The following is a 112,320-nucleotide window of genomic DNA, read 5'->3' as shown; positions in this document are numbered from 1 at the left end:
CATCCGTCCCGCGACATCGTCGAGATCGTGAGCTCGCCGAGACTGCCCGCGCTGGCCGACCTCGTGGGCCAGCCTGCGATGGGTGGCCACCGGGCCCGGGTGGTGGAGACGCTGCCGGCCGAGGTGGCCGCGGCCTCGTTGCTCTACCGGCTGCTGGACGACCTGCCGGGGGCGACGCTCGTCTCAGGGGCCGCCTTCCGGCCCTGGTACGGGATCGATCGCTACCTCGAGGGCAAGCAGGAGGTCCGGCGACGGGTGATGACCGACATCTGCACGGGCTACCAGTCGGGGTCCAGCGCCCTCAACCCCGACGGCACGCTGCGCTGGGAGCAGAACCGCGCCCCGGCGGACGAGATCGGAGACGGCGACGACCTTCTCGCCTGGCACCGGCTCACCGAGCCCACGGGGATCTCGATGCGCCGGGCGCGACGGCTCGACGTGGTGCGAGACGAGTCAGGGCTGCGTCTGGACGGCTTCTACCAGGACTCAGGGACGCTGCCGGACGGCGGTCGTACGGCGATCCACGAGTACGTGCTCACGGCGGAGTCCGACGCGGACGAGGTCGTGACATCCGTGTCGCCGGTGCCACGGGTGCTGCCGTACCACGAGTGTCCGCTCGCCACGCTCAACACGACCCGTCTGGTCGGGGGCACCTTGCAGGACCTGCGGACCACGGTGCTGCGCGACCTCGCCGGGCCGGCCGGCTGCACCCACCTCAACGACATGCTCCGCTCGCTGTCGGACGCGCCGGCGCTGGCCCGGACGCTCGCAGCGCTCAGCGCTCAGCGCTCGGTGAGCGGCGCCTCGTCGCGCAGCAGCTCCATCGTCTCGGCCGAGCACGGCGCGGTCAGCAGGGCCGCCCAGCCGTCGACGTAACCGCTGAGCCGCACCGGGCTGATCGCCCGTCCCCGCAGGGCGTGCTCGCTGAGCAGGTTGAGCACGCTGTTGTGGAGCTGGACCTCGCGCGCGCGCCGCAGGCGGTCCGGCACCTGGTCGATGGCTCGCGACACCAGGGTCGTGAGCACCTCCATGGAGCTGTCTGGCAGTTCGCGCGGCCAGAATCCCTCGCGCGCCGCGGCGTTGGTGCTGAGCCGGGCGAGGAACGGCACGAACATCTCGCCGGCCTCGATGCTCTCGAGCAGCGGGCGCACGACCACGAGGACGATCGTGCGCGGGTCGCGGTCCAGGCCCCGGTCCTCGGCCTCCTGGAACAGCGACAGGCGGCGGGCGTCGATGCGCCGGTAGCGGTGGTCGACCAACGCCCGGACCAGCCCTTCCTTCGAGCCGAAGTGGTAGGCGATCGCCGACGAGTTCGACTGCTCGGCCAGGAGCCGGATCTCGCGCAGGGTGACGCCGTCGAGGCCATGGATGGCGAAGAGCTGCTCGGCGGCCTTGAGCAGACGCTCTCGCGTGGCCTGTCCGGCGGCGTGGCGGCGCCGGGTTGCGGGCGGCGGGATCATGGACCACATAGTAAGAGCAGACTCTTAAAAAGTATCGACAGTTGAATCAGTTACTGGAATAGTCGGTTTCCTCGACCGACCCCGCTCCCATCGGAGGACTCGTGATTCCCAAGATCTGGACCAACTCAGGCGACTCGCATTTCCTGGAGCCTGACGACCTGTGGCAGACGCGGCTGCCCAAGGCCCTCGCCGACCTGACCCCGCGGTCGGAGAAGGACGCCGACGGCGAGTACGAGACCGTCCACGTGGACGGGCAGTCGTTCCGTCGCAAGCTGCCCACCTCCGCGGCGATGGAGTTCCTCGAGGAGACCCGCAAGGCGCAGGGCATCCGCGATGCGCGGGTCCGGCTCCGCGACCTCGACGACGAGGGGGTCTGGGGCGAGGTGATCTTCCCGTCCCTGGGCATGTGGGCCTCGACCTTCCGGACCCCCGAGCTCCTGAAGGCGTGCATGCGGGCCAGCAACGAGTGGGCGCTGGAGGAGATCTGCTCGGTCTCGGAGCGGTACGTCGTCACCGCCCAGATCTCGACCCTCCAGGTCGCCGACGCGATCGAGGAGCTCACGTGGGCGGCCGGACAGGGCTTCAAGGCGGTCTTCCTGCCCACCACGCCGCACCCGAGCGCACCCGACTGGCACCGTGACGACTGGGAGCCGTTCTGGCAGGCCGCGGAGGACGCCGGCATGGTGCTGGCCTTCCACATCGGGACCGATCCCGTCGACATGACCGCCGGCGGAGCCGGCGTCGTCTACCGTGGACCCGGCGGCGCGATCATGAACTACGCCGAGACCACGTTCTCGGGTCAGCGGGCCGCGATGAAGCTCGTGGCCTCCGGTGCGCTGGACCGGCACCCGGACCTGAAGGTCCTGATCTCCGAGGGCGGCGCGACGTGGATCCCGTTCCTGGGCGACCGCATGCTCGAGGGCTACCGCCAGCACAGCCGGATGGTACGGCCCAAGCTGAAGCGGGACCCCAAGGAGACGCTGATGACACAGGTCTACGCCTCCTTCCAGCACGACGAGACCGCGGTCGCCGCCTTCGAGGCGATGGGCTACCGCAACGTGATGTTCGGGTCGGACTACCCGCACATGGAGGGCACGTTCGGCCACACGCAGGACACCCTCAAGACGCTGTTCGACGGGGTCTCGGACGAGACCCGCCTGCGGATCACCCAGGGCGCGTTCTTCGAGCTGTTCCCGCACGTCCCGCCGGTCCCCACCGGCGGGGAGGCCTGAGCAGATGGCGACCGACTCCGGGCTGCGTGACGTCGCGATCGTCGGCGTCGGCTCGACGCCGTACTACAAGCGGGGCGAGTCCGCGGGCACGAGCATCACCCAGCTCGCGAGCGAGGCGATCCTCTCCGCGTGCGAGGACGCGGGCCTGTCGGTCAAGGACATCGACGGGTTCGCCTACTACTCGGGGGCCGGCGCGGGCTACGGCGACAAGATGGAGTCGGTCGACTTCATGGAGACGCTCGGCATCCCGGAGGTCGGCTTCTCGGCGACCATCACCGGCGGCGGCGGGGGATCGGCTGGCGCCATCGGCCTGGCCCGGGCCGCCATCGTGGCCGGCGACGCCTCCGTCGTCGTCACGGTGATGGCGTTGCAGCAGCAGAAGCAGCGGCTCGGCACCGTGGTCGCGGCGAAGCCGCCGAGCGTGCAGGGATCGTTCCTGCAGCCCTCCGGCTTGGCCGGCCCGGGCCACATGATGTCGATCCTGGCGCGACGGCACATGCACGACTACGGCACCACCCGCGACGCGTTCGCCGAGGTGGCCATCTCCACCCGGCTGAACGCCCTCAACCGGCCCAAGGCCATCCAGAAGACGCTCCTCACCCGTGAGAAGTACTTCGCGGGGCGGATGATCGCCGAGCCGTTGAGCATCTACGACTTCTGCCTGGAGACCGAGGGCGCGGTCGCGGTGATCACTACCTCGATCGACCGGGCCCGTGATCTGCGGCAGCGCCCGGTCCCGGTCGTCGCCGTCGCCCACGGCGGCAGCCGCGAGTGGGGTCGGGGGTTCTCGTGGTTCGGGATGCCGGACGGGGTCTTCGCCTCCGGGGGACACGCCCCGATCGCGGACCGGGTCTACAAGCAGGCGGGAGTGACGCCGCAGGACATCGACGTCGCGCTGATCTACGACCACTTCACGCCGATGGTGATCATGCAGCTCGAGGACTACGGCTTCTGCGCGAAGGGCGAGGGTGGGGCGTTCGTGGAGAGCGGCGCCATCCGCTACACCGCGGAGCGCCGGCCGGGGACGATTCCGGTCAACACCCACGGCGGGCAGCTCTCGGAGGGCTACGTGATCGGCATGACGCAGATCGTCGAAGGGGTGGAGCAGATGCGGGGCACGGCGATCAACCAGGTCCAGGGGGCCGAGCTCGCGCTCTGCACGGGAGGGCCGGCCAGCCTGCCGGTCAGCGGCTTGATCCTGGGGCGCGACAGATGAGCGCCCGCGTCGCCACGGCGCTGCCCTCGGACCGGATCACCATCACAGCGGACTCGACGACGGAGCCGTTCTGGCTCGCCGCCAAGGAGCGCCGCCTGGTCGCCGCCCAGTGCGGGGACTGCGGCCACTTCCGGCTGCCCCCCACGGCGTACTGCCCCCAGTGCCAGTCCACCGCGGTGGACTGGCCGGAGCTCTCCGGTCGCGCGGTGGTCTACAGCTTCGCGGTCGTGCACGGGTTCCCGGGGCTCCCGGACGCGACGCTGGTGCCGGCCGTGGTCGACCTGCCCGACGCTCCCGGGGCCCGGCTGGTGACCAACGTCGTGGGCGTGCTCCCCGAGGACGTGCGGATCGGCATGGAGCTGGTCGTCGACTTCCATCCCATCAACGACGGCTGGCTGCTCCCGGTGTTCCGGGTGGCCGGTGACGAGGAGAGCTGAGCATGGACGAGGGCTACGACAGCGCACTCGAGGAGAAGCCGCTGGAGTTCCTGACCAGCATCGCCAACAGCGGCGGCACCTGCGACGGTCAGGCGGTCATCCCCGACGGGGAGCGGTACCGGTGCTGGTGCTCGTGCGGCGAGTGGTCGGTCGAGGCGGACAGCCAGGCCGAAGGCCTCCACCTGGCCCGTGTGCACACCGGAAGCCTCCCGGCGTGACCGGCCGGCCGGTCCGGCGCGAACGCGCGTCCTCGCCGAGCGGGGTCGGGGCGCCATGACGTCCGTCGCGGGCGCGCGCGTCCATCCCCGCCTTTCCGTGAGCGCCCTCAGCTCCGTGCGCTGGTCCTTCGAGGAGGACCTCGCGCTGTGGCGGGAGCTGGGGATCGGATGGGCGGGGCTCATGAGCGCCAAGCTGGGCGAGGACGTGCCAGGCAGGCTCGCCCTGCTGGCCGACGCCGGGATGCAGGCCTCCACGGTGGTGGCGCCCCGCTTCGACCTGGCCGACCCCTCCAGCTGGGATGCCTCGAGGCGGCGGCTCGACCGGATCGTCGATGCGGTCGCCGATCACGGAGGGTGGTCGGTCTACCTCACCCCGGGCCGCACCACGGGGGCGACGTGGGACGAGGTGCTGGCGACGCTCAACCGTGCGATGCGGCCCAGCGTCGAGCACGCGCGGGAGCGCGGAGTTCGGCTGGCCTTCGAGCCGTCGCAGCGCATTGACGTCTCCTTCGTCAACACCCTTCGCGACGCCGTCGTCGTCGCCGAGCACACCGGTCTGCAGATCGTGGCCGATATCTGCAACTGCTGGATGGAGCGCGACCTCGCGCAGGTGCTCGCGGACGCCGCCCCGCACATCGGCCTGGTCCAGATCGGCGACGTCGCCTTGGGCGAGGTCGCCCGTGCCGACGACCCGCCGGCCGTCCACCGCGTCCCCTTCGGTGACGGGATCGTCGAGCTGGACCGGCTGCTCGGCTACGTGCGGGAGACCGGATACCAGGGTCCGATGGAGATCGAGCTGATCGGAGCCCGCGTCGAGCAGGAGGGGTACGCCTCGGTGATCTGCCGGGGGCTAAGCGCGGCGGACGCGCTGCTGCGACGCCTGGCCCTGTAGGGGGCCCTCAGCGCAGGTACGTCGCCGGCTGGCGAGCCTCCCAGATCTGGCGGTGCCGGCGGCGCGCGATGCGCCATCCGCCGGCCGTGCGGCGGTGCCCGTCGTCGTACTCGACCGCCCGGGTCAGCAGGGCGGTGCGCTCGCCGTCCTGGACCAGCAGGTGGGCCAGACACGACGTCAGGCTGGTGGCCTGGTCGCCGATCGCCGGGTCGGTCTGCAGGCGGTCCACGCGCATCGTGTGGTGGGAGTGCAGGATCCGGTCCACTCCGGGCAGCGGCACGTCGGCGAACTGGAACATGGTGGCGCGGACCTCCTCGATGCCGTCCGCGATCTTGCGCCCGTCCAGGTAGTCCAGGTGGACGTCGTCGGTGAAGCAGCCGATCACGCCGTCGGTGTCGCGCGCGTCGAAGCACACGGCGTACCGCTCGACGAGGTCGGCGATCGCTTGCCGGTCGCCGGCCGACAGCGCGGAGCTCATCGCTCGCCGGGGGCGGCCGTGGGGCCGAACGCGTCGAGGGCCGCGGCGGCGAGCTGCTCGTCCGACGACATGCGCCAGCGCTTGAGCGCCCCGACCGAGCCGGCGCTGGTGCCGTGACGCATCGGGCCTTCCTCGTTGCAGATCGAGTCCACGATCGACCGGGCGACCTCGGCCGCCGGGGTCGCGTCCGGGAGCTCCTTGTTGCGCTCGAACAGGCGCTTTGCCATCGGCGCGTAGGGCGGGTAGTTCACCGCGTCGGCGACCCGCTTGGTCATCGAGTCGGTGGCGATGGAGCTCTGGGTGGGGCCCGGGAGCACCTCCACCACCCGGATGCCGAAGGGAGCGACCTCGAGGCGCAGCGTCTCGTTGAACCCGGCCACCGCCGCCTTGCTGGCGCGGTACGGCCCGAGGAACGGGATGGGCCGCAGGATCGCCGCGGACGTCACGTTGCAGATCACGCCCGCCCCTCGAGCCCGGAGCACCGGGATCGCCCGCGCGGTGAGGTCGACGAGACCGAAGAAGTTGACGTCGAAGATCGCGCGCCACTCCTGCGCGGCGGTCTCCTCCACCGGCAGGTACGCCCGGCGGATGCCGGCGTTGTTGACGAGGACCTGGAGGCGGTCCGGGAAGCTGAAGTCCCCGGGGTCGGTGACGTCGAGGACGCGGAAGGTCAGGCTCCCGGGCAACGACGCGCAGGCCTCCTCGAGCGGTCCGGCCATCTCCTCGCGCAGGTCGAGCGCGAGGACGTCGGCCCCCCGGGCGGCGAGCTCGACAGCGACCGCGAAGCCGATGCCGCCTCCAGCCCCGGTCACGGCGGCGACGCCGTCCAATGCCATCACGCGCCTGCCGTCGGGTCGGGTCCGGGCACTGGGGATGTCGTGGTCGTCCGGTGTCACGATCGTCTCCTTCGGGTTCGCGGCGGTCATGAGTAGGTCACGGCCGTCGGGGCCAGATGGGCATGCTCGTTGTACGAGATCAGAGTCGTCCCCCGTCGTCCGACGACGACCTTGGAGATGCTGCTGTTCACGACCACCCGGTTGAGCGCGCGCCATTGGGGCTCGCCGCCCGAGGTCAGGGCGGCAGCGATCCAGGCGATGACCCCGGCGCTGGTGAAGACCACCGCGGTCTCGCCCGCGCCCAGGTCCGCGGCCAGGCGGCGCAGGCCGCGCTGGACGCGAGTGGTGAAGTCCGTGAACGGCTCGGCGTACGCGTAGTCGTGCAGCCCCGAGGACCAGCGCGGGATCGCGGTGTCCAGCGGTGAGACCGCTCGTTCCCGCAGGGCCGCGTCGAGCGGCGAGCCGGGGTGCCCCGCGACCTCGAGCACGTCGGAGTGGTCGAACTCGTTCCAGTCCGGCTCTGACTCGACGGCCGGCCCCCATCCGCACGCCAGCGACGCCCCCTCGGCGGTCTGGCGCTGGCGCCGCAGGGTGCCGCTCAGGATCCGCGTGGGCCGGGTGCCGCGCCGGTCCAGCTCCGAGCCGACCAGCCCGGCCTGCTGCTCGCCGAGGGGCGACAGCAGGTCGTAGTCGGCGGCTCCGGTCATCGCCTGGCCATGGCGGACGAGCAGGATCGTCCCCACGTGGGGGCCTCCTCGGGGGTACGCGGGTATTGGGCAGATAATAGAACTGTACACGGCCCGGCCCGATCGTGAGGTCAGTCGTCGAGGTGGTCGCGCAGCGCCCGCATCGCCTGGTCGATGCAGTCCGTGATCTCGGCAGCGGCCTCTGGTGGGGGGTGATCCGGCGGCGGAGCCTGGTCTGCCTCGCGGTCGCCGGCTCGGGGCGCCCGACGCGGCCGGTGCGCGCCCGGTGCAGCCGCCGGGGAGCGGGCCGGCTCACGATCACTAGGATGTGCGCGTCCCTCGGCTCCGTGTGCGCCGAGGAACGGTCCGTCTAGGAGGGGTCCGTGGTGCGGTGCTCGCTCAGCCGCCTGGTTGAGGCCGTCGACGGGCGACCGCCCTGGGCGGACGTCGCGGCACCGCGAGAGCCGTTGCTCCTGATCGATCTCGACGACAGCGTCGGCCTCGACTGGCACGCCGCGGCGCAACGCCGCTTCCTCGAGCGGCTGGGCGCCCCGGGCCCGATCCTCGTCGGCCTTGCCCCCCACGGCGTACCCCCTGGCGCCGCGCCCCTCCTCGAGCGGCTCACCGTCACCGTGGCCCCGTCCGGACCCGGCCGCACCTGGGTCGACGCGGACCCGGTCGCGGGCGTGGCCGCCCTGGAGGATGCCGTCGCCGCCGCCCCCCTGGCCGCCTCCGCGCTCGCGGGGCTGCTGCGCATCACCGACTCCGTGCCGGTCGCCGAGGGCCTGCTCGCCGAGTCCTTCGCCTACTCCACGCTCTTGGCGGGGCCGGAGTTCCAGGCCTGGCGCGCGGCCACGCCGCGCCGTGCGGTGCCCCGGGCCGCCGGTCCCGTCCTCGCCGAGCGGGTCGGAGACGTGCTCCGCATCGCCTTGAACCGGCCGACGCGGCACAACGCCTTCGACACGGGGCTGCGGGCCGCGCTGATCGGGGCCCTCGAGATCGCCCTGGCCGACGGCTCGGTGGCCCGGATCGAGCTCTCCGGTCACGGACCGTCCTTCTCCAGCGGCGGCGACCTGGACGAGTTCGGCAGCGCACCCGACGTCGCGACCGCGCACGTCGTCCGCTCCGTGCACAGCCCCGGCTACCTGCTCCACCGACTCGCCGACCGGACGGAGGTGCGGGTGCAGGGGGCCGTCGTCGGCGCCGGCATCGAGGTGGCCGCCTTCGCGCACCGGGTGGTGGCGCGGGAGGGGGCGTGGTTCCGGCTCCCCGAGGTGTCGATGGGCCTGGTGCCGGGCGCCGGCGGGACGGTCAGCGTCCCGCGCCGGATCGGGCGCTGGCGGGCGGCCTGGATGGCCCTCACCGGCGAGCGGGTGGGCCTCGACCGGGCACTGGCCTGGGGGCTGGTGGACGCGCGTGCCTGAGCCCGACCCGGTCCTGCGGGCCTGGGCGGAGTCCGGCGCGATGGCCTTAACCGGTCGGCCCGAGGGGCCGCCCCTGGTGGCGCCGGGCGACCCGGCCGGGATGGTCGTCCGCGCCCTCGAGGACCTCGGCCGCGCGGTCGCGGCCCGAACAGGTCGCACCCCGGCCCTGCCCGGTCCCGAGGTGCTGGGGGAGCGCGCCGCGATCGCACGCCTGGGTCGCAACGCGCCGTCGTCCTGCGGCGGCGGGTTCCGCTTTCTTCCCACCCGGGACGGCCACCTCGGCCTCACCCTGGCGCGCGCCGCCGACGTCGACCTGCTGCCCGCGCTCGTCGAGTCCGACCTGGTGCGCGGCGCCGGCGAGCAGCCGAGTCGGCGGCAGTGGCAGGCCCTCGAGCGCTGGTCGCGCACCCTGCCCACGCGGGAGGCGCTCAGTCGCGCCCGGCTGCTCGGCCTGGCGGGTGCCGCGATCCCCGAGCCGGGCGTCGTCGCCTCCTCCGCGCCGACACCGGCGGCACGCGTGATCCGGCTCGGCGGTGACCGACGCGTGGCCGAGCGCCCGCTGGTGGTGGACTTCAGCTCCCTGTGGGCAGGCCCGCTCTGCGCCCACCTGCTGTGGTTGGGCGGAGCCGAGGTCGTGAAGGTCGAGAGCTGGTCCCGGCCCGACGGGGCACGGCGCGGACCGGCCGCGTTCTTCGGCATGCTTCACCAGGGGCACTCCTCGGTGGCCGTGCGCCCCGACGATCCCGACGACCTGCGAGCGCTGCGGGGACTCCTCGCGCGCGCCGACCTGGTGATCGAGGCGTCTCGGCCACGCGCCCTGCAGCGGTGGGGGATTGATGCCGACGCCGTCGTCGACGGCGGCACGGGGTGGCTCTCGATCACTGCCAAGGGACGGGCGTCCGACACGGTCGGGTACGGCGACGATGTGGCCGCCGACGCCGGCCTGATCGTGTGGGAGGACGGCTCCCCCCGGCTGTGCGGCGACGCCATCGCCGATCCCCTCAGCGGCGTCGTGGCCGCGGCCGCCGCGGCGCAGGCGCTGCTTCGCGATCGCGCCGCGCTCGTGGAGGTGTCCATGCGCGACGCCGTGCTGGAGGCCCTGAGCCACCCGTCCGCAGGCCGCGCGATCGTCCGGCAGGACGCGACCGGCTGGACGGTGCAGGACCGCCACGGCCATCGCCACCCGGTCCGGTCGCCGCGGGCCCGGCGCGCGAAGGGGACCGCCCCGGCGCTGGGCGCGGACAACGACAGGTGGCTTCGGTAACGATCGCCGCGAGGATCCAGCTGCGCGACGGTCGAGGTGGACGGCCGGCGCGCCGACGTCGACGTCGCCGACGGACGCGTGGTCGCGATCGCCGCCCCGGGAGTGCTGCCCACGCAGGCGGTGGCGCTGCGGGTGCACGGCCGCGGCGGTGCCCTGCTTCCGGGCCTGCACGACCACCTCCACCTCCTGGCCACGGCCGCGCGGCTGGAGTCTGTCGACTGTGGACCGCCCGCGACCGGCAGGCTGGACGCCCTGCGCCGGCGATTGCAGGCGGCTCGGGACGCGCTGCCGGCCGACGGCTGGATCCGCGGCGTGAACTACCAGGAGTCGGTCGCGGGCGAAGTGGGTGACGACCTGCTCGACGAGCTGACCGGCGAGACCCCGGCCCGGGTCCAGCACCGCAGCGGCGCGCTGTGGATGCTCAACTCCGTCGCCTGGCGCATCGTCGAGCCGGGCCTGGTCGCCCGCCTGCGCGGCACCGGGGGGCGAGTGACCCGGGAGTCCCTCGTCCTGACCCTCGCGGTCCTGGGCGAGGTGGGGGCCGCGCCGGGCGACCGGATCGAGCACGGTGCCGTGGTGCCGACCGACCTGCACGAGAGCATGCGCGAGCTCGCCCTGCGGGTCGTGACGCAGCCGGACTTCCTGCGCACTCGGGGCACCACCTACCTGCGCGACGTCGCCCCGACGGCCTGGCCGTGCTCTACCCCCATCGCAGCCTGGCCGACTCGGGGATCCCGACGACGCCGTCCAGTGACGCGCCGTTCGGCGAACTGCACCCGTGGCAGGTCATCAGGTCCGCCGTGTAGCGGCGGACCGCGCACGGGGTGGCGATCGGCGCCGCCGAGGCGGTGAGCCCGCGGACGGCCCTCGCCGGCTACCTCCCACCGGCCGCCTGCCCTGCGCGGCGCCCCGCCGCCTGGCCGAGGGCGGGCCCGCCGACCTGCTCCTGCTGCACGCGCCGCTGCGCTCCGTGCTGGCTGCGCCTGCGCGTGCTCAGCGCCTCTTCGACCACGCCACGAAGCACCTTGGGTGCGACGCCGCTGGCGGCCTGCACGGCGAGACCGTTCGAGACGGTGAGGACGTAGCGGGCCAGGCGGGCAGGGTCCGAGTCGTCTGCCAGGTCGCCTTCCTCGCGAGCCCGTCGGAACCGGGCCTCGAGTCCGGCCCGCGCGCCCTCACGCCACTCGGCGAGAAGGTCGTGGACGACCAGCCGCTCGTCGCTGGCCGCCAAGGCTCCCTGCACTCCCAGGCAGCCGTGAGGCGAGCCGGGCCGCGATGGTGCCGAGGAGGAAGGCCTCGGCGACCCTCTTCGCCGTCGGCTCCAGCGCGGCCCGCAGCGCGTAGGAGCCGGGGCCCGCGGTGTAGCGGTCCAGCGCCTTGCGGAACAGCTCCTCCTTGCCACCGAAGGCGGCATAGAGGCTGGGCTTGCCGATCTTCATCGCGTCGTCAGGTCCGTGAGGCTGGTGGCTTCGTAGCCCTGCCGCCAGAAGACCTCGACGGCGCGGTCGAGGGCCTCGTCGAGGTCGAACTCTCGAGGTCTGCCGATAGGGGCGGTGGGCGAGCCGGCCATGACCGATCCTAGGTTTGTATTCCAACCGGTCCACAAAGAGGTGAGGCGCCGCTTGAGACGTCTGGCCGCTAAGCGTGATGCTCGGTGAGGACCAGCGCGAGGTCGTCGTCGACCTGGGTGCCGGCGTGCTGGAGCAGCTCGTCGACGAGGTGGTCGAGGGCCTGCTCGAGCGAGCCGCGGGACAGGTCGTCGGCGTGCTCGTCGAGGGAGAAGAAGCGCCCCCGGCTGTCGCGCGCCTCGACCAGGCCGTCGGTGTAGAGGAGCATCCGCGCGCCCTCGGGCCAGTCGTGGGTGGTGAGGACCGGGTCGGCGCCCAGCCCGAGCGGCAGGGTGTGCTCGCTGGGCTCGAGACTCGACGCGGTGCGCCCGGCCACCAGCACGGGTGAGGGGTGGCCGCAGTTGGCGAGCGTGACCCGGTCGGCGGTGAACTCCGCGACGATCGCGGTCACGAAGTCCTCGTCGGAGACCATCCCTGCGACGGTGGCGTCCAGCGTGCGGGCGACCGCGCCGATGTCGGTCTCGGTCACCGCGGCGTGCCGGAACGCGCTCAGCACCGATGCCGCGACCTGGACCGCCTCGAGGCCCTTGCCCTTCACGTCGCCGATGATCATCCGCACGCCGTTCGGCGTTAAGCTGGCCTCGTAGAGGTCCCCGCCGACCTGCGCAGCGGCGGTGGCCGAGACGTAGCGAGCCGCGAGGACGACCTCGCCCAGGCGCGCGGGCAGCGAGCTCAGGAGCGCCTGCTGGGCGGTGGCTGCGATGACGGTCATCCGCCGCAGTCGCTCCTCGCGACGGTCGCGCACGACGGCCGAGACGACGGCCAGGATCGCGAGCGCGACCCCGAGCCAGGCCCGCAGGAGCCACTCGGTGCCCGCGGTGCCCTCGTCGAGATAGCCGACCACGAACGCCAGCACCACGCCCGCGACCGCGACGGCGGCGGTGCGCCGGGCGGTGGTGAGCATCGAGGCGATGATCGCGCTGGCCGAGTACGTCGCGGTGAGCAACAGGTCGCGGCGCAGGTCGGCGAGGACCAACAGGGCGAGCACCCCGAAGCCGGCCTGAAGCCCTCGATCGCGCAGGAGGAGCCCCAGTCGTCCGAGAGCGCGGGGTGGCATGCGGGCAGCATCCCAGGTCGCCAGCGGCTGTGAGCCACGAATACACCGGGCGCGGTCCGGAATGTTCCGCAGGCCACACCGTCCGACCCTGGTGGGCGCCGACACCCCGGACCACCTGCCCGGCGGCGATACTGGCCGGCATGGAGGAGCCGCACGCACCCATGCCCGGGGCCGAGGGCCTGGCCGAGCCGATGCGCTCGCGTTGGAGCCCCAGCATCTTCGACGCCCACCACCGCCTGGGCGCCGGCGACGTCGAGACGCTGCTCCACGCCGCGCAGTGGGCGCCCAGCTGGGGCAACCGCCAGCCGTGGGCGCTCCTGGTCGCGGAGCGGGGCTCGGCCGGCCACGACGTGCTGGTGCGCCACCTCAGCCGCGGCAACTCCGGCTGGGTGCCTCGCGCGAGCGTCGTGTTCGTGACCGCCACCCAGGTCGCGCCCGACCCCGACGGGCAGGGCGGGGACAGCCCGGACCACGCCTGCCACGACCTCGGCCAGGCCGCCGCGCACCTCACGCTCCAGGCACAGGCGATGGGGCTGCACGCGCACCAGTTCGCGGGCTTCGACCGGGGGGCGGTGCACGACGAGTTGGGGGTCCCCGCCTGGTACCGCGTCCTGACCGGGATCGCGGTCGGCGTGCGCGGCGAGCCCGCGGAGGTCCCCGAGCGCGACCGCGACCGGGAGCAGAAGGTGCGTCGCCGCCGCGAGCTCGACACGTTCGTATGGGGCCCGCAGTGGGGCCGGCCGTGGAGCGGCTCGTGAGCAGGCGCACCAAGAGCCTCCTGCTGCTGGCGGTGGTGGCACTGCTGGTCAACCTGCCGATCGCCCACAGCACCTGGACGGGGTGGCGCGTGGACCGCGACGGCGAGGACGTGCGCGCGACGGTCACCGACACCCAGCTCGTCGCCGACGACGGTGGCTACCTCGTGGAGTTCCAGATGCCGGAGGACATCGACCCCGATGAGTCCGTGTGGGTCGCCCAGGTCGACCGGGCGACGTACGACGAGGCGATCGCGAGCGCGCAGATCGGCGTCCGCGTGCTGCGCGACGACCCGTCGGCCTACACGGTGGAGGGGCAGTTGACCTCGCGGGTAGGGCTGGTGGTCATGGGCCTGGTGGACCTGCTGCTGCTCCTGGGCGCCGTCCTGCTGTGGCGCGGGCGCGGCCGCGCGGGACACGCGCTGGTGCTGAGGGCGACCGGCGACGTGGAGCGCAGCCCGCCCGGCGCTGGGATCGAGAAGCAGCACGACGGGCAGTACGTCGTGAGCGGCGACGTCGTCTCGCTGGAGGCCGACCGGATCGTGCTCGACGTGGAGGGGCGGGAGGTGACCGTGCTGCTCGAGGGCACCGCAACCCGGTCGGCTACCAGCAGCCCGCGCGCGCCACCGGTCACCTCGTGGGTTGAGTGACCCGCGGTTGGGGAAACGGGGGGCATGAGCACTCTCCAGGACTTCTCCGCCACGGGCATCGACGGCCAGGACGTCGACCTCGCGGCGTACGCAGGCCAGGTCGTGCTGGTCGTCAACACCGCCTCGCAGTGCGGCTTCACCCCGCAGTACCAGGGGCTTCAGGAGCTGCACGGCCGGTACGGCGTCCAGGGCTTCGCGGTCCTCGGCTTCCCGTGCGACCAGTTCCGCCACCAGGAGCCCGGCGACGACGCGGAGATCGCCGGGTTCTGCGAGCGCAACTTCGGGGTCACCTTCCCCCTCTTCAGCAAGGTGGAGGTCAACGGCGACGACGCCCACCCCGTCTTCCAGTGGCTGCGCGCGGAGAAGAGCGGGCTGCTCGGCAGCAGGATCAAGTGGAACTTCACCAGGTTCCTGGTCGGTCGCGACGGCAGGGTCATCGGCCGGTACTCGCCGACCACCGCGCCGGAGAAGATCAGCGGCGACATCGAGAAGGCGCTGGCCGCCTGATGGCCGTCTTCTCCGCGACCACCACGGCCGAGGCCGTCGTGCCCCACCAGCGCTCGTCGATCTGGGACGCGCTCATCGACCCGGCGCTGGTCGGGCGGATGACGCCGTTCGTCAAGCGGATCGAGGACCGCGGCGAGCACTGGGTGTGGTCGATGGTCGGTCTCGAGGTGCTCGGCGCCGGCTTCTCGCCGACGTTCACCGAGCGGATGACGCTCAAGGAGCAGGAGCGCATCGAGTTCCACCACGACCCGGCTGCCGGTGCCAAGGAGCGCGCGGGTGTGACGGGGTGGTACGACCTGCGCGAGGTCGACGGCGGCACCCGCCTCGAGACCAGCATGGAGATCTGCGTCAGCCTGCCGCTGCCACGCGCCGCCGGCCCCGCCGTCCGTACCGCCATGAAGGGCGTCATGGCCACCATGGGCGACCGGTTCTCCAAGAACCTGCTCGAGCACCTCGCGAAGGGCTGAGGGGCTGCAGCAGGGTTATCAGCAGATGCTGAAAAACCTGACGTTCTGGGCCGGAAAAACGGCCCAGAAGGTCAGGGAAATCGCCAGAGGCACCCGGTACGCCGAGCGGGCGGGCCCCAGCGTCCGCTGAGATCCGCCCGCTCGGGGGTCGCTCCGCCTCAGACGCGTGCGGAGCTCTCGCTGTCGAGCTCGCCGAGCTCGTCCTCGGGGTTGCCGCCGTTGAGGTGGGGGCGGACCAGCTGCTCGCCCTCGACGTCGACGTTGGGCAGCAGGCGGTCGAGCCAGGCGGGCAGCCACCAGGCCTTCTCGTGGAGCAGGTACATCAGCGCCGGGATCAGGGCCATCCGCACGATGAAGGCGTCGAACAGGACCGCCACCGCGAGCGCGAAGCCCATCGACTTGATGATCGGCTCGTCGATCAGGATGAACGCCGCGAACACCGAGATCATGATGACCCCGGCCGCCGCGACGACGCGGGCGCTGTTGCGGAAGCCGTCGATGACCGCGTCGTGGGTCGACATGCCGTGTACGTGCGCCTCGCGCATCCGGGTGACCAGGAAGACCTGGTAGTCCATGGCGAGGCCGAACACCAGACCGATCAGGAAGATCGGCATGAAGCTGACGATCGGCTGGCCCTCCACGATCCCGAACATGCCCTCCTGGAACACCGCGACGGTGACGCCGAGCGTCGCCAGCACCGAGAGCAGGAAGCCGAGCGTGGCGGTCAGCGGCACGAGCAGCGAGCGGAAGACCAGGGTCAGCAGCAGGAACGCGAGCCCGACGACGACCGCGAGGTAGACCGGCAGCGCGTCGCTGAGCCGCTCGGAGACGTCGGTGGTGATGGCGGTCAGGCCGGTCACGCCGGTCGTCGTACCCGTCTGCTCCTCGATGTCGCCCTGGCCCTCGCGCAGGTCGGTGAGCAGGTCCTCCGTGGCGGTGTCCTCGGGGCCCGTCTCGGGGGTGATGAGCACCGAGGCGCCGGTGCCCTGCTTGTTCATCCCGACCACCTGGGCGTTCTGGACGTTGTCCAGGCCGGCTGCCCATCCGGCGACCTCGCCGAACGCCGCCGGACGATCCGCCTCAGGTACGTCGCGGGCGTCGACCACCATGATCATGGGCGCGTCGCGACCCGGGCCGAACGCGTCGGCGACCAGGTCGGAGGCCTGGCGCTGCGTGGTCTCGGTCGACGACGTGCTGTCGCTCGGGAAGGCGAGGTGCAGGTTGGTCAGGGGTACGGCGAGCACGCCGAGGCCCACGACGACCAGGACCACGACCGCGATCGGGGCCCGCGCGATGAGGCGCGCCCAGCGGACGCCGTTGTTGAGGATCAGGCCGTCCTCGTCGCGCTTCGGGCGGTAGTGGCGGACCCGAAGGCCGAACGCCTTCGCCTTGGTCATGCCCAGCAGAGCCGGCAGCAGGGTGAGCGCGACGAGCACCGAGATGAAGACGGTGGCCGCCGCGGCGAGACCCATGCTCGCCAGGAACGGGATGCGCACCACGAGCAGAGCGGCCAGCGCGATGATCACGGTGAGCCCGGCGAAGACCACCGCGGACCCGGCCGTGCCGACCGCGATGCCGACGGCCTCCTCGCGGTCATCGGTGTGGTGCAGCTCGCTGCGATAGCGCGCCAGGATGAACAGCGCGTAGTCGATCCCTACCGCGAGCCCGATCATGGTGGCGAGCATGGGCGTGGTCGAGCCGATGTCGGTGAACGCCGTCATGGCGGTGACGCCCATGATCCCGAGCCCGACGCCGATCAGGGCGGTGAGGATCGGCAGGCCGGCCGCGACGAGCGAGCCGAACGTGAGGATCAGTACGAGGAGCGCGACCGCGATGCCGATCAGCTCGGACGTGCCGCCGATCTCCAGCATGCCGGTGGTGCCGGAGCCGTTGGCCTCGACGGTCAGGCCATCGTCGTCGGCCTCGTCCATGACGTCCATGAGGGCCTCGATCGTGGCGGGCTTCACGTCGGCCACCGCGTCGACGTCGAAGTCCCAGGTGATGATGCCGACCCGGCCGTCCTCGCTCAGCGGCGAGAGGGCGGCGGCGTTGGTGCGGGCGTCCTCCACCGGCGAGCCGGCCTCCCTCGCGGCCTTCACCAGCGCGTCCTCCTGCCCCTGCGCGGCCTCGACCGGCCCGGCCAGTGGGGCGTCGGGCATCTGCGGCAGCTTGCCGAGGTCCGCGACGAGGGCCTGGACCTGCTCGGCGTACTCCGGGTCGGACAGCGTGCTGCCCTCAGGCGCCGCGACGACGACCTTCACGGTCGCCTGGTCGAAGGCGTCGACCGCGTCCGGGAACAGCTCGGCCTGGAGGTCCGCGGCCTTCTCCGAGGGGATGCCGGGGATCGAGAACGAGTCGGACATCGGCTTCGACATCGTCGTGGCGAACGCGCCGACGGCGATGACGGCGATGATCCAGCCGGTGAGGAAGAGCGGCCAGCGGCGGAATGCCGTCTTGCCGAGGCGGTAGAGCGCGGTGGCCATGGAGGACTCCTGGTTCGGGGCGGGGAAGGGGGAAGGCGGAAGTGGTTCGGGCTACGGCCGTCAGCCGAAGAGCTCGCGCGCCGCGTGCAGGTTGGCGGTGAAGTCGTCGGGCAGCGAGCGGGCGGGGTCGATCTCGGTGAACGGAAGGCAGCAGTCGAAGATCGCCACGAGCAGCCGGATGACCAGGCGGGAGCGGTCGACTCCGAAGTCCTGGCCTTCGCGGGCCAGGATCATGTCGACGAAGTCGGAGGTGATCTCCTCGAAGCGCTCGTGGACGGCGAGGATCAGCCGCGGGTTGGCGAGGATGACCTGGCGGCCGGCCTCCATGCGCTCGCGATCGATGTCCTTGCCGTCCAGGATCACCCGGACCAGCTCGCCCAGGTCCTCGACGAGGTGACCGTGCGGCCCTCCCTCGAGGAAGGTCGCCATGACCGACGGCGGGATCTCCGGCGGCTTGCCGAGCACGGCGTCGATCTTGCTGGGGAAGTAGTTGAAGAGCGTGCGGCGCGACACCTCGGCGGTCTCCGCGAGCTCGTCCATCGTGAAGCCGTCCAGGCCGCGCTCGTCGGTGAGCCGCTGCGCGCACGCCGTGATGCGGGACTCGGTCTCGAGGCGCCGCCTCTCCCGCAGCGTTGCACTTTCTTCCACGGAGTGCATTCTTGCACTCCGGTCCCAATAGTGCACAAATGTGTTGATCGTCACGTACCCGGGGCGCACGCTCGTGGTGACTTGCCCGTAACGGGCGCGGGGGAGCAGGGTGACGAGGTGTCCCGGAACTTCGCCACCACCTCGTCGTACTCGATCACGATGCGCCTCCACACGGCGCCCGACCACGGGGTGGTGGGCCAGGTTGCCACGGCCATCTCCCAGGCCGGGGGGATCGTCACGGCCATTGACGTGGCGGAGTCCAGCGGCACCCGCCTGGTCCTCGACGTCACCTGCTCGGCCGGCGACGCCGACCACGCTTCCGAGCTCGAGGCGGCCGTCGACGCCGTCCACGGGGTCGAGGTCCACAAGGTCAGCGACCGGACCTTTCTGCTGCACATCGGCGGCAAGATCGAGGTCTCCTCGAAGGTGCCGCTGCGCAACCGCGACGACCTGTCGATGGCCTACACCCCGGGGGTGGGCCGGGTCAGCATGGCGATCGCCGACCACCCCGAGGACGTCTGGCGGTTGACCTCCAAGGGCAACACCGTCGCGGTGGTCACCGACGGCTCCGCGGTGCTCGGCCTCGGCAACATCGGCCCCGGGGCGGCGCTGCCGGTGATGGAGGGCAAGGCCGCGCTGTTCAAGCGGTTCGCCGGGATCGACGCCTGGCCGATCTGCCTGGACACCCAGGACACCGACGAGATCGTCCGCGCCGTCGAGCTGATCGCGCCCGGCTTCGGCGGCATCAACCTCGAGGACATCGCCGCGCCCCGCTGCTTCGAGATCGAGCGCCGCCTGCGCGCGAGCCTGGGCATCCCGGTCTTCCACGACGACCAGCACGGGACGGCGATCGTCGTGCTCGCCGCGCTCACCAACGCGCTGCGGGTGGTGCGCAAGGAGCTGGCGAGCGCCCGCGTGGTGGTCTCGGGCGGCGGGGCGGCCGGCAGCGCGATCGTCACCCTGCTGATCGCCGCGGGCGTCACCGACGTGGTCGTGTGGGACCGCGAGGGCTGCCTCGCGGTCGGGATGGAGGGGCTCTCCCCGGCCAAGCAGCGGCTCGCCGAGAGCACCAACCCGCGCGGGGTGCGAGGCGACCTGCGCGCCGCCCTGGCCGGCGCGGACGTCTTCATCGGCGTGAGCGCGCCGGGCGTCCTGCGGGCCGAGTGGATCAGCGACATGGCGCCCGACGCCGTCGTGTTCGCCCTCGCCAACCCCGACCCGGAGGTCGACCCGGCCGAGGCCGACCGGTACGCCGCGGTCGTGGCCAGCGGCCGCTCCGACTATCCCAACCAGATCAACAACGTGCTCGCGTTCCCCGGCGTCTTCCGCGGCCTGCTCGATGCCCGGGCCTCGGAGATCACCGTCGACATGCTGCTGCGCGCGGCCGACGCCATCGCCCACGTGGTGCGCGACGAGGAGCTCAACTCCAACTTCATCATCCCGAGCGTCTTCGACCCCGAAGTCCCCAGCGCCGTGGCCGCGGCGATCCGCGGCGACCACCGCTAGCGCTCAGCGCGACGACATCCTCTCGGGTGCGCGGTACCGCACGGTGGATCGCAGGCCCTCCTCACGCAGCGCGCGCTCCTCGGCGCGCACCTGCACGGCGTAGGGGTGGGCGGCGTACACGACCATGACCTCGAACCCGCCCGCCGGCAGCTCGCGCCGCCACTCGTGGCGCAGCGGGGTGCCGTCCTTCGTCTTCACCGTCCGCCGCTCCTCGTCGGCGTACTCGAGCTCGAGGGCCGCTCGCCCGTCCCTGCCCGCGGCCAGCTCGCTGTAGGTGATGACGATCGGGGAGCCGGTGATCTCGAACTCGCACTCCCACATCGTCCGGCGGCCCAGCTCGCGGTGCTGGGCGCGGACGTCGCGGCAGTCGTCGTTCCCGGGCCGGAACGAGGGGAACACCCAGCGCAGCCCGCGCGGCCCCGTCGGCCTGCCGCAGTCGCCCGCGTCGGCGACCTCCTCCCCGTCCCAGCAGACGGCGGACGCCTCGGCGGCGTCCGTCTCGGGCAGGTCGGCCCAGAGCAGCCGGGCGCCCAGGACGGCGGTCACGATGAGGGCGACCGCCAGCGGCAGGACCACGAGCGAGGTGCGCCCGCGCGCGAGTCGGCGCAGAGTCCGGTCGCCTGGCTCCTCGGTCATCGCCCACCTCGTCTCGCTCGCTCGCGCCATTGTGAACCCGTTGCGGGGCGGTGGACAGGTTTCCGGGGGTTTCTCGCGGTGGGGTGTTGCCTGCGGGCGATCCGTGTGAGCCTGGGCTCCCCGCTCCGCCCCTTTGGAGGCTCTTGTGCGCACTGTGTGGCTGGTCCTGCTGATGGCACTCACTCCCCTCGCCTGGGGCCCGGTCGCCGACGCCGCGCCCGGGGGAGGCAGTGAGCGGCCCGGCAGTGAGCGACCAGGCGCCCGCTGGTGTGCGGGAGAGCGCGCCACGATCGTCGGCAAGAACAGCGGCAACGGTGTCCTGGAGGGCACCGCGGGCCGCGACGTCATCGTGACCGACGGGGCGCGGATCACGCGGGGTCGGGGCGGCAACGACCTCATCTGCGTGGCGGGCGGCCGGTGGTCGGAGCGCCAGGTCGCCGGCGGTGCCGGCAACGACCGGATCCTGGTGAACCAGAAGCGCGCGCATCTGCGCATCTGGCCCGGTCCCGGCAACGACGTCGTCAGAGGCGGGGCCGGCCCCGAGCGGATTCTCCAGTGGGGCCCGAAGCTGGGGCGCGACGTCCTCCGGCTGGGTGCCGGCAACGACGTCGTCGACTACCGCACGAGCGCGCGCTCGAGGGACGCGATCGACATGGGTCCCGGTGCTGACCAGGCCTTCTGCACGCTGAAGTGCCCTTTCCCGGCGACCGGCGCGCGCTTCGCGGGCGGCGCCGGTCGCGACTACGTCAGCCTGGAGGACAGCACCGCCGCCCTGTCCCGGGTCCGGTTCGACATGGCCGCCGGGACAGTGACCTCGAACCTCGGGAAGATCCAGGTCTCCGGCATCGAGGACACCAGCTTCCAGTCGCAGAGCGACGAGGTGGTGGGCACCTATCGAGGCACCGAGGGCGACGACCGGTTCGCCTACCTGTCGGGAGACTTCCCCTCCGTCGTGCTGGGCGAAGGAGACGACCAGGTGTTCCCGCCTGTGGGCAACAAGCCGGGCGACACCCTGGACGGCGGCCCGGGCTCGGACCTGCTCCGGCTCCAGGCATACGGTGCGATCACTGCCGACCTCCCGTCCGGGACGGCGAGCCGGGACGCGGGTCCCGACCGCTCCGAGTGGTTCTTCGGCGGGTTCGAGAACATCGAGGCCCTGGGGTCCACGAGCGCGACCATCACCGGGACCGCCGGCCCGAACGTGATCTACGTCGGCGGGTGCTCGGTCGAGGTGAATGCAGGTGGCGGCGACGACATCGTCTCCTTCAAGGAGTATCGCGACGCCGGCGGCTCCATGGGCGGTGTGTCGTGCGACAACCGGCCCTCCGGGTGGGAGCTGAACGGTGAGGACGGTGACGACCTGCTTGTCAGCTGGTACCTCGACGACGTCCTCGTGGGCGGTCCGGGCACGGACTCCGCCGACGGCAGGGGCGGCGCGGACACCTGCGACGCGGAGACCGAGGTCGCCTGCGAGTCCTGAGGGCGATGAGTCCGGGGCGCGCGCCCGGGCAGAGCCGCTCCGGGATAAACCTGAGGCGGCCCGAGGGGGGCCGCGGCTAGTCTCCCGGGTCGACCCCGAAGGAGCTCCCCGCATGATCGAAGCACGAGGTCTCGTGCAGACCTTCTCCACCGGACAGGGCAGGAAGAAGAAGCCGGTCCACGCCGTGGCGGGGGTGGACCTGGACGTCGCAGAGGGAGAGGTCGTGGGCTTCCTCGGCCCCAACGGCGCGGGCAAGACCACGACCCTGCGCATGCTGGTGACCCTGCTGAAGCCGACGGCCGGCGCGGCCCGCGTCGCCGGGTACGACGTCGTACGCGAGGCCAACCAGGTGCGGCGCAGCATCGGCTACGTCTCGCAGACCGGGGGCGTCTTCAGCAGCGCCCGCGCCGGCGAGGAGGTGATGGACCACGGCATGCTCTACGGCCTGAGCCGCCAGCAGGTCGAGGCCCGTGGCAGGGAGCTGTTCGAGCAGCTGCAGCTCGACGGGCTGTGGGAGCGGATGCCCAAGAACATGTCCGGCGGCCAGAAGCGCCGCCTCGACATCGTGGCCGGGCTGATCCACGACCCGACCCTGGTCTTCCTCGACGAGCCGACCACCGGCCTCGACCCCCAGGCGCGCGCCAACCTCTGGGAGCACATCGCCCGGCTGCGCACCGACCGCGGCGCCACCGTGTTCCTGACGACGCACTACCTCGACGAGGCAGACGCCCTGAGCGACCGGATCGTCATCATCGACCAGGGGCGCATCGTGGCCAGCGACACCGCCGACAACCTCAAGGCGCAGGTCTCCGGCGACCTGGTCGATCTCGAGGTCGCCGACGAGCACCACGTCGTCGTGGCCCGGGACAAGCTGGCCTCGATCGGCACCCAGGTCGAGGTCGACGGCCGTCATGTGCGCGGCCGCGTGCCGCGCGCCGGCCGCGCGATCCCCGCGCTCCTGCGCGACCTGGACAACGCCGCCGTCTCCCTCGACTCGATCGAGGTGGCGCGCCCGACGCTCGACGACGTCTTCCTCACCCTCACCGGCCGGTCCCTGCGCGACGCGGAGGCGGCGGCCGACGGCACCGCCGACCCCGAGCTCGAAGGAGCCTCCGCATGAACGCCGGCAACACCTTCGCCCGCGACTCCCTCATCGTCTTCCGCCGCCAGATCCGGATGAACCTGCGCAACCCCGCGTGGGTCCTGATCGGCGTCATGCAGCCGGTGCTCTACCTGCTCCTCTTCGGCCCGCTGCTCGAGCCGGTCGTGCGCACGTTCCCCGGCTTCGACGGCAACGAGTTCACGTTCCTGGTGCCGGGGCTGCTCGTGCAGCTGGGCCTGTTCGGCGCGTTCTTCGCCGGCTTCGGGCTCATCGCGGAGTGGCGCGAGGGCGTGGTCGAGGCCGAGCGGGTCACCCCCGCCAACCGAACGGCGCTGCTGTGCGGGCGGCTGCTGCGCGACCTGGCGCAGCTGCTCGTCCAGGCGGTGATCCTGGTCGCGCTCGGCTACTGGATGGGCATGCGCGGCTCGGCCGGCGGGATCCTGCTGGGCATCCTGCTGACGCTGCTCATCGGTGGCGCCTGCGCGGCCGCGTCCAACGCCCTGGCGCTCACGACCAAGTCCGAGGACGTCATGGCGCCGCTGATCAACATGGTGATGATGCCGGTGCTGCTGCTCAGCGGGATCCTGCTGCCGATGACGCTGGGCCCCGCCTGGCTGCAGAACACCAGCGACTTCATGCCGTTCCGGTGGATCGTCGACGGCGTCCGCGACGCCTTCACCGGCGACCTCGGCACCAGTGGCGTCCTGTGGGGCACCGCCTGGGCTGCCGGACTGTTCGTGGTGGGCCTGTGGTGGGGCACCTCGGTGTTCCGCCGCGACGACGCGTAGGGCGGCCTACGCGGGCCAGGAAACCCCCGGGAACCGCTCGACGGCCCCGCCCGTCCCAGGACGCATGACTCTCGGTCCCCTGTCGCGCCGGCGCCCCCGCCCGCGCACCCTCGCTGTGGCGGCCCTCGCAGGCGCCCTCGCCCTCACCCTCGCCGGCTGCTCGGACGAGCACGGCCCGCGTGAGCCGGAGCCCGGTCCGGAGCCGGGGACGGTGACCCGCGGGATCGACGCAGCGGCCTACGTGGAGGAGTACGAGGAGACGCAGGGCGACGGCTCGGTGAACTACTCCCAGAGCCTGCCCGGCGACTCCGAGACAGGCGGGCCGCAGGTGCCGGAGCCGCAAGTGCCGGGGCTGCTCGACGACAACACCTTCGTCGACGCCGGGACGACCGGGTTCGTGGATCCCCGCGAGGACGCGCGGTCGACGTTCGCGCTGGACGTCGACACCGGCTCGTACGGCGTCGCCCGCACGCTGCTCGCCGACGGGGTGCTTCCACCGCCGGAGTCGATCCGGGTCGAGGAGTGGGTCAACGCGCTGCCGAGCGACGCGGCCGCGCCGGCCGAGGGGGAGGGTGACCTGGCGGTGACCAGCGACTCCGGCCCGGCGCCCAGCCTCGACGACGGGACCCAGCTGGTGCGGGTCTCGGTCGCGGCGCGCGAGGTCACCGCGGCCGAGCGGCCGCGGGCCAACGTCACCCTCGTGGTGGACACCTCGGGCAGCATGGACATCCGCTCCCGGCTCGGGCTCGTGCGCTCGTCGCTGGCTCTCCTGGCCGACCGGCTGCGCGACGACGACACGGTGTCGGTGGTGACGTTCGAGGACCAGGCCCGCCCGGTGCTCGAGCCAACGCCGGTGCGCGAGACGCAGGTCATCCTGGACGCGGTCGAGGAGCTGACGCCGGGGGGCAGCACCAACCTCGGGGCGGGGCTGGCGCTGGGCTACGAGCAGGCGCGGGAGGGGTACGACGAGGACGCGGTCAACCTCGTCGTCCTCTGCTCCGACGGCGTCGCCAACGTCGGCGCGACGGGCCCCGGCTCGATCAGCGAGCGGATCGCCGAGGAGGGCCGCGACGGGATCAGCCTGGTGACGGTCGGCTACGGCATGGGCAACTACAACGACCACCTGATGGAGCAGCTGGCCAACCTCGGTGACGGCTTCTACTCCTACGTCGACACCTTCGAGGAGGCCGAGGAGCTCTTCGGCAGCGCGTTGACGACCACGCTCACGCCGGTGGCCGCCGAGGCGCGGACCCAGGTGAGCTTCGACCCCGAGCGGGTGGCGGCATACCGCCTGGTCGGCTACGACAACCGGGCGATCGCCGACGACGACTTCGAGGACCTGGGCGTGGACGCCGGCGAGCTTGGCGCCGGCCACCGCGCGAGCGCCCTCTACGAGGTGCGCCTGGCCGCGGGCGTGCAGCCGGGCCAGCCGATCGGCACCGCCACCGTCCGCTGGCGCTCCCCCGACGCCGGACCGGCCGAGGCGCTCACGCGGCTACGAGCCGCCGACCCGGAGGCCCCCGCGACGCCGTCACTGGAGCTGGCGGCTGCGGTGGCCGACCTGGCGCAGCTGCTCAAGCGGGCCGCGCCGTACGACGGTCGGCCGGTCACCCTCGACGACGTCGCCGAGCGGGTCGCGGCGCTGGAGTCCGTGGGTGTCGCCGGGGCGGAGGAGGTCGCCGAGCTGGTCGCCGAGGCGCGCGGAGCGCAGAGCTGAGTTTACAAAGCGGGAGGTCTTGTCAAGCAGGTTTACAACGACTACGGTCCTGTAAACCGCAATGAAGGCAGGCCCCATGGACCAGATCGCCAAGAGCACCGTCCCCGCTGGCTCGACCGAGCAGTGGCGCGACCGCAAGCGCTACCTGTGGCTGATCGGCCTGGTCGTCCCGTCGTTGGCGTTCCTCGGCTACGGGCTGTGGCTGGCCACCGGTCTCGGCGTGTGGTTCTGGATCGGTCCGGTCGTGATCCTGGTGATCGTCCCCGCCATCGACCTGGTGACCGGGCTCGACCGCTCCAACCCGCCCGACGACGCGATCGAGGCGTTGGAGCAGGACCGCTACTACCGGTGGGTCACCTACCTCTTCCTGCCGGTGCAGTACGCCGGCTTCGTGGGCGCGATGTACCTGATCGCGCGCGGCGACCCGCTCGGCATCGGGGGTGACCTGAGCGTGGTGGACAAGGTGGGGCTCGCGATCTCCATCGGCTGCATCGGCGGCATCGGCATCAACACCGCCCACGAGCTGGGCCACAAGCGCGAGGCCAACGAGCGCTGGCTGTCGAAGATCGCGCTGGCCCAGAGCTTCTACGGTCACTTCTACATCGAGCACAACCGCGGCCACCACGTCCGCGTCGCCACCCCCGAGGACCCCGCGTCCTCGCGGATGGGGGAGACGTTCTACGCGTTCTGGCCGCGCACCGTGGTCGGGTCGCTGAAGAGCGCGTGGCGCGTCGAGAAGCGTCGCTACGCCCGCCGCAAGCAGCACCCGTGGCGCCTGGGCAACGACGTGCTCAACGCCTGGCTGATGTCGGCGGTGCTGTTCGGCGCGCTGATCGCGTGGCTGGGCGTCGGCCTCACGCCGTACCTCGTGCTGCAGGCGGTCGTCGGCTTCTCGCTGCTCGAGGTCGTCAACTACATGGAGCACTACGGGATGCTGCGCCGCAAGGTCGGCGTCGGCGACCGGCAGCGCTACGAGCGGGTCGACCCGTCGCACTCGTGGAACTCCAACAACATCGCCACCAACGTGCTGCTCTACCACCTGCAGCGCCACAGCGACCACCACGCCAACCCGACCCGGCGCTACCAGACCCTGCGCGACTTCGAGGAGTCGCCGGTGCTGCCGACCGGGTACGCCGGGATGATCGTGCTCGCGCTGGTGCCCCCGCTGTGGCGCCGGGTCATGGACCCGCGCGTCGCCCGCCACTTCGACGGCGACATCACCCGCGCCAACCTGCAGCCGGGCAAGGAGGCCAGGCTGCTCGCCCGCTGGCCGCGGCCGGTCGCCGTGGTCGAGGCCGAGCGCGTGGAGGCCGCGCGAGTCGCCGCGGAGGCGGCCGCCGTCCCCGCCGACGAGGTCGTGGCGGCGCGCTGCCCGGGCTGCGGCTACACCTACGAGGTGGAGGCCGGCCACGAGCTCGAGGGCTTCGCGGCCGGGACCGCCTGGTCGCAGATCCCCGACGACTGGTGCTGCCCCGACTGCGGTGTGCGCGACAAGGTCGACTTCGTCCTCCTCACCTCGGTCGACGCCTGACGACCTAGGCTTCTCGGCGTGAGCCTGCCCGCCGAGACCATGCGCGCGCGCGTCGTCGACGCCGCGGTGCGGCTGACGGCCGACATCGGCTGGTCGCAGGTCACGATGGCCCGGCTCGCCGACCAGGTGGGGGTGAGCCGGCAGACCGTCTACAACGAGATGGGCTCCAAGGCCGGGCTCGCGGAGGCGATGATCCTGCGCGAGCTGGAGCGCTTCCTCGGCGTCGTCACCGTCGCCTTCGACGAGCACCCGACCGACCTGGTGGACGCGATCGACGCCGCCGCGACCAGCGTGCTCGAGCTCGCCCAGGACAACCGGCTGCTGCACGCCGTGGTCTCCGCCACCCACGGCGCCGACACCGAGCTGCTGCCGCTGCTGACCACGCACGCCGAGTCGCTGCTCACGGCGGCCAAGCTGGTGATCGCCGAGCGCGTCACGCCGTACGACGTCGCGCTCGAGGCCGACCGCCTCGAGGCCGCCATCGACATGGTCGTCCGGGTCGTGCTCAGCCACGTCATGCAGCCCAGCGACACCCCCGCCGCCACCGCCGCCGACATCGCCTGGATCGCCGGCCGCGTCCTGCGGTAACGGGTCAGCGGGGCGAGGCGGATCCTGGTGCTCGCGACGGCTCTAGTGTTCATCGGGTGAGCGCGTCGGAGGCGTCGGAGGTGCGGCTGGGCACCACGACGGGTCGCGCGGTCATCGCGGCGGCGGTGCTGGGCTCCGGACTGACGATGCTCGACGGCACGGTCGTCAACGTCGCCCTCAAGACCATCGGCGAGGACCTCGACGCCAGCCTGGCCCAGCTGCAGTGGGTGAGCAACGGCTACCTGGTCTCGCTGGCCAGCCTGATCCTGCTGGGCGGCTCGTTGGGCGACCGGTTCGGGCGGCGGCGGGTGTTCGTCCTCGGGACGGTGTGGTTCGCGGCCGCGTCGCTGCTGTGCGGGGTGGCGCCCCACCCCGAGGTGCTGATCGCGGCCAGGATCCTCCAGGGCGTCGGTGGTGCGCTGCTCACCCCGGGGAGCCTGGCGATGATCCAGGGTGCGTTCGCGCACGACGACCGGCCGGCGGCCATCGGCGCCTGGTCCGGGCTCGGCAGCATCGCGGCCGCCCTCGGCCCGCTGGTCGGGGGCCTCCTGATCGACTACGCCCACTGGCGCTGGATCTTCCTGATCAACCTGCCCCTCGCCGTGGTCACCGTCGTCATCGCTCGGCACTGGGTCCCCGAGACGCGTGACCCGCACGCCTCGACCCGCTTCGACCTGCCCGGGGCGCTGCTGGCGACGCTCGCGCTGGGCGCGACGACGTACGCGCTCATCGAGTGGGGAGGGGAGCTCGCGCCGTACGCGGCGGTCGTGGCGGTGGTGAGCGCGGCGGGCTTCGTCCTCGTCGAGCGCCGGGCGCGCGAGCCGATGCTGGCGCTGGGGATCTTCGCCGACCGGACTTTCAGCGCGGCCAACGCGATGACGCTGCTCGTCTACGCCGCCCTCGGAGCGGTGCTGTTCTTCCTGACCCTGCAGCTGCAGACCGTCAGCGGCTACACCGCACTGGCTGCCGGTCTGGCGTCGCTGCCGATGACGCTGTGCATGCTCTTCCTGGCGGCCAAGGGCGGCGAGCTCAGCGCGCGCATCGGTCCGCGCCTGCCGATGACGCTCGGGCCGCTCGTGATGGCCGGCGGCACGCTCCTGCTCATGCTCGTCGACGACGAGGGCACGTACTGGACCCACGTCCTGCCCGGCATCACCGTGTTCGGCCTCGGCCTCGCGCTCATGGTCGCGCCGCTGACCGCGACGGTGCTCGCGGCCGCCCCCGACGAGCACGCGGGCATCGCCAGCGGGGTCAACAACGCGGTGGCCCGCGCCGGCTCGCTGCTCGCGGTGGCGGCGCTGCCGCTGGCAGTCGGGCTCGGGGGCGAGGAGTACGCCGACCCGGCGGCCTTCGACGGGGCATACCGCTCCGCGCTGCTGGCGTGCGCCGCGCTGCTCGCGGCCGGCGGCGTGCTGTCGTGGCTGACGATCCGCAACCGGGTACTGACCTCGGAGTAGGCGGCCCATCGAGGAGGCCCTCGGTTCGCGGCCTACCCTCGTCGCAAAGGAGGGCTGGATGCGGGTCACGCGGGCGCTGGCAGCGACGGCGACGGTCGTCGTCCTCGCGATCGCGCCCGGGTGCGGCGCCTCGGGGGGCGACGAGCCGAAGGCGGACCCGTCGACGCCGGCCTCGGCGGACCCGGACCCGAGCCCCAGCCGGCCCGAGGCGCCCGCGATCGACCCGGCGATGGCGATGGACCCGCCCGGGCCGCGCGAGGGGGCGCTGCAGTCCTCGGACATGATCCTGCTGAGCCGCGAGCCCTTCTCCGAGGAGGACGTGGCGGCCATCAGCGCGGTCGAGGGCGTCCAGCGGGTGGTGCAGTTCTCCCACTCGCAGGTGCCGATCGAGAACCGGCTGCTCAACGTCGCCGCGGTCGACCCCACGACGTACCGCAACTACACGCCGCTCGGCTCCGCGGACCTCCAGGACGTCTGGGACCGGGTGGCCGGCGGAGAGTTCGCCGTGGACCGCAGCCTCGCGAAGCGGCTGCCCACGGACGAGAGCGGCTTCCTTCGGTTCGGGGCCAAGGAGGGGGACCCGCTGATCCACCTCGGCGCCACCATCGACCAGGCACCCTTCGTCGACGTCGTCGTCAACGAGAAGTGGGTCGAGCCCCTGGGCATGAAGCCGGGCAACGCGCTCCTGGTTGGCACCGGGGTGACGTCGCCGTACTCGGTGCGCCGGGCGGTCGAGCAGGCGGCCGGGGTCTCCGCGCAGATGACCGACATCGTGGCGCAGCAGGGTCTCGACCCGGGCGCGAGGCAGATCGCGGTGCCGATCGGGACCGTGGCCGAGGCCGTCGGTACCTTCACCTACACCGTCCTCGGCGGCGGCCGGATCGCTCCCGACCCGGCGTGGGTCGCCTCCCACATCGCCACCGAGCAGGTGCCGATCCTCGGCACCGTCACCTGCAACCGCTTCGTGATCCCGCAGCTGCGCGAGGCGCTGCTGGAGATCCAGGCGACCGGCCTGGCCGACGAGATCCACCCCGGCGAGTACGCCGGCTGCTACTACCCCCGGTTCATCGCCGGCTCCACCACGCTCTCCAACCACTCCTTCGGGCTCGCGCTCGACCTCAACACCCCCGGCAACCAGCGCGGCACGGTCGGCGAGATGCACCCCGTCGTCGTCTCGATCTTCAAGAAGTGGGGCTTCGCGTGGGGCGGCGACTGGAACTACACCGACCCCATGCACTTCGAGATGAACCGGCTGGTCGAGCCGGGCTGAGCCGGGCGACAGAAACGCCCGCGGAGTCCGGCGCCCGCGTCGCCCTTCGACCGCTCGCCGAGAAGCCGAGCGATGCACCCCCATTAAGGTGGCGGCTCCATCGTCCGCCTCGGGAGGAGACCCATGTCGTCCGTGCTCGACTGGCTGGTCGGGCTCATGCGCACGATCGGCGCTCCGGGGGTCGGCTTCGCGACCGCGCTCGAGACGGTGTTCCCGCCGGTGCCCTCGGAGGCGGTGCTGCCGCTGGCCGGCTACACCGCCAGCCAAGGCCACTACGGCCTCGTTGCCGCCATCGCCTGGGCGACGGCCGGATCGCTCGTGGGCGCCCTCGTGCTCTACTACGCCGGCGCGCGGCTGGGCGCCGAGCGGCTGGCCGGGATCGCCGAGCGGATTCCCCTGGTATATGCGCGCGACGTGGACCGGGCGATGGGCTGGTTCGACCGGCACGGGCGTACGGCGGTCCTCGTGGGGCGGCTGGTCCCCGGCGTACGCAGCCTGATCTCCGTCCCGGCCGGCGTCAGCGGGATGCCGCTGCTGCAGTTCGCGGGCTTCACCACGGCCGGCAGTCTTGTCTGGAACGGGCTGCTCATCGGCGCCGGCTACGCGCTCGGAGAGCAGTGGCACCTCGTCGAGAGCCGGGCGGGCGAGATCTCCGACCTGGTCTACGTGGTCATCGCCGCCGTGGTGGTGTGGTTCGTGGTGCGCCGCTGGCGTGGGCGGCGACGCGCCGGTCGGTAGCCTCCGACCATGCGTGCAGCCCAGGTCGTGACCACCACCGGACCCAGCGACATCCAGATCCGCGAGGTGCCGGAGCCGACGCCGGGACCCGACGACGTGCTCATCGAGGTGCACCGGGTCGGGACATCGTTCCCGGACCTGCTGCTCAGTCGCGGTGAGTACCAGCTCAAGCCCGAGGTGCCCTTCACCCTCGGCGTCGACGTCGCGGGCACCGTGGTCAGCGGTCCCGGCTTCGAGGCCGGTCAGCGGGTCGCGGCCGTGGGGCCCTACGGCGGCGCCGGGGAGCGCGCCGTCGTACCGGCGATGTTCGCCTTCGCGCTGCCTGACTCGATCAGCTTCGACGAGGGCGCGGCCCTGCCGATGAACTACCTCACCGCCCAGTTCGCCCTCGCCGAGCGGGGTGGCCTGAAGGCCGGGGAGACCGTGCTCGTCCACGGCGCGGCCGGCGGCGTCGGCACCGCGACGATCCAGGTGGCCAAGGGGCACGGCGCGCGGACCATCGCCGTGGTCAGCACCCAGGAGAAGGCCGAGGTCGCGCGGGCGGCCGGGGCCGACGAGGCCGTCCTCGTGGACGGCTTCAAGGATGCGGTGATGGGCCTGACCGACGGCCGTGGTGTCGACGTCGTGCTCGACGTCGTCGGCGGCGACGCGTTCACCGACTCCCTTCGCGTGCTCGCCCCGCTGGGCCGGCTCCTCGTCGTCGGCTTCGCCTCCGGTCAGGGCATCCCCCAGGTCAAGGTCAACCGGCTGCTGCTCAACAACGTCGACGTCCGCGGCGTCGGCTGGGGGGCCTACGCGATGGCCCGCCCCGGCTTCATGCAGGACCAGTGGGCCGCGCTGCTGCCGATGATGGAGAGCGGCGTGGTCAAGCCGCCGGTCGGCAAGGTCTACGACTTCGAGGACTTCGGCCAGGCCCTGGTCGACATGGACGAGCGGCGCACCCTCGGCAAGGGGGTCGTGCGGGTCCGTGACTGATCCCCACGGGCAGCAGGAGCACGCCGTACGGCTCGAGTGGGGCCCCACGGGCGGTACGGCGGTCGCCGCCGGCGCCGATGTGGCCGTGGTGGTCGACGTGCTGTCGTTCACGACGACCCTGACGGTGGCCGTCGAGCGGGGCATGGCCGTGCATCCCTTCGCCTGGAAGGACGAGCGCGCCAGTGAGCACGCCGCCGAGCTCGGCGCGGTGCTGGCGATCGGGCGGTTCGAGGAGCCCGCGGCCGGACTCCCGGCCGTCAGCCTCTCGGCCGCGGCGATGAGCCGGGTCGAGGGGGTCGACCGGATCGTCCTGCCCTCGCCCAACGGCTCCGCGATCTGCGCCGCGTTGGCGGGGTCCGCGCTGGCCGGGCCGGCCGTCACCGTCGTGGGCGCCTGCCTGCGCAACCGCACCGCCGTCGCCCGCTGGCTGGCGCCGCGGGTCGCCGACGGCGCAGTGGTCGCGGTCGTGCCGGCGGGGGAGCGCTGGCCCGACGGGTCCATGCGCCCGGGCGCCGAGGACCTGTGGGGGGCCGGAGCGGTGGTCGACGCGATGGTTCGACTGGGGGCCACCGGCCTGAGCCTCGAGGCGACCCACGCCCGCGACGCCTTCCGGGCGGCGCGGGCCACGCTGCGCGACGGGCTGCTCGCCTGCGCGAGCGGAAAGGAGCTCGTCGCCGCCGGCTTCGCGGAGGACGTCGAGGTCGCGGCCGGCCTGGACGTCAGCGACGTCGTACCCGCGCTGGGCGAGGACGGGGCGTTCCGCGCCGCCCGCTGACCGGTGGCCACTCCCGCCGCACGGCCGGTCCGAATCTGGTGCTTGTGGTGTGAAGTTTCATGCGGGAGCCGTGAGATTCACCGGGCACCCGGTGAATCTCACGCACTGGCGACCCCGCTTCCGCACGCCCGATACTGTCGGGGGGTGAGCACCCTCGACGACGCCAGAGACGGCGTGAACCTCGACATCCGTCCGCAGGACGACCTCTTCGGACATGTCAACGGCCGCTGGCTGGACGAGGTCGAGATCCCCGCAGACCGCTCGAGCTGGGGGCCGTTCGTCCAGCTCGCCGACGCGGCGGAGGAGCACGTTCGCACGATCATCGAGGACCTCGCCGCCGGTGAGCCGCGCGACGACGACGCGCGCAAGATCGGCGACCTGTTCGCCTCGTTCATGGACACCGCGGCGATCGACAAGCTCGGCACCCGCCCGCTGCGCCCGCTGGTCGAGGCCGTCGGCGCGCTGCGCGACGTCCGCGACCTGGCGGCGTTCCTGGGTGAGTTCGAGCGGGTCGGCGGCCACGGCGTGTTCGGCTCCTACGTCGACACCGACGACCGGCAGTCCGACCGCTACCTCTTCCACCTCGCCCAGGGCGGGCTCGGCCTGCCCGACGAGTCCTACTACCGCGACGACAAGTTCGCCGAGCAGCGGGAGGCCTACGTCGCCTACCTCACGCGGCTGCTCGCGCTCGGCCGTCACGAGGATGCGCCTGCCGCCGCGGCCACGATCCTGGAGCTGGACACCCGGCTCGCCGCCGGACACTGGGAGCGCGCCGAGACCCGCGACGTGCAGAAGACCTACAACCTGATGACGGCCGCGGAGCTCAAGGAGCTGTGCCCGGCCTTCGACTGGGACGCCTACGTCACCAACCTCGGCGGCAACGACGGGACGATCGCGGAGGTGTGCGTGCGGCAGCCGTCGTACTTCGCGCACCTCTCGACCGTCCTGGAGTCGGTGCCGCTCGAGGACTGGAAGGCCTGGCTGCTGGCGCACGTGCTGCGCTCGGCGGCGCCGTACCTCACCGACGACTTCGTCGAGACCAACTTCGACTTCTACGGGCGCACGCTCAGCGGGACCCCCGAGCTGCGGGCGCGCTGGAAGCGGGGCGTCGCGCTGGTCGAGGGCGCGCTCGGCGAGGCCGTGGGCAAGGAGTACGTCGCCCGGCACTTCCCGCCGCGGTCCAAGGAGCTGATGGACGACCTGGTCGCCAACCTGCTCGCGGCCTACCGCGAGTCGATCGCCGCGCTGGACTGGATGACCGAGGAGACCAAGCAGCGCGCCTACGAGAAGCTCGACACCTTCCGGCCCAAGATCGGCTACCCCGAGAAGTTCCGCGACTACTCCGCGCTGCGGATCAGCGCCACCGACCTGCTCGGCAACGTCGCGGCCGCCTCGGCGTTCGAGACCGACCGCCAGCTGGCCAAGATCGGCTCCCCGGTCGACCCGGACGAGTGGTTCATGCTGCCGCAGACCGTCAACGCCTACTACAACCCAGGCACCAACGAGATCTGCTTCCCCGCCGGCATCCTGCAGAAGCCGTTCTTCTCCCCCGACGCTCACCCGGCCGAGAACTACGGCGGCATCGGCGCGGTCATCGGCCACGAGATCGGCCACGGGTTCGACGACCAGGGGGCGCAGTACGACGGCGCCGGCAACCTCAACGACTGGTGGACCGCGGACGACAAGGCCGCCTTCGAGGTGAAGTCGAAGGCGCTCATCGCCCAGTACGACGGCCTCGAGCCGCGCGACCTGCCGGGGGAGAAGGTCAACGGCGCGCTGACCGTCGGCGAGAACATCGGCGACCTCGGCGGCCTCACCATCGCCCACAAGGCGTTCGTGATCTCGCAAGGTGGCGCGGCCTCCGAGGACGACCGGCGCCGGCTGTTCCTCAACTGGGCCTACGTGTGGCGCACCAAGCGTCGCGAGGAGCTGGCGCGCCAGTACCTCACCGTCGACCCGCACAGCCCGCCGGAGTTCCGCGCCAACATCGCGCGCAACCTCGAGGAGTTCCACGAGGTCTTCGGCACCGCCGAGGGCGACGGCATGTGGCTGGACCCCGCGGAGCGCGTGCGGATCTGGTGATCGCCGCCGCGTGAGCGCTCACGCGTTCTCGTGCGTGCCGTCCGGGCCGCCGCGACCCTGTCGCAGGCCCGCACCCGGCGCTACACTCGGGGCCTCTGATGCGCATCACGAAATGAGTTGCATCATGCGCAACAAGCGCTCACGCGACACGGTCGTTCGGCTGCTGGAGAGCGCCCGCTACGAGGTGCTGCCGACCTCGAGCACCGAGGACAAGGTGCTCGAGCACGTCCCGCTGGACCGCGTGGTCACGGTGACCGCGTCGCCGAGCAAGGGGCTGGAGGCCACGCTCGAGCTGGCCGAACGCCTGACCGGGCGGGGGTACGCCGTCGTACCCCACCTCGCGGCGCGCATGGTCTCCGGGCGCACCGAGCTGGCCGAGATCTGCGAGCGGCTCACCGGCCAGGGGATCTCCCGGGTGTTCGTGCCGGGCGGCGACGCGGAGCCGGCCGGCGACTACCACGACGCGGTGGGGCTGCTCGAGGACCTGACCGCCCTCGGCCGCCCGTTCGCGCACGTCGGCATCACCGGCTACCCCGAGTCGCACCCGACCATCGCCGACGACCTGACCATCCAGGCGATGTGGGACAAGCGCCGCCACGCCACCCACGTCGTCAGCAACCTGACCTTCGACCCGGGGGTGATCCGGGGCTGGGTCGGGCGGATGCGCGCCCGTGGCATCACGATGCCGCTGCTGCTCGGCATCCCGGGGCCGGTGGAGCGCACCAAGCTGCTCGCCATGGCGACCCGGATCGGCGTCGGGGAGTCCACGCGGTTCCTCGCCAAGCACAAGGGCACGTTCGCGCGCCTCGCCGCACCCGGCGGCTTCACCGGCGAGCGCTTCCTCGAGCAGTGCGCCCCCGCCCTCGCCCCGCCCGAGGCGCTCGTCGAGGGCCTGCACGTCTTCACCTTCAACCAGATCGCCGAGACCGAGGCCTGGCGCCAGGCCCTCCTCGACCGCCTCCGGGTCGGGGTGTAGGCCCGTCCGTCCGGGACTACCCCGACGGACCCCGATCGACCAGATCGCCCAGCGCGCGCTCCAGGCCGGAGTGGCCGGTCGCGACGACGGTCAGGGGGAGGCCGAGCTGGGTCGCGGCCTGGTGGGCGTGGGCGCGGAGCTCGGTGTCGTCGGGCTGCTGGGCGAGCCAGACGACCCGCGTGTAGTGGCCGAAGTAGGTGTCGCGCAGGTCGGGGTGGCGGTCCAGGCCGAGCTCCTGCAGGACCGTCCGCGCGAAGGAGCGCACCAGGAAGTCCGTCAGCAGGTACGTCCCGGGCTGGTCGGCGAAGAGCCGCTCGACCTGCGACGGACCGGCGTACAGGTCGTAGCAGTGCAGCCCCGGCAGCCGCTCCAGCCCTTCGTCGGCACAGACCGCGTCGAGCGCGCCGTAGGTGCCGCAGTCCGCATACCCCACCACCACCCGCTCGTACGTCGGTCGCAGCCGGGCGGCCAGGGCGCGGACCTCGCCGGCGATGAGCTGCGGCTGGTTGTGCAGCAGCGGCGGGAGCGGGTGTACGTCGACCGGCCACCCCCGGCGGGCCACGATCTCGGCCATGGGCTGGGCGATCGCCCCGCAGGCGATGACGGCGATGTCAGAACGAGAGCTGCTCGACGAACTTGTCGTTGAAGTCGGGGCGGTCGCTGAGCTCGACATAGGTCACCTCCTCGAGCAGCGCGGCGGCGCCGGCGCGCTCGCGCACCGACAGCAACGCCATCTTGGCACCCTCGCCGGCGACGTTGCCGGCAGCGACGATGCGCAGCACCGGCAGCTTCGGGACCAGCCCGATGCGTACGGCGGAGGCCGGCGACAGGTAGCTGCCGAAGGAGCCGGCGAGCAGCACCTGCTGGACGTCGCGGTGCTCCAGGCCGAGCTGCTCGAGCAGCAGCGTCCAGCCGGTGGAGATCGCGGCCTTCGCGAACTGCAGCTCGCGCACGTCGCGCTGCGAGAGGTAGACGCACTCCGCGGGCACCGTGCCGGGCGTGGGCCGGTGCAGCAGGAAGACCCGCTCCTCGCCGATCTTGGTCAGGCGGTCGGCCAGGGTCGGCGCGATCTCCGGCGCGTCCGCGTCCGGCACGAACCGCCCCGACGCGTCGAGCAGGCCGACGCGCGCGAGCTCGGCCACGGCGTCGACGAGGCCGGACCCGCACAGGCCGCGCGGCTCGACGTCCCCGATCACGCCCAGCTCGACGTCCTCGCCCACCCGGACGACCTCGATCGCGCCGTCGGCCGCGCGCATGCCGCAGCGGATGGCGCCGCCCTCGAACGCCGGGCCGGCCGGAGCCGCGGTCGACAGGATGGTGTCGCCGTCGCTGAGGACGATCTCGCAGTTGGTGCCGACGTCGATGAACAGCCGGGTGCGCTTGTCGCGGTCCATGCCGGTGGCCAGCATCCCGGCCACGATGTCGCCGCCGACGTAGGCACCGAGGGCCGGGAAGAAGAACGCCCGCGCCCGTGGGTGCAGGGTCAGGCCGATCTCGGACGCGGCCACGGTCGGCGGCTGGGTGGTGGACATGACGAACGGCGCGACGCCGAGCGGCTCGGGGTCGATGCCGAGCACCAGCGCGGTCATCGTGGCGTTGCCGGCGACCGCGACCTCGTAGACCTGGGTCGGCTCCACGCCGCCCTCGCGGCACACCTGGTCGGCGAGCTCCGACAGCGTCGTGCCGGCGGCCTCCTGGAGCCTGCCGAGCGCCTCGGGGTCCATCATCGTCGCGCTGATCCGGGTGATGACGTCCCCGCCGAACGGCTGCTGCCGGTTGAGCATGGAGGCCACCGCGACCGGCGTGCCCGTGCTCACGTCCAGCAGCGTCGCGACGACCGTCGTGGTGCCGAGGTCGAAGGCGATCGCGTAGCGGGCAGCGGTCGTGTCGCCGGCCTCGACGTCGATCAGCGCCTCGTCGACGATCACGGCGGTGACCTTGAAGTCCGCCTCGCGGAGCACCTTCGAGAGCCGTCGCAGGACGTGCAGGTCGGCGGTCAGCTCCAGGTCGTCGATGGCGTCGGTGAGCCGGGTCAGGTCCGTGCGCTGATCGGCCAGGGTCGCCTCGTCGAGCTCGACGTAGCGCTTCTGCAGCGCCGGGCGGAGGATCACCTGGCGCCCGACGCCGACGGTCGCGGCCTTCGGCCGGGTGGTGAGCGGGGGGACCTCGACCGCGAGCGAGCGCGTCGCCTGGGCCAGGCACGCCAGTCGCCAGCCCTCGTCGAGCTGGGCGCCCGAGAAGGTGCGCTCGTCGTGCCGGGTCACCGGGACGTCCCCCCCGACCACCCGGACCCGGCACTTGTGGCAGGTGCCGTGCCCGCCGCATGTCGAGTCGATGGCGATGCCGTTCCAGGAGGCCGAGTCGAAGACGGTCACCCCCGGGGGCACCCGGACCCCGCGCTGCGTGGGCGCGACGTCGGCCCCGGTGTCGGTCGAGGAGTGGATCGTGAACGACAGGTCCACCCGGCCCGTGCCGTCGTGGGCGGCGGCGGGGGCGCCCGGGGCGGCGACGAGGCCCTCGCGGCCCAGCGCGGCCAGCTCGACCTCGGAGGGCTCCGTCACGTCGCCTGCGCCGCCTGGGCGGCCTGGCGCGCCCGGTGGGCGGCGATCCAGGCCGACCCCCACTCGTCGTGGTCGAGGAAGACGTCGGCGGCCTTGACCGCCTCGACGATCTGCGGCGTGCGCGTGTCCATGATGGCGCTGGTGAGGCCGGCGGTCATCGCCATCGGGAGCCAGGCGGCTCCCAGCGTGTGCCGCGCCGGCATCCCGAAGGAGGTGTTGGACGCCCCGCAGGTCATGTTGACGCCGAACTCGTCGCGGATGCGGCGCATCGTCTCCAGCGTCACCAGTGAGGTGGTGGTGTCGGCCCCGATCGGCATGGCCAGCGGGTCGATCACGATGTCGGCGGCAGCGATGCCGTACTCGGTCGTCGCCACCTCGATGATCTTGCGGGTCAGCACGATCCGCTTCTCGGCGTCCATCGGGATCTCGTCGGAGTCGTTGGGCAGGGCGATGACCGCGGCGTCGTACTTCTTGACCAACGGCAGGATCTGCTCCATCCGCTCGTCCTCGGCGGTGATCGAGTTGACCAGGGCGCGGCCCTGGTACGCCGCCAGCCCGGCCTCGAGCGCCTCGACGACCGAGGAGTCGATGCAGATCGGCTTGTCGGTCAGCCCCTGCACCAGCGTGATCGCGCGGGCCAGCAGGTCCGCCTCGTCGGTCAGGGGCACGCCCATGTTGACGTCGAGGACGTCGGCACCGCCCTCGACCTGCGCCTTGACGTCGCGCTCGATGGCCGAGAGGTCGCCCGCGCGCAGCTGGTCCTGGAAGATCCGGCGTCCGGTCGGGTTGATCCGCTCGCCGATGAGGGTGAACCGGCGCCCGTGGCCGAGCACCACCTCCGCGCCGGCGCCGCGCAGGACGGTCTCATGGGTCCGGGTCATGCCGGGACCTTGGCGCGCTTCTCGTGCAGCAGCGCCTTCGCCCGCTTGACGGTCTGGGAGGCGTCGGCCGCGTAGCCGTCGGCGCCCACGGCGTCGGCGTACTCCTGGGTGACGGGGGCGCCGCCGACCATGACGATCACCTCGCCGCGGATCCCGGCCTTCTCCAGGGCGTTCATGTTGGCCTTGAACATCGGCATCGTGGTGGTGAGGAACGCCGAGAAGCCGACGATGTCGGGCTGGTGCTCCTCGATGGCGGCCACGAACTTCTCCGGCGCCACCTGCACGCCGAGGTCGATCACCTCGAAGCCGGCGCCCTCGAGCATGATGTTGACCAGGTTCTTGCCGATGTCGTGGACGTCGCCCTTGACCGTGCCCATGAGGAACTTGCCGATGGTCTGGACGCCGGTCTCGGCCAGCAGCGGGCGCAGGCGCTCCATCGCGCCGGCCATCGCGCGGCCGGCGATGAGCATCTCGGGGACGAAGAAGTCGCCGCGCTCGAAGCGGGCGCCGACCTCCTCGAGCGAGGGGATCAGCGCGTCGAAGAGCAGCGTCTGCGGCTCCATGTCGAGCGCCAGCCCTTCGTTGGTCAGCTCCAGGACCCGGGGGGCGTTGCCGACGAGAGTCTCGTCGTAGAGCGCCTGCAGGATCTCCTCGGGTGTCACGGTCATGCCACGCCCTCCTTGCGGGTTCGCCGGCGAAGCAGCGCGGAGAGCTGCTCGGCCCGGTCGTTCAACAGCCGGCCGATCTCGTCGAGCCGGTCCTCCAGCCGGGGGCTGGGCCCCGAGATGCCCAGGGCCGCGATGACCTCGCCGCCGCTGCCGCGGACCGGCGCGCCGATGCCGGTCAGCCCGATCTCGAGCTCGTCGACGGTGCTCGCCCACCCGCGCCGCGCCACCTGGGCGAGCTCGCGGGACAGCGTCACCGGGTCGGTGACGGTGTGCGGGGTGACCTGCTCCAGGCCGCCGCTCGGCACGTCGAGGAGGCCGTGGGCCAGCAGCACCTTGCCCAGCGAGGACGCGTGCGCCGGCACCTCGACCTCGGTCCAGTCGCGGGTGCCGAGCATGTACGTCGAGTCGACCTGCGCCACCTGCACCACTCGGTCCCCGCGGGCCACCGAGAGGTTGACGGTCTCCCGGGTATCGGCGCCGATGCGCTCCAGGGTGGGCCGAGCCAGCCGGACCAGCTCGTCCCACGGGTCGTGCCGGGTGGCGTAGAGCCAGAAGAGCGGGCCGGCGACGTAGGAGCCGGCGGCATTGCGCTCCAGCAGCTCCGTGCGCTCGAGGGCCGTCAGCAGCCGCGAGGTCGTGGACTTCGGCAGCCCGCACTCGTCGTGCAGCTCCAGGAACGACAGCGGCTCGTCGGCGCGTACGACGGTCGCCACGAGGAGCGCGGCGCGGTCGATCGCCTGGGTGCCGGTCGCGGTGCTGGTCATCGGCGGCTCTCGATAGTTCCATGATGTGGAACTGATGTCCCACATCATGAGGCTAGGATGCCGCGCAGGGTCGGGTCAAGCGACACCGACCGTCCCGCACCGCCCCGCCGCCGCGCAGGAGGACCGATGTTCCGCAACCGGATGCCCCGATACGACGTGCTGTCGCAGGAGGCCATGGCGACGCTCGACCGTGGCTGGCGCAGGCTCATGACCGAGATCGGTGTCGAGTTCATGGACGACCGGGCCCTCGAGCTGTTTCGCCAGGCCGGCCAGCGCGTCGAGGACCACACCGTCTTCCTGGACCCCGACTTCGTGCTCGCCCAGGTGGCCAAGGCGCCGCGCGAGTTCGACGTACAGGCGCGCAACCCGGCGAACAACCTCCACATCGGCGGCGACTCCATGGCCTTCGGGGCCGTCTATGGACCGCCGTTCGTGCGGCAGGGCGAGGTCCGCCGGGACGCGACGATGGCGGACTTCACGAACTTCACCAAGCTGGCCCAGTCGTTCTCCGTGCTGGACTCCGCCGGGGGCATCATCTGCGAGCCCAACGACACCCCGCTCGACAGCCGCCACCTGGACATGACCTACGCGCTGCAGAGCCTGACCGACAAGGTCTACATGGGCAACGTCGTCTCTGGGGTCAACGCCCGCGACACCCTGGCCATGACCGAGATCCTCTTCGGCTCGCGCGAGGCGATCGAGGCGACGCCCGCGACGATCTCGCTGATCAACTGCAACTCCCCGCTGCGCTGGGACGACCGGATGCTGGAGGCGCAGTTCGAGTACTCCGCCGCCGGGCAGCCGGTGGTCCTCACGCCGTTCATCCTCATGGGCGCCATGTCGCCGGTGACCATCCCGGCCGCGCTGGTCCAGCAGATCGTGGAGGCGCTGTCGGGCATCGCGCTCTCGCAGCTCATCCGCCCCGGGACGCCGGTGATCTTCGGCTCGTTCCTGTCCAACATCGACATGCAGTCGGGCTCGCCGACCTTTGGCACCCCGGAGTCGGGCATCGGGCTGCTGTGCACCGGCCAGATCGCGCGCCACTTCGGGCTGCCGTTCCGCACCGGTGGCGGCCTCACCTCCTCGCAGGTCGCCGACGCGCAGGCCGGCTACGAGGCGCTCATGACGATGATGCCGACCTTCCTCGCCGGCGCCAACTGGGTCATGCACTCCGCCGGCTGGCTCGAGGGCGGCCTGGTCGCCGGCTACGAGAAGTTCGTCGTCGACATCGAGATCCTGCAGATGATGCAGGCGGAGTTCACCCCGCTGGAGATCGACGAGGAGTCGATGGCGTTCGGCGCCCACGAGGAGGTCGGGCACGGCGGCCACTTCCTCGGCGCCGCGCACACGATGGAGCGCTTCCGCACCTGCTTCTACCGCCCGCTGCTGTCGAGCTCGGAGAACTACGAGCGCTGGATGCGGGGTGGCGGCCATGACGCCAACGCGCGGGCGGAGGGGATCTACACCAGGACCCTCGAGGAGTACGTCGCCCCCGACCTCGACCCCGCCATCGCCCAGGAGCTGCAGGAGTACGTCATCCGCCGGCGGGCCGAGCTCGGGGACTGAACGCCCACGGTGGTCGAGGTGCGAGGAGCGCCAGCGACGAGCCTCGAGACCACTTGAGTGGTGTGGCGCGGCTGCGGAGTCCCCCATGTCGGCAGTGACCTCACCGGGTCTCGACACGCGCGGTCGCGACTTCCTTCGTCACTCGCGCGCGCTGCTCGACCACCATCGAGGTGATCCGCTGACGCGTCTCACCTCACCGGAACACGACGGTGCGGTTCCCGTTGAGCAGCACCCGCGACTGCGAGTGCCAGCGGACGGCGCGGGAGAGGACCTGGGCCTCGACGTCGCGGCCGGCGGAGACGAGCTGGTCCTGGTCGTAGCTGTGGTCGACGCGCATGACGTCCTGCTCGATGATCGGGCCCTCGTCGAGCTCGCCGGTGACGTAGTGGGCGGTGGCGCCGACCAGCTTGACCCCGCGGTCGAAGGCCTGGTGGTAGGGGCGGGCGCCCTTGAAGCTCGGCAGGAACGAGTGGTGGATGTTGATGGCCCGGCCCGACAGGGCGCGGCACAGGTCGTCGGAGAGCACCTGCATGTAGCGAGCCAGCACGACCAGGTGCACGTCCAGCCCGTCGACGAGCTCCATGAGCTGCGCCTCGGCCCGCGGCTTGGTCTCCGGAGTGACCGGGATGTGGTGGAAGTCCAGGCCGTAGGAGCGCACCAGCGGCTCGGCGTCCGGGTGGTTCGACACCACGGCGGGGATGTCGATCTGCAGCGAGCGGGTGCTGGCGCGAAAGAGCAGGTCGTTGAGGCAGTGCAGGTGCTTGGACACCATGATCAGGGTCCGGTACGGCGCCGCGGCGTCCCACAGCTCGAAGGCCATCGCGAACTCCGAGGCGACCGACGCGAAGTCGCGGCGCAGCGCCTGCGCCGACACCTCGACGCCGTCGCGCGCCGCCACGGCGAAGTCGATGCGCATGAAGAACCGGTCGGTGAGCTGGTCGCCGAACTGCTGGCTCTCCAGGATGTTGCCGCCGTGACGCACCAGGAAGCCGCTCACGGCATGCACGATGCCGGGCCGGTCGGGGCAGGACAGGACGAGGATGAAGTCGCCGGCGGGCGCGCTCGCGCTGTGCGCGTGCTGGGAGGCGGGAAGCACCATGGGTAGGTCCTCGCGGAGGTCGGAGTTGCGGTGGACGAGACGCAGCCTGCGATACGCAACAGCGGCGATACTAGTCGGGCGAGCCTCGGGCCCACTATGGTCTCGCCATGCGCAACGAGGCGGGGACGCGGGCCGAGGCGGCCGGCGCGACCGGCGGGGTGCAGTCGGTGGACCGGGCCCTGACCATTCTGGAGGTGCTGGCCCGGGTGGGCGAGGCCGGGGTGACCGAGATCGCCGCCGAGCTCGAGGTCCACAAGAGCACCGCCTTCCGTTTGGTCGCCACACTGGAGCAGCACCGGCTCGTCGAGCAGACCGAGGACCGCGGCAAGTACCGCCTCGGCGTGGGCGTCCTCCGCCTCGCCGGCGCCACCACCGCGCGGCTCGACCTGGTGCAGGAGGCACGCCCGCTGTGCCGGCAGCTGGCCGCCGCCACCGGCGAGACGGTCAACATCGCGGTGCTCTCGGAGAGCTCCGCGCTCTACCTCGACCAGGTCGCCGGCTCCTCGGCGCTCCAGCCCCACAACTGGGTGGGCCAGCACATCCCGCTGCACGCCACGAGCAACGGCAAGGTCCTGCTCAGCGGGCTGGACCGTCCGGCCCTCGACGCGCTCGTGGGCCGGCTCGCCTCCTACACCGACCTGACCATCACCTCCAAGGCCCGCCTGCGCGAGGAGCTCGAGGCGGTGCGCGCCCAGGGGTACGCCGTCGCGGTGGACGAGCTGGAGGTCGGGCTGACCGCGGCCGCGGCGCCGATCCGCAACGCCCACGGCGACGTGGTGGCCTCGCTGAGCGTCTCGGGGCCGACGTTTCGGCTGCCCGACCAGCGGCTGGCGGAGGTCGTCGACCTCCTGGTCGCGGCGGCGCTCGAGGTCTCGCACCGTCTCGGCTGGGGTCAACGTCAGGTCACGGAGCGGTGACGGTCCTTGACGGGACGGGTGGTGCGCTCCATTCTCGGGAACACCGCATAGTTGCGCCAAGAGCGAGCACGTTGCGGCATACGCAACACGAGGCGTAGGGGAGCGGTCGTGCCGGAGCTCTACATCGATGGGGGATGGGTCAGCGCGCGCGCCCACGGGCGCCGCGAGATCCGCTGTCCCGCCGACGGGACCCTGGTCGCCGAGGTCGACGAGGCCGGGCCCGAGGACACCGCCGACGCGATCGCCGCGGCCCACCGCGCCTTCCAGGAGGGCCCCTGGCGCGACACGTCGGCTCGCGAGCGTGGGGACCTCCTGCTGCGCCTGGCCGACCTGCTCGAGCGCGACACCGACGCCGTCGCCCGCATGGAGTCGCTCGACACCGGCAAGCGCCTCGTCGAGAGCGCCTACGACGTCGCCGACGTCGTGTCGGTCTTCCGCCACTACGGCCGGGTTGCCGACGACGACCCCGGTCGGGTGGTCGACACCGGCAACCCCGGCGTGGTGAGCCGGATCGTGCACGAGCCGATCGGCGTGTGCGGCCTGGTGACGCCCTGGAACTACCCGCTGCTCCAGACCTCGTGGAAGGTCGCCCCATGCCTGGCGGCCGGCAACACCTTCGTGCTCAAGCCCAGCGAGCTCACCCCGCACAGCGCCGTCCACCTGATGCGCCTCCTGGAGGAGGCCGGACTGCCCGCCGGCGTCGGCAACCTGGTGCTCGGCGCGGGCCGGGAGGCAGGGGCCCTGCTCGCGGAGGACCCTCGCGTCGACCTGGTCTCGTTCACCGGCAGCCTCGCCACCGGCAAGGGGCTCATGGCGGCCGCCGCCGGCACCGTGAAGAAGGTGGCGCTCGAGCTCGGCGGCAAGAACCCCAACATCGTCTTCGCCGACGCCGACCTGGAGACCGCGCTGGACTACGCGCTCACCGCGGTGTTCCTGCACTCCGGCCAGGTCTGCTCGGCCGGTGCCCGGCTGCTGGTCGAGGAGTCGATCCACGACGAGTTCGTCGACGCGCTCGTCGAGCGGGCCCGGCGGATCCGTCTCGGCGGCCCCTTCGACGACCGGGCCGAGACCGGGCCGCTCACCAGCGCCCAGCACCGCGACAAGGTCGAGGCGTACGTCGCCGCGGGGCTCGCCGAGGGCGCCGTGCTGCGCTGTGGGGGCGCCCGCCCGGACGACCCGGCGCTCGCCGACGGGTTCTACTACCTGCCGACCGTCCTCGACGCCTGCACGCCGGGGATGTCGGTGACCCAGGACGAGTCGTTCGGGCCGGTCCTGACCGTGGAGACGTTCACGACCGAGGACGACGCGGTGGCCACCGCCAACGACAGCATCTACGGCCTCGCCGGCGCGGTCTGGACCCAGGACGCCGGCAAGGGTCAGCGCGTCGCAGCCCGGCTGCGCATGGGGACGGTCTGGATCAACGACTACCACCCGTACGTGCCGCAGGCCGAGTGGGGCGGCTACAAGCAGTCCGGCACCGGTCGCGAGCTGGGTCGCGCCGGTCTCGAGGAGTACCGCGAGACCAAGCACGTCTGGCAGAACATCAGCCCGGCCCCGCAGCACTGGTTCTCGGTCTGAGGGGGGCGACGTGACCGAGGAGCGCTACGACTACGTGATCGTGGGAGGGGGCTCCGCGGGCGCGGCCATCGCGCACCGGCTCAGCGCCGACCCCGGCACGTCGGTCCTCGTGCTGGAGGCCGGGCGCCGCGACTACCGGGCCGACCCCTTCATCAACATGCCGGCGGCCCTGCCGTTCCCGATCGGCAACCGGCTCTGGGACTGGAAGTACGAGACCGACCCGGAGCCGCACATGAACGGGCGGCGGATCTACCACGCCCGCGGCAAGGTGCTCGGCGGGTCCAGCAGCATCAACGGGATGATCTTCCAGCGGGGCAACCCGATGGACTACGAGCGCTGGGCGGCCGACCCGGGCCTCGAGACCTGGGACTACCGGCACTGTCTGCCGTACTTCAAGCGCATGGAGACGTGCCTGGCCGGCGCCGACGACTGGCGCGGCGGCGACGGCCCGCTCAAGCTCGAGCGCGGGCCGGCGACCAACCCGCTGTTCGGTGCGTTCTTCGCGGCCGCGCAGGAGGCGGGATACCCGCTGACCGACGACGTCAACGGCTACCGTCAGGAGGGCTTCGGGCGCTTCGACCGCAACATCTACCGCGGCCGACGCTGGTCGGCCTCCCGCGCCTACCTCGACCCGGTCCGCGACCGTCGCAACCTCACGATCCGGACCCATGCGTTCGTCACCAGGGTGCTCTTCGACGGCATCCGCGCGGTCGGCGTCGACTACCGCCGCGGCCGGTCACGGCGCTCGGTGCGGGCCGGTGAGGTGATCCTCTGCGGCGGCGCCATCAACACCCCGCAGCTGCTCCAGCTCTCCGGTGTCGGCGATCGAGGGCTGCTCGAGCGCCACGGCATCGACGTCGTGCACGACCTGCCCGGCGTCGGGGAGAACCTCCAGGACCACCTGGAGGTCTACGTCCAGTACGCCTCCAAGCAGCCGGTCTCGATCGCACCGGGCCTGCGCTACCGCCACCGCCCGAAGATCGCGCTGCAGTGGCTCCTGCAGCGCAAGGGACTCGGCGCGACCAACCACTTCGAGGGCGGTGGCTTCGCGCGCAGCAACGACCAGGTCGACTGGCCCAACCTGATGTTCCACTTCCTGCCGGTGGCCATCCGCTACGACGGCTCGGCGCCCACCAAGGGGCACGGCTACCAGGTCCACATCGGACCCATGTACGCCGACACCCGCGGCTGGGTGCGGATCCGGTCGAGCGATGCACGCGTGCACCCCTCGATGCAGTTCAACTACCTCTCCACGCCCACCGACCGCAAGGAGTGGGTCGAGGCGATTCGGGTCGCGCGCGACATCCTCAACCAGCCGGCGTTCGGCGCCTTCAACGCCGGCGAGCTGTCGCCGGGGCCGACGGTCCGCACCGACGAGGAGATCCTCGACTGGGTGCGCGCCGACGCCGAGACCGCGCTGCACCCGTCGTGCACGGCGAAGATGGGCCTCGACGAGATGTCGGTGACCGACCCGACCTCGATGCGGGTGCAGGGGACCGAGTCGCTGCGCGTCGTCGACGCCTCGGTCTTCCCCTACGTCACCAACGGCAACATCTACGCCCCCGTGATGATGGTCGCCGAGAAGGCGGCCGACCTGATCGCCGGAAACACGCCCCTCCCGCCTGCGGACGTGGCCTACTACCGCTATCGGGACGCCACCCCGCTCTACCCGCCGGGTGACCCCCGCAACCATGAGGAGCACGCATGAGCGTCGCAACCGAGCACGCCGCCGAGCCCGGGACGGCCGCGGAGGAGAGCGCGCTCTCGGTGCGCCACCTCTGGAAGATCTTCGGCAAGGGCAGCGGCGCCATCATCGGTACGCCGGACGCCGACCTCTCCCGCGCCGAGCTCAAGGAGAAGACGGGCTGCGTGGTCGGCGTGAAGGACGTGTCCTTCGACGTCGCGCCCGGCGAGGTGTTCGTGGTGATGGGCCTGTCCGGGTCAGGCAAGTCGACCCTCATCCGGTGCCTCACCCGCCTGATCGAGCCCACGTCGGGGCAGACGATCATCGCCGGCCAGGACGTCAACCAGTCCTCGCCCGCCCAGCTGCGAGAGCTCCGCCGACACCATGCCTCGATGGTCTTCCAGCACTTCGGCCTCCTGCCGCACAAGCAGGTGATCGACAACGTCGCCTACGGTCTCGAGATCCGCGGGCTGGGCAAGAAGGAGCGGCGCGCGAAGGCCGGTGAGGTGGTCGACCTGGTCGGCCTGTCCGGATATGAGCACTCCTACCCCGACCAGCTCTCCGGTGGCATGCAGCAGCGCGTCGGCCTTGCCCGGGCGTTGGCCGGCGACCCGTCGCTGCTGCTGTTCGACGAGCCCTTCTCGGCGCTCGACCCGCTGATCCGCCGCGATATGCAGAACGAGGTGATCCGCCTCCACCACGAGCTCGGCAAGACGATGGTCTTCATCACTCACGACCTCCAGGAGGCCCTCAAGCTCGGCGACCGGATCCTCATCCTGCGAGACGGCGAGATCGTGCAGATCGGCGCACCGGCCGAGGTGGTCGGCGCCCCTGCCGACGACTACGTCAAGGACTTCGTGTCCGAGGTGCCCCGCTCGCACGTGCTGACGCTGAAATGGGTGATGCGCGACCCCCGGCCCGACGACTCGATGGAGGGCCCGGTGATGTCGTCGGACACGATCGTGCGCAAGGCCGCCCAGGCCGCCCTCGCCGCCGCCCACCCGGTCCGCGTCGTCGACGGGGACCGGCTGGTCGGCATCGTCGACGACGACGCGATCCTGCGGGTGGTCGTGGCGGAGGAGGAGGCGCGATCGTGACCGCCACCCTCGCCCCGCCGGCCGCGGGCTCCCGGAGCCCGGAGCCCCCGGAGACGCGTGAGCGCCGTACGGTGCCGCGCTGGGTGTGGGCGCTGGGAGTGATCGGGCTGTGGATTGCGGTGTGGGCCCTCACCAAGGGCCAGGACACGCTCGCCCTCGCCGGCCGCGAGAACACCGACCTGCACGACTCGCTGACCGGCTTTCGCGACGACGTGCTCGCGAACCGCGACACCAACCCGATCATCCAGTTCACCTACGGGCTCGGGGACTGGTTCGGCGGAGTCGTCGACTGGCTCCAGCGGATGCTGTCGATCCCCGACTTCCCGCGCCCGGTGCCCCAGGTCGGCTGGCTCGGCATCACCGCGGTCGCGGCCTGGATCGGCCTGGCCGTCGCCGGGTGGCGGATCGCCATCCTCGTGGCGTTGTCGTTCGTCTCCTTCGGGGCCTTCGGCTTCTGGTCCGACGCCATGGACTCCCTGATCGTCACCTTCGTCTCCGTCGCGGTCGTCGTCGTGGTGGGCATCCCGCTGGCGGTGCTCCTGGGGACCTCCGGCCGGGCGACCACAGCGGTCGTCACCACCATGCTCGACGTGCTGCAGACCCTGCCCGCGTTCGTCTACCTGGCACCCATCGCGCTGTTCTTCGGCATCGGTCCGTCCGCGGCGGTGATCTGCACGCTCATCTACGCGCTGCCCCCGCTCATCCGGATCGCTGGGCACGGCATCCGCACCGTCTCGTCCACGACCATCGAGGCCACCGACTCGGCCGGTCAGACCCGGTGGCAGCGGCTGACCAAGGTGCAGCTGCCGATGGCCCGCCGCACGATCGTGGTGGGCCTGAACCAGACGATCATGGCGGCGCTGTCGATGGCGACGATCGCCGCGCTGGTCAACGGCCCCGGCCTCGGCCTGCCGGTCTACCGGGCACTGACGCGCAATGACGTGGGCGGCGCGTTCGTGCCGGGCCTGCTGATCGTGGTCATGGCTGTGATGCTCGACCGGGCCACCACGGCCGCGAGCGAGTACGGCGAGAAGACCGCGCGCGGCCGGGTGGACCTCAGGCTTCGGCGCATCGTCCTCGCGGTGGCCGGCATCGGCGCGCTGGTCGCGGTCTACCTCTCCCGCACCTACTCCTCCCTCGCAGAGTTCCGGGAGACGACCTGGGGGCCCGAGCTGGCCGACGCGGTCGACCGCTTCTTCGAGTGGTTCACCGACACCTTCCGCGACGTCACCCAGGCGTTCAAGGACGCGATCAGCTCGCTGCTGCTCAACCCGCTGCAGGCGCTGCTGTCGGAGTCGCCGTGGTGGCTCGCCGCCGCGGCCATCCTGGCGCTGGCGGTCGTCTTCGGCGGGCTCCGCGCTGTCGTGCCCACCGTGCTGTGCCTGGCGGGTCTCCTCTTCGTCGACCTGTGGCATGACGCGATGGTCACCCTCACGATGGTGCTGGTCGGCACGCTCCTGGTGATGGTCCTGGCCGTGGTGCTCGGCGTGGCGATGGCACGCAGCCGGCGCACCGACCTGGTGCTGCGACCCCTCCTGGACGCCGGGCAGACGATCCCGCCGTTCGTCTACCTCATCCCGGTGCTCGCGCTCTTCGGCCCGACCCGCTTCACGGCCATCGTCGCCGGTGTCGTCTACGCCGCGCCGGTCGCGGTCAAGCTCGTCGCCGACGGCATCCAGGGTGTCTCGCCGACGACCCTCGAGGCGGCTCGGTCGACCGGCTCGACGACGTGGCAGGAGATCACCAAGGTCCAGCTGCCCATGGCGCGCGGCTCGCTCGTGCTGGCGGCCAACCAGGGCCTGCTCTACGTCCTCGCCATGGTCGTGATCGGCGGTCTGGTGGGCGCCGGAGCGCTCGGCTACGACGTGGTGCTCGGCTTCGCCCGCTCCGAGGAGTGGGGTAAGGGCGCGGCCGGCGGCATCAGCATCGTGCTGCTCGGGATCATGCTGGACCGGATCATGCGCGGCGCGGCCGGCAAGGACCGTCCGGCCCGCGACCCCTCGCAGCCGTCCCGTTGGGCCGGCCTGCGGTGGACCGGCTCGCTTCGAGGCGGCCGTTGAGCTCTCGGCAGGACAACACCCGGCACCATCCAACCAAGGAGAAGAAATTGCGACACTCAGGAAAGCGAGTAGCAGGCCTCGCCTCGGTTGCGGCGGTGGCTGCTCTGACGCTCGCCGCGTGCGGCGAGGGGTCCATCGACGAGGAGACCAAGGACAACGAGTCGCAGGCGGCGGCGGCTGGTGACTGCGGCGAGGTCAACATGGCGGTCAACCCCTGGGTCGGCTACGAGGCCGACGCCTACGTCGTGGGGCACATCGCCACTGAGCAGCTCGGCTGCAAGGTCAACTACAAGGAGCTCAAGGAGGACGTCGCCTGGCAGGGCTTCGGCACCGGCGAGGTCGACGTCGTGATCGAGGACTGGGGCCACCCGGACCTGGAGAAGAAGTTCTTCGAGGGCACCGGCGACGGCAGCGCGATGGACGGCGGCCCGACCGGCAACGTCGGGATCATCGGCTGGTACGTCCCGCCGTGGCTCGCGGAGGAGCACCCGGACATCCTCGAGTACGAGAACCTCAACAAGTACGCCTCGGAGTTCGCCACGTCCGAGTCCGGCGGCAAGGGCCAGTTCCTCGGTGCCGACCCCTCCTACGTCCAGTTCGACGAGGCGATCATCAGCAACCTCGACCTCGACTTCAAGGTCGTCTTCTCCGGAAGCGAGGCCGCCAGCATCACGGCGTTCCAGCAGGCCGAGGAGAACAAGGAGTTCCTGATCGGCTACTTCTACGAGCCGCAGTGGCTCTTCGCCGACGTCCCGCTGGCGAAGGTGGCACTGCCCGCCTACGAGGAGGGGTGCCAGGACGACCCGGCGAAGGTCGCGTGCGACTACCCGGAGACCGAGCTGAAGAAGATCCTCTCGACCGAGTGGGTCGGCGAGGGCGGTCCGGCCGTCGAGCTGATCCAGAACTTCCAGTGGACCAACGAGGACCAGAACCTCGTGGCCAAGTACATCTCCGACGAGGGCATGTCCGCCGAGGACGCGGCCGCGAAGTGGGTCGAGGAGAACCAGGACAAGGTCGACGCCTGGCTGGGCTGAGTCCGGAGCCGAACTCCGGCCGGGAGGTCTTGACCTCCCGGCCGGGGACGGGTGATTCTGGAGTTCGTTTCATATGACGCATCAGGTTGCGCATCACGCAACACTCTGAACCGGGAGCCCCCATGGTCACCGTCCCCACCTCGGCGCAGGTCGTCGTCATCGGCGCCGGCATCGTCGGCAACAGCCTCGTGCACCACCTCGCCCGGCTGGGCTGGCGCGACATCGTGCAGCTCGACAAGGGGGCGCTGCCCAACCCCGGCGGCTCGACCGGCCACGCGTCCAACTTCATCTTCCCGGTCGACCACTCCCGCGAGATCACGGATCTGACCCTCGACTCGGTGCGGCAGTACCAGGAGATGGGCGTCTTCACGCAGTCCGGCGGCTTCGAGATCGCGCGCACCGAGGAGCGCATGGAGGAGCTGCGGCGGCGGATGTCGTCGGCCAGGGCGTGGGGGATCGAGGCGGAGCTGGTCGACGCCGACTTCGTGAAGGAGAAGGTGCCCTTCATCGAGACCGATCAGATCCTCGGGGCGTTCTGGACCCCGAGCGTCGGGGTCGTCGACTCCCTGCGCGCCGGCACGATCATGCGCGAGAGCGCGCTGGCCGCCGGCGCGCTGACCGTCGTACCGACGGTCGAGGTGACCGGGATGGACGTGCAGGACGGGCGCATCCGGCGGGTGCGGACGAGCGGCGGCGACATCGAGACCGAGTACGTCGTGATCGCCGCCGGCGTGTGGAGCCCCCAGCTCGGCGACATGGCGGGCATCAGCATCCCGCTGACCCCCGCGGTGCACCAGATGATCAGCGTCGGGCCGTGCCCGCAGCTGGCCGAGCGCGAGGGGGAGATCAGCTTCCCGATCATCCGCGACATGGACACCTTCTGCTACGAGCGCCAGCACGGCGCCGACATGGAGGTCGGCTCCTACGCGCACCGCGCGATCCTGCACGAGCCGGAGGACATCCCCTCGATCGAGCAGGCCAAGCTCTCGCCGACCGAGATGCCGTTCACCTCCGACGACTTCGACCCCCAGCTCGAGCAGGCCTACGAGCTGATGCCCGAGCTGCTGGGCGCCGAGGGCGCCGAGATGCGCTACGCGATCAACGGCCTGCTCTCGCTCACCTGCGACGGCAACCCGATCCTGGGCGAGAGCCTGGTCAAGGGCCTGTGGACCGCGTCGGCGGTGTGGATCAAGGAGGGGCCCGGCGTGGGCCGCGCGGTCGCCGAGTGGATGACCGCCGGCCACTCCGAGATCGACATCCACCACAGCGACATCGCGCGGTTCCACCCGCACCAGATGCGCCGCGAGCACACCCGGCTGCGCACGACCGAGTCGTTCATCAAGACCTACGGGATCGTCCACCCCGCCGAGCAGTACGAGTCCGACCGCGACCAGCGGGTCTCGCCGATGCACGAGTCGCAGAAGAAGCTCGGGGCGATGTTCTTCGAGACCGCCGGCTGGGAGCGTCCGCACTGGTACGAGGCCAACGCCGGGCTGGTCGAGCAGTACGGCGACGCGGTCCTGCCGCGCGAGCACGAGTGGGACGCGCGCTGGTGGAGCCCGATCATCAACGCCGAGCACCTGCGGATGCGCGAGGCGGCCGGGATCATCGACCTGACGGCGTTCCAGGTGCTCGACATCGTCGGGCCCGGCGCGCTGAAGACCGTGCAGCGCACCTGTGTCGCGCAGTGCGACGTCGCGGTGGGCAAGGTCGTCTACACGCCGGTGCTCGACGCGAAGGGCGGCTTCCTCTCCGACCTGACCGTGATGCGGCTCGGCGACGAACGCTTCCGCGTCGTCACGGGTGGCGCGCACGGCATGGCCGACCGCAAGACGTTCACCGACCAGCTGCCCGCCGACGGTGCCACGACGCTGACCGACGTGACCGACGAGGTGTCCACGATCGGCTTGTGGGGTCCGCGGGCACGCGACATCCTCTCCTCGCTGACCCCCGACGACCTGTCCGACGACGGCTTCGGCTTCCTCACCTGCCGGTCCGTCCAGGTCGGCGGGACCACCGTGCTGGCCTCGCGCATCTCCTACGTCGGCGAGCTGGGCTGGGAGCTCTACGTCGACACGGGCTCGGCCGCGGACCTGTGGGACGCGCTCCTGGAGGCCGGCGAGCCGCACGGCGCCGTGCCGGTCGGGATCGGCGTCTACGGCACCACCGGGCGCCTGGAGAAGGGCTACCGGGCCTACGGCGCCGAGCTCGACAGCGAGCGGAGCATCGTCGAGGCCGGCATGCAGCGGCCGAAGGTCAAGGCCGCCGACTTCGTCGGCCGGGCGGCGTACGTCGCCCAGCGGGCGGAGGCGCCGAAGGCCGTGCTGTGCACGATGACCGTGGACGACCACACCTCGGCGTCGGGGGTGAGGCGCTACATGCTCGGCGGCGAGCCGATCCTGACCCGCGACGGCGCCACGCTGACGGACGGGCACGGGCACCACCCCTACGTCACGTCGGCCGGCTCCGCCCCGTCGCTCGGCAAGCACGTGCTGATGGCGTACCTGCCGCCGGACGTCGCTGTCGTGGGGCAGGAGCTCGCGGTGTCGTACATGGAGGAGCTCTACCCCGTCACCGTCGGCTCGGTCGACGCGACGCCGCTGTTCGACCGGGCCAACGAGCGCCTGAAGTGAAGGTCCTGGTCTGCGTCAAGCGCGTCGTCGACTCCTCCAGCGAGGTGGTCCTGACCGAGGACGCGCAGGCGGTCGACGGCCGGTACGCCGGCTTCACGATGAGCGCGCACGAGGAGTGCGCCGTCGAGCTGGCGGTCCAGGTCGCGGCGGCCACGGGCGGCACCGCGACGGTGCTCACGCTGGGCGACACCGACGCGGTGGAGCAGCTGCGCGCGGCGCTGGCCGTCGGCTGCACGGAGGCGGTGCACGTGGTGGCCGACTCCTCGACGTTCGGCCCGGCCGACGTGGCGCGCGAGATCGCGGCCGTCGCGGGCGACCACGACCTGGTGCTGCTGGGCAACGACGCCGCCGACAGCGGCGACTTCCAGGTCGGCATCCGCCTGGCCTACGAGCTCGGCCGGCCGGTGGTCAACGGCGTGACGAACGTGTCCGTCGCGGAAGGGGTCGTGACCGCGAGCGGCGCCGGCACGGACGGTTACGAGACCTACCGGGTGCCGCTGCCCGCGGTCGTGACCGTGCTGGAGGGCGGCGTCGAGCCGCGCTACCCGACGGTGCCCGGGCGGATGAAGGCCAAGAAGGTGCCGATCGAGGAGCGGTCGCCGGTGAGCGACCCGATCGGGCCCTCGCGGGTGCGGCTGCTGCTGCCGCCGCCGGCCCCGTCGAACGTGCAGGTCCTCGGCAAGGGCGCCGACGCGGCGCCCGCGGTGGTCGACCTCTTCGAGCAGCTGGGGGTGCTGTCGCGATGATCCTGGTGCTGGTCGAGACCACGCCCGCGGGCGAGGCCGTCGAGGTGTCGCGCGAGGCGCTGACGTTCGCGCGGTCGCTGGCCGCCGAGGGCGGCGGCGTCCCGGTCGACGCGGTGGTCGTGGGCGAGCCGTCCGCGGAGCTGGCCGCGACGCTGGCGGCGTACGGCGTGCGGAGGGTGCACGCGCTGACCGGCGAGGCGTTCGGGTCGTACTCCGGTGCTGCCTGGGCAGCCGGCGTGCAGGACGCGCGCGGGACCTCGGTGGTCGTGATGGCCGCCGGGACGCCGCGCGGCAACGAGGTGATGGCGCACGTCGCGGCCCGCGAGGGCGTGGCGATGGCGGCCAACGTGCTGTCGTTCGGCGGGCTGTCGCCGTTCGTCGTGACCCGCCAGGTCGTCGGTGGGGCCGCGCTGGAGGAGATGCGGCTCGCGGACCGGCCCGCGGTGTTCACCGTCGCCGGCCACGCCGTCGAGGCCGCGCCCGCGGACGAGCCGGGCTCCGGGGAGGTGGTGGTGCGGTCCCCGGCGGTGGCCGAGGCCGACCTGGTCGCGCGGGTGGTCTCGAGCGAGGAGCCGGAGCCGGACCTGTCCGGCACGCTGAAGTCGGCGCGGGTCGTGGTCGGCGCGGGCCGCGGGGCCGGGTCGGCCGACGGCTTCGCGGAGCTGGTCGAGCTCACCGAGCTGCTCGGCGGCTCGCTCGGGGTCTCCCGCGTCGTGACCTCGCTCGGCTGGCGCCCGCACCACGAGCAGGTCGGCCAGACCGGCAGCCGGATCTCGCCGGAGCTCTATATCCCCTGCGGCATCAGCGGCGCGATCCAGCACTGGGCCGGCTGCTCCACGGCGAAGAGCATCCTGGCGATCAACACCGACCCCGACGCCCCGATGGTCACCAAGGCGACGTACGCCGTCATCGGCGACCTGCACGAGGTCGTCCCCGCCATCAACGCCGAGATCCGCCGCCGGCACGCGCTTGAGTAACGGTGTAATCATGTAAGCATGAGCAACGAGACGCAGGAGAGGGTGCGCGGCTGGTTCACCGGCCGGCTGCCCGAGGAGTGGCAGGTCGAGGCGCCGCGGGTGGCGGTCGACCGCGAGGAGATCACCGTGGTCCTTACCGTGGCCGATGTCGCAGCGGGGGAGTCGGAGGTCGAGCAGGCCGAGGCGCGCGCGGGCCGTGCCCGCGCCTTCCGCGAGGAGACCCGCGAGGCGCGCATGGCGATCGCGCGCGAAGCGGAGCACCGCTTCGAGCGCAAGGTGTCGTGGGGCGTGGTGGTCGGCGGGCGCGAGGAGCTGTGGACCCACGTGTCCGCGCCGGTGATGACCAGGCTGCGCCAGCCCCAGCGCCAGGTGCTCGACACGTTGGTCGACTCCGGCGTCGCCCGCTCGCGCTCCGAGGCGCTGGCGTGGTGCGTGCGCCTGGTCGGCCAGCACGAGGCCGACTGGCTCGCCGAGCTGCGCGACGCGATGACGCACGTGGACGACGTACGCGCCAAGGGCCCGGCTGCCTGAGGTGGCGGACCGGGTATCCATCCCGCCGCTACGGCACCGCCACCGCCGGCTCGCGGACCGGCTCGGCGACGGGCGCGAGGTCCTCGTGCAGGTCGCGGCCGCGGGTCTCGGGCAGGAGCGCGGCGCAGCCGAGGCTGATCACTGCGATGACGACGTTGTACCCCGCCACCAGCCAGAGGGTGCCGTCCCCCTTGGTCACCAACCAGGCCGCGATGAGCGGGGTGAGGCCCGAGGCGAGGATGCCGGAGACCTGGTAGAGCGTGCTGAGCGCCGAGTAGCGGTAGCGGGTGTCGAACAGCTCGCTCCAGAACGACGCCAGCGGGCCGTAGACGATGCCGTAGATGACCCCGAGCCCGCCGATGAACGTGACCGCGACGCCGAGGGTGGTCCCGCCCTGGACCAGCCAGGCCGCCGGGAACGCGAACAGCAGCGCGATCACCACGCCGGTGTTGTAGACGCGCTTGCGGCCGAAGGTGTCGCTCAGCCGTCCGGAGACGAGCACCAGCGCGACGCCGAGCAGCGCGCCCACCATGATCGCGTTGAGCGCCGTGGACTTGGGGATGCCGACGTTCTTGACGGTGTAGGCGAGCAGGTAGACCGAGAACAGGTTGAACGTGAAGCCCTCGATGAAGCGGGTGCCCATGCCGAGCAGCAGCGTGCGCGGCTGGCGCCGCACGAGCTCGGCGACCGGGTTGGGGGAGACCTCCTTGGTCGCCTGCACCTGCTGGAAGGCCGGCGTCTCCATGACCGAGAGCCGGATCCAGGCGCCGATCGCCAGCAGCGCGATGCTCACCAGGAAGCAGGCGCGCCAGCCCCACGCGAGGAACTGCTCGTCGGGCAGCTGGCTGGCGAGGGCGAACGCGCCGGACGCGAGGAAGAGCCCGCCGGGGACGCCGATGTGGGCGAAGCTGCCGAAGAAGCCCCGGCGCTCTGCCGGCGCGAACTCGACCGCCAGCAGTACGGCGCCGCCGTACTCCCCGCCGACGCCGATGCCCTGGAGGATTCGCAGCACGACCAGGAGGATCGGCGCCCAGACGCCGATCTCGTCGTAGGTCGGCAGCAGCCCGATGGCGGCGGTGCCGACGCCCATGATCAGCAGCGTCCAGATCAGCATGGTCTTGCGGCCGATGCGGTCCCCGAAGTGGCCGAAGATGAGCCCGCCGACGGGGCGGGCGACGAAGCCGACCGCGAAGGTGCCGAAGGCCGCGAACTGCGCGGCGGGTCCGTCGAGGCCGTTGAAGAACAGCTGGTCGAAGACCAGGCCCGCCGCGGTGCCGTAGAGGAAGAAGTCGTACCACTCGATGGTGGCGCCGACCGCGGATGCGGCGGCGACCTTGCGGGGCGAGGTCGGGGCGGGCGTCATGGGCGGGCTCCTCGAGAAGGCCATTAAGAGCCCTAACCCTACTGAATTAATAGCGATAGGCAAAGTGCCTGGCGTCGGCGGCCGCTGGTAGACATGAAGCATGACCACGACCGACGTCGCCCCCGACCGGCTGCGCGTCCGCGAGAGCGCCGAGGCGCACCTGCGCGCGCTGGTCGGCCGCGACGACGTCACGCTGCGCGAGGACCAGTGGACGGCGATCGAGGCGCTGGCCGTCGACAAGCGTCGCGCGCTGGTCGTCCAGCGCACCGGGTGGGGCAAGTCGGCGGTCTACTTCGTGGCCACCCTGCTGCTGCGCGCCGAGGGGGCCGGCCCCACGGTGATCGTCTCGCCGCTGCTCGCGCTGATGCGCAACCAGATCGCGGCGGCCGAGCGCGCCGGCATCCGCGCGGTCACCATCAACTCCACCAACCTCGAGGACTGGGAGGCCACGCACGACGCGATCCGGGCCGGCGAGGTCGACGTCCTGCTGGTGAGCCCCGAGCGGCTCAACAACCCGGGGTTCCGCGACGAGGTGCTGCCGCGCCTGGCCGCGACGTGCGGGCTCCTGGTCGTCGACGAGGCCCACTGCATCTCCGACTGGGGCCACGACTTCCGGCCGGACTACCGGCGGATCCGCACGCTCCTCGACGACCTGCCCGCCGGCATCCCGGTGCTCGCCACGACCGCGACCGCCAACGCCCGCGTGACCTCCGACGTCGGCGAGCAGCTCGGCGAGGGCGTGCTCGTGCTGCGCGGCTCGCTGGACCGCGAGTCGCTGCGGCTCGGGGTCGTCCACCTCAAGACCGCCCAGCAGCGGCTCGCGTGGCTGGCCGACCACCTGGCCGAGCAGCCGGGGTCCGGGATCGTCTACTGCCTCACCGTCGCCGCCACCCAGGAGGTGGCCGACTACCTGCGCTCTCGCGGCCACCACGTCGCCGCCTACTCCGGCCAGACCGAGCAGACCGAGCGGCTGGCACTCGAGGCCGACCTGATCGCGGGGCGGGTCAAGGCGCTCGTCGCCACCAGCGCCCTCGGCATGGGCTTCGACGCGACGCTGGGCTTCGTGGTCAACCTGGGCGCGCCGTCCTCCCCGGTCGCCTACTACCAGCAGGTCGGCCGTGCCGGGCGCGGCACGGACGAGGCCACGGTCGTGCTGCTGCCGGCCATCGAGGACCGCGACATCTGGGCCTACTTCGCCTCGCTCGCCTTCCCGCGCGAGGAGCTGGTGCGCCGCACGCTCGAGGTGCTGGCCGAGGAGGGCCGTCCGCTCAGCACCGCCGCCCTGGAGACCCACGTCGAGCTCAACCGCAACCGGCTCGAGACCATGCTCAAGGTGCTCGACGTCGACGGCGCCGTACGCCGGGTGCGCGGCGGGTGGGAGTCGACCGGGCAGCCCTGGTCCTACGACGAGGAGCGCTACCGGCGCGTCGCCGAGGCCCGTGAGCGCGAGCAGCAGGCGATGATCGACTACCTGCGCACGAGCGAGTGCCGGATGTGGTTCCTGCGCAACCAGCTCGACGACCCGCAGGCCGAGCCCTGCGGTCGCTGCGACAACTGCGGAGGGCTCGCCCTCTCCCTCGACGTGTCGAGCGCCGCGGTGGCCGAGGCGGAGGAGCGGCTCTCCCGCCCGGGAGTGGTGCTGGAGCCCCGCAAGATGTGGCCCACCGGGCTGGCCTCGATGGGCATCGGCCTCAAGGGCAAGATCGCCGCCGGCGCCGCGGAGGGCCGGGCAGTGGCGCGGCTGACCGACCTGGGCTACGGCCAGGCGCTGCGCGAGCTGTTCCGACCCGGTGCCGGTGAGGGACCGGTGCCGGTCCCCCTGGTGAAGGCCGTCGTCGAGGTCCTCGGCGACTGGCACCCGCAGGTCGAGGCGATCGCCTACGTCGAGTCGGAGACGCGGCCGACGCTCACCGCCGACCTCGCCGAGGGGCTCTCGCGCTACCTCAAGGTGCCGGTCGTCGCTCGCTACGCGATCGTCGACCCCGACGTCGCCCCGGGCCAGGGCGCGATGAACTCCGCGCAGCGCGTCGCCGCGGTCGGGCGTCGCTTCGCCTTGCAGGGCGACGTTCCGGCCGGTCCGGTGCTCCTCGTCGACGACCTCGTCGTCACGGGCTGGACGATGACGCGTGCCGCGCATGCGCTTCGCGAGGCCGGCGCGACGACGGTGCTCCCCCTCGCGCTCGCCCTGCAGAGCTGACCGCCGCGCCTGCTCCGTTTCTGGGCGCACGCTGCCTACCATCCCAGCCATGACGCACACGCCCCCTCCGGGATACTCCACCGCCCGGCCCCCGGTGCCACTGCCCGGTCCGCCCCCGACCCTCGACCGCGAGCGGCCCCTGGTCGCCGCCGGCGTTGCGCTGCTGGCGACCGCCGTGGTCCTCTCCACGGCCTACTCGCGCGCCGACGGGCAGCTGGACTGGTCAAACTACGCAGTGGGGCTGCTGGCCACGCTCGGGCTGCTCGGCATCGCCGTGGCGAGCTACGTGCTGGCCCGGGAGACCGATCCCGCGACCGACCTGGTCACCTGGCCGGCGGCCTTCGGCATCGGCGGCGTCGGCCTGATGATCGGCGTGGCGATGGACGACAGCGACGCCACCGCGTACGTCGCCGGCCTCGCCGTGGTCGTGCTCTCCCTCGGCGGCCTCCTGCGCACGCGTCGCGGCCCGTTCGTCGTGACCGGGATCCTCGGCCTGTACGCCGTCTACCTGCAGGCCACCGAGGACATCGTCGGGTTCGACGGTGACGAGGAGGTCGGGGGCATCCCGATCGCCCTGGGGCTCGCGATCTTCGCCGTGCTCGTCACGGCGCTGGGCTGGCTCCTGCCCGAGACCCGGGTCCTCGCGGCGGCGGTGGTCGGCACCCTCACCGTGGTGGGGTTCGCCACGCTCACCGGAGCCCTGGCGCTGGCCCAGGCGCTCCAGTCGGCGCTCAGCGTGTTCGACCCGTCCGAGGAGCCCGCTCCCCGTTTCGACGCCTACGACAACGACGCGTGGGTGATCCTCGTGCTCGCCCTGCTGCTGATCGTGGGCTGGGCCGTGCTGGCGGCACTGACCCGCCACGTGGTCTTCCGGATCCTCATGGTCGCCATGGCGGCCTCCGTGATCCCGCTCGTCACCGCCGTGCTCACGGTCGACCACCCCTCGTGGTGGGGCCTGGTCCTCGGCGCGGCCGGGGGCGGACTGCTCGCCTACGCCGGGCTGCGCGCCCTCTCCGCGTCCCGGCGGCGGTAGACCTACGAACGACGTGTTACCTGCCCTCGGCCGGCCTCAGTGCCCCACCATCGCGGTCGGGTCGACGGGGGCGGCGGGGCGCCGGCGGGGGAGCAGGTACGCCGGCACGAGCACCAGGCCGACCATGACCGTCGCGACGAGGAACACGGTGGCGAAGGAGTCGGCCAGGCCGGCGACGTAGCCGACCGGGTCGGTGGTGGGGTCCGCGGCGATGTCGAGGATGCCGTTGGTGAGCAGCACGGCGAAGACCGCGGTACCGACGGAGGCGGCGACCTGCTGGACGATGTTCATCAGCGTCGAGCCGCGCGCGATGGTGTGCGGCTCGAGGGTCCCGAGCGCCGACGACATGATCGGCATCATCGTGGCGCCCATCCCCAGACCCATCACGAACAGGGCGCCCAGGATGAAGGCGTAGGACGTGTCGGCGGTGAGCTGGGTGAACATCGCCATGCCGGCGGTGATCACGGCGATGCCGGTCAGCACGATCTTGCCCGGCCCGATGCGGTCGGCCAGGACGCCCGCGACCGGCATGGTCAGCATCGCGCCGATGCCCTGCGGGGCGAGTATCAGCCCGGCGCCGAGGGCGTCCTCGCCGCGGACCTGCTGGAAGTACAGGGGGAAGAGCAGGCTGGCCCCGAAGAACGCGATAGCGAACAGCGCCATCGCGATCACCGCGACCGTGAGCGTGCGGCTCTGGAAGAGCCGCAGGTCGATCAGCGGGTGCCGGTTGCGCCCGCTGAGCGCCCACGGCACGAACGCCGCGATCAGCAGCGCCCCGGCCACCGCAGGCGCGACGACCTGCAGCGTCCAGATGGTGCCTTCGGACTGCTTGGCGTCGGGGATCGAGGAGATGCCGTAGAGGAACGCCGCGAGGCCCGGCGAGAGCAGCAGCATGCCCAGCCAGTCGAAGGTCTCCGACGGCTCGACGCGGTCGCCCGGCAGCACCTTCCAGGCGTACGCCAGGGCGATGATGCCGATGGGCAGGTTGATCAGGAAGATCCAGTGCCAGCTCGCGGAGTCGATGAGGGCACCGCCGAGGATCGGGCCGAAGATCGGCCCGAGCAGCATCGGGATGCCGAGCACGGCCATGACCCGCCCGACCCGCGAGGGGCCGGCGGCGCGGGTGAGGATGGTCATGCCGAGCGGCATCAGCATCCCGCCGCCCAGCCCCTGCAGGACCCGGAAGCCGACCAGCATCTCCAGCGAGGACGCCGCGGCGCAGAGCATGGAGCCGAGAGTGAAGAGCAGGACGGCCAGCAGGTACAGGCGCTTGGTCCCGAACCGGTCGGCCGCCCAGCCGGTCAGTGGGATGACGCTGGCCAGCGCCAGCGTGTAGCCGGTCATCGTCCACGCGACCTGCGCCGACGTCGCGTCGAACTCGCGCTGGAAGGTCTCGAGCGCGACCGACACCACGGTGATGTCGAGGATCGACATGATCCCGCCCAGCACCACCACGCCGGCCACCAGCAGGACCGGGCGGTCCAGGCGGTCGCCCCCGACCTGAGGCGAGTCGTGCGGTACGGCGGTCGCGGAGGCGGGGTCGATGCTCACGGCAGGAGCCTAGGAGAACCGACCAGGCTCAGGAGAGCTGGGCCTCGATCGCGCTCACGAGGGCGGGGTCCTTCGGCTCGACGCGGGGGGAGAACCGTGCGACGACCTCACCCGAGCCGTCGACGAGGAACTTCTCGAAGTTCCACTGGACGTCGCCGGCCTCGCCCGACTCGTTGGGGACCTCGACCAGGGAGCGGTAGACCTCGTGCCGGCCCTCGCCGTTGACCTCGACCTTCTCGGCCATCGGGAAGCTCACGCCGTACGTCGCCGAGCAGAACTCTGCGATCTCCTCGGACGTCCCCGGCTCCTGGCCGCCGAACTGGTTGCACGGCACGCCGACGACGGTGAAGCCGCGCTCGCCGTAGGTCTGCTGCAGCTCCTCCAGGCCGGTGTACTGCGGCGTCAGGCCGCACTTGCTCGCGACGTTGACCAGCAGCGCCGGGCGGCCGCCGGTCAGGTCGCGGAGGGTGCCGGGGGACCCGTCGAGGCGGGCGAGGGGGGCGTCGAGGATGCTCATGCCCACGACTCTAGGGCCCGGCACGACGGGAGTCGGCCCCGTTCCAGGGAACGCGCCGTCCCCGCCACGCGTTAGCGTCAGAGTCCCACCCGGCCACCCGCCCCCGCTGAGGTCTGCGCTTGAGCTTCGTCCCCGTCACCGGACCGGCCACCTTCCGTCCGGCCGACCCCCCGCGCGAGGGCGTGGTCGAGTTCAGCGACGAGCGGCGCACGGTCGCGCTGCCGATCCGCGCCGCGCTGCCGGTGCTCACCAAGGCGCACGCCCGCGACGACCTCCATCCCAGCGTCGGGCTGCTGAGCGGAGCGGTCCTGCTCGGGATGCGGCTGGTGGCGGCGGGCCGGTTCGAGCCGTCCGACACCGGCCGGAGCTGGCGCGCGGGCCCGCTGGACGCCGACGACGCCGACCGCGTCGCGATGCTCGCACGCTCGCGCTCCTACGACGGGCTCGTCGACGACGCCGAGGCGCTGGTGCGCCAGGTGCTCGATGCGGTGAGCGACGCGATGCCGCGCGCGGCGCCGCTCGCCACCGCGCGCCGGGCCCGCACCCCCAGCTCCTCGACGGGCACCACGACCGACCGCGCGGCCGGTGGCTCGGAGTTCGAGAGCCGGCTGCAGGCCCGCCTCGCGCGCCACCGGCGTACGGCGGACCTCGACCTGCCCCAGCTGGTCACCATCTCGCTGCGGGTGGAGGCCGACGAGGAGGAGCTCGTGGCGGGGGCCGTGCGGCTGGTCCTGCAGGTCCACGACGAGCAGAACCCGCTCCACCTGTGCGACGCGGCGGCGCTGTTCACCGAGCACGGCCCCGACGCCAGCCACGGGTTCGGCGAGCGGGCGCGCACCCACGCCAGCATCGCGCTCCGCGCGGCCGCCGACGCCTGGCCGGTGCTCGACCGGCTGCTGGCCCTGCGGGTGCCCGACCAGATCACCCTCGACGCCGACGAGCTGGTCAGCCTGCTCGAGCACGGGGTGGGGGCGCTGAAGGAGCGCGGCGTGGACGTGCTGTGGCCGCGCAGCCTGGGCCGCGACCTCACCGCGACGGCGGTGCTCGACCGGGCGCCGTCGGGTCCCCGCGAGGAGCCGCTGCAGCAGGGGCTGCTCTCCACCGAGGCGATGTTCGCCTTCAAGTGGCAGCTCGCGCTGCACGGAGAGCCGCTCAGCGAGGCGGAGATGGACGAGCTCGCGCAGGCGGCGGCCCCGGTCCTCAAGCTCCGGGGCAGCTGGACCGTGGTCGACCCGGCCATGGCCAAGCGGGCCCGCAAGCGGCTGGTCCGCACGGTCAAGCCGGTGCAGGCGGTCGCGGCGGCCCTGACCGGCGTCGTGCAGCTGGAGCCGGCCGACGCGTCGGGCACCGCGACCGAGACCCAGGTCGTGGTGGGCGCGTCGCTGCTGAAGGTCCGCGACCAGCTGCGTCAGGCTGCCACCCGTGACCCGGTGCCGGTGCCGGCCGGGCTCCGGGCGACGCTGCGCGACTACCAGCGCCACGGCCTCACCTGGCTCGCCGACCTGACCGACCTCGGCCTGGGCGCCTGTCTCGCCGACGACATGGGGCTCGGCAAGACCGTCACCCTGATCGCGCTGCACCTGCACCGGCAGGAGGCCGGCGCGACCGGCCCGACGCTCGTGGTCTGTCCGGCCAGCCTGCTGGGCAACTGGGAGGCCGAGATCGCGCGCTTCGCCCCCGGCACCCCGACCCGCCGCTTCCACGGCGGCGAGCGGTCGCTGGAGGGGCTCGGCACGGACGGCGGGTTCGTGCTGACGACGTACGGCACGATGCGCGTCGACCAAGCCGCGCTCGGCGAGGTCGACTGGGACCTGGTCGTCGCCGACGAGGCCCAGCACGTCAAGAACCCCCAGTCCTCCACCGCCCGCGCGCTGCGCGCGATCCCGAGCCGGGCGCGCGTGGCGCTCACCGGTACCCCGGTCGAGAACAACCTGACCGAGCTCTGGGCGATCCTCGACTGGGCGACGCCGGGCCTGCTCGGCAGCCGCAACGCGTTCCGCAAGGTATGGGCGGGGCCGATCGAGTCCGGGCTGGAGCCGACGAAGGCCGGGCAGTTCGCCGACCTGATCGAGCCGTTCCTGCTGCGCCGGCGCAAGTCGGACCCCGGCATCGCCCCGGAGCTGCCGCCCAAGACCGAGACCGACCACCTGCTGGGGCTGACCCAGGAGCAGGTCGTGCTCTACGAGGCGTTCGTCCGCGACTCGATGGAGCGCATCGAGCGCGCCGACGAGGAGGCCCGCCGTGGACTGGTGCTCGCGCTGCTGACCGGGCTCAAGCAGATCTGCAACCACCCCGCCCACTTCCTCAAGCAGTCCACCGGCCGGCTCGCGGGCCGCTCCGAGAAGCTCGACCTGCTCGACGAGCTGCTCGGCACCGTCCTCGCCGAGGACGGCGCGGTGCTGGTCTTCACCCAGTACGTCGCCATGGCCCGGCTGCTCGAGACCCACCTCGCCAAGGCCGGTGTGCCGCACCAGTTCCTGCACGGAGGCACACCGGTACGCGAGCGGGAGGCGATGGTGCGGCGGTTCCAGGCCGGGGACGTGCCGGTGTTCCTGCTGTCGCTGAAGGCCGGCGGCACCGGTCTCAACCTCACCCGCGCCGACCATGTCGTCCACGTCGACCGCTGGTGGAACCCCGCCGTCGAGGAGCAGGCCACCGACCGGGCCTACCGCATCGGCCAGACCCGACCGGTGCAGGTGCACCGGATGATCACGCAGGGCACGATCGAGGAGAAGATCGCCGAGCTCCTGGCCCGCAAGCGCTCGCTGGCCGACTCCGTCCTCGGTCGCGGCGAGGCCGCGCTCACCGAGCTAGGCAACGACGAGCTCCGCGACCTGGTCACCCTGCGCCGGCCGACGTGACGGCCCGGTGAGGAGGATGGACACCGCCGACCGCCGTACCGTGCACGCCCGGCTGGCGCCGAGGCGGGGCGCCGCCCGCGCCACGCGCTGGTGGGGCAAGGCGTGGGTGCGCGCGGTCGAGGAGGCGGCCTACACCGAGCCCGACCTCCGCGCCGGGCGCGCACTGGCGCGCGCCGGCCGCGTCGGCGGCATCACCGTCGACGTCGGCGGCTTCGTCGCCAGTGTCGAGGACGACGGCAGCCTGGTCACGGCGTCCGGCGCCGTCCCTGTCCTGGACGAGGCGGGGCGCGCCGCGCTGGTCGAGACCGTCGCCGCCGAGTCCGGTCGGGTGGCGGCACTGCTGGCCGGTGACCTGCCCCACTCGCTGGTGGAGCACGCCGACCAGATGGGCGTCGAGCTGCTGCCGTACGGCGCCGAGCTCGCCACCACGTGCACCTGCGACTTCTGGGCCGACCCGTGCCCCCACGCACTCGCCGTGCTCTACCAGCTGGCGTGGCTCGTCGAGGCCGACCCGTTCGTCCTGCTCCACCTGCGTGGTCTGCCCCGCGAGCAGCTGCTGGCGGACCTGCACGCCCGGACCGTGACGACCCCGACGGAGGAGACCGAGGCCCCCGGCCACGCCGACGACGTCGACACCGCCCTCGACGCCGCCGTCCGGGCGGCCCGGATCCTCGAGCTGCTCGATGATCCGGCCCGGGCGGTCGACCACCTCTTCTGACGCATAAAATGCCGCGACAGCAGCACCGGTGCGCAGGAAGGATCTCGGGGATGCTCACTGCCCTGGCGCGCCATGCCCGGCCGCCGTCGCCCCTTGCCGGCCGGCTGGCCGGGCAGTCGTTGCTGTTCGCGCTGGGCGAGGGCACCTTCATGACCGGCTCGGCGGTGTTCTTCACCCAGATCGTCGGGCTCTCCGCGGCGCAGGTCGGACTCGGGCTCACCATCGCCGGGGCCGCCGCCTTCATCTCCGCGCTGCCGATGGGCAAGCTCGTGGACCGCTTCGGGCCGAAGCGCATGTGGGCAGTCAGTGCCGTGGGGCAGGCGGCGATGTTCTCAGTGTGGCCCTTCATCACCGACTTCAAGGGCTACGTCCTGATGGCCGTCGGCATGGAGGTCATCGGCTCCCTCGGCGGCGCCGCGCACGGCGCGTACACGATCGACGTCCTGCCTCCGGGCGAGCGCGTGCGCTCGCGCGCCTACATGTACTCCGCGCTCAACGTGGGCTTCACCCTGGGCTCGTTGCTCGGCGGCATCGCACTGGCGTTCCACTCCAACACCGTCCTGCACGCGCTGCCGTGGTTCACCGCGGCGGTCTTCCTGGTCAACGCGGCGGCGATCCTCCGACTGCCGCGGGCGCCGCACGACCTGCGCACCGCGGAGGACCGGAAGGTGCGGATCCCCGGGCCGGGGCCGTTGCGCAACCTCGGCTGGCTGCTCACCAGCTTCTTCGGCGGCGTCTTCTGGACCAACCAGGTGTTGCTCAACATCGTGATCCCGCTGTGGCTGATCGAGCAGACCGACGCACCCCGGGTGCTGCTGGCCTTCCTGTTCGGGACCAACACGGTGATGTGCATCTTCCTGCCCATGGTCGCGTCGCGGGGGGTGCGCGACGTCCCGACCGCGCTCAAGGCCGTCCGGGTCTCGTCGACGTTCTTCGTGATCTCGTGCCTGATCACCCTCGCGACCCACGACACCGTCGGCTGGACCACGATCGCGCTGGTGTGGCTGGGCCACGTCACCGTGACCGGGGCCGAGCTCTACCTCTCGGCGGCCAGCTGGTCCTTCGAGGCCGAGCTGATGGACCCGCGCCAGCGCGGCGCCTACCAGGGAGCCCAAGAGCTCAGCAGCACGTTGGGACGGGTATGGGCGCCGGCGGTCTACACCTTCCTCGCCATGAACTGGGGGGCCGGCGGCTGGCTGGTCATCGCCGGCATCATCGTGGTGGCCACCGTCGGCATCCACCCCTCGACCCGGATGGCACAGCGCTTCCTCGAGCGGCACGTCCCCGCCGACGTGCTCGCCTCCGCCCGTGCTTCGGCGCCGGAGGCCGAGGAGGGCGCCGCGATCGGACCTCCCTCGCTCATCGACGCCGAGCCGCCCGGCGTCGGCCCGGCCCCCTGATCCCCGGGCGGCGCGTCAGCCGGGCGGCAGCAGCGCGCGCAGCGCCATCTCGATCAGCAGGTCGTGCAGCGACGGGTCGGCCAGCGGCCCGGTGCGCGGGGTGGAGTTGATCAGCCCGAACGCCGCGTGCGCCATCGCCCGGGCGGTGGTCAGGTCGAGGTCGCGGTGCAGCAGGCGCAGCTGGTCGGCCCACAGGTCGACGTACGCGCGCTGCAGGCCGCGGACCCGCGCCCGGGCGTCGGCCGGCAGCGACTCCCAGTCGCGGTCCTGGACGATGATCAGCGCGCGGTGACGCAGCGCGAAGTCGACGTGCCAGTCGACGAGACCGCGCAGCGCGTCCTGCGGGCCGTCCGCCGCCTCGACCCGGGCCCGCCCGACCTCCAGCAGTCGCACGCTGATGTCGACCAGCATCTCGGCCAGCACGGCGTCCTTGGACGCGAAGTGCTTGTAGAGCGCCGGCCCCGAGATCCCGCAGGCCGAGCCCAGGTCCGCGACCGAGACGCCGTGGAAGCCCCGCGCCGCGAACATCTCCGCCGCCGTCGCCAGGATCTGCTCCCGCCGCGTCGGCGCCTCCTCGCTGGCCACTCGACGAGGTTAGCGGCCGCTAACGCGCCCTTGCTTGTAACTCAGTGTTAGGGGCGCTGGGTGGGCGGTTGAGCACCTTGGTAGCCGACGTAACACTCGGTTACAAGACGGCGACCGTGGACGCGCAGGTTAATGATCGCTAACCTAGGCGAGGTGACCACGGACCTCAGAGACCTCGTCGCGGACCTCCGCGAGCGGCTCGCGACCGCCCGGCTGGGTGGCAGCGAGTCGGCCCGTGCCAAGCACACCGGCCGCGGCAAGCTGCTGGTACGCGATCGAGTGGATGCGCTGCTCGACCCCGGGAGCCCGTTCCTCGAGCTCAGCCCGCTCGCCGCGACGGGGATGTACGACGACGCCGTCCCCAGCGCCGGCATCGTGACCGGCATCGGACGGGTCAGCGGGCGCGAGTGCGTGATCGTCGCCAACGACGCGACGGTCAAGGGCGGCACCTACTACCCGATCACGGTCAAGAAGCACCTGCGCGCGCAGGCCGTCGCGTCCGACAACCGGCTGCCCTGCCTGTACCTGGTCGACTCCGGCGGCGCGTTCCTGCCGATGCAGGACGAGGTCTTCCCCGACCGCGAGCACTTCGGCCGGATCTTCTTCAACCAGGCCAACCTCTCGGCACGCGGGATCCCCCAGATCGCCAGCGTCATGGGCTCGTGCACCGCCGGCGGCGCCTACGTCCCGGCGATGTCCGACGAGAGCGTCATCGTCAGGAACCAGGGCACGATCTTCCTCGGCGGCCCGCCGCTGGTGAAGGCCGCGACCGGGGAGGTCGTGACGGCTGAGGACCTCGGCGGCGGCGACGTCCATGCCCGCACCTCGGGGGTCGTGGACCACCTCGCCGACGACGACCGGCACGCGCTCGCGATCGTCCGCGGCATCGTCGACACCTTCGAGCGCCCGGTGCTCAGGTCGATCCCCGTGCACGACGTCGAGGAGCCGGCCGAGGACCCCGCGACGCTCTACGACGTCGTCCCCGCCGACACCCGCACGCCGTACGACGTACGCGAGGTGATCCGCCGCGTGGTCGACGGCAGCCGGCTGCACGAGTTCAAGAAGCTCTACGGCGAGACTCTCGTCTGCGGCTTCGCCCGGATCTGGGGGATGCCGGTCGGGATCGTGGCCAACAACGGCATCCTGTTCAGCGAGTCGGCGCTCAAGGGCGCGCACTTCATCGAGCTGTGCAACCAGCGCGGGATCCCGCTGGTCTTCCTGCAGAACATCACCGGCTTCATGGTCGGTCGCGAGTACGAGAACAAGGGCATCGCCCGCGACGGCGCCAAGCTCGTCACCGCGGTCGCCTGCAGCGTCGTGCCGAAGTTCACCGTCGTCATCGGCGGCTCGTTCGGCGCCGGCAACTACGGGATGTGCGGGCGCGCCTACGACCCGCGGTTCCTGTGGATGTGGCCGAACGCGCGGATCTCGGTGATGGGCGGCGAGCAGGCCGCCGCGGTCCTCGCGACCGTCGCCGGCCGACCTGACGACGAGGGCTTCAAGGCCCCGATCCGCGACCAGTACGAGACCCAAGGCTCGCCGTACTACTCGACCGCCCGGCTCTGGGACGACGGGATCATCGACCCAGCCGAGACCCGCCGGGTCCTCGGCATGGGCCTCGCGTCGGCCGCCAACGCGCCGGTCCCCGAGCCCTCCTACGGCGTCTGGAGGATGTGAGGCGCGTGGGCGAGACCAGGTCGAGCAAGCCCTGCGACCGAGGGACGAGGTCGCATCGGGCGCGTCGAGACCCCAGTGACCTGACCAAGGAGCTTTCATGAAGACCCTCCTCATCGCCAACCGCGGCGAGATCGCCGTCCGCGTCATGCGGACGGCACGCGCCATGGGCATCCGCACGGTCGCGCTGTTCACCGACCTCGACCACGCCGCGCCGCACGTGCGCGCCGCCGACGAGGCGGTGCGGGTCGAGAGCTACCTCGACATCGACGCCGTCGTCGCCGCGGCCCGCCGGTCGGGTGCCGACGCGGTGCACCCCGGCTACGGCTTCCTGTCCGAACGGGCGCCGTTCGCCGCCGCCCTGGAGGCCGCCGGCATCACGCTCGTGGGCCCCTCGGCGGCGGTCATGGAGCAGATGGGCCGCAAGGACGCCGCCCGCGAGATCGCCGTCGCCGCCGGGGTGCCGGTCGTGCCGCGCGGCGAGGACGCCGGCTACCCCGTCCTGGTCAAGGCCGCTGCCGGCGGCGGGGGCAAGGGGATGCGCATCGTCCGGTCCGCCGACGAGTACGACGAGGCGGTCGCGGCCGCGCGCCGCGAGGCGCTCTCGGCGTTCGGCGACGACACCATGCTCGTGGAGAAGTACGTCGAGCACGGTCGTCACATCGAGGTCCAGGTGCTCGCCGACGCCCACGGCCACGTCGTGCACCTCTTCGAGCGCGACTGCTCGACGCAGCGCCGCCACCAGAAGGTCCTGGAGGAGGCGCCCGCGCCCACGATCACGCCGGAGGTGCGCGAGCTCGTCACGACGAGCGCGGTCGCGCTGGCCCGCCACGTCGGCTACGAGAACGCCGGCACGGTGGAGTTCCTGCTCGACAGTGACACGGGCGAGGCGTACTTCCTGGAGATGAACACCCGGCTGCAGGTCGAGCACCCCGTCACGGAGGCGACGGTGCTGATCAAGGGGCAGGCCCTGGACCTGGTGGAGCTCCAGCTCCGCGTCGCCGCCGGCGAGCCGCTGCCACTCACCCAGGCCGACGTCACGGTCAGCGGCCACGCGATCGAGGCCCGCGTCTACGCCGAGGACTCCTTCGGCGGCTTCCTGCCGCAGGCCGGCACGGCGAGCATCGTGCGCTGGCCGGCGGGCCCGGGCGTCCGCGTCGACCACGCCCTGGAGAGCCGCCAGGTCGTCAGCACGTCGTACGACCCCATGCTCGGCAAGGTCATCGCCCACGGTCGCGACCGCGAGAGCGCCCGCGCCGCGCTCGTGGCCGCGTTGGAGGAGACCGCCGTCCTCGGGCTCACCACCAACACCGGGTTCCTGCGCGAGCTGGTGGCGAGCGAGGAGTTCCGCGACGCGGCCATCGACACCGCCTGGCTCGACCACCACGAGGTCCCCGCACCCGACGCCGACGTGCCTCGGGCGATGGCCGCCTGGGTCTCGGCCATGATCACCGCCTTGGACAGCGTCACCCACGGGGGGCACCCTTTCCAAGCCGACGGCTTCCGGCTCGGCGGCCCGCCCGCGCCCACCCTGGTCGAGCTCGACCGGGACGTCTTCGTCGATCGCCACGCCGGCACCGTCGACGGCGTCCCGTTCGTGATGCTGAGCGCCGAGGACCACGTCATCGAGGCGATCGTCGACGGCCGTCGCCAGCACGCGGTCGTCAACGTGCAGCCCGACGTCGTCGACGTGTCCTTCCGCGGCCAGCGCTTCGTGCTGACCCCGCCCGACCGCCTCGCCGACACGATCGCGGTCGGTGACGGCATCCTGCTCGCGCCGATGCCCGGCATCGTCCTCGAGGTCCGCGTGGCCGAGGGCGAGGTGGTGGCCGAGGGCGACGTGCTGGGCATGATGGAGGCCATGAAGATGGAGCTCACGCTCAAGGCACCGTTCGCCGGCACGGTCACGACCGTCGGGGCCGCCGCCGGCCAGCAGGTCGCGCTCGGCGCCCGGCTGTTCGTCGTGGAGGGGGAGTCGTGACGCTCCCCGACCGGGTCACGATCTACGAGGTCGGCCCCCGCGACGGCCTACAGAACGAGTCGACGCTCGTGCCCACCGACGTCAAGGCCCGGTTCGTACGCCGCCTGGTCGCCGCCGGCCTGCCGGTCGTCGAGGCCACGAGCTTCGTCCACCCCCGATGGGTGCCGCAGCTGGCCGACGCCGCGGACCTGATGGGGCTCCTGGGAGAGGAGGGCCGCGCCCACCCCGTGCTCGTGCCCAACGAGCGCGGCCTGGACCGCGCCCTGGAGCTCGGGATGCGTCACATCGCGATCTTCGGCTCGGCGACCGAGACCTTCGCCCAGAAGAACCTCAACCGCAGCCTGGACGAGCAGTTCGCGATGTTCGAGCCCACCGTGCGCCGCGCCCGCGAGGCGGGGCTCGACGTCCGCGCCTACGTGTCGATGTGCTTCGGCGACCCCTGGGAGGGGGCCGTGCCGGTCGAGCAGGTCGTCGGGGTCGGCACTCGGCTCTTCGACCTGGGCGCGAGCCAGCTCAGCCTGGGCGACACGATCGGCGTCGGCACCGCCCACCAGGTCACCGCCCTGGTCGAGGCTTTCGTGGCCGCCGGCATGACCACCGACCAGCTCGCCCTGCACTTCCACGACACCTACGGCCAGGCCCTCGCCAACGCCTATGCGGGGCTCCAGGCCGGCATCACCACCTACGACGCCAGCGCCGGCGGCCTGGGCGGCTGCCCCTACGCCAAGAGCGCTACCGGCAACCTCGCCACGGAGGACCTGGTGTGGCTCCTCACCGGCCTCGGCATCCACCACGGCGTCGACCTGGACGCCCTGGTCGCGACCAGTGCGTGGATGGCCCAGCAGCTCGGGCGGCCCAGCCCCTCCGCCGTGGTGCGGGCGCTGTCGCCGGGTGCGGCACAATCATCAGAGTGAGTGCGACCAGACGCGTCTTCCTGCACGTCGGTGCCCCCAAGACCGGCACGACGTACCTCCAGGACCGCCTCATGCTCAATGCGCGCACGCTCGCCGAGCACGACGTGCACTTCCCGTCGCGGATGCCGCGCGTCGACGCCTCGCTGTTCCACTTCCGCGCCGCCCTCGACCTGCTCGACCAGGACTGGGGCGGACCGCCGGGCCATGCCAAGGGCAGCTGGGACGCGCTCGTACGCCGGGTCCGTCGCCGCAGCGGCACCGTGGTCATCAGCCACGAGATCCTGGCGCCCGCGCCGCTCGACGCCATCAGGCAGGCCAAGCGCGACCTCGCCGGGTCCGAGATCCACATCGTCTACAGCGCCCGGGACCTGGCGCGGCAGATCCCGGCGGCGTGGCAGGAGTCGGTCAAGCAGGGCCGCAAGTGGACCTACCGTCGCTACCTGGACCGCATCGAGCACGGGAAGCCGTGGTTCTACCGCGCCTTCGACCTGCCGAACGTGTTGAGCGCCTGGGGTGCGGGCCTGGACCCCGCGCACGTCCACATCGTGACCGTCCCGCGGTCGGGAGCGCCCGTCGACGAGCTCTGGCTGCGCTTCTGCCGGGTGCTGGGCATCGACCCGGCGTGGACGCCGGAGGACAGCGACCGGGTCAACGAGTCCCTCGGGGTCGCCGAGACCCAGGTCATCCGCCAGCTCAACCGGAGGATGGACCGGGCGACCCGGCGCGAGTCGACCTTCGACGAGCTCATCCGCGAGATGCTGGCGCAGAACGAGCTGGTCGGCCGCATCTCTCCGTCGGTGCGGATGCCGCCGCGGCTGCTGCCCTGGGCTCAGGACGAGACCGCGCGCTGGGTGGAGTGGATCGAGCAGAGCGGCGTCGACGTCGTCGGCGACGTCGCCGACCTGACCCCGCTGCCCCTGGCCGAGGACGAGACGTTCGTCGACCCCGACAAGGTCTCGGTCAAGCAGCAGCTGCGGGTCTCGATGGACGCGCTCGCGGCGATGACCCGCGAGGCCGCCCGGCGGCGCGACCCGGACCAGGCGCTGCTGCGCAAGGTCCGCAACCAGGCGAAGCGGATCCGCGAGTAGTGAACGGCGTCGACGGGCACCGCCGCGCGTGGGGCTGGGTCGCCCACCTGCGCGGTGGCGGCACCACCCCCTGGTCGGCGTGGGCAGGGCAGGGCGAGCGCCGCGGCGCTTACCTGCCCGGCGCCCAGCAGCTGGAGCTGCTGCGCCGGCTCAACCTGGCCGGCTCGCCCGGGCCCGGGCTGGTCGAGCGGGTGCTCGCGGCGAGCGCCCCGGGGCGCGGCAGCCCCGACCTGGAGCTGGTCGGTGCCGACGGCGGCTCTGCCTTCGGTCCCCGCCCGGTCGACCCGGCCGGGCTGCCCGACGCCGAGCTGACCCGGGTGGCGAGCAGCCTGCTCGCCGACGACCTGGTGGCCGCGGGCACTCCGCCGCGGCGCTCGCCGGCCTTGGTGCGACCGTGGCGAACCCGCTACCGCCTCGTCGGCGACCCGTGGCTGGCCGACCCGGTGCGCGACGCCCTGATCGCCCGCGGCCGCCCGCCCGGGGGGCGCGGCAGCACGATCCTCGTCCTCGGCACCGACCTGGCCACGATGGTCACCGACGCCTGGACCTCTCGCGCCTTCGACGACGGCGGGCCGGCGTGGCGGGAGTGGCTGGACCCGCTGGCCGCCGCCCGCGCGCTGCCCCGACGGGTCAACCTGGAGCGGGCCGCCGCCACCTGGACCGAGCGCGTCGGGGCCGCGCGCGTCGGCATCGTCGTCGACGCCGCCCGGCTGCCCCGCCTGGTCGGCCTACGGCGCCCGCTGCCGGCCGCGCCCCGCCCGGCCGCCGACGCCGTCGACCTCGCCCGGCGCGTCGCCGCGGTCCTCGGCATCCTGGTCCTCCCGCCTCGCCGCGCCGAGCTGCTGCGCCACACGCTGCTGCCGCGGCTGCTCGACGCGCCCGGCCGCCCGCTCGCCGTACCGGCCGAGCACGCCGACTGGGTCGTGGAGCGGGCCACCCGGCTGCGCGACGTGCTCCTACGCGCTGGCTACGCTGTCCATGGGGACCCGGATCTGCTCGTCCCGCGCCGTGCGGACCTCACGGTGGCGGGTGCTGAGCCGACCGAGGCGGGAGTGCTGGGTCTCGCGGTCCGGCTGCTGCTCGGCTGGGACCGGTCGGCGGACAGGGAGGAGCAACGATGACGCGGCGCGTGCTGCTGCATGTCGGCACCCCCAAGACCGGCACGTCGTACCTGCAGGACGTGCTCTTCCGCAACCGCCGCACCCTGGCGTCGGCCGGGATCCTCTACCCCGCGGACCGTTTCGACGCGCACTTCCTGGCCGCGCTCGACCTGATGCGGCTCCCGTGGGGAGGGCTGCAGAGCGAGGCGATCGGCGCCTGGGACCGCCTGGCCGAGCAGGTTCGCGAGCACGACGGCACCACGATCATCAGCCACGAGATCCTCGCCGCGGCGTCCCGCTCGCAGGTGGGCCACGCCCTGGAGTCGCTGGGTCACGGCAGCGGCACCGAGGTCCATCTGGTGTTGTCCGTGCGTGACCTGGTGCGCCAGATCCCGGCCGAGTGGCAGGAGAACGTCAAGCACCGCAGCAGCATCAGCTACGCCAGGTTCCTGGAGCAGATCCAGGACCCCGAGCGCGGCAGCCGGATCGCGAGCTGGTTCTGGAGCGTCCAGGAGATCCCGGACATCCTCAATCGCTGGGGCCACGACCTGCCGCCCGAGCGGGTGCACCTGGTCACGGTGCCGCCGTCCGGTGGTGACCGGGTGCTGCTGTGGAAGAGGTTCAGCCAGGTGCTGGGCCTCGACGGCCTCGACCTCGACCTCGAGGCCGAGCGGGTCAACCCCTCACTGGGGGTGCCGGAGACCGCGCTGATCCGCCGCATCAACCGCTCGGCCAACCGGGTCCTCGCACCGGCCGACTACCGGCCGCTGGTGCGCGAGCTGCTCGCCCACCAGACTCTGTCGGCCCGCACGCGCTCGCCCCGTCTGGGCCTGCCGCCCGACGTGCACCCGTGGGCGCGCGAGCTCGAGGACGCATGGATCGCGGAGATCCGGGCGCGCCGCTACGACGTGGTGGGCGACCTCGAGGACCTGCGCGGAGGTCCGCCTCCGGCGCGGTGGGCCGACCCCGACGCGCCCTCGGAGAAGCAGGTCGCGGGCGCGGCCGTGGACGCGATCAAGGCGCTGCTGCTCGAGAACGCCCGGCTCCAGCAGGAGGCCGGCGCCCTCCGCGGCCAGCTCGACGAGGCCCATGCGGCGCTCGAGCGGTCCTACCTGCGACCGACGTACCGGCTGCGCGAGAAGGCCGTGCGCCGCCTGCAGACCTCCGCCGTCGGCCGCCAGGCGCTGCGGGTCTACCGCTTGGCGCGGGGCAGGAACTCGCGGTCGGCGTAGCGGCCGACCTTCCAGGTGAGGTAGCCGTCGGCGCCCATGCCGACGACCCCGCCCACGACCGGCACCCGGCGCCCCACGGTGACCGCCAGGCGCTTCCCGGCGACCTTGGCGATCAGGTCCGAGGCGACCTCGGTGGAGATCAGCAGGTCCAGGGAGGGGTCGTGCTGCAGGGCGGTGGCCAGCGCCATCGGCGGCGCGGGCAGTTTCTTCTTCTTGACCAGGGAGCTCACCGAGTCCTCGCCGAGCATCGCCACCAGCAGCCCGTTGCGCACGCGCGGGTCGTCGAGGTCGTAGCCGCGCAGGTGCGCGATGCCGGCGATCATCCGGCACTGGATCAGCGCCAGTCCGGTGATGTTGGTGGGGATCGTCAGCGCGGCCGTGACCAGCCCGCCGATGTTGGTGACGAAGCCCTGGGCGCCGGCGTAGCGGACATGGTTCTCGATCAGCTCGTGGACGGCCTTGTCGACGTCGCCGCGCTGCTCGGCGAGCTGTCGGTCGGCGGCCTTGGCTGCGGGGGGCAGCGGGCCGATGCCGACGATCGCGCGGTGCAGCGCCTCGCGCACGAACGAGGCGGTCAGCCCCGGGGCGAATCCGGCCATCTTGGGGGCGAGCTGCTTGCCGACGCGCGCGGTGAGTCCCATGCCGTCGATCCTAGGAGTCGGGGGAAGGGGCTACGGTCGTCGCCGTGCCCGTCGAGCCCGTGGAGCCGCCGCCCACCAGGTGGGTCTTCGGCGACCCCGGGCGCTTCGACCCGGACGACGACCTGGTCGGGATCGGGGCCGACCTCGAGCCGGGCACGCTCCTGGCGGCGTATCGGCGCGGCATGTTCCCGATGCCGGTCGACGATCGGGGCGGGCCGATGTACTGGTTCAGCCCGGTGGAGCGCGGCGTGCTGCCGCTCGACGGACTCGTCGTGTCCCGCTCGCTGCGCCGGGCCGTGCGGGACTTCGAGATCCGGGTCGACACCGCGCTGCCGGAGGTGATCGACGCCTGCGCCGACCCGCGGCGCCCGTCGGGCTGGATCGACCGGGACATCCGGTCGGCGTACCTGCGGCTGCACGACCTCGGGTGGGTGCACTCGGTGGAGGCCTGGCGCGCCGGCGTGCTGGAGGGCGGGCTGTACGGCGTCGCGATCGGCGGGCTGTTCGCCGGCGAGTCGATGTTCCACCGGGCGCGCGACGCCTCGAAGGTGGCCCTCGTCGGGCTGGTCGACCTGCTGCGCGACGAGCATGCAGACGACCGGCTGGTCGACACCCAGTGGGTCACGCCGCACCTCGCCTCGCTGGGAGTACGGCCGATGCCGCGTCAGGAGTACCTCGCGCGGCTTCCCGCGCTGCTCACCGTGCCGCCGCCTCGGCGTCTCACCTCGTGAGGGGTGGGAGGAGTGAAGGTGGCCCGTACGGGGTAGGTACCACCTTCATCCCACGAACCCTGAGGAGATCCACCGCATGAAGATCGCCCTGCTCGCCGCCAGCCTCGTCCTCGTCGGCGGCACCGCCACCGCGTGTGGTGGGGCCCCGACGGATGCGTCGAAGGAGGACTTCTGTGCCTCGTTCACCAAGATCAACGAGTCGGCGTCGGGCAGCGCCGGCGAGGAGCCGACCAAGGACGACATCAAGAAGGTCAAGGACGCGGTGAAGGACTTCGAGGAGACCGGCACCCCCGAGGACATCCCGGACGACGCCCGCGAGGGCTTCGAGATCTTCACCGAGGCCGTCGCGGACATCGACGACGACGCCAGCGCCAAGGACCTCGACGAGCTCGACAGCATCAGCGGCGACGACGAGAAGAAGTTCGACGCCTTCGGCGAGTACGTCACCGAGACCTGCGCGGAGTGACGCCGTCGCCGCGGGGCCGGGGCCACGAGCTGGTCCCGGCCCCGCGGCCCTCCCGGAAGCTCGGGCGCCGGGTCAGACGACCTGCGGGGGCTGCCCGGTGTCGCTGACCATGGGGCGCCCGGCGGCCTCCCACTCCAGCATCCCGCCGTCGAGGTTGACGACGTCGTACCCCTGCTCGACGAGGTAGGCCACCGCCTGCGCGGAGCGCCCGCCCACCTTGCAGACCACGAGCGTCTGCTCGCGTGGCAGGTCGGCCACTCGCTGCGGCAGCTCCATCAGCGGGACGTGCACGGCACCCTCGATGTGGCCGTGCGCCCACTCGACGGGCTCTCGGACGTCGAGGACGGCAAGGCCCTCGGGCAGGGGGTCGGGGACGCCGTCGATGGACACGGTGGGGATCGCGGTCATGGGTCCAACCTATTTCAACAGCCTGCTCATGCGGCGATCGGCCAGCGGTTTGCCGCCGGTCTGGCAGGTGGGGCAGTACTGCAGGCTGGAGTCGGCGAAGGACACCTCGCGCACGGTGTCGCCGCACACCGGGCACGGCTTGCCGGTCTGGCCGTGAACGGCCAGATGGGACTTCTTCTCGCCCTTGAGCTCGCTCGCGGCGAGGCCGCGGGAGCGGTCGACGGCCTCGCCGAGGACGCCGCGGACGGCGGCGTAGAGCGTGTGCAGCTCCTCGTCGTCGAGGCTGTTGGCCGGCTTGAACGGCGACATCCGCGCCGCGTGCAGCAGCTCGTCGGAGTAGGCGTTGCCGATGCCGGCGATGGTGCCCTGGTGGCGCAGCACGCCCTTGAGCTGCTTGCGCCCCTCGCGCTGCAGGATCTCGCTCAGGACCTCGATCGTGAACTCGTCGGCGAGCGGGTCCGGCCCCAGCCGGGCGATGCCGGGGACGTCGGCGGGGGTGCGCACGACGTACATGGCCAGGCTCTTCTTCGTGCCGGCCTCCGTCACGTCGAGGCCGGAGCCGTCGTCGAGGACGATGCGCACGGCCAGCGGCGACTTGGCACTCGGCTTGGGCGGCAGCGCGGGCACCTCGTCGCGCCAGCGGACCCAGCCCGCGCGGGCCAGGTGGAGCACCAGGTGCAGGCCGGAGGCGTCGATGTCGAGGAACTTGCCGTGTCGGGTCACGTCGTCGACCAGCGTGCCCTCCAGCGCGCCGAGCGGCGGGTCGTAGGTCTTGAGCGCGCTGAACGCCGCGACGTGCACCTTGGTGATCGCGCGCCCGTCCAGCCGACCCCGCAGGTCCAGGGCCAGCGCTTCCACCTCGGGCAACTCGGGCACGACCCCGAGTCTAGGAGCACCCCGCGAGACAACGGGCGGTTGCGACCCGAGGGTTCTGGGGAGTTGCTGTCGCTTCTGGCGGGTTTTTCTGGCCCAGAAGCGCCGGGTTATCAGCAGATGCTGGTAAGCCTGCACGCTCGACCGGGCTACCCCTCCCGCGCGTCACTCTAAGAATTTCCCTAGATAGCCGGATACCGTCCTCGACATGGACCCGATCCGCAACCCGTACGCGCCGGGGGCCGGCCAGCGACCACCGGAGCTTGCGGGGCGTGACGAGCAGCTGGCGGCGTTCGACGTGGTCCTGGAGCGGGTGGCGAGGGGGCGACCGGAGCGGTCGCTGGTGCTGACCGGCCTGCGCGGCGTCGGCAAGACCGTGCTGCTCAACGCGCTGCGCTCGCAGGCGGTCCGCAAGGGCTGGGGCACCGGCAAGCTCGAGGCGCGCCCCGACCAGCGCCTGCGCCGGCCGCTGAGCAGCGCGCTGCACCAGGCCGTCCGCGAGCTCGGCCACCCGGCGCCGGACCAGGCCGACCACGTGCTCGGGGTCCTGCGTGGCTTCGCCCAGCGCGAGGCGGGGCCGCAGGCCAAGCTGCGCGACCAGTGGAGCCCGGGCATCGACGTCCCCGCGGTGCGCGGCCGTGCGGACTCCGGTGACATCGAGATCGACCTCGTGGAGCTGCTCACCGACGTCGGCGGGCTGGCCGCGGACCTCGGCAAGGGGGTCGCGGTGTTCCTCGACGAGATGCAGGACCTCGGGCCTGACGACGTCTCGGCGCTGTGCGCCGCCTGCCACGAGATCAGCCAGTCGGGGCTACCGGTCATCGTCGTCGGTGCCGGCCTGCCGCACCTGCCCGCCGTACTGTCGGCGAGCAAGTCCTACTCCGAGCGGCTCTTCTCCTACCAGCGCATCGACCGGCTCGACCGGGCCGAGGCCGACCGCGCGCTCACCGCCCCGGCCGCGAGCGAGGACGCGACCTTCACCGACGATGCGCTCTCGACGATGTACGACGCCACGGGCGGTTACCCGTACTTCATCCAGGCCTACGGCAAGACCGTGTGGGACCTCGCGCCCCGCTCGCCCATCACCGCCCAGGACGTCGCCGTCGCCGCGCCGGAGGCCGAGCGGGAGCTGGCCGTGGGGTTCTTCGGCAGCCGCTACGACCGGGCCACACCCGGCGAGCGCGACTACCTTCGGGCGATGGCCGACGCCGCCGCGGACGACGCCGACGCCGTGGGGTCGGTCCCCACGGCCGACGTCGCGGCGGTGCTCGGCAAGAAGCCGCAGTCGCTCTCGCCGGCGCGCGACTCCCTGCTCAAGAAGGGCCTGATCTACTCCGGGGAGCGTGGCCGGATCGCGTTCACGGTGCCGCACTTCGGCAGGTTCCTGCGCTCACGCTGACGCCCAGGCGGCGGAGCGCGGGGCCGATGCGGCAACGGCGCCCGATTCAGGCAACACTGGTGTCATGAGGCCGCAGGTCGTCGCTCATCGCGGGGCGAGCCACGAGATCGCCGAGCACACCCTCGGTGCCTACCTGGCGGCGCTCGACGGCGGCGCGGAGGGCCTGGAGTGCGACGTCCGGCTCACCGCCGACGGGCATCTCGTGTGCGTGCACGACCGCGACCTGCGGCGTACGGCGAGCCGCAAGGGCGCGATCTCCACGCTCGACCTGGCCGACCTCTCCGAGCTCGACTTCGCCTCCTGGAAGAACCCCTGGTCGGAGCTCGACGACGAGGCGCCGGACCGCGACGACGAGCTCGGCCGGGTCCTGACGCTGCGCAAGCTCCTGGAGACCGTCGCCGACTACGACCGGCGCATCGAGGTGGCGATCGAGACCAAGCACCCCACCCGGTACGGCGGTCTGGTCGAGAAGCGGCTCGTGGAGATGCTCCGAGACTTCGGCTGGGACCGGGCAGGGTCGCCGGTGCGGGTGATGAGCTTCTCGTTCACGGCGCTCCAGCGGGTCGAGCGGATGGCACCGGACATCCCGTTGGTGCAGCTCATCGAGCACGCCGTCAGCTGGCCGATGCTGCGCCGGGTCATCGGCAAGGACTGGATCGTCGGGCCCGGGATCGACGAGCTGCGCGATAGCCCCCGCTTCGCCCGCCGCATCGCGCGCAGCGGCCACGAGGTGCACGTGTGGACCGTCAACACGCCGGAGGATCTCGAGCTCTGCCAGAGCCTGGGGGCCTCGGCGGTCATCAGCGACCGCCCGGCGTACATGCTCGAGCTGCTCGCCCAGTAGGTTCGAGGGCATGGCCAAGCGCAACCGCAGCATCCGACGTGAGAACCTCCCCGCCGGCGAGGTCGGCCCCCGCGAGCCGTGCCCGTGCGGCTCGGGCAAGCGCTACAAGGCCTGCCACGGCGCCAAGGGCGGCGCCTCTGACGTCTTCGTGGGCCGTCCGTTCGAGGGCCTGCCGTCGGAGTGCGACGTGGTCGCGATGCGCGAGCTGGTGCCCGCCGCCACCGCGCCGCTGAACGTGCCGTCCGCCGGTGACCGCAAGGTCCTGCTCTGCTCGCTGCTGCCGATGGCCGTCCCCGCGATGTCGCGCGACAGCGGCGAGGTGTGGCTGGGCCTGCAGGTGCAGCACAACTACGGCGACCCCTCGCGCGACCTGGCGGCCGTGCTGACCCGCGCGCTGGAGTCCCAGCCGGGCATCGTGGGGCTCACCGAGGCGCCGGGGGAGGGCCCGCGCCTGCAGGACCTGGTCGCGGGGGACTCGCTGGACGTCACCGTCCACGACGGCTTCGAGTTCTGGGTCGCCGACGTCGAGGACACCACCGGGATGGAGTCCGCCCTCGAGCAGGCCAACCAGCAGGCCACCCCGACGGCGCGACTGTCCTCGGTCGAGGCGGCGTACTGGACCAACGTGGGCACCAAGGAGCACCTGCGCTGGGTCATGCCCGAGCCCGAGGACCAGCTTCTCGACGCGCTCGCGCGCCTGCACGCCGCCGGCCAGGACAGCATCGCGACGGACTCGCGCCTGGTGGGCATGTTCCGGGCCCACGGACTGCTCGCCCCGGTCTGGGACCTGCCGGTCGGCACCGGCCCGGAGGTGCTCGAGGACAGCGCCGCGGCCTTCGCCAAGGACCTTGCCGAGGCGCTCGCCGACACCTCGGACCTCACCACCGAGCAGCGCGCCGCGCGCTCGGGCCTGGCCAACCGTCAGGTCACCATCCGCTGATGCTCACCCCGGGCGCGCTCACCCCAGGCGCGACTCGGCCACCGCGGCGAGGGCGTCCTTGAACGACGGCATCTCCTCGCACAGCTCGCGGACCGTCTCGTCGGTGAAATGGATGGCCTCGAGCGGCGTGAGCGCCACGATCGAGGCGTTGCGGAGCTTGTGGCCGATGATCGCCTGCTCGCCCATGACGTCGCCGGGACCGAGCTGGGCGATCTCCTCGCCGCCCCGGCGCACCGACACGGTGCCGTCGATCAGGATGTAGGCCTTGTCGGCGGGCGTCCGCTCCCAGATCGGCGACCAGCCCTCGGGCAGTCGGACGTGCCGTCCCCGTGCGCTGATCCTGGCCACTTCCTGCGGCGTGAACGTGTCGAAGAACGATGCCATCTGACCGACCCTTCCGATGTGGGGCCCTCCCCAGGAGGGGATGATCCCCGAGCGCCGGGTCGCCTGTCCAGCGCGCCGCACCGTCGGCGCGGCCGACCTGCCGACCTCAGCCGAGCGGGTCGCGGGCGACGGGACAGCTCATGCACCGTGGCCCGCCGCGACCCGAGCCGAGCTCGGAGCCGGCGATCCGGACGACCTCGATGCCGGCATCCTCCAGGCGGGCGTTGGTCTCGTCGTTGCGCTCGTAGGCCACGGCCACCCGCGGCGCCAGGGCCAGGGTGTTGTTGCCGTCGTCCCACTGCTCGCGCTCGGCGGTCACGGGGTCCAGGCCGGTGTCGATCTGGTGCAGCTCGTCGATGGCCATCGCCTTCGCGGCGGCGATGAGGAACGGCTCGGCGTCGGCCACCTGCAGCAGCAGGGCGCCGTCGTCGGTGCGCCCGTCGGCCGTGACGGCGTACGCCGTCAGCGAGTGGGCGATGTTGGGGTACATCACGACCTTGTCGACGTCGACCATCGTGCAGACGGTGTCGAGGTGCATCGTCGCGCGCTCCTGCGCGATGGGCACGGCGAGCACGGTGTCGGCCAGCGACGCCTCGAAGACCTGACGCGCCAGCCGCTCCACGCCGGCGGGCGTCGTCCGCTCGCCGACGCCGACCGCGATGACGCGCGGCGCCAGGAGCAGCACGTCGCCGCCCTCGACGTGCTCGAACTCGTGGCCGAGGATCCGGGGCGTGTCGGCGAAGCGCGGGTGCAGGCCGTAGATCAGCTCGGTCAGCTGCGACTCGCGCTTGCGCGCCGGCATCGCCAGCGAGGTGATCGCGATCCGGTCGTGCACCCACACCGAGGAGTCGCGCGTGAACAGCAGGTTGGGCAGCGGGTCGACGAGGAAGTCGTCGTGCGCCAGCAGGGACGTGACCAGCCCGAATCCGCCGCGGACCTCGTCGTTGCGGATGCCGGCGGTGAGATAGCCGGTCAGGTCCTCGGCGGTCGCGTCGTGCAGCGCCCCCTTGAGGTAGCCGCGCATGGTCTCGCCGAGGTCGAGGCCGGCCAGGGCGGTGGCGATCGCGCTGTCGCGGGCCTCCTGGGTCTCGAGCGTCTCGGTCAGCAGGTCGGTGAGGTAGAGCACCTCGACGTCGCGCGCGCGCAGGGCCTCGGCGAACTCGTCGTGCTCGTCCTGCGCCCGAGCGACCCACGGGATCCCGTCGAAGAGCAGCTTGTCGTTGTTGCGGGGCGTCAGGCGCTTCAGCTCGTTGCCGGGCCGGTGCAGCATCACCGTCCGCAGTCGGCCGACCTCGCTGTCGGCGCCGTGGGTCGCAGTCATGGCGGCCAGCCTAGGGGGCGGTCCGGGTCAGCTCAGCAGCTCGTAGATCGTGAGCGCGGCGAGCGCGAGGCACACGGTCGCGCCCAGGTAGTGCAGGACGTGGATGGAGACGAAGCGCAGCAGGCTGCGCCCGACGATCACCGCGAGCGCGCTCACCGTGAGCAGGGCCCCCAGTGCGCCGACGAAGACGCTGAGCGGCGCCTCGTACTTCGCTACCAGCGAGAGGGTCAGCAGCTGCGAGAGGTCGCCCCACTCGGCCGCGAACAGCACCAGGAACGACGCCAGCACCGCGCGCCAGCCGTGGACGGGCTTGGCCTTCTCGGCGAACTCCTCGCCGTCGGCCTCCTGGTGGCTGCGTCCCTCGCGGAACAGGATGACCGCACCGACCAGGAAGAGCACGACCGCCGCCGTCCTCACGACGTCCGGCGGGAGCAGGGACGCGGCGTGCCCCAGCAGCACCGCCACCCCGGTCTGCACGGTGAACGCCAGCCCGACCCCGACCCACACCAGGATCGGACGGTACTTGGTGGCCAGCACCAGGGTCGCGAGGAAGGTCTTGTCGGGCAGCTCGACGAGGAAGATCGCGCCGAAGGTGAGGGCGACGGCGGCGAGGTCCATGCCGGACATTCTCGACCGACCGCCGTACGGCGCTCGGGCGGGGTCGCCTCAGGCGAGCGCCGGGGCGCCGCTCCGGCGGGCCTCGGACAGAGAGGCCCTGGCCTGGCGCAGCAGCTTGGAGAGCTGGCGCGGCAGGTTGCGGCGGTCGGTCTCGGCCAGCCAGTCGTTGGGCAGCGAGAGCCGCAGGACGCGGTGCCAGGCGCTGGCGACCTGCTGCGGCAGCGGCCGGGCGTTGTAGGAGAGCCCGTAGCGCTCGAACAGCTCGCGCACCCGCGGTGCGATCTCGGCGTACCGGTTGCTGGGCAGGTCGGGGAAGAGGTGGTGCTCGATCTGGTGCGAGAGGTTGCCCGAGAGCAGGTGCATGAGCGGCGGGCCCGAGATGTTGGCGGAGCCGAGCATCTGGCGCAGGTACCACTCGCCCTTGGTCTCGCGGGTGTCCAGCTCGCGCATCTCGAACGTCTCCACGCCCTCGGGGAAGTGCCCGCACATGATGATCGAGTGGCTCCACAGGTTGCGCACGAGGTTGGCGGTCGCGTTGGCCGTCAACGTCGCCAGCCAACCGGGTCCGGCGAGCAGCGGATGGACGACGTAGTCCTTGGTGACCTGCTTGGACGCCTTGCTCGCGGCCGCCCGGATGCGCGTGCGCAGCTCCGGGGTGATGCCCTTGCCTTGGCGCAGGTGCTCGCCGAACTCGATGTCGTACATCGCGATGCCGTACTCGAAGATGCACGCGTTGATGAAGTTCCACAGCGGCTGCGCCAGGTGGCGGGCCTGCCACTCCTGGTCCTCGTCGACGCGCATGATGCCGTAGCCGAGGTCGTTGTCCTTGCCCAGGATGTTCGTGTAGGTGTGATGGGTCTCGTTGTGGGCGCGCTTCCACTGCGCGGGCGGCGAGGCGTGGTCCCAGTCCCAGGTGGTCGAGTGGATCTTGGGATCGCGCATCCAGTCCCACTGGCCGTGCAGGACGTTGTGGCCGATCTCCATGTTGTCGAGGATCTTCGCCAGGCTCAGCATGGCCGTCCCAGCGACCCACGCGGGCGGGAAGCGGCCCGCCAGGAGCACCACCCGGCTGGCCAGCTCCAGACGACGCTGCACCGCGATGACCCGCCGGATGTACGCCGCATCGCGCGCGCCGCGCGAGTCGAGCACGTCCTGGCGGATCCGGTCGAGCTCCTCGCCGATCCGCTCGACGTCGTACGGCGTGAGGTGGCGGACCTGGCTGTGGGCCTGTCGTTCGAGCGCGGTCAAGAGGACTCCTCGCGGTGGGGCGCGACGTGCGGTACCCATTCTCGCCGACCCTGACCCGCCCTGCCCGTCGGGACCCCAACGGTGACGATCAGGAGCGGAACGCGTCGGCCGGGTAGACGCCGAGGATCTTGATCTCGGTGGTGAAGAAGGCGAGCTCCTCGAGGGCGCGGGCCAGGCCCGGGTCGTCGGGGTGGCCGTCGACCTCGGCGAGGAACTGGGTGGCGGCGAAGTGGCCGCCGACCATGTAGCTCTCCAGCTTGGTCATGTTGACGCCGTTGGTGGCGAAGCCGCCGAGGGCCTTGTAGAGCGCGGCGGGCAGGTTGCGGACGTTGAAGATGAAGCTCGTCACGACCGGGCCGTTGCCGGCCGGGGCCTGGACCAGGTCCCGGGAGAGTACGACGAACCGCGTGGTGTTGTGCTCCTCGTCCTCGATGTCCTCGGCGAGGACCTCCAGCCCGTAGATCGCGGCCGCCAGCGGCGGCGAGATCGCGGCCTGGGTCGGGTCGGCGGCCTCGGCGACCTCCCGGGCGGCACCGGCGGTGTCGCCGGAGATCAGCGGCACCAGTCCGTGCTCGCGGATGATCTTGCGGCACTGGCCGAGCGCGTGGACGTGGCTGTGCACCGTCCGCACCTGGTCCAGCGTGGCGCCCGGCACACCCATCAGGTGGAACCGGATCCGCAGGAAGTGCTCGGCGACGATGTGCAGTCCCGATCCCGGCAGGAAGTGGTGGATGTCGGCGACGCGCCCGGCGATGGAGTTGTCGATCGGGATCATCGCCAGATCGGCCTCACCTCCCTCGACCGCGGCGAAGACGTCCTCGAACGAGGCGCACGGCAGCGGCTCCCAGTCGGGGTAGTGCTGCGCGCACACCTGGTGGGAGTTGGCGCCGGGCTCGCCCTGGTAGGCGATGCGTCGAGGGGAAGTCACGTCGAGAGTTTAGGGTCGAGGGCGTGGTCTTCCTCGTCGTGCTCAGCCTGGTGGTCGCGCTCGCCTCCCTGGCGGTCTCGGCGCTGCTCCTGCGTCAGCTGCGCCGCAGCCGCGACACCATGGGCGACGAGGCGCTGCCCGACGACGTGCAAGGGCTGCGTCAGGAGGTCGCGGCGCTGCGCGCTGAGGCCCGCGGATCGCTGCGGCACGTCGCGGTCGTGCGCTACGACGCCTTCGGCGACATGGGCGGTCACCTGTCCTGGTCGCTCGCCCTGCTCGACGACAGTGGGGACGGCGTGGTCCTCACCTCGATCCACGGCCGCTCCGACGCCCGCGGGTACGCCAAGAACATCTCCGCCTGGAGCTGCGACCAGCCGCTCTCGCCCGAGGAGGAAGAGGCGATCGCCCACGCTCGTCCCTGAGCCGGCTGCTGCTCAGCTCTGTTCGCGCCGCCACAGGTGCGCACGCTGCGCGGCCTCCGCCGGGCTCAGGCCGGTGAGGTCGCTCACCGGTGTCCGGACCAGGCGCGGGCCGGGGACCTCGGAGGCTTCGATGCCGGCCCGCTGGGCCGCGGCCACGACCCGGCGGCGCAGCTTGCGCCAGTCGGGCTCGCTGGGCGGGATCCCGCCCCTGTCGTCGGCCTTGGTCAGCGCCAGACGAGTCCCGACGCCGTCGGGCTCGAGGACCGCGACCGTGTTGGGCTCGGCGTACAGCTCGGTGGGCCCGCGCCGCTTCCACCACAGGCCGGTCTTGACGTCGTCGAGCAGCGCCACCGCACGCTCCAGGTCCACCGGGAGGTGGACGACGGTCGCCAGGGAGTCGAGGGCCTTCTCGATGACCGGGTCCCCGGTCTGGTCCCAGGTCACCCCGTCCGCGGCGTTCTGGGCGGCGCGGTGCACGTGACGACGTTGCCACCGCCGCACCCGCGCCCTGATGTACAGCAGAGCCAGGAAGGCACCGACGACGAAGAGACCTTGGTACTCCTGCCACCAGCTCATGGCGGAGAGGATAGGAGACACGACAGATCCGAGGAGGTCTGCTTCGCGCTTCGAGACCGGTGGCCCGCCGGGCAACCCCGGGCGCCGTCGGGCGTCCTATCAGCATGACCACCAACGTGACGGCGAGAGGCGGCCCCGTGGCCAGACTGCGCTCGGGCGCACACCCCACCTTCGGCGACGCGGAGCTGAGCGAGCTGTACGCCGCCCACCGGCTCTCCCTGGTCCGCCTGGCCATCCTCCTGGTCGACGACCTGGCCTCCGCCGAGGACGTCGTGCAGGACGCCTTCGCCGCCATGGCCGGCCGCCGCGGCCGCCTCGACAACGGCGCGGCCGCGCTGGCCTACCTGCGGACCTCCGTCGTCAACGGCAGCCGCTCGGCGCTGCGGCGCCGGCGTACGGCACGGGGCTACGTCGCCCCGCACGAGGCACCGCCCGACGGTCCCGAGGGCAAGGCGGTCCTCGCCGAGGAGCACCGCGAGGTCTACGCCGCGCTCGAGCGCCTCGCCCCGCGCCAGCGCGAGGTCCTCGTCCTGCGGTACTGGTCGAACCTGTCCGAGGTCGAGATCGCCGAGGCCCTCGGCATCTCCCGCGGCGCCGTCAAGTCCACCGCCAGCCGCGCGCTCGACGCGCTCGAGAGCATCCTCGCCAAGGAGGGTCACCGATGAGCACCATCGAAGACCGACTCACCCGCACCCTCGCGGCCCGCGCCGACCAGGTCGGCCCCGAGGACCTGCGTCCGGCGGAGGTCCCCCAGGCGAGGGTCTCGTGGCTGCGCCACCCGGCGACGTACGCCGTGGCGGCCGCCGCCTGCGCCGCCGCCATCGCCGCGCCGTTCCTCGTGGACCTCGGCGACGGTGAGCCCGCGCCGAACCCGCCGGCGGTGTCGCCGCAGCCGGACATCGGCGGCGGCTGGGAAGTCGTCGAGCAGGTGGTGCGCGTCGACGTCGACGGCGACGGCACCGCCGACCGGGTGCGCGTGCGCCAGGAGCCGGGCCAGGAGCTCATCGGGCCCCGCCTGCGCGTGGAGGCCGACCTGACCGACGGCGAGCGCGTCTTCGGGATCGTCCCCAGCGGTGAGGTCGGCTACGGCGTACCCCAAGGCGTCCAGCTCGACAACGACCCGGGGCGCGAGCTGATCCTCTACCGCGACGGCCTGCCCTTCGCCGTGCTCGACCTGGTCGACGGTCGACTCGCGGAGCCGAGCCGGCCCAGCCGGCCGCCGCTGCTCAACGGGATCGTCCCCGCGGACGACGGCCGGGGCCGCGAGTCGGCCCTCTGGGTGGACGGCGAGACCCTCCTGACCTACCTCACCGTCGACACCTTCTCCGGCGGCGAGCCGCTCAGCCTGCCCCCGGAGTACGCCGTCGACGTCACCCGGTGGTCGCTCGACGACGGCACCCTGGTGCCGACGAGCCTGGGCGAGCAGTGCCTCGACGCGGTGGACGGCCCCACGACGCCCGAGGGCATGTCGGTCCCGGCCCCGTGCGCGGACGGCAGGGCGAGCCCGGCCCTGTTCCCGGCGGCGGAGGACACGGTCGGGCCGGGGGAGTCCTTCGAGATCCCGCTCGGCGCGGACACCTTCACCGTCGCCCTCGAGGAGGCCGACGGCAGCACCTGGCTCGTCGTCGACATCCCCGGCAGCGGGGAGCAGCGGGTCTCCCTGCCGGGCAGCGGGACGCCGACGGTCTTCACGTCGCCGGTGCGGATGTCGGATGTGGAGCTGAGCGTGCTGGTCGCCCAGGAGAGCGGCGACAGCACCGCCATGACGCTGGTGACGGTGCGGGGCGGCCGCCTCGTCGTGGCCCTGACCTCGGGCCAGGTCCCGTTCGGCGGCGGCTTCCAGGACCCGGACGCGAGAAGCTTCCAGACCTGGATCGGCCCCGACAACCGGCTGTTCACCCGGCTGAAGCACGCCGGGTCCGACGAGTACGACGTCTGGTCCTGGTCCCTGGGCGGCAGCGTGTCGGTCGATGGTCCGCCGACCCTCCAGCCGGCAGCGGAGGGCTGCTTCGTCCTCGACAACCGGACCCCGCCCGCCGAGACCCGCACGTGCGCCGACTAGCGCGCAGTTTCTGACGGGTCAGCGGGGGACGCGGACGAGCAGCCGACCGTGGATGCACTCCATGTGGAGCTCGCGGCCGGGGCCGACGGAGTCGCCGTCGAGCTGGCGGGGGGCGTCGATGCTTGCGGTGATCGAGACCCGCTGGCCGGTCATGCGGTTGATGGTGTCGTCGGTGCGGGCGCCGCGCGACATCACCCGGACGGCCAGGGGGATCCAGGAGAAGAAGTTGCGCGGGTGCAGGATGACGACGTCCAGCACGCCGTCGTCGATGGCCGCGTCCGGCAGCAGCGGCATCCCGGCCTGCAGGAACCCCACGTTGCCGACCACGATCGTGCGGGCGCGGTGCGTGGTGGGCTCGCCGCCGTCCACCGAGATGTCGACCCGGATCGCGGGGAACATCAGCGACTTGAGTCCGGATACGACGTAGGCCACCCAGCCGACGCGCTTCTTGAGGTCCTCGTTGACGCCCTCCATGATCGCCGCGTCGAAGCCCATCCCGGCCATCACCATGAAGTGGCTGTCCTCGAGGTGGTCGCCGGTGACCTTCACCATGTCGATGGCGCGGTCCTGGCCGGTGAGGGCGATGTCGATCGCAGCCCGGATGTAGAGCGGGATGTCGAGGTTGCGGGCCAGCAGGTTGCCGGTGCCGGCCGGCACGATCCCGACGGGGATGCCGGTGCCGGCGAGCTCGGCGCACACCTCGCGCACCGTGCCGTCGCCACCGCAGACGATCACCAGGCCGGGACCTTCCATGGAGGCACGCTCGGCCTGGCCGGTGCCGGAGTCCTCGACGGTGGTGAGGTGCCACGTCGGCGTCGACCAGCCGGCCTCGACGGCCATCGCGTCCACGATCGACTGGAACTGGCCGACGTCCTCCACCTTGATCGGGTTGAGGATCACGGCGAGCTTGCGCCGGGGTGGCAGCACGTCGGGGAGGGGGGCGATCTTCTCGGCGTGACTGCGGGGGAGAGGGCTCAGGACGACCAGTCCGAGGAGGACGAAGGCGGCGCCGAGCAGGGTCCCGCCGATCACGTCCGTGGGGAAGTGACGGCCCAGCAGCACCCGGTCCAGGCACACCGCGACGACCACCACGGCGACGAGCAGCGAGATCAGTCGGCGCATGTTCGGGCGGCGCAGGAGCATGGTCGCCAGGACGACGACGACGCCGCCGAACGCCGCGACCGAGGAGGCGTGGCCGGACGGGAAGGCGTGGTTGCTCAGGAGCCACTCCGTCTCCTGCCACTCGGGCCGGTCCCGGCCGATCGCGAGCTTGATCAGCGTCGTGGCCGCCGAGGTCGCGGCCATCACGGCGACCGCGTAGTAGGCCGCTCGCCGGTGGCTCTTGACGAACATGACGATCGCGAGCGCCGCCGTGTACGCCGCCATGGCGATGGTGCTGAACGCCAGCTCCACCACCCGCAGCACCTGTCGGAGCGTGGTGTCGTCGACGGCCCAGTCGCGCACGGCGTCGCCGCGGTCGTCGAAGTCGGCCACCCACCCCCAGCCCTGGGCCACCGCCACGGCGAGGACCGCCAGCAGGGCGAGGCACACCGCGCTCCAGGTGAGCAGGTAGGCGCGGGTTCGGTCGAGCACGGCGCCCAGTATGGGCGACGGGGGCGCACCGGTGCCCGGCCAGGGGCAACTCGGATGAGCCGGGCCACCTCTGCCGGATAGCCTGAGCGCATGATCGACCCACGCATTCTCCGAGACGACCCCGACCGCGTACGAGCCGCCCAGGCCAAGCGCGGGCTGTCCGATGACGTGGTCGACCGCGCGCTCGCCGCCGACACTTCCCGACGCGAGGCCATCGTGGACTTCGAGACCAAGCGCGGCGAGCAGAAGCGGCTCGGCAAGCTGATCCCCCAGGCCCAGGGCGAGGAGAAGCAGGCGCTCCTGGCGCAGACCAAGACCCTCTCGGCGCAGGTGAAGCAGGCCGAGGCCGCCCAGGCGGCCGCGGAGGAGGAGTGGCAGCAGGCGCTGCTGTCGATCCCCAACCTCGCCGAGGCCGACGTCCCCGCCGGTGGCGAGGACGACTTCGTCCTGCTCGAGACGGTGGGCACCCCGGCCGAGTTCGACTTCGAGCCCCGCGACCACATCGAGCTCGGCCGCCTGCTCGGCGCCATCGACCTCGAGCGCGGCGCCAAGGTGTCCGGCTCGCGCTTCTACTTCCTCACCGGCGTGGGGGCCGAGCTGGAGTTCGCCCTCATCAACCTCGCCAACGAGACCGCGCGCGAGTTCGGCTTCACCCAGGTCATCGCGCCGTCGATGGTGAAGCCCCGGGCGATGGACGGCACCGGCTTCCTCGGCCAGGCCGCCGACGACGTCTACCGCATCGAGGGTCAGGACATGTACCTCGTGGGCACCTCGGAGGTCCCCATGGCGGCGTACCACTCCGACGAGATCCTCGACGGCGCCTCGCTGCCGCTGCGCTACGCCGCGTTCAGCCCTTGCTTCCGCAAGGAGGCCGGCTCGCACGGCAAGGACACCAAGGGGATCATCCGGGTCCACTGGTTCGACAAGGTGGAGATGTTCGTCTACTCGACCACGGAGGACTCCTACGCCGAGCACCGCCGCCTGCTCGAGATCGAGAAGGCCTTCCTCGACAAGCTCGAGCTGGCCTACCGCGTCATCGATGTCGCCGCCGGCGACCTCGGGCTGTCCGCACAGCGCAAGTTCGACTGCGAGGCGTGGATCCCGACCCAGGGCAAGTACCGCGAGCTCACCTCGACCTCCAACTGCACCGAGTTCCAGACGCGCCGCCTGGACACCCGCGGCCGCTTCCCTGCCACGGGCTCTGGACACGGCGAGGAGATCAAGGCGATCTCGACGCTCAACGGCACCCTGTGCGCCATCACCCGCGCGATCGTCGCCATCCTGGAGACCCACCAGCAGGCGGACGGCTCGGTGCGGGTGCCCAAGGCGCTGCAGGCCTGGCTCGGCGGGCGCGAGGTCCTCCAGCCGGTCACCACGTGAGTACGCCGGAGGGCTGGCAGCCCAAGATCATCGCGCTGGACATCGACGGCACGCTGCTCAAGTGGGTCGAGGGCGCCGGCATGACCCACGAGCAGATCGAGCCGGCGGTCTACGACGCCGTGCACCGCGTGCTCGACGCGGGCGCCCACGTGGTGCTCGCCAGCGGCCGCTCGCCGCACGGCATGACGCCCATCGCCGACCTGCTCGACCTGCGGGGCCAGGACGGGCAGCGGGTGTGGGTCGTGGCCAGCAACGGCGCGGTGATCTTCCGCTACCCGCCCATGGACGTCGTCCGCGAGGAGACCTTCGACGCCGGTCCCGCGGTCCGAGCCGTCCTGGAGCGGCAGCCCAACGCGATCGTGGCGGTCGAGGAGCGCGGCATCGGCTACCGCGTGAGCACGCCGTTCCCCGACGGTGAGCTCTCCGGCGACATGATCGTGACGCCGATCGAGGACCTGGTGGCCGGACCGGTGAGCCGGGTGATCATCCGCGACCCCGAGTCCAGCGCCGACGAGTTCGTCGCCCTGGCCGCGGACCTGGGCCTGCACGGCACCAACTACGTGGTCGGCTGGACCGCCTGGCTCGACCTGTCCCCGGTCGGGGTCTCCAAGGCCTCCGGCCTGGAGTACGTCGCCCGCGAGCTGGGCCTGACCCGCGCCGACGTGCTCGCCATCGGCGACGGCCGCAACGACATCGAGATGCTGCAGTGGGCCGGCCGCGGGGTCGCCATGGGCCAGTCCGTGCAGGAGGTCATCGACGTCGCCGACGCCGTGACCGGCTCGGTCTACGAGGACGGCGCCGCCACCGAGCTCGACCGGTACTTCGCGTGAGCGAGCCGCCGTTGCTGCCGGTGCTGATCAGCTCGGCGCGGCTGCGTCTGGTCCTCGTCACACCGGCCGACGCCGCGGACATGCGCGCCGGGCGGCACCAGGACCGCTGGCACCCCGACTACCCCCGCCGTGACGACGTCGACGCGGCGGCGATGGCGCGCGAGGGTGACACCTGGGGGCCTCGGCACGTCGTGCTGGGCGTGCAGGCGGTGGGGAGCATCGGCTGCTTCGGGCCGCCGGTCGACGGCGAGACCGAGGTCGGCTACGGCCTGGTCGAGGCCGCGCGCGGGGCGGGGGTCGCCACCGAGGCGCTGCGCGCGCTGGTGGCCGAGACCGACCGGGCCGGGGTCCGGCTGCGGGCCGCGGTCGCGCCGCAGAACCGGGCCAGCCTGCGGGTCCTCGCCGCCTGCGGCTTCACCGAGCTGCGCGGTGGCGACGAGGACGGCAACCTGGTGATGGCACGGCCGCTGCCCGCGACCCTCCCATGACCCAGCCGATGACCCGGCCGCGGCTGGTCGCCACCGACCTCGACGGCACGCTGGTGCGCTCCGACGGCACCGTGTCGCCGCGCACGGCCGGTGTGCTGGCCGCGCTCGACGCGAGCGGCGTACCGGTCGTGTTCGTGACGGCCCGGCCGCTGCGCTGGATGGAGCAGATCTGGCCGATGGTGGGCGCCCACGGGCTCGCGGTGGTCTCCAACGGCGCGGTGCTGTACGACGTGACCCACCGCGAGGTGCGCGAGGTGCGCGGGCTCGGCGCCCGCGAGGGGCTGGCCGTCGTCGAGGCGATCGCGGCAGCGGTGCCGTCGGCGACGTTCGCGATCGAGTGCGTCGACGGACTCCGGGTGGACGAGCGGTTCGTGGACGTCGACGGAGCGGGGGAGCAGACCGCGCGCGGACCCCTCGCGGAGCTCTGGACGGCCCCCGTGGTGAAGCTGCTGGTCCGCGAGCTCGACGCCGACCCGGCCGAGCTGCGTCGCCTCGTGGTCGACGCCGTCGGGCAGGCCGCCGTGCCGACCTGGTCGGTCGACCACCTGGTCGAGATCAGCGCCCCCGGCGTCACCAAGGCCGCCACCCTGTCCCGGGTGGCCGCGGAGCTGGGGGTGTCGGCGCGCGACGTGGTCGCGTTCGGGGACATGCCCAACGACCTGCCGATGCTCGCCTGGGCCGGCACACCGTACGCGGTCGCCAACGCCCACCCCGACGTGCTGCGCGCGGCCGGTCGGGTGGCGCCGAGCAACGACGAGGACGGCGTGGCACAGATCCTGGAAGGGATCTACGGGCTGTGAGCGCACGGACCTCGACTGGTGCCCGTCACCATCGATCTGTTGAGATGAGCACCGTGTCCGCCCTTGTACGCCGCCTGTTGGCGGCCGCCCTTCTCGTCGGCGCGTTCGTGACCGTCGGCGCCGCCCCGGCCCAGGCCGCCTGCGCGTGCTCGGGGCCCCAGTCGACGCTCCTGCAGCGGATCAAGGCGGCCGACGCGGTCTTCACCGGCACCGTCACGGCGGTGTCCCGGCCCGACGGCACCGCCCCGATGGCGAGCCCCAGCGGCGGGGTCGGCGCCACGGAGCAGGCGATCGCGCACGAGGTCACGGCCGAGAGTGTCTACAAGGGCCGCGTCGACACCCCCGAGCAGTCGGTCACCACCACGCCGCGCAACCGGGCCACCTGCGGCCTCGGCCAGCTGGCCAAGGACCGCAGGTACGTCTTCATGGTCCAGGCCGGCGGCACGGCCGCCGAGCCCGTCTGGAGCGACAACGGGTGCTCCGGCACCCGGGTCGCGACCGCCGCCCTGATGGCCCAGGTGGAGGAGGTGCTGGGGCAGGGAGAGCCGGCCACGCCGCCGCCCCCGCCTCCCGCGGCCGTGCTCACCGACGTCGACACCTCCGGGCCGACCCCGCTGAGCCGAGCCGTCGCGCCCGGCCTCGCGCTGGTGATCGTCGGCCTGCTCGGCCTGGTCCTCGTCGGGCGCCTCGGCTCGCGCCGGGGCTGAGCGACGGCTAGAGGTACATCCCGCCGGAGCTGCCAGGGCGCCGGTCCTCGTCGCCCTGGCCGGGCGCCTGCGGGGCCTGCGGCTGCTGGCCGCCCATGCCGGGTGGCAGCGCGCGGCGCATCTCCTCGAACTGGGCCCGCGCGGCGAGCTGCTGGGCGTACATCGCCGTCTGGATGCCGTGGAAGAGGCCCTCCAACCAGCCGACCAGTTGGGCCTGCGCGATGCGCAGCTCGCTCTCGGAGGGCGTGGCCTCGTCGGTGAACGGCAGCGCCAGCCGCTCGAGCTCCTCGACGAGCTCCGGGGCCAGCCCCGCCTCGAGCTCCTTGATCGAGGACTGGTGGATGTCCTTGAGACGGCTGCGGCTCGCCTCGTCGAGCGGCGCCGACTTCACCTCCTCCAGCAGCTGACGGATCATGCCGCCGATGCGCAGGACCTTCGCCGGCTGTTCCACCAGATCGGTGAGGGCGCGCTCCTGGCGCTGACCCTCCTCCTGCTCCCCCTGGTCACCGCCCTGGGTCAGGGCGGAGGCGGGCACGGTCCCCACCGGCCTCCCATCGGGGCCCACGATGACGACCTGCTGCTCCTGCTCGGGCTGCTCGCTCATGCCTCACAGCCTAGGTCGCGGGTGGGAGAGGTGTGTCACACGGTGAGGACGATCTTCCCGGTGTGCTCTCCGGACTCCATGAGCGCGTGCGCGGCGGCGGCCTCCTCGAGGGGCATGGTGCCGTGGACCACCGGGCGGACCAGGCCCTCGGCCACGAGCGGCCAGACGTGCTCGACCAGCGCCGCACAGATGGCGGCCTTCTCACCCACCGGCCGGGCGCGCAGCGAGGTGGCGATGACCGCGCCGCGCTTGCGCAGCAGGGCGTTGATGTCGAGCTCGCCCTTGCTGCCGCCCTGCATGCCGATGATCACCAGCCGGCCCTCGGTGGCCAGCGCCGTGACATTGCGGCCGAGGTACTTGGCGCCCATGTTGTCGAGGATGACGTCTACGCCAGCCCCGTCGGTGGCCGACTTCACGACCTCGACGAAGTCCTGCTCGCGGTAGTTGATCGTCACGTCCGCACCGAGGGCCGCGCAGGCGGCGAGCTTGTCCGGCGTGCCGGCGGTGGTGAGGACGCGAGCGCCGAGCTGGTGGGCCAGCTGGATCGCGAAGGTGCCGATGCCGCCGGCACCGCCGTGGACCAGGAAGCTCTCGTTCGGCTTCAGGCCGGCCACCATGAAGACGTTGGACCACACGGTCGCCGCCACCTCGGGGATCGCCGCGGCGGTGACCAGGTCGACGCCGTGGGGGACGGGCATCACCTGGCCGACGGGTACGACGACGCGGGAGGCGTAGCCGCCGCCCGCGAGCAGGGCGCAGACCTCGTCTCCGACCGTCCAGCCCGCCACGCCCTCACCGAGCGCGGCGATGGTGCCGCTGCACTCCAGGCCGATGACCTCTGAGGCCCCCGGGGGCGGCGGGTAGTGGCCCTGGCGCTGCAGCAGGTCCGCGCGGTTGATCGCGGTGGCGGCCACCGCGATGGCCACCTCGCCGGGGCCGGGCTCGATGTCGGGCACCTCGGACACGGACAGGACCTCGGGGCCGCCTGCGTCGGCGGCGATCACGGCACGCATGGCGTCAGTGTGTCAGGACGGCCGACCGGGCCCGGCTAGGCCTCGAACCGCTCGCCCGAGTGGTCCACGCCGCTGTCGTCGGGGACAGGCTGGTCATGGTCGAGGGGGTCGACGAAACCGGCCGGGCGGTCCCATCCCTCCGCCAGCGACTGGGCAAGCGCGGCCAACCGCTCGACCGACTCCGGCCCGGCGGACTGCGTGGCGGCGGCGTAGCCCAGCAAGTACGTAGTGACGGGACCGGCGACGCGCTCGACGTTCTCAATCGCGAGGTCGCTCAGGTCGTTGAGCAGCCCCTCGTCGACCTCGGTCTCGATGTCGAGCGCGTCGCACAGCTCGTCGATCCAGTCGTGGAGGTTCACCTCCCCAGAGTGTCCAGACTCGAGCGGCGCCGCAACCCCTATGCAGCTCAAGCGAGGTCGCGCAGGTCCGCCCACGTGTCGACGTCACGGTGCTCCTCGCCCACGGCCGGCACGGGCGCGAGGCGTAGCCGGGAGAGCAGGCGGTGCAGCGCCAGGTCGTGCTGCTCCTCCTGACCGGGTCGCACCGCGTCGAGCCGCTCCGTCGCGAGCGCGAGTGCCAGCTGACGGCGCCCGTCGGGGCCGACCAGGGCGGCGCCCTCGGCCGTGGGGGCCGCCTCGAGGAGGCGGCGCACGGTGTGTGCGTCCACCCGCGGCATGTCGACCGCCAGCACCACGAGGTACGGCGTGCGGTGCAGCAGGGCGTCGCGCCCGGTGAGCAGGGCGGCGACCGGACCGCCGTACCGCGGGGACTCGTAGGTGAAGGTCACGGGTCGCTCGGTGGGCACCGGCTCGCCGACCGCGACCACCTCGGAGGCATCCATCACGGCGTCGATCGCGCGCGCGAGCAGGGTCCGCCCGCCGATCTCCACCGATGCCTTGTCCACGCCTCCCAGCCGGGCGGCGCGGCCGCCGGCGAGGATCACCGCGGCGAAGGCGCTCAGGGCGGGGTCCAGGTCCACCCTGGGAGTGTGCCACCGGCCGGCGGCGGCGTGGCAGTCTGTGGCGGTGACCGCGACCACCGCCGCCGAGCTGCGCATCGCCCTCGTGCAGGAGGCCTCCGGCCTGGAGCCCGCGGCCAACCGCGCCCGGCTGGAGGAGCTGGTGCCCCCGGGTGCGGACCTGGTGGTCCTGCCCGAGGCCTTCGCCCGCGACTTCGGCGAGGCCGGCTCCGACGTCGCGCCATTCGCGGAGCCGGTGGACGGTCCGTTCGGCCGGGAGCTGGCCCGGGTCGCAGCGTTGCGGGGGACCACCGTGGTCGCGGGGATGTTCGAGGCGAGCGACGATCCGGCGCGGCCGTGGAACACGCTGCTGGTCCGCGGCGCCGCCGAGGCGGCGTACCGCAAGGTGCACCTGTACGACTCCTTCGGCTACCGCGAGTCCGACCGGCTGCTGGCGGGCCCGCTCGAGCCGGCCGTGGTGGAGGTCGGTGGCTTCGTGGTGGGGCTGCTGACCTGCTACGACCTGCGGTTCCCCGAGCTCGCGCGGGCGCTGGTGGACCGCGGGGCCGAGGTGCTGGTGGTGCCCGCGGCGTGGGTGGCCGGGCCGCGCAAGGCCGACCACTGGCGCACGTTGGCCCGGGCCCGGGCCATCGAGAACACCGTCTTCGTGGCCGCCGCCGGGCAGCCCGGGCCGCGCTACAGCGGCCACTCGCTGGTCGTCGACCCGCTCGGCGACGTGCTGGCCGAGGCCCAGGACGGCCCGGCCGTGCTCACGGCGACGCTGCGCCGCGAGGTGCTCGACGAGGCCCGCCGTACCAACCCCTCACTGGCCAACCGCCGGCTGTAACCTGTTCCCCCGTGTCCAGGTCAGCCACCCGTCGTCGCGAGCCCGACCCGCGCACCGGTTGGCGAGGCCGGATCGCCGGCATCGGCGAGAGCCGGCTCCCGGTCGCCGCGTTCCTGGTCCTGGTGGCCCTCGGGCTCGGCGCGCTCGTGGCGGGGGTGCTGAGCCTCGGCCCGGAGTGGCTGCCCGGCGTGGGCGCCGTCGTCGTGGCCAGCACCTACTCGTGGGCGCTCGCCGCGCGCACCGGCGGTCGGCCGGTGGTCTACGGCACGCTCGCGGTCGCGATCGGCGTCGTCGTGCTGGTCAGCGACGAGGACTACCTGCGCACGGGTGCCGCCGTCATGACCTGTGTGATCTCCTCCGTGCTGGGGGTCATGGCCACGGTCCCCGCGGTGAAGTTCGTCCAGGCGGCGCGCGAGTGCGTCATCGCCATCCTCATCGCCTGCGTGGGCGCGCTGGCGACCGTGGCCTTCGAGCCGCGGATCTCGGTGGTGGAGTTCGAGTATGCGACGTTCGGGCTGGCCCTGCTCGCGGCGTTCGCGGTCGTCTACCGCCTGGGCGCCGGACTCCACGGGCTCGGGCGTCGCGGCGCGGCGATCGTGCTCGTCGGGATGGTGGTGCTCGCCGTCACGCTGCTGTACGCCGAGCTCCTGCGCCGCTACGGCACCCCCGGTCTGGTGGAGTCGCTGCTGGACGTCGTGCGCTGGAGCCGCGATCACCTGGGCGCCTTCCCGCGGCCGATCGAGACCGTGCTCGGCATCCCGGCGCTCGCCTGGGGCTGCCACATGCGCGCGCGTCGCCGCCAGGGCTGGTGGGTCTGCGCCTTCGGCGTCGCCGCTACCTCCGCGGTCGCCAACTCGCTGGCCAACCCGGCGATCACCCTGCGCGAGAGCGGCCTGTCGGTGCTCTACGGCCTGGTCGTCGGCCTGGCCCTGGGCTACCTGGTGATCCGCGTCGACCTCCAGGTCACCGGCTCGGGCGGACGCCGCAGCCGTCGGGCCGAGGAGGCGGCGGCCATCCGCCCCGAGCCGGCGCGCACCAGCGCGCTGCTCTGAGCCGGTCCGCGACCGCCCTCCGCGCTTGGGGCGTACCTGCCGGTAACGGCTAGCGTGCCGACATGGCCCGTGAACAGGTGACCGAGATCCTCGCCGAGATGGTGGCCAACGTGCTGTCGCTCTCTGTCGCGCCGGGCGACTCCGTCGCACCCGGTGACACCGTCGTGCTGCTGGAGTCGATGAAGATGGAGATCCCGGTGCTGGTCGAGATCGCCGGCACCGTGCGCGCCGTCAAGGTCGCCCCCGGCGACGTCGTCCAGGAGGGCGACATCCTGGTCGAGCTCACCCCTGCCACCTGACGCGCCGGCACCGGACTGCCCGGGCGCTTCTGTCAGGGGTTGCAACCCCTGACACGCGACGGGATACCCGGCCAGGTCGGGTATCCCGTCGCAGGACCTCCAGCAGAGGGGGCGGGATTCGAACCCGCGGTAGGTCTCCCTACGACCGCTTTCAAGGCGGTTCCGATCGGCCACTCCGGCACCCCTCCATGCACGCCGAGGCGTACGGCGGGCCAGTCTAGGCCGCCGGGGGCCGGGCTACTCCGAGCCGCCCAGCTCGAGCTCGACATCGTCGTAGGCGATGTCGTTGACCCGCTGCACATGGCGGGCGATGTCGACGAGCAGCCGCTTGGCCTCCAGCCGCACCGCCTCGACGTCCGGGCTGTCCAGGACCCGCGGCCCGAGCACACCGAGCCGGGCGAGCAGGGTGTTGCGCTCGCGGAACGCCGTGCCGCCCCGGGCGGCCAGCCAGCCGTCGTCAGGAGAGCTGGTCTCCCCGACGAGTGCGTCGCGCACGACGGCCAGACGCTGGCGCACGACCCAGCGCCAGTTGCCGAGCGCGGCACCGTCGCGCCGGGGGGCGTCGAGGGCGGCGTCGAGGGCGCGCAGCGCGCTTGCCATGCCAGGGGTGACGATGGCCACGGATGCCTCCCGGTGTCCGGCCCGCGCCGGAGCTCGAGCAGGGGACTTCGAGCATGACTGCCGGACCCGGCCCCGGCAAGACCGGGTGCGCCGCCAATTGCGGTGTCTTGTTCAATCATCTCCATGTCCTCTCCCGAGACGACCGACTACCGGCTGGCCCGCTCGTTCGCCGCCCGGCTCGTGGGCGCCTACCTGCTCCTCCTCGCGATCGTCATGTTCGCGGCCACCGCGGCCGTCGCCGTCACCCGGTTCCTGCCGCCCGACGCTCTCGTGGTGCTCCTCGTGGTGGGCCTGGTCGGTCTCGCCGTCCTCGGTGCCCGCCTGCGCTCGGCGTACGTCGTACGCTTCGACGCCGAGGGCTACCGGGTCCGGATGGTCCGGGGGGCGGGTGTGAAGCAGGCCCGCTGGACCGAGGTCGCCGAGGCCGGGACCGCCTCGCCGCGAGGCGTGCCGTGCGTGGTCATCCGGCTGCGAGACGGCCGCTCCACCACGATCCCCGTGCCGGCGCTCGAGACCGACCGCGAGCAGTTCGTCCGCGACCTGGCCCGTCGCCTCGAGCGCGGCGAGGGCCTGCGCCCGCTCTGAGCCGGCTCTGGACCCTCCTATCAGGGGCCGAGCGGCGGGGTGATTCGTCCTCGCCCACTGGATCCTTGTAGCCTGTGCTCGCTGTTCCAGGTCCGCCTGGGGCGCGGAGGAGGCGTCGCCTAGTCCGGTCTATGGCGCCCGCCTGCTAAGCGGGTTTGGGGCTACAACCCCATCGAGGGTTCAAATCCCTCCGCCTCCGCCAGTTCGGGTCACCTTTCGTCGTATGACGAAGGGTCTCCCGGCGTTGCGCGCAAGACGCCGCCCCGTCGCGGGCGAAGCATCACCGAGAGGCCGGATTGCAGCATTCTGCAATGCAGATATATGAAGCAAGGTTCGACTGACGGGCGCGAGCGCGACGCCCCACACTCATGGCAGGGCCATTCCGTGGGCCCCTCGAACCGAAGGTGACCCTCATGAAGACTACTCGCAAGCTTGGCATCCTGATCGCCGCTTCCGCCCTGTCCGTCGGGCTGCTTGGCGTGTCCGCGCCGGCCCAGGCCAAGGACAGCAGCTGGGGCTGCGGAGGCTACTGCCGCACCGTGCGCTGACCTGCGCCACACCCCTCGAGGCTTGAGACCCGGGCCCAACCACCCCCCACTTGTTGGGCCCCAGTGCCACCCCCAGGCCGGTCTCATCGAGGTGAGGGCGGTGACTCGATCCAGACTCGAGTCACCGCCCTCGCTGCATTTGACCACAATCTCTGCCGTCCGGGCGGCACTTCACCGCAGATCAGGCGGTGCCCTCGCTGCCGGAGACCCCCTGCTGGCCCATCGTGTAGCCCAGCTGGAAGCGCGTCTCCGCCTCGTACTCCTCCTTGAGGTCGGCCACGTAGCCGGCGTACGTCCGGGGGCTCACGCCGAGCCTCTTGGCGCTCACGGGGTCGGAGTGACCCTCGATCAGCATCCTGATCGTCATCGCGCGCTGCTCCGCGGCGATGTCCCTCATCATCGAGGTGTCGCGGTTGGTGAAGGGGCGGGCGCGCTCCCAGGCGCGCTCGAAGACGTCCACCAGGTACGCCACCACCGACGGCTCGCGGATCGCGATCGCCGTGCGCAGGTCGTCGTGGCCCGGGATGACCGCGATCCGCCGATCGAAGACCAGCATCCGGTTGAAGAACTCGTCGAGGGTGCGGACCTCGGCGCCGCGGGCCGTGACGGCGGAGACGTACTTGTGGGTGACCGAGCTGCGCCGCGCGCTGTGCTGGTAGAGCGTGCGCATCCTGGTGCCGCGCTCGAGCATCTGGGTGTCGCGCAGGGCGGCGGCCGCCAACGACTGCGCGTCGCGTCCCGTCTGCGGCTGGGCGGTGAGCATCTCCTCCTCGCACTCGGCCACGAGGCCGGTGAGAAAGGGGCCGATCGCCTCGTCGTGGATGTGCGTGAAGGGGCCGCGGGCCGACGACATCGGGGATCGACGCCAGGTCTGGGCGAGTCCGCCGAAGGCCTTCGCCCAGTGCGAGGACTCCTCGAGGAGCTTGGATCCCTCCTGGCTCAGCGGCGAGACGACGCGCGACTGGACGCTGCTGGGGTCCTCCGGGACCCAGGTGCCGGAGGCCTTGTCGAGCTGGACGAGCCCGAGCCCGACGAGCAGCTCGAAGGCGTGGCGCTCCGCGGAGCCCTCCGCGATGCGCGGGTCGTCGGCGGGCATGCCGCCCTGCGCGACGATCGCCTTGAACAGCTCGGCGGATCCGGTCTCGAAGACCGCGCGCTCGTCGGGACCGTAGCCAGCCACGTACTCCCCCTTCGGCCTTGGAACCCCGAGGCGCACCCATGCTCCCACAATCAGCAGGAGCCCCGTCCCCGAAGGGGCGGGGCTCCGCTGTCACGCGCCGTACGGCGCCCTCAGACGCCCAGGCGCGCCTTGAGACCGTCCAGCTCGGTCCACAGGACGGTGGGCAGGTCGTCGCCGAACTTCTCGAACCACTCCTGGATCTGCGGGATCTCGGCCTTCCACTCCTCGGGGTTCACCGAGAGGGCCTGCTCGAGGGCGGCGGCGCTCAGGTCCAGCCCGTCGACGTCGAGCGAGCCCGGCGCCGGCACATGGCCGATCGGGGTCTCGACCGCTGCCGCCTGGCCGTCGATGCGCTCGACGATCCACTTCAGCACGCGGCTGTTCTCACCGAACCCCGGCCACAGGAAAGATCCGTCGCCGTCGTCACTGATGTCTCTGCGGAACCAGTTGACGTAGAAGATCCGCGGCAGCTTGGAGGCGTCGTTGTCCTTGCCGACGTTGATCCAGTGGCCGAAGTAGTCGCCGGCGTTGTAGCCGATGAAGGGCAGCATCGCCATCGGGTCGCGACGTACGACGCCGACCTGACCCACCGCGGCCGCGGTGGTCTCGGACGACAGCGTCGCCCCGAGGAAGGTGCCGTGGGTCCAGTCACGGGCCTCGAAGACGAGCGGGACGGTGGTCTTGCGACGACCCCCGAAGAGGATCGCGTCGATCGGGACGCCGCGCGGGTCGTCGTACTCCGGGGCGAGGATGTCGCACTGCTTGATCGGCGTGCAGTAGCGGCTGTTGGGGTGGCTGGAGAGCTCCTCACTCTCGGGCGTCCAGGGCTCGCCCTTCCACGACGTCGCCTTGGCGGGCGGGTTCTCCAGGCCCTCCCACCAGATGTCGCCGTCCTCGGTGAGGGCGACGTTGGTGAAGACCGAGTTGCCCTTGTTGATGGTCCGCATGGCGTGGGGGTTGGTGTGCTCGTTGGTGCCCGGGGCCACGCCGAACAGGCCGAACTCCGGGTTGACCGCCCACAGCCGGCCGTCCTCGCCGACCCGCATCCAGGCGATGTCGTCGCCCAGGGTCTCGACCTTCCAGCCCGGCACCGTGGGCTTCAGCATCGCCAGGTTGGTCTTGCCGCAGGCGCTCGGGAAGGCGGCCGCGATGTACTTGCGCACCCCCGACGGTCCGGTGAGCTTGAGGATCAGCATGTGCTCGGCGAGCCAGCCCTCGTCGCGGGCCATGACCGAGGCGATGCGCAGCGCGTAGCACTTCTTGCCGAGCAGCGCGTTGCCGCCGTACCCGGAGCCGTAGGACCAGATCGCGCGCTCCTCGGGGAACTGCACGATGTACTTGGTGTCGTTGCAGGGCCACCTCACGTCGGCCTCGCCGTCGGCGAGCGGGTGACCCACCGAGTGCACGGCCTGCACGAACGACGCGTCCAGCTCCTCCATGCGGGCCAGCACGTTCGCGCCCATGCGCGACATGACGCGCATCGAGGCGGTGACGTAGGCGGAGTCGGTGAGCTCGACGCCGAACATCGGCTTCTCGGCCTCCAGGTGGCCCATGACGAAGGGGATGACGTACATCGTCCGGCCCTTCATGCAGCCCTCGTAGAGGCCTCGCATGATGCCCTTCATCTCCTCGGGCGCCATCCAGTTGTTGGTGGGCCCGCAGTCCTTCTCGTCGACCGAGCAGATGTAGGTCCGGTCCTCGACGCGGGCGACGTCGATCGGGTCGGAGGCGGCGTGGAAGGAGTTGGGCTTGATCTGCGGGTTGAGCCGGGTGAACGTGCCGGTCGAGACCAGCGCGTCGGTCAGCTCGGTCCACTCCTCGTCGGAGCCGGTGCACCAGTGGATGCGATCGGGCTGCGTCATGGCAGCCACCTCGGCGACGAAGTCGAGGATGCCCTGGTGGGTCGTGGGGGTCTGGGTCGGGGCCTGCGTGGCGGTCATGCCTGGTGTTCCCTCTCGCGCCTGGAATGTGCTGCTGGGTCGTCCGGCTCCATTGCCCGACGAGATGGGTGGGCCGAGGCTAGCCCGCCCTCCGCGGTTCACATATTGGAACGATCAATGCTCGACTCGCGTACGACGGCGGCCCGGGCCCCCTCGTGGGGACCCGGGCCGCCGGTGTCGATCGGGTGGTGCGGGGGCGGTCAGCCCGCCTCGTTCTCCAGGGCGTCGGCCACGCGGCGGTGCGCCTCCCAGATCGCCTCGGGCATGTTGTCGAACAGCTCGAGGTGCTCCGCGCGGTGCTCCATCTCCTGCTGCCAGCGGGCCTTGTCGATGGTCAGGATCGTCTGCAGGTCCTCCGGCGTGATCTCGACGCCCTCGAGGTTGAGCTCGTCCTCGGTCGGGATGATCCCGACCGCGGTCTGGCGACCGGTGACCTCGCCGTTGCGCAGCTGCAGCAGCCACAGCAGCGGGCGCAGGTTGTCGCGGTATCCGGGCCACAGGAAGTGGCCGTCCTCGGGGTCGCGCTGGAACCAGTTGACGTGGGCGAAGATCGGCTGGTCCGTGGCCGCGCCGACGACGTCGAGGTAGTGCTGCGCGTAGTCACCCTCGCCGTAGGCCATGAAGGGCCGGTTGGACATGGGGTCGTAGCGCAGCACGCCCTCCTTGCCCTCCGCGGCCGCGGTGGCCTCGGCGCCCAGCGTCAGGCCGTCGTAGACGCCCTCCGCGAGGTCGTGGATCGCGCGGATCAGCGGCTCGCGGTCGCGGGTGCGGCCGCCGAAGATGATCGCGTCGATCGGCACGCCGGTCGCGGCGTTGTAGTCCTCGGCGATGTTGGGGACGTTGTCCAGCGTCGTGGTGAAGCGGCTGTTGGGGTGCGCCCAGGGCGACGGGTCGTCGTCCTTGCGGTCGGCGATCGGCGCACCGGTCCAGTCGAGCCAGCCGGTGACGTCGGCGGGCGGCTCCTTGGTGCGGCCCTCCCACCAGACCTCGCCGGTCTGCGGGTTGTAGGCGACGTTGGTGAAGATCGCCTTCGTGCCCTCCTCGATGGAGGCGAGCGCCGTCGGGTTGGTCTTCTCGTTGGTGTCCTTCGCGACACCGAACACGCCGTACTCGGGGTTCATGCCCATGAGCCGGCCGGTGGTCTCGTCGACCCACAGCCACGCGATGTCGTCGCCGTAGAAGGACACGTGGTAGCGGTCGCCGAGGGCGTCGGGGGCCAGCATCATCGCCAGGTTGGTCTTGCCCGAGGCGCTCGGGAAGCCGCCGCAGATGTGGTACGTCTTGCCGGCCTGCTTGTCCTTGATGCCGATGAGCATGTACTGCTCGGCGAGGAACTTCTTCGACGCCCAGCCGTCGTAGGCGCCCTGGCGCAGGCCGTGCGCGATCTTGCCGAGCAGCGCGTTGCCGCCGTACGACGAGCCGAAGTGCAGGATCGTGCGCTCGTCGGCCACCGTCACGAAGTAGCGCTTGTCGTCGGGGGTGCCCTGGCCGAGGTTCTCCAGGTCGCCGGTCACGTGCACCGCGCGCACGAAGCGCGACGGGTCCTCGAGGTCGTTGAGGAACTGCGCCCCGACCCGGGCCATGCGGATGATGTGCAGCACGACGGTGCGGGTGTCGGTGAGCTGGACGCCGGCCGCCCAGGGGGCGAGCTCGTTGCCCGGAGGCGACATCAGGTACGGGATCACGTACATGGTCTTGCCGGCCGACTCCCCGCGCATGAGGTCGTGCAGCAGCGGCTTCATCTCCGAGGCGGGGCGCCAGTTGTTGTAGACGCCCTTGTCCTTCTCGTCGTTGGTCGCCACGATCGTGCGCTCCTCGGAGCGCGCGGTGTCCTTGTGGTAGCTGCGCGAGTAGTAGCGACCCTCGCCGGCCGGCTCCAGCTCGCCGGCGTCCAGGGACTCCTGGATGAGGCGAGCGTCGTCAGCGGCGCTGACGACCTCGATGCGCTCGGCGCCGGTGAGGTCCGCGTAGTACCGGACGTACTCGAGGACGTGGGGGTTGGTCAGTCCGGCGGCCTCCAGGGCCGCCTCAACATCTGCCATCTCTGCCTGGCTCCCTCTCGTGGATCTGCCGTCGCCGGCGGGCGTGGTCCCGCCTGCTCGATGTCCCGCACTGTCCCACACGCGGTGGAACGCCTTCCACAGTGGTCGGTCCCGGGGGATTTCGAGATGCTCCCCATGGTCGGCTATCCTCGTCCCGTCGTTCACCTCGGTGAGCGGCCTGCGCCTGTAGCTCAACGGATAGAGCATCTGACTACGGATCAGAAGGTTTGGGGTTCGAATCCCTACAGGCGCACAGGTCGGATCCACCGCATGACCTGCGCAAACGCCTCATCCAGGGCCGTTTCCCCTCCGGGGAGCGGCCCTGTTCCGTCTCAAAAACCGGCCCATCGCGGGTCGACCCTCTCCTCCCGCGTCGCGACGGGTCGCGTCCGGACGCGTCCCCCCCACGGCGTCCGAGCGGGATCTTCGGCGGCGGGAACCACAGGTCGCACTGCGCCGCATCGCCCGGAAGCCACGTCAACCGGTCCGCCGGGTCGACCAGACGATGCTCAGGTCGTAGCCGCCTGACGTGGTCGCGGAACACGTGATCGATCCTGTCCAGCTGACCCGTTCGGCGGTCACCGTGGCTGGCATCTCCGGATGGTCCTTCAGCGCTGTCGTACCAGCGGCTCGAACGGCGTGAACGCCGTCGGCACCGCCGCCCGCTCCTACTTCGGCGGCCGGTCCGAGGCCACCGCCGGTGCCACCGTCCCACGCCCAGGTCCCGAGGCGACCTGACGTTGCGGCACACCGTCCGCGACCAGCCGCCGAATCAGAGCCCAATCCTCCACACAGATCACCCATCCAGTCTGTCTGGGTGGCCTCGTTTCGACCGTCGCTATGGCCTCATTTTCGAGCGTCGTCGACAGAAGCGACCCTGCTCCGTCTCAGTGCCGGCCACGTGAGCTCCGCGGGTCGGTTGTCGCGCCGGGTCGTCTCTGGACGCATACGACACCTGGAGACCACCACCCACCCCAACAACCCGACCACGACCCAAGCACTCGCCGAAGCGTCGCCAGCTCTGATGCGCGAGCTGCTGCAGACGATGATCAACGCCTTGCTCTGTGCCGATTTGCCGTTGCGGTGGTCGGGGCCGAGTACGGCCGCCCCACACCCGGCCGGACCACGCAGCGCAACGGCTACCGCCACCTCGACCTGGACACCCGGGTGGGCACCATCGACGTGGCGATCCCGAAGTTGCGCAAGGGCACCTACTTCCCCGAGTGGCTGCTCGAGCGCCGCAAGCGTGCCGCGACCGCGCTGATCACCGTGGTCGCGGACTGCTAGCTCGCCGGCGTGTCCACGCGGCGGATGGACAAGTTGGTGAAGACGTTGGGGATCGACTCGCGGTCGAAGTCGCGGGTCTCCCGGATGGCGGCCGAGCTCGACGAGCACGTCGAGGAGTTCCGTCACCGACCCTTGGACACCGCTGGGCCGTTCACCTTCGTGGCCGCCGACGCGTTGACGATGAAGGTCCGCGAGGGCGGCCGCGTGATCAACGCTGTGGTGCTCCTGGCCACCGGCGTCAACGGCGACGGTCACCGCGAGGTTCCCGGCATGCAGGCCACCAGTGAGACCGGGGCGGCGTGGAACGAGTTCTTCGCCGACCTCACAGCCGGCGGCCTGTCCGGCGTCCGCCTGGTCACCAGCGACGCCCACCAAGAGCTGTCGAAGCAGTCGCGGCGGACCTGCCCGGTGCCTCGTGGCAACGATGCAGAACGCACTACGCCGCCAATCTCATGTCGGTCACGCCGAAGGCGATGTCGCCCGCGGTGAAGGCGATGCTGCACAGCGTCTACGACCAGCCCGACCGGCCCGCGGTGCACGCCCAGTTCGACCGGCTGCTCGACTACGTCGACGACAAGCTGCCCGAGGTCCACGACCATCTCGACGCCGCCCGAGCCGACATCCTCGCGTTCACCGAGTTCCCCAAGGACGTGTGGACCCAGATCTGGTCCAACAACCCCGCCGAGCGCCTCAACCGTGAGATCCGCCGCCGCACCGACGCCGTGGGCATCTTCCCCACCCGTGAGGCGATCGTACGGCTCGTCGGCGCGGTCCTGGCCGAGCAGACCGACGAATGGGCCGAAGGCCGCCGATACCTCGGACTCGAAGTCCTCGCCCGCTGCTGAGTCAAGCCTCCCCACCACCGAACCCGAGATCGGAGCCGACGACCTGCCCGCCCTGACCGCCTGAACCATCACGAAGGAGAACGCAGCGCTACACCACTACCCGGGACTTGACCATCGGGTGACGGGTACGCGCCGCCCGGACGGCCCGTGGGGCGTGCGTTGATCTCCGTGCCCTGAGTGTTACCTCGAGGAAACTCGCTGGGCCACGCACGAAATCTTCATTCCGCATCATTCGACCTGACGTCGTCGCCCACCCAGAGAGGGCTCCGCCATCGGCGACGACACGAGGAGGGCGAGCGAGATGTCGATGAATCTGGATGTGGTCCGTGACCGGGCGAGCGAGCGGCTCGGTCAGCGGCTCCGCGATGGTCATGCACGGCAGCAGTCGGCGCGCCGCGCCTACGCGCTGATCAGGTCGGCCATCCGCACGGGCGACCTTCCTCAGGACGCCCAGCTGTGTGAGGACCGGCTGGTACGCGATCTCGACATCAGCCGCAACGCGATCCGCAGCGCCCTGCAGAAGCTGGGCGGGGACGGGATCGTGATGCGGCGGCCGCGCGTCGGCACCGTGGTCGTCTCCCAAATCGGGCAGTTCCCCGTGTTCGAGTGCAGTGAGACTTTCACCCCGAACGAGCGTACCGATGTCGCACTGGTCCTGATCGACACCCTGGACGTTCCGGCCACCGCCTACCTGAGCGCCAAGCTCGGAGACGATGTCGCCACCTTCCGGATGTCGGAGTTCTTGATCATGGTGGGTGAGGAGGTCATCGGGATCTTCTCGCGCTACGGCCGGTGCGAGGCGCCAGCCCTCGAGCAGCCGGCGCCGGCGCTCACCGGCCCCGAGAGGACCTGGTATCGGCGGATCTACGGCGAGGCCCCGGGCGCGGTGGACGCCACGATCGAGGCGGTGGCAGCCGACGACCGCACGGCGCGCCTGCTGGGCGCCGGGCCGGGTCATCCGCTGCTGGTGCGCGAAACGCTGTACCGCGACCGGACGTTGAACCCGGTGGAGCTCCACTACTGCTTCTTCGACAGCCGTCGAGCCGCGCTCAGGGCGAGCGCATAGCGCCACCGTCGACGCCCCCGACCCGTGTCTGCCGCGCGGCTCGGGGGCCTCGTGCTCGTGAGGCCCGATCGGGCACGGCGAGGCGGCATGCGGAGCCCGGCTGCGCCGGACCTGTCCAGACCGCCCTGATGGCGGATTGGCGATGCCCGACGGCCGCAGCCGCGCTCCGCAGTACCGGGCGGGGGCGGCGCCAACACGGCGCAATGACCGAGCAACCGCGGCGGAACCAACCGTGCCCTCGCCGAGCCCACTGTTCTCTTGTGCCGGGACCTGCCCCGGTCCGGTGCCCCTGGTCGCCGTCCGCGTAGTTGGAGGATCCCAATGATTGGCTTGAGCAAGTCCCGCACCCGCGTCGCCACGGTTGGCGTCGCGCTCAGTGCGCTTGTCCTGGCGGGTTGCGGTGGGGACGAGGAGTCCAGTGCCACCGAGGCGCTCGCCGAGTGCGAGACGACAAAGGAGGCGACGATCGTCCTCGGCACGCCCGACCTCGACGTGTCCTACCTCCCCTACGGCCTGCTGGCCGACGAGCTCGGCTACTTCGCCGGGGAGTGCCTGGACATCACGGTGGAGGCCTCGGGCAGTGCCCTGCCGTCGCTGCTGAGCACCGGCAAGGCCGACTTCCTCACGATGACGCCGGAGACGATCACCATGGCCTCCGACAGCGAGCCGATGGGGATCTCGTTCGTCCACAACTTCATGCCCAGCCTCAACATCTTCCTGGCCGTCCCGGAGGACTCCCCGATCAAGGACCCGGGTGACCTCAAGGGCGCGACCATCGGCGTCTCCAACGCCAACCCGCTCTACG

Annotated in this window: 108 protein-coding genes, 3 tRNA genes and 1 pseudogene (2 of these 112 cut by a window edge); 72 read left to right on the top strand and 40 right to left on the bottom strand. The window is 72.1% G+C overall.

Translation table 11 applies throughout. The features are described from left to right. Positions 1-876, top strand: partial view of a DUF2889 domain-containing protein gene (locus tag LRP67_RS21755; protein ID WP_231268670.1) — the 3' portion only. It extends 147 nt beyond the left edge of the window; the window shows 876 of its 1,023 coding nt (coding positions 148-1,023); its start codon lies off the left edge, out of view; the stop codon is at positions 874-876. Here the strand turns inward: LRP67_RS21755 and LRP67_RS02785 are convergent. Continuing rightward, the gene (locus LRP67_RS02785) at positions 783-1,460 is read right to left on the bottom strand and encodes a TetR family transcriptional regulator (protein ID WP_231268669.1); all 678 of its coding nucleotides are present in this window, start codon (positions 1,458-1,460) and stop codon (positions 783-785) included. The two genes, LRP67_RS21755 and LRP67_RS02785, sit on opposite strands and share 94 nt — an antisense overlap. A 101-nt stretch (positions 1,461-1,561) precedes the next feature. Between LRP67_RS02785 and LRP67_RS02780 the strand changes: the two genes are divergently transcribed. The 5 genes from LRP67_RS02780 (at position 1,562) to LRP67_RS02760 (ending at position 5,455) form a co-directional block, all read left to right on the top strand. Then, complete coding sequence (locus LRP67_RS02780) at positions 1,562-2,692, top strand: amidohydrolase family protein (protein WP_231268668.1); 1,131 nt, start codon at positions 1,562-1,564, stop codon at positions 2,690-2,692. A gap of 4 nt (positions 2,693-2,696) precedes the next feature. Continuing rightward, positions 2,697-3,908: a thiolase gene (locus LRP67_RS02775; RefSeq protein ID WP_231268667.1), complete on the top strand. Its 1,212-nt coding sequence runs from the start codon at positions 2,697-2,699 to the stop codon at positions 3,906-3,908. Then, a complete protein-coding gene (locus LRP67_RS02770; protein ID WP_231268666.1) occupies positions 3,905-4,345 on the top strand; it encodes a Zn-ribbon domain-containing OB-fold protein in 441 nt (146 codons plus the stop codon). Before LRP67_RS02775 ends, LRP67_RS02770 begins: the two co-directional genes overlap by 4 nt. Before the next feature lie 2 nt (positions 4,346-4,347). Then, positions 4,348-4,563 (top strand): hypothetical protein, encoded by a 216-nt coding sequence (locus tag LRP67_RS02765; RefSeq protein WP_231268665.1) that lies wholly within the window; start codon positions 4,348-4,350, stop codon positions 4,561-4,563. Between the two features lie 97 nt (positions 4,564-4,660). Then, on the top strand, positions 4,661-5,455 hold the full coding sequence (locus LRP67_RS02760) for a sugar phosphate isomerase/epimerase (RefSeq protein ID WP_231268664.1): 795 nt from the start codon (positions 4,661-4,663) through the stop codon (positions 5,453-5,455). Between the two features lie 7 nt (positions 5,456-5,462). On the opposite strand, the gene LRP67_RS02755 is transcribed toward LRP67_RS02760, so the two are convergent. From LRP67_RS02755 to LRP67_RS02745, 3 genes are read right to left on the bottom strand one after another with little or no spacing between them, the layout of a single operon-like run. After that, entirely contained in the window at positions 5,463-5,933 is a 471-nt protein-coding gene (locus LRP67_RS02755; protein WP_231268663.1) for a nuclear transport factor 2 family protein, read from the bottom strand. Continuing rightward, a complete protein-coding gene (locus LRP67_RS02750) occupies positions 5,930-6,829 on the bottom strand; it encodes an SDR family NAD(P)-dependent oxidoreductase (protein ID WP_231268662.1) in 900 nt (299 codons plus the stop codon). The genes LRP67_RS02755 and LRP67_RS02750 overlap by 4 nt, the downstream gene beginning before the upstream one ends. Positions 6,830-6,855: 26 nt before the next feature. Further along, positions 6,856-7,512: a histidine phosphatase family protein gene (locus tag LRP67_RS02745; RefSeq protein WP_231268661.1), complete on the bottom strand. Its 657-nt coding sequence runs from the start codon at positions 7,510-7,512 to the stop codon at positions 6,856-6,858. Positions 7,513-7,838: 326 nt separating this feature from the next. Here LRP67_RS02745 and LRP67_RS21750 point away from each other — a divergent pair, with 326 nt between their 5' ends. The 3 genes from LRP67_RS21750 to LRP67_RS02730 are packed head-to-tail and all read left to right on the top strand — an operon-like array spanning position 7,839 to position 10,995. Beyond that, on the top strand, positions 7,839-8,879 hold the full coding sequence (locus tag LRP67_RS21750; RefSeq protein WP_231268659.1) for an enoyl-CoA hydratase/isomerase family protein: 1,041 nt from the start codon (positions 7,839-7,841) through the stop codon (positions 8,877-8,879). Further along, on the top strand, positions 8,872-10,143 hold the full coding sequence (locus LRP67_RS02735; protein ID WP_231268657.1) for a CoA transferase: 1,272 nt from the start codon (positions 8,872-8,874) through the stop codon (positions 10,141-10,143). Before LRP67_RS21750 ends, LRP67_RS02735 begins: the two co-directional genes overlap by 8 nt. A gap of 36 nt (positions 10,144-10,179) precedes the next feature. Further along, entirely contained in the window at positions 10,180-10,995 is an 816-nt protein-coding gene (locus LRP67_RS02730; protein WP_231268655.1) for a hypothetical protein, read from the top strand. 22 nt (positions 10,996-11,017) lie between these two features. On the opposite strand, the gene LRP67_RS02725 is transcribed toward LRP67_RS02730, so the two are convergent. The 4 genes from LRP67_RS02725 to LRP67_RS02715 form a co-directional block, all read right to left on the bottom strand. Then, positions 11,018-11,374: a hypothetical protein gene (locus LRP67_RS02725; protein WP_231268653.1), complete on the bottom strand. Its 357-nt coding sequence runs from the start codon at positions 11,372-11,374 to the stop codon at positions 11,018-11,020. Next, positions 11,319-11,582 (bottom strand): hypothetical protein, encoded by a 264-nt coding sequence (locus tag LRP67_RS02720; RefSeq protein ID WP_231268651.1) that lies wholly within the window; start codon positions 11,580-11,582, stop codon positions 11,319-11,321. Before LRP67_RS02720 ends, LRP67_RS02725 begins: the two co-directional genes overlap by 56 nt. Continuing rightward, on the bottom strand, positions 11,579-11,713 hold the full coding sequence (locus LRP67_RS21230) for a hypothetical protein (RefSeq protein ID WP_269210973.1): 135 nt from the start codon (positions 11,711-11,713) through the stop codon (positions 11,579-11,581). Before LRP67_RS21230 ends, LRP67_RS02720 begins: the two co-directional genes overlap by 4 nt. A 68-nt stretch (positions 11,714-11,781) precedes the next feature. Continuing rightward, positions 11,782-12,828, bottom strand: coding sequence for a PP2C family protein-serine/threonine phosphatase (locus LRP67_RS02715; protein WP_231268649.1), 1,047 nt, complete (start codon positions 12,826-12,828; stop codon positions 11,782-11,784). Positions 12,829-12,968: 140 nt separating this feature from the next. Here LRP67_RS02715 and LRP67_RS02710 point away from each other — a divergent pair, with 140 nt between their 5' ends. From LRP67_RS02710 to LRP67_RS02695, 4 genes are read left to right on the top strand one after another with little or no spacing between them, the layout of a single operon-like run. Then, positions 12,969-13,586, top strand: a complete 618-nt coding sequence (locus LRP67_RS02710; RefSeq protein WP_231268647.1) for a nitroreductase family protein — start codon at positions 12,969-12,971, stop codon at positions 13,584-13,586. Beyond that, positions 13,583-14,233 carry a hypothetical protein gene (locus LRP67_RS02705; protein ID WP_231268645.1) on the top strand — a complete coding sequence of 217 codons (651 nt, stop codon included), beginning with the start codon at positions 13,583-13,585 and terminating at the stop codon, positions 14,231-14,233. The genes LRP67_RS02710 and LRP67_RS02705 overlap by 4 nt, the downstream gene beginning before the upstream one ends. A gap of 24 nt (positions 14,234-14,257) precedes the next feature. After that, the gene (locus LRP67_RS02700) at positions 14,258-14,740 is read left to right on the top strand and encodes a glutathione peroxidase (protein WP_231268643.1); all 483 of its coding nucleotides are present in this window, start codon (positions 14,258-14,260) and stop codon (positions 14,738-14,740) included. Beyond that, positions 14,740-15,207 (top strand): SRPBCC family protein, encoded by a 468-nt coding sequence (locus tag LRP67_RS02695; protein WP_231268641.1) that lies wholly within the window; start codon positions 14,740-14,742, stop codon positions 15,205-15,207. The genes LRP67_RS02700 and LRP67_RS02695 overlap by 1 nt, the downstream gene beginning before the upstream one ends. Before the next feature lie 158 nt (positions 15,208-15,365). Here the strand turns inward: LRP67_RS02695 and LRP67_RS02690 are convergent, their stop codons facing one another. Beyond that, positions 15,366-17,690, bottom strand: a complete 2,325-nt coding sequence (locus LRP67_RS02690) for an MMPL family transporter (protein ID WP_231268639.1) — start codon at positions 17,688-17,690, stop codon at positions 15,366-15,368. A 60-nt stretch (positions 17,691-17,750) separates the two neighbouring features. Beyond that, positions 17,751-18,338, bottom strand: coding sequence for a TetR/AcrR family transcriptional regulator (locus LRP67_RS02685; RefSeq protein WP_231268637.1), 588 nt, complete (start codon positions 18,336-18,338; stop codon positions 17,751-17,753). 159 nt (positions 18,339-18,497) lie between these two features. Between LRP67_RS02685 and LRP67_RS02680 the strand changes: the two genes are divergently transcribed. After that, entirely contained in the window at positions 18,498-19,844 is a 1,347-nt protein-coding gene (locus tag LRP67_RS02680) for an NAD-dependent malic enzyme (RefSeq protein WP_231268991.1), read from the top strand. A 3-nt stretch (positions 19,845-19,847) separates the two neighbouring features. Here the strand turns inward: LRP67_RS02680 and LRP67_RS02675 are convergent, their stop codons facing one another. Further along, complete coding sequence (locus LRP67_RS02675; RefSeq protein WP_231268635.1) at positions 19,848-20,480, bottom strand: hypothetical protein; 633 nt, start codon at positions 20,478-20,480, stop codon at positions 19,848-19,850. Positions 20,481-20,625: 145 nt separating this feature from the next. Between LRP67_RS02675 and LRP67_RS21745 the strand changes: the two genes are divergently transcribed. From LRP67_RS21745 to LRP67_RS02605, 13 genes are all read left to right on the top strand, one after another. Continuing rightward, complete coding sequence (locus LRP67_RS21745) at positions 20,626-21,960, top strand: calcium-binding protein (protein WP_231268633.1); 1,335 nt, start codon at positions 20,626-20,628, stop codon at positions 21,958-21,960. 112 nt (positions 21,961-22,072) lie between these two features. Next, a complete protein-coding gene (locus tag LRP67_RS02665) occupies positions 22,073-23,080 on the top strand; it encodes an ATP-binding cassette domain-containing protein (protein ID WP_231268631.1) in 1,008 nt (335 codons plus the stop codon). Further along, a complete protein-coding gene (locus LRP67_RS02660) occupies positions 23,077-23,850 on the top strand; it encodes an ABC transporter permease (RefSeq protein WP_231268629.1) in 774 nt (257 codons plus the stop codon). The genes LRP67_RS02665 and LRP67_RS02660 overlap by 4 nt, the downstream gene beginning before the upstream one ends. A 64-nt stretch (positions 23,851-23,914) precedes the next feature. Beyond that, positions 23,915-25,567: a von Willebrand factor type A domain-containing protein gene (locus tag LRP67_RS02655; RefSeq protein WP_231268628.1), complete on the top strand. Its 1,653-nt coding sequence runs from the start codon at positions 23,915-23,917 to the stop codon at positions 25,565-25,567. A 76-nt stretch (positions 25,568-25,643) separates the two neighbouring features. Then, positions 25,644-27,098 carry a fatty acid desaturase gene (locus LRP67_RS21220; RefSeq protein WP_269210971.1) on the top strand — a complete coding sequence of 485 codons (1,455 nt, stop codon included), beginning with the start codon at positions 25,644-25,646 and terminating at the stop codon, positions 27,096-27,098. A gap of 18 nt (positions 27,099-27,116) precedes the next feature. Then, positions 27,117-27,686 carry a TetR/AcrR family transcriptional regulator gene (locus tag LRP67_RS02640; RefSeq protein WP_231268626.1) on the top strand — a complete coding sequence of 190 codons (570 nt, stop codon included), beginning with the start codon at positions 27,117-27,119 and terminating at the stop codon, positions 27,684-27,686. A gap of 56 nt (positions 27,687-27,742) precedes the next feature. Then, the gene (locus tag LRP67_RS02635) at positions 27,743-29,143 is read left to right on the top strand and encodes an MFS transporter (RefSeq protein ID WP_231268624.1); all 1,401 of its coding nucleotides are present in this window, start codon (positions 27,743-27,745) and stop codon (positions 29,141-29,143) included. A 58-nt stretch (positions 29,144-29,201) separates the two neighbouring features. Continuing rightward, a complete protein-coding gene (locus LRP67_RS02630) occupies positions 29,202-30,413 on the top strand; it encodes a M15 family metallopeptidase (RefSeq protein WP_231268622.1) in 1,212 nt (403 codons plus the stop codon). A gap of 123 nt (positions 30,414-30,536) precedes the next feature. After that, positions 30,537-31,151: a DedA family protein gene (locus LRP67_RS02625; RefSeq protein WP_231268620.1), complete on the top strand. Its 615-nt coding sequence runs from the start codon at positions 30,537-30,539 to the stop codon at positions 31,149-31,151. A 9-nt stretch (positions 31,152-31,160) separates the two neighbouring features. After that, positions 31,161-32,126, top strand: coding sequence for an NADPH:quinone oxidoreductase family protein (locus tag LRP67_RS02620; RefSeq protein WP_231268618.1), 966 nt, complete (start codon positions 31,161-31,163; stop codon positions 32,124-32,126). Then, entirely contained in the window at positions 32,119-32,901 is a 783-nt protein-coding gene (locus tag LRP67_RS02615; RefSeq protein WP_231268616.1) for a 2-phosphosulfolactate phosphatase, read from the top strand. The genes LRP67_RS02620 and LRP67_RS02615 overlap by 8 nt, the downstream gene beginning before the upstream one ends. A gap of 144 nt (positions 32,902-33,045) precedes the next feature. Then, complete coding sequence (locus tag LRP67_RS02610; protein ID WP_231268615.1) at positions 33,046-34,983, top strand: M13-type metalloendopeptidase; 1,938 nt, start codon at positions 33,046-33,048, stop codon at positions 34,981-34,983. Positions 34,984-35,107: 124 nt separating this feature from the next. Beyond that, a complete protein-coding gene (locus tag LRP67_RS02605; RefSeq protein WP_231268613.1) occupies positions 35,108-35,959 on the top strand; it encodes a methylenetetrahydrofolate reductase in 852 nt (283 codons plus the stop codon). A gap of 16 nt (positions 35,960-35,975) precedes the next feature. Here the strand turns inward: LRP67_RS02605 and LRP67_RS02600 are convergent, their stop codons facing one another. The 5 genes from LRP67_RS02600 to LRP67_RS02580 are packed head-to-tail and all read right to left on the bottom strand — an operon-like array spanning position 35,976 to position 40,833. Beyond that, on the bottom strand, positions 35,976-36,533 hold the full coding sequence (locus LRP67_RS02600; RefSeq protein WP_231268611.1) for a DUF1638 domain-containing protein: 558 nt from the start codon (positions 36,531-36,533) through the stop codon (positions 35,976-35,978). 37 nt (positions 36,534-36,570) lie between these two features. Next, a complete protein-coding gene (locus LRP67_RS02595) occupies positions 36,571-38,520 on the bottom strand; it encodes an ASKHA domain-containing protein (RefSeq protein WP_231268609.1) in 1,950 nt (649 codons plus the stop codon). Next, positions 38,517-39,401, bottom strand: coding sequence for a dihydropteroate synthase (locus LRP67_RS02590; RefSeq protein WP_231268607.1), 885 nt, complete (start codon positions 39,399-39,401; stop codon positions 38,517-38,519). The genes LRP67_RS02595 and LRP67_RS02590 overlap by 4 nt, the downstream gene beginning before the upstream one ends. Further along, positions 39,398-40,069: a corrinoid protein gene (locus LRP67_RS02585; protein WP_231268605.1), complete on the bottom strand. Its 672-nt coding sequence runs from the start codon at positions 40,067-40,069 to the stop codon at positions 39,398-39,400. The genes LRP67_RS02590 and LRP67_RS02585 overlap by 4 nt, the downstream gene beginning before the upstream one ends. Then, on the bottom strand, positions 40,066-40,833 hold the full coding sequence (locus LRP67_RS02580) for an IclR family transcriptional regulator (RefSeq protein WP_231268604.1): 768 nt from the start codon (positions 40,831-40,833) through the stop codon (positions 40,066-40,068). Before LRP67_RS02580 ends, LRP67_RS02585 begins: the two co-directional genes overlap by 4 nt. 57 nt (positions 40,834-40,890) lie before the next feature. Between LRP67_RS02580 and LRP67_RS02575 the strand changes: the two genes are divergently transcribed. Beyond that, the gene (locus tag LRP67_RS02575; RefSeq protein WP_269210970.1) at positions 40,891-42,399 is read left to right on the top strand and encodes a trimethylamine methyltransferase family protein; all 1,509 of its coding nucleotides are present in this window, start codon (positions 40,891-40,893) and stop codon (positions 42,397-42,399) included. 193 nt (positions 42,400-42,592) lie between these two features. Here the strand turns inward: LRP67_RS02575 and purU are convergent, their stop codons facing one another. Further along, on the bottom strand, positions 42,593-43,498 hold the full coding sequence (purU, locus tag LRP67_RS02570; RefSeq protein ID WP_231268600.1) for a formyltetrahydrofolate deformylase: 906 nt from the start codon (positions 43,496-43,498) through the stop codon (positions 42,593-42,595). Between the two features lie 107 nt (positions 43,499-43,605). Between purU and LRP67_RS02565 the strand changes: the two genes are divergently transcribed. The 10 genes from LRP67_RS02565 to LRP67_RS02520 all read left to right on the top strand — a co-directional run bounded on the left by LRP67_RS02565 (position 43,606) and on the right by LRP67_RS02520 (position 56,755). Continuing rightward, positions 43,606-44,415 carry an IclR family transcriptional regulator gene (locus tag LRP67_RS02565; RefSeq protein ID WP_231268598.1) on the top strand — a complete coding sequence of 270 codons (810 nt, stop codon included), beginning with the start codon at positions 43,606-43,608 and terminating at the stop codon, positions 44,413-44,415. Positions 44,416-44,523: 108 nt separating this feature from the next. Then, positions 44,524-45,993 (top strand): aldehyde dehydrogenase family protein, encoded by a 1,470-nt coding sequence (locus tag LRP67_RS02560; protein ID WP_231268596.1) that lies wholly within the window; start codon positions 44,524-44,526, stop codon positions 45,991-45,993. A gap of 10 nt (positions 45,994-46,003) precedes the next feature. Then, positions 46,004-47,701 carry a choline dehydrogenase gene (betA, locus tag LRP67_RS02555; RefSeq protein ID WP_231268594.1) on the top strand — a complete coding sequence of 566 codons (1,698 nt, stop codon included), beginning with the start codon at positions 46,004-46,006 and terminating at the stop codon, positions 47,699-47,701. Further along, the gene (locus LRP67_RS02550) at positions 47,698-48,774 is read left to right on the top strand and encodes a glycine betaine/L-proline ABC transporter ATP-binding protein (protein ID WP_231268592.1); all 1,077 of its coding nucleotides are present in this window, start codon (positions 47,698-47,700) and stop codon (positions 48,772-48,774) included. Before betA ends, LRP67_RS02550 begins: the two co-directional genes overlap by 4 nt. Next, a complete protein-coding gene (locus tag LRP67_RS02545) occupies positions 48,771-50,834 on the top strand; it encodes a proline/glycine betaine ABC transporter permease (RefSeq protein WP_231268590.1) in 2,064 nt (687 codons plus the stop codon). The genes LRP67_RS02550 and LRP67_RS02545 overlap by 4 nt, the downstream gene beginning before the upstream one ends. A gap of 95 nt (positions 50,835-50,929) precedes the next feature. Beyond that, a complete protein-coding gene (locus tag LRP67_RS02540; RefSeq protein ID WP_231268588.1) occupies positions 50,930-51,868 on the top strand; it encodes an ABC transporter substrate-binding protein in 939 nt (312 codons plus the stop codon). A gap of 122 nt (positions 51,869-51,990) precedes the next feature. Further along, a complete protein-coding gene (locus LRP67_RS02535) occupies positions 51,991-54,501 on the top strand; it encodes an FAD-dependent oxidoreductase (RefSeq protein ID WP_231268586.1) in 2,511 nt (836 codons plus the stop codon). Next, positions 54,498-55,247, top strand: coding sequence for a hypothetical protein (locus LRP67_RS02530; RefSeq protein ID WP_231268584.1), 750 nt, complete (start codon positions 54,498-54,500; stop codon positions 55,245-55,247). The genes LRP67_RS02535 and LRP67_RS02530 overlap by 4 nt, the downstream gene beginning before the upstream one ends. Beyond that, positions 55,244-56,224: an electron transfer flavoprotein subunit alpha/FixB family protein gene (locus tag LRP67_RS02525; RefSeq protein ID WP_231268582.1), complete on the top strand. Its 981-nt coding sequence runs from the start codon at positions 55,244-55,246 to the stop codon at positions 56,222-56,224. Before LRP67_RS02530 ends, LRP67_RS02525 begins: the two co-directional genes overlap by 4 nt. A gap of 18 nt (positions 56,225-56,242) precedes the next feature. Then, positions 56,243-56,755, top strand: a complete 513-nt coding sequence (locus tag LRP67_RS02520) for a hypothetical protein (RefSeq protein ID WP_269210968.1) — start codon at positions 56,243-56,245, stop codon at positions 56,753-56,755. Between the two features lie 28 nt (positions 56,756-56,783). Here the strand turns inward: LRP67_RS02520 and LRP67_RS02515 are convergent, their stop codons facing one another. Further along, positions 56,784-58,118 carry an MFS transporter gene (locus tag LRP67_RS02515; RefSeq protein WP_231268580.1) on the bottom strand — a complete coding sequence of 445 codons (1,335 nt, stop codon included), beginning with the start codon at positions 58,116-58,118 and terminating at the stop codon, positions 56,784-56,786. A gap of 100 nt (positions 58,119-58,218) precedes the next feature. Here LRP67_RS02515 and LRP67_RS02510 point away from each other — a divergent pair, with 100 nt between their 5' ends. Then, positions 58,219-60,315: a DEAD/DEAH box helicase gene (locus LRP67_RS02510; RefSeq protein ID WP_231268579.1), complete on the top strand. Its 2,097-nt coding sequence runs from the start codon at positions 58,219-58,221 to the stop codon at positions 60,313-60,315. 49 nt (positions 60,316-60,364) lie between these two features. Further along, complete coding sequence (locus LRP67_RS02505) at positions 60,365-61,348, top strand: hypothetical protein (RefSeq protein WP_231268577.1); 984 nt, start codon at positions 60,365-60,367, stop codon at positions 61,346-61,348. A gap of 36 nt (positions 61,349-61,384) precedes the next feature. On the opposite strand, the gene LRP67_RS02500 is transcribed toward LRP67_RS02505, so the two are convergent. Beyond that, on the bottom strand, positions 61,385-62,899 hold the full coding sequence (locus LRP67_RS02500; RefSeq protein ID WP_308189685.1) for a DHA2 family efflux MFS transporter permease subunit: 1,515 nt from the start codon (positions 62,897-62,899) through the stop codon (positions 61,385-61,387). Positions 62,900-62,927: 28 nt separating this feature from the next. Further along, entirely contained in the window at positions 62,928-63,416 is a 489-nt protein-coding gene (locus LRP67_RS02495; RefSeq protein ID WP_231268576.1) for a glutathione peroxidase, read from the bottom strand. Between the two features lie 119 nt (positions 63,417-63,535). Between LRP67_RS02495 and LRP67_RS02490 the strand changes: the two genes are divergently transcribed. The 3 genes from LRP67_RS02490 to LRP67_RS02480 are packed head-to-tail and all read left to right on the top strand — an operon-like array spanning position 63,536 to position 68,395. Then, positions 63,536-66,277: a DEAD/DEAH box helicase gene (locus tag LRP67_RS02490; protein WP_231268575.1), complete on the top strand. Its 2,742-nt coding sequence runs from the start codon at positions 63,536-63,538 to the stop codon at positions 66,275-66,277. Positions 66,278-66,293: 16 nt separating this feature from the next. After that, entirely contained in the window at positions 66,294-66,995 is a 702-nt protein-coding gene (locus LRP67_RS02485) for an SWIM zinc finger family protein (RefSeq protein ID WP_231268574.1), read from the top strand. 50 nt (positions 66,996-67,045) lie between these two features. Then, a complete protein-coding gene (locus LRP67_RS02480) occupies positions 67,046-68,395 on the top strand; it encodes an MFS transporter (RefSeq protein ID WP_231268573.1) in 1,350 nt (449 codons plus the stop codon). Positions 68,396-68,410: 15 nt separating this feature from the next. Here LRP67_RS02480 and LRP67_RS02475 read toward each other — a convergent pair whose 3' ends face one another. After that, positions 68,411-68,980, bottom strand: coding sequence for a TetR/AcrR family transcriptional regulator (locus tag LRP67_RS02475; RefSeq protein ID WP_231268572.1), 570 nt, complete (start codon positions 68,978-68,980; stop codon positions 68,411-68,413). Between the two features lie 153 nt (positions 68,981-69,133). Here LRP67_RS02475 and LRP67_RS02470 point away from each other — a divergent pair, with 153 nt between their 5' ends. From LRP67_RS02470 to LRP67_RS02445, 6 genes are all read left to right on the top strand, one after another. Further along, complete coding sequence (locus tag LRP67_RS02470; RefSeq protein ID WP_308189684.1) at positions 69,134-70,657, top strand: carboxyl transferase domain-containing protein; 1,524 nt, start codon at positions 69,134-69,136, stop codon at positions 70,655-70,657. 97 nt (positions 70,658-70,754) lie between these two features. Continuing rightward, entirely contained in the window at positions 70,755-72,635 is a 1,881-nt protein-coding gene (locus LRP67_RS02465) for a biotin carboxylase N-terminal domain-containing protein (protein WP_231268571.1), read from the top strand. After that, entirely contained in the window at positions 72,632-73,549 is a 918-nt protein-coding gene (locus tag LRP67_RS02460) for a hydroxymethylglutaryl-CoA lyase (protein ID WP_231268570.1), read from the top strand. The genes LRP67_RS02465 and LRP67_RS02460 overlap by 4 nt, the downstream gene beginning before the upstream one ends. Then, entirely contained in the window at positions 73,546-74,637 is a 1,092-nt protein-coding gene (locus LRP67_RS02455) for a hypothetical protein (RefSeq protein WP_231268569.1), read from the top strand. The genes LRP67_RS02460 and LRP67_RS02455 overlap by 4 nt, the downstream gene beginning before the upstream one ends. After that, on the top strand, positions 74,637-75,758 hold the full coding sequence (locus tag LRP67_RS02450; RefSeq protein WP_231268568.1) for a hypothetical protein: 1,122 nt from the start codon (positions 74,637-74,639) through the stop codon (positions 75,756-75,758). The genes LRP67_RS02455 and LRP67_RS02450 overlap by 1 nt, the downstream gene beginning before the upstream one ends. Next, positions 75,755-76,969, top strand: a complete 1,215-nt coding sequence (locus tag LRP67_RS02445; protein WP_231268567.1) for a hypothetical protein — start codon at positions 75,755-75,757, stop codon at positions 76,967-76,969. Before LRP67_RS02450 ends, LRP67_RS02445 begins: the two co-directional genes overlap by 4 nt. Here the strand turns inward: LRP67_RS02445 and LRP67_RS02440 are convergent. Next, entirely contained in the window at positions 76,930-77,610 is a 681-nt protein-coding gene (locus tag LRP67_RS02440; RefSeq protein ID WP_231268566.1) for an EcsC family protein, read from the bottom strand. The genes LRP67_RS02445 and LRP67_RS02440 overlap by 40 nt on opposite strands. A gap of 44 nt (positions 77,611-77,654) precedes the next feature. Between LRP67_RS02440 and aat the strand changes: the two genes are divergently transcribed. Together aat and LRP67_RS02430 are read left to right on the top strand one after the other, a co-directional pair. After that, complete coding sequence (gene aat / locus LRP67_RS02435; protein WP_308189683.1) at positions 77,655-78,341, top strand: leucyl/phenylalanyl-tRNA--protein transferase; 687 nt, start codon at positions 77,655-77,657, stop codon at positions 78,339-78,341. A gap of 76 nt (positions 78,342-78,417) precedes the next feature. Continuing rightward, positions 78,418-78,807: a hypothetical protein gene (locus LRP67_RS02430; RefSeq protein ID WP_231268565.1), complete on the top strand. Its 390-nt coding sequence runs from the start codon at positions 78,418-78,420 to the stop codon at positions 78,805-78,807. 72 nt (positions 78,808-78,879) lie between these two features. Here the strand turns inward: LRP67_RS02430 and LRP67_RS02425 are convergent, their stop codons facing one another. Continuing rightward, entirely contained in the window at positions 78,880-79,215 is a 336-nt protein-coding gene (locus LRP67_RS02425; protein ID WP_231268564.1) for a rhodanese-like domain-containing protein, read from the bottom strand. Between the two features lie 9 nt (positions 79,216-79,224). Beyond that, complete coding sequence (locus LRP67_RS02420; protein ID WP_231268563.1) at positions 79,225-80,091, bottom strand: Fpg/Nei family DNA glycosylase; 867 nt, start codon at positions 80,089-80,091, stop codon at positions 79,225-79,227. 205 nt (positions 80,092-80,296) lie between these two features. Between LRP67_RS02420 and LRP67_RS02415 the strand changes: the two genes are divergently transcribed. The 3 genes from LRP67_RS02415 to LRP67_RS02405 all read left to right on the top strand — a co-directional run bounded on the left by LRP67_RS02415 (position 80,297) and on the right by LRP67_RS02405 (position 83,271). Then, positions 80,297-81,487, top strand: coding sequence for an ATP-binding protein (locus tag LRP67_RS02415; RefSeq protein WP_231268561.1), 1,191 nt, complete (start codon positions 80,297-80,299; stop codon positions 81,485-81,487). 64 nt (positions 81,488-81,551) lie between these two features. Beyond that, complete coding sequence (locus tag LRP67_RS02410) at positions 81,552-82,331, top strand: glycerophosphodiester phosphodiesterase family protein (RefSeq protein ID WP_231268560.1); 780 nt, start codon at positions 81,552-81,554, stop codon at positions 82,329-82,331. 10 nt (positions 82,332-82,341) lie between these two features. After that, a complete protein-coding gene (locus LRP67_RS02405; RefSeq protein ID WP_231268559.1) occupies positions 82,342-83,271 on the top strand; it encodes a DUF5926 family protein in 930 nt (309 codons plus the stop codon). Between the two features lie 18 nt (positions 83,272-83,289). On the opposite strand, the gene LRP67_RS02400 is transcribed toward LRP67_RS02405, so the two are convergent. The 5 genes from LRP67_RS02400 to LRP67_RS02380 all read right to left on the bottom strand — a co-directional run bounded on the left by LRP67_RS02400 (position 83,290) and on the right by LRP67_RS02380 (position 87,770). Then, complete coding sequence (locus LRP67_RS02400) at positions 83,290-83,655, bottom strand: Crp/Fnr family transcriptional regulator (protein ID WP_231241116.1); 366 nt, start codon at positions 83,653-83,655, stop codon at positions 83,290-83,292. 106 nt (positions 83,656-83,761) lie between these two features. Beyond that, entirely contained in the window at positions 83,762-84,976 is a 1,215-nt protein-coding gene (locus LRP67_RS02395; RefSeq protein ID WP_231268558.1) for an arginine deiminase, read from the bottom strand. A gap of 27 nt (positions 84,977-85,003) precedes the next feature. Further along, positions 85,004-85,594 carry a TMEM165/GDT1 family protein gene (locus LRP67_RS02390; protein ID WP_231268557.1) on the bottom strand — a complete coding sequence of 197 codons (591 nt, stop codon included), beginning with the start codon at positions 85,592-85,594 and terminating at the stop codon, positions 85,004-85,006. A 48-nt stretch (positions 85,595-85,642) separates the two neighbouring features. Continuing rightward, the gene (locus tag LRP67_RS02385; RefSeq protein ID WP_231268556.1) at positions 85,643-86,842 is read right to left on the bottom strand and encodes an acyl-CoA desaturase; all 1,200 of its coding nucleotides are present in this window, start codon (positions 86,840-86,842) and stop codon (positions 85,643-85,645) included. Between the two features lie 88 nt (positions 86,843-86,930). Then, positions 86,931-87,770 carry a prephenate dehydratase gene (locus tag LRP67_RS02380; RefSeq protein WP_231268555.1) on the bottom strand — a complete coding sequence of 280 codons (840 nt, stop codon included), beginning with the start codon at positions 87,768-87,770 and terminating at the stop codon, positions 86,931-86,933. 23 nt (positions 87,771-87,793) lie between these two features. Here LRP67_RS02380 and LRP67_RS02375 point away from each other — a divergent pair, with 23 nt between their 5' ends. Then, positions 87,794-88,192, top strand: coding sequence for a DUF4446 family protein (locus LRP67_RS02375; RefSeq protein WP_231268553.1), 399 nt, complete (start codon positions 87,794-87,796; stop codon positions 88,190-88,192). A gap of 12 nt (positions 88,193-88,204) precedes the next feature. Here LRP67_RS02375 and LRP67_RS02370 read toward each other — a convergent pair whose 3' ends face one another. Next, the gene (locus tag LRP67_RS02370; RefSeq protein ID WP_231268552.1) at positions 88,205-88,768 is read right to left on the bottom strand and encodes a hypothetical protein; all 564 of its coding nucleotides are present in this window, start codon (positions 88,766-88,768) and stop codon (positions 88,205-88,207) included. A 137-nt stretch (positions 88,769-88,905) separates the two neighbouring features. Between LRP67_RS02370 and LRP67_RS02365 the strand changes: the two genes are divergently transcribed. Further along, positions 88,906-89,433, top strand: a complete 528-nt coding sequence (locus LRP67_RS02365) for a SigE family RNA polymerase sigma factor (protein WP_231241106.1) — start codon at positions 88,906-88,908, stop codon at positions 89,431-89,433. Beyond that, positions 89,430-90,830: a hypothetical protein gene (locus LRP67_RS02360; RefSeq protein WP_231268551.1), complete on the top strand. Its 1,401-nt coding sequence runs from the start codon at positions 89,430-89,432 to the stop codon at positions 90,828-90,830. Before LRP67_RS02365 ends, LRP67_RS02360 begins: the two co-directional genes overlap by 4 nt. An 18-nt stretch (positions 90,831-90,848) precedes the next feature. Here LRP67_RS02360 and LRP67_RS02355 read toward each other — a convergent pair whose 3' ends face one another. Next, positions 90,849-92,423, bottom strand: a complete 1,575-nt coding sequence (locus tag LRP67_RS02355; protein ID WP_231268550.1) for a YegS/Rv2252/BmrU family lipid kinase — start codon at positions 92,421-92,423, stop codon at positions 90,849-90,851. Positions 92,424-92,513: 90 nt separating this feature from the next. Between LRP67_RS02355 and serS the strand changes: the two genes are divergently transcribed. The 5 genes from serS to LRP67_RS02330 are packed head-to-tail and all read left to right on the top strand — an operon-like array spanning position 92,514 to position 96,628. Beyond that, a complete protein-coding gene (gene serS, locus LRP67_RS02350) occupies positions 92,514-93,803 on the top strand; it encodes a serine--tRNA ligase (RefSeq protein ID WP_231268549.1) in 1,290 nt (429 codons plus the stop codon). Next, positions 93,800-94,633: an HAD family hydrolase gene (locus LRP67_RS02345; RefSeq protein WP_231268548.1), complete on the top strand. Its 834-nt coding sequence runs from the start codon at positions 93,800-93,802 to the stop codon at positions 94,631-94,633. The genes serS and LRP67_RS02345 overlap by 4 nt, the downstream gene beginning before the upstream one ends. Beyond that, entirely contained in the window at positions 94,630-95,121 is a 492-nt protein-coding gene (locus tag LRP67_RS02340) for a GNAT family N-acetyltransferase (protein WP_231268547.1), read from the top strand. The genes LRP67_RS02345 and LRP67_RS02340 overlap by 4 nt, the downstream gene beginning before the upstream one ends. Continuing rightward, positions 95,118-95,921, top strand: a complete 804-nt coding sequence (locus LRP67_RS02335; protein ID WP_231268546.1) for an HAD family hydrolase — start codon at positions 95,118-95,120, stop codon at positions 95,919-95,921. Before LRP67_RS02340 ends, LRP67_RS02335 begins: the two co-directional genes overlap by 4 nt. Before the next feature lie 44 nt (positions 95,922-95,965). Beyond that, positions 95,966-96,628 carry a hypothetical protein gene (locus LRP67_RS02330; RefSeq protein ID WP_231268545.1) on the top strand — a complete coding sequence of 221 codons (663 nt, stop codon included), beginning with the start codon at positions 95,966-95,968 and terminating at the stop codon, positions 96,626-96,628. Positions 96,629-96,635: 7 nt separating this feature from the next. On the opposite strand, the gene LRP67_RS02325 is transcribed toward LRP67_RS02330, so the two are convergent. Genes LRP67_RS02325 through LRP67_RS02310 form a run of 4 tightly spaced genes read right to left on the bottom strand, consistent with a single transcriptional unit; the run spans position 96,636 to position 99,224 of the window. Beyond that, the gene (locus LRP67_RS02325; RefSeq protein ID WP_231268544.1) at positions 96,636-97,232 is read right to left on the bottom strand and encodes a bacterial proteasome activator family protein; all 597 of its coding nucleotides are present in this window, start codon (positions 97,230-97,232) and stop codon (positions 96,636-96,638) included. A 35-nt stretch (positions 97,233-97,267) separates the two neighbouring features. Continuing rightward, complete coding sequence (locus LRP67_RS02320) at positions 97,268-98,245, bottom strand: NAD(P)H-quinone oxidoreductase (RefSeq protein ID WP_231268543.1); 978 nt, start codon at positions 98,243-98,245, stop codon at positions 97,268-97,270. A gap of 35 nt (positions 98,246-98,280) precedes the next feature. Further along, on the bottom strand, positions 98,281-98,604 hold the full coding sequence (locus LRP67_RS02315) for a DUF6457 domain-containing protein (RefSeq protein WP_231268542.1): 324 nt from the start codon (positions 98,602-98,604) through the stop codon (positions 98,281-98,283). Between the two features lie 47 nt (positions 98,605-98,651). After that, a complete protein-coding gene (locus tag LRP67_RS02310; RefSeq protein ID WP_231268541.1) occupies positions 98,652-99,224 on the bottom strand; it encodes a molybdenum cofactor guanylyltransferase in 573 nt (190 codons plus the stop codon). A gap of 46 nt (positions 99,225-99,270) precedes the next feature. Between LRP67_RS02310 and LRP67_RS02305 the strand changes: the two genes are divergently transcribed. From LRP67_RS02305 to LRP67_RS02295, 3 genes are all read left to right on the top strand, one after another. After that, positions 99,271-100,050, top strand: coding sequence for a carbon-nitrogen hydrolase family protein (locus tag LRP67_RS02305; protein ID WP_231268539.1), 780 nt, complete (start codon positions 99,271-99,273; stop codon positions 100,048-100,050). An 11-nt stretch (positions 100,051-100,061) separates the two neighbouring features. After that, a complete protein-coding gene (locus LRP67_RS02300) occupies positions 100,062-101,102 on the top strand; it encodes a hypothetical protein (RefSeq protein WP_231268538.1) in 1,041 nt (346 codons plus the stop codon). 62 nt (positions 101,103-101,164) lie between these two features. Continuing rightward, on the top strand, positions 101,165-101,401 hold the full coding sequence (locus LRP67_RS02295; protein ID WP_231268537.1) for a biotin/lipoyl-binding carrier protein: 237 nt from the start codon (positions 101,165-101,167) through the stop codon (positions 101,399-101,401). 103 nt (positions 101,402-101,504) lie between these two features. On the opposite strand, the gene LRP67_RS02290 is transcribed toward LRP67_RS02295, so the two are convergent. Both LRP67_RS02290 and LRP67_RS02285 read right to left on the bottom strand, forming a co-directional pair. Next, positions 101,505-101,589: transfer RNA gene (locus LRP67_RS02290), tRNA-Ser, on the bottom strand. Positions 101,590-101,638: 49 nt separating this feature from the next. Further along, positions 101,639-102,022 (bottom strand): hypothetical protein, encoded by a 384-nt coding sequence (locus tag LRP67_RS02285; protein ID WP_231268536.1) that lies wholly within the window; start codon positions 102,020-102,022, stop codon positions 101,639-101,641. 123 nt (positions 102,023-102,145) lie between these two features. Here LRP67_RS02285 and LRP67_RS02280 point away from each other — a divergent pair, with 123 nt between their 5' ends. The 3 genes from LRP67_RS02280 (at position 102,146) to LRP67_RS21215 (ending at position 103,155) form a co-directional block, all read left to right on the top strand. Then, positions 102,146-102,607 carry a hypothetical protein gene (locus LRP67_RS02280; protein WP_231268535.1) on the top strand — a complete coding sequence of 154 codons (462 nt, stop codon included), beginning with the start codon at positions 102,146-102,148 and terminating at the stop codon, positions 102,605-102,607. Between the two features lie 108 nt (positions 102,608-102,715). Next, positions 102,716-102,809 (top strand) — tRNA-Ser (locus LRP67_RS02275). 211 nt (positions 102,810-103,020) lie between these two features. Next, entirely contained in the window at positions 103,021-103,155 is a 135-nt protein-coding gene (locus LRP67_RS21215) for a hypothetical protein (RefSeq protein WP_269210966.1), read from the top strand. 181 nt (positions 103,156-103,336) lie between these two features. Here LRP67_RS21215 and LRP67_RS02270 read toward each other — a convergent pair whose 3' ends face one another. The 3 genes from LRP67_RS02270 to LRP67_RS02260 all read right to left on the bottom strand — a co-directional run bounded on the left by LRP67_RS02270 (position 103,337) and on the right by LRP67_RS02260 (position 108,317). Continuing rightward, complete coding sequence (locus tag LRP67_RS02270) at positions 103,337-104,335, bottom strand: LuxR family transcriptional regulator (protein ID WP_231268533.1); 999 nt, start codon at positions 104,333-104,335, stop codon at positions 103,337-103,339. Between the two features lie 110 nt (positions 104,336-104,445). After that, the gene (locus LRP67_RS02265) at positions 104,446-106,275 is read right to left on the bottom strand and encodes a phosphoenolpyruvate carboxykinase (GTP) (protein ID WP_231268532.1); all 1,830 of its coding nucleotides are present in this window, start codon (positions 106,273-106,275) and stop codon (positions 104,446-104,448) included. A gap of 200 nt (positions 106,276-106,475) precedes the next feature. After that, positions 106,476-108,317, bottom strand: a complete 1,842-nt coding sequence (locus tag LRP67_RS02260; RefSeq protein ID WP_231268531.1) for a phosphoenolpyruvate carboxykinase (GTP) — start codon at positions 108,315-108,317, stop codon at positions 106,476-106,478. 180 nt (positions 108,318-108,497) lie between these two features. Between LRP67_RS02260 and LRP67_RS02255 the strand changes: the two genes are divergently transcribed. The 4 genes and pseudogenes from LRP67_RS02255 to LRP67_RS02240 all read left to right on the top strand — a co-directional run. After that, positions 108,498-108,570 (top strand) — tRNA-Arg (locus tag LRP67_RS02255). 587 nt (positions 108,571-109,157) lie between these two features. Next, a pseudogene (locus LRP67_RS02250) lies at positions 109,158-110,449 on the top strand (IS256 family transposase). A 301-nt stretch (positions 110,450-110,750) separates the two neighbouring features. Continuing rightward, a complete protein-coding gene (locus LRP67_RS02245; protein ID WP_231268530.1) occupies positions 110,751-111,515 on the top strand; it encodes a GntR family transcriptional regulator in 765 nt (254 codons plus the stop codon). Between the two features lie 330 nt (positions 111,516-111,845). Continuing rightward, positions 111,846-112,320, top strand: the beginning of a protein-coding gene (locus LRP67_RS02240; protein ID WP_231268529.1) for an ABC transporter substrate-binding protein. It continues 629 nt past the right edge of the window; only the first 475 of its 1,104 coding nucleotides appear in the window; its start codon is at positions 111,846-111,848; its stop codon lies off the right edge, out of view.

It is taken from the genome of Nocardioides sp. cx-169, from assembly GCF_021083605.1.
In the GTDB taxonomy this organism is placed as follows: domain Bacteria; phylum Actinomycetota; class Actinomycetes; order Propionibacteriales; family Nocardioidaceae; genus Nocardioides.
Note: the sequence above shows the minus strand (reverse complement) of the source record. Positions and strands in the feature narration are given on the sequence as shown.

Excerpts from the sequence above, each read along its gene's own strand:
- LRP67_RS02785 (WP_231268669.1), bottom strand. The coding sequence starts at position 1,460 with ATGATCCCGCCGCCCGCAACCCGGCGCCGCCACGCCGCCGGACAGGCC.
- LRP67_RS02775 (WP_231268667.1), top strand. The coding sequence starts at position 2,697 with ATGGCGACCGACTCCGGGCTGCGTGACGTCGCGATCGTCGGCGTCGGC.
- LRP67_RS02770 (WP_231268666.1), top strand. The coding sequence starts at position 3,905 with ATGAGCGCCCGCGTCGCCACGGCGCTGCCCTCGGACCGGATCACCATC.
- LRP67_RS02765 (WP_231268665.1), top strand. The coding sequence starts at position 4,348 with ATGGACGAGGGCTACGACAGCGCACTCGAGGAGAAGCCGCTGGAGTTC.
- LRP67_RS02755 (WP_231268663.1), bottom strand. The coding sequence starts at position 5,933 with ATGAGCTCCGCGCTGTCGGCCGGCGACCGGCAAGCGATCGCCGACCTC.
- LRP67_RS02720 (WP_231268651.1), bottom strand. The coding sequence starts at position 11,582 with ATGAAGATCGGCAAGCCCAGCCTCTATGCCGCCTTCGGTGGCAAGGAG.
- LRP67_RS21230 (WP_269210973.1), bottom strand. The coding sequence starts at position 11,713 with ATGGCCGGCTCGCCCACCGCCCCTATCGGCAGACCTCGAGAGTTCGAC.
- LRP67_RS02715 (WP_231268649.1), bottom strand. The coding sequence starts at position 12,828 with ATGCCACCCCGCGCTCTCGGACGACTGGGGCTCCTCCTGCGCGATCGA.
- LRP67_RS02710 (WP_231268647.1), top strand. The coding sequence starts at position 12,969 with ATGGAGGAGCCGCACGCACCCATGCCCGGGGCCGAGGGCCTGGCCGAG.
- LRP67_RS02700 (WP_231268643.1), top strand. The coding sequence starts at position 14,258 with ATGAGCACTCTCCAGGACTTCTCCGCCACGGGCATCGACGGCCAGGAC.
- LRP67_RS02695 (WP_231268641.1), top strand. The coding sequence starts at position 14,740 with ATGGCCGTCTTCTCCGCGACCACCACGGCCGAGGCCGTCGTGCCCCAC.
- LRP67_RS02690 (WP_231268639.1), bottom strand. The coding sequence starts at position 17,690 with ATGGCCACCGCGCTCTACCGCCTCGGCAAGACGGCATTCCGCCGCTGG.
- LRP67_RS02680 (WP_231268991.1), top strand. The coding sequence starts at position 18,498 with ATGCGCCTCCACACGGCGCCCGACCACGGGGTGGTGGGCCAGGTTGCC.
- LRP67_RS02675 (WP_231268635.1), bottom strand. The coding sequence starts at position 20,480 with ATGACCGAGGAGCCAGGCGACCGGACTCTGCGCCGACTCGCGCGCGGG.
- LRP67_RS02665 (WP_231268631.1), top strand. The coding sequence starts at position 22,073 with ATGATCGAAGCACGAGGTCTCGTGCAGACCTTCTCCACCGGACAGGGC.
- LRP67_RS02660 (WP_231268629.1), top strand. The coding sequence starts at position 23,077 with ATGAACGCCGGCAACACCTTCGCCCGCGACTCCCTCATCGTCTTCCGC.
- LRP67_RS02655 (WP_231268628.1), top strand. The coding sequence starts at position 23,915 with ATGACTCTCGGTCCCCTGTCGCGCCGGCGCCCCCGCCCGCGCACCCTC.
- LRP67_RS21220 (WP_269210971.1), top strand. The coding sequence starts at position 25,644 with ATGGACCAGATCGCCAAGAGCACCGTCCCCGCTGGCTCGACCGAGCAG.
- LRP67_RS02630 (WP_231268622.1), top strand. The coding sequence starts at position 29,202 with ATGCGGGTCACGCGGGCGCTGGCAGCGACGGCGACGGTCGTCGTCCTC.
- LRP67_RS02625 (WP_231268620.1), top strand. The coding sequence starts at position 30,537 with ATGTCGTCCGTGCTCGACTGGCTGGTCGGGCTCATGCGCACGATCGGC.
- LRP67_RS02620 (WP_231268618.1), top strand. The coding sequence starts at position 31,161 with ATGCGTGCAGCCCAGGTCGTGACCACCACCGGACCCAGCGACATCCAG.
- LRP67_RS02605 (WP_231268613.1), top strand. The coding sequence starts at position 35,108 with ATGCGCAACAAGCGCTCACGCGACACGGTCGTTCGGCTGCTGGAGAGC.
- LRP67_RS02600 (WP_231268611.1), bottom strand. The coding sequence starts at position 36,533 with ATGGCCGAGATCGTGGCCCGCCGGGGGTGGCCGGTCGACGTACACCCG.
- LRP67_RS02590 (WP_231268607.1), bottom strand. The coding sequence starts at position 39,401 with ATGACCCGGACCCATGAGACCGTCCTGCGCGGCGCCGGCGCGGAGGTG.
- LRP67_RS02585 (WP_231268605.1), bottom strand. The coding sequence starts at position 40,069 with ATGACCGTGACACCCGAGGAGATCCTGCAGGCGCTCTACGACGAGACT.
- LRP67_RS02580 (WP_231268604.1), bottom strand. The coding sequence starts at position 40,833 with ATGACCAGCACCGCGACCGGCACCCAGGCGATCGACCGCGCCGCGCTC.
- LRP67_RS02575 (WP_269210970.1), top strand. The coding sequence starts at position 40,891 with ATGCCGCGCAGGGTCGGGTCAAGCGACACCGACCGTCCCGCACCGCCC.
- purU (WP_231268600.1), bottom strand. The coding sequence starts at position 43,498 with ATGGTGCTTCCCGCCTCCCAGCACGCGCACAGCGCGAGCGCGCCCGCC.
- LRP67_RS02565 (WP_231268598.1), top strand. The coding sequence starts at position 43,606 with ATGCGCAACGAGGCGGGGACGCGGGCCGAGGCGGCCGGCGCGACCGGC.
- LRP67_RS02550 (WP_231268592.1), top strand. The coding sequence starts at position 47,698 with ATGAGCGTCGCAACCGAGCACGCCGCCGAGCCCGGGACGGCCGCGGAG.
- LRP67_RS02535 (WP_231268586.1), top strand. The coding sequence starts at position 51,991 with ATGGTCACCGTCCCCACCTCGGCGCAGGTCGTCGTCATCGGCGCCGGC.
- LRP67_RS02525 (WP_231268582.1), top strand. The coding sequence starts at position 55,244 with ATGATCCTGGTGCTGGTCGAGACCACGCCCGCGGGCGAGGCCGTCGAG.
- LRP67_RS02520 (WP_269210968.1), top strand. The coding sequence starts at position 56,243 with ATGAGCAACGAGACGCAGGAGAGGGTGCGCGGCTGGTTCACCGGCCGG.
- LRP67_RS02515 (WP_231268580.1), bottom strand. The coding sequence starts at position 58,118 with ATGACGCCCGCCCCGACCTCGCCCCGCAAGGTCGCCGCCGCATCCGCG.
- LRP67_RS02510 (WP_231268579.1), top strand. The coding sequence starts at position 58,219 with ATGACCACGACCGACGTCGCCCCCGACCGGCTGCGCGTCCGCGAGAGC.
- LRP67_RS02505 (WP_231268577.1), top strand. The coding sequence starts at position 60,365 with ATGACGCACACGCCCCCTCCGGGATACTCCACCGCCCGGCCCCCGGTG.
- LRP67_RS02495 (WP_231268576.1), bottom strand. The coding sequence starts at position 63,416 with ATGAGCATCCTCGACGCCCCCCTCGCCCGCCTCGACGGGTCCCCCGGC.
- LRP67_RS02485 (WP_231268574.1), top strand. The coding sequence starts at position 66,294 with ATGGACACCGCCGACCGCCGTACCGTGCACGCCCGGCTGGCGCCGAGG.
- LRP67_RS02480 (WP_231268573.1), top strand. The coding sequence starts at position 67,046 with ATGCTCACTGCCCTGGCGCGCCATGCCCGGCCGCCGTCGCCCCTTGCC.
- LRP67_RS02465 (WP_231268571.1), top strand. The coding sequence starts at position 70,755 with ATGAAGACCCTCCTCATCGCCAACCGCGGCGAGATCGCCGTCCGCGTC.
- LRP67_RS02445 (WP_231268567.1), top strand. The coding sequence starts at position 75,755 with ATGACGCGGCGCGTGCTGCTGCATGTCGGCACCCCCAAGACCGGCACG.
- LRP67_RS02440 (WP_231268566.1), bottom strand. The coding sequence starts at position 77,610 with ATGGGACTCACCGCGCGCGTCGGCAAGCAGCTCGCCCCCAAGATGGCC.
- LRP67_RS02430 (WP_231268565.1), top strand. The coding sequence starts at position 78,418 with ATGAAGATCGCCCTGCTCGCCGCCAGCCTCGTCCTCGTCGGCGGCACC.
- LRP67_RS02425 (WP_231268564.1), bottom strand. The coding sequence starts at position 79,215 with ATGACCGCGATCCCCACCGTGTCCATCGACGGCGTCCCCGACCCCCTG.
- LRP67_RS02415 (WP_231268561.1), top strand. The coding sequence starts at position 80,297 with ATGGACCCGATCCGCAACCCGTACGCGCCGGGGGCCGGCCAGCGACCA.
- LRP67_RS02410 (WP_231268560.1), top strand. The coding sequence starts at position 81,552 with ATGAGGCCGCAGGTCGTCGCTCATCGCGGGGCGAGCCACGAGATCGCC.
- LRP67_RS02405 (WP_231268559.1), top strand. The coding sequence starts at position 82,342 with ATGGCCAAGCGCAACCGCAGCATCCGACGTGAGAACCTCCCCGCCGGC.
- LRP67_RS02400 (WP_231241116.1), bottom strand. The coding sequence starts at position 83,655 with ATGGCATCGTTCTTCGACACGTTCACGCCGCAGGAAGTGGCCAGGATC.
- LRP67_RS02395 (WP_231268558.1), bottom strand. The coding sequence starts at position 84,976 with ATGACTGCGACCCACGGCGCCGACAGCGAGGTCGGCCGACTGCGGACG.
- LRP67_RS02390 (WP_231268557.1), bottom strand. The coding sequence starts at position 85,594 with ATGGACCTCGCCGCCGTCGCCCTCACCTTCGGCGCGATCTTCCTCGTC.
- LRP67_RS02370 (WP_231268552.1), bottom strand. The coding sequence starts at position 88,768 with ATGAGCTGGTGGCAGGAGTACCAAGGTCTCTTCGTCGTCGGTGCCTTC.
- LRP67_RS02360 (WP_231268551.1), top strand. The coding sequence starts at position 89,430 with ATGAGCACCATCGAAGACCGACTCACCCGCACCCTCGCGGCCCGCGCC.
- serS (WP_231268549.1), top strand. The coding sequence starts at position 92,514 with ATGATCGACCCACGCATTCTCCGAGACGACCCCGACCGCGTACGAGCC.
- LRP67_RS02335 (WP_231268546.1), top strand. The coding sequence starts at position 95,118 with ATGACCCAGCCGATGACCCGGCCGCGGCTGGTCGCCACCGACCTCGAC.
- LRP67_RS02330 (WP_231268545.1), top strand. The coding sequence starts at position 95,966 with ATGAGCACCGTGTCCGCCCTTGTACGCCGCCTGTTGGCGGCCGCCCTT.
- LRP67_RS02325 (WP_231268544.1), bottom strand. The coding sequence starts at position 97,232 with ATGAGCGAGCAGCCCGAGCAGGAGCAGCAGGTCGTCATCGTGGGCCCC.
- LRP67_RS02320 (WP_231268543.1), bottom strand. The coding sequence starts at position 98,245 with ATGCGTGCCGTGATCGCCGCCGACGCAGGCGGCCCCGAGGTCCTGTCC.
- LRP67_RS02295 (WP_231268537.1), top strand. The coding sequence starts at position 101,165 with ATGGCCCGTGAACAGGTGACCGAGATCCTCGCCGAGATGGTGGCCAAC.
- LRP67_RS02280 (WP_231268535.1), top strand. The coding sequence starts at position 102,146 with ATGTCCTCTCCCGAGACGACCGACTACCGGCTGGCCCGCTCGTTCGCC.
- LRP67_RS21215 (WP_269210966.1), top strand. The coding sequence starts at position 103,021 with ATGAAGACTACTCGCAAGCTTGGCATCCTGATCGCCGCTTCCGCCCTG.
- LRP67_RS02265 (WP_231268532.1), bottom strand. The coding sequence starts at position 106,275 with ATGACCGCCACGCAGGCCCCGACCCAGACCCCCACGACCCACCAGGGC.
- LRP67_RS02260 (WP_231268531.1), bottom strand. The coding sequence starts at position 108,317 with ATGGCAGATGTTGAGGCGGCCCTGGAGGCCGCCGGACTGACCAACCCC.
- LRP67_RS02245 (WP_231268530.1), top strand. The coding sequence starts at position 110,751 with ATGTCGATGAATCTGGATGTGGTCCGTGACCGGGCGAGCGAGCGGCTC.